General features: G+C 42.9%; 109 protein-coding genes, 1 other RNA gene and 2 pseudogenes (1 of these 112 cut by a window edge). 93 read left to right on the top strand and 19 right to left on the bottom strand.

The genetic code is table 11. The features are described from left to right. From BK120_RS21290 to BK120_RS21360, 15 genes are all read left to right on the top strand, one after another. A protein-coding gene (locus BK120_RS21290; RefSeq protein WP_076269503.1) for a Gfo/Idh/MocA family protein crosses the window boundary here: on the top strand, positions 1 to 508 show its 3' portion. 497 nt of this gene lie to the left of the window's left edge; the window shows 508 of its 1,005 coding nt (coding positions 498–1,005); the start codon falls outside the window, past its left edge; it ends in the stop codon at positions 506 to 508. 31 nt (positions 509 to 539) lie between these two features. Next, positions 540 to 1,091 (top strand): adenylyl-sulfate kinase, encoded by a 552-nt coding sequence (gene cysC, locus BK120_RS21295; protein WP_076269504.1) that lies wholly within the window; start codon positions 540 to 542, stop codon positions 1,089 to 1,091. Between the two features lie 52 nt (positions 1,092 to 1,143). Beyond that, a complete protein-coding gene (locus BK120_RS21300) occupies positions 1,144 to 2,580 on the top strand; it encodes a sulfatase family protein (protein ID WP_076269505.1) in 1,437 nt (478 codons plus the stop codon). 57 nt (positions 2,581 to 2,637) lie between these two features. Next, entirely contained in the window at positions 2,638 to 3,552 is a 915-nt protein-coding gene (locus tag BK120_RS21305; protein ID WP_179089847.1) for an AraC family transcriptional regulator, read from the top strand. Beyond that, on the top strand, positions 3,521 to 4,951 hold the full coding sequence (locus BK120_RS21310; protein ID WP_076269507.1) for a sulfatase family protein: 1,431 nt from the start codon (positions 3,521 to 3,523) through the stop codon (positions 4,949 to 4,951). The genes BK120_RS21305 and BK120_RS21310 overlap by 32 nt, the downstream gene beginning before the upstream one ends. 2,129 nt (positions 4,952 to 7,080) lie before the next feature. Next, positions 7,081 to 9,384, top strand: coding sequence for a glycoside hydrolase family 95 protein (locus BK120_RS21315; RefSeq protein ID WP_076269508.1), 2,304 nt, complete (start codon positions 7,081 to 7,083; stop codon positions 9,382 to 9,384). A 241-nt stretch (positions 9,385 to 9,625) separates the two neighbouring features. Beyond that, the gene (locus tag BK120_RS21320; RefSeq protein ID WP_076269509.1) at positions 9,626 to 10,753 is read left to right on the top strand and encodes a glycoside hydrolase family 88 protein; all 1,128 of its coding nucleotides are present in this window, start codon (positions 9,626 to 9,628) and stop codon (positions 10,751 to 10,753) included. Then, complete coding sequence (locus BK120_RS21325) at positions 10,740 to 12,902, top strand: alginate lyase family protein (RefSeq protein ID WP_076269510.1); 2,163 nt, start codon at positions 10,740 to 10,742, stop codon at positions 12,900 to 12,902. Before BK120_RS21320 ends, BK120_RS21325 begins: the two co-directional genes overlap by 14 nt. A 77-nt stretch (positions 12,903 to 12,979) precedes the next feature. Continuing rightward, positions 12,980 to 14,695: a sensor histidine kinase gene (locus tag BK120_RS21330; protein WP_076269511.1), complete on the top strand. Its 1,716-nt coding sequence runs from the start codon at positions 12,980 to 12,982 to the stop codon at positions 14,693 to 14,695. Positions 14,696 to 14,702: 7 nt separating this feature from the next. Next, positions 14,703 to 16,298 (top strand): response regulator transcription factor, encoded by a 1,596-nt coding sequence (locus tag BK120_RS21335; protein WP_076269512.1) that lies wholly within the window; start codon positions 14,703 to 14,705, stop codon positions 16,296 to 16,298. 217 nt (positions 16,299 to 16,515) lie between these two features. Beyond that, entirely contained in the window at positions 16,516 to 17,454 is a 939-nt protein-coding gene (locus BK120_RS21340; protein WP_076269513.1) for a carbohydrate ABC transporter permease, read from the top strand. 63 nt (positions 17,455 to 17,517) lie between these two features. Further along, a complete protein-coding gene (locus BK120_RS21345; protein ID WP_076269617.1) occupies positions 17,518 to 18,306 on the top strand; it encodes a carbohydrate ABC transporter permease in 789 nt (262 codons plus the stop codon). 124 nt (positions 18,307 to 18,430) lie between these two features. Next, on the top strand, positions 18,431 to 19,816 hold the full coding sequence (locus BK120_RS21350; protein ID WP_076269514.1) for an ABC transporter substrate-binding protein: 1,386 nt from the start codon (positions 18,431 to 18,433) through the stop codon (positions 19,814 to 19,816). A 123-nt stretch (positions 19,817 to 19,939) separates the two neighbouring features. Beyond that, complete coding sequence (locus tag BK120_RS21355; protein ID WP_076269515.1) at positions 19,940 to 21,181, top strand: alpha-L-fucosidase; 1,242 nt, start codon at positions 19,940 to 19,942, stop codon at positions 21,179 to 21,181. A gap of 45 nt (positions 21,182 to 21,226) precedes the next feature. Beyond that, positions 21,227 to 23,044: a glycoside hydrolase family 35 protein gene (locus BK120_RS21360; RefSeq protein WP_076269516.1), complete on the top strand. Its 1,818-nt coding sequence runs from the start codon at positions 21,227 to 21,229 to the stop codon at positions 23,042 to 23,044. Between the two features lie 103 nt (positions 23,045 to 23,147). On the opposite strand, the gene BK120_RS21365 is transcribed toward BK120_RS21360, so the two are convergent. Next, positions 23,148 to 23,606, bottom strand: coding sequence for a VOC family protein (locus BK120_RS21365; protein WP_076269517.1), 459 nt, complete (start codon positions 23,604 to 23,606; stop codon positions 23,148 to 23,150). Positions 23,607 to 23,762: 156 nt separating this feature from the next. Between BK120_RS21365 and BK120_RS21370 the strand changes: the two genes are divergently transcribed. Next, entirely contained in the window at positions 23,763 to 24,197 is a 435-nt protein-coding gene (locus BK120_RS21370) for an Lrp/AsnC family transcriptional regulator (RefSeq protein WP_076269518.1), read from the top strand. A gap of 217 nt (positions 24,198 to 24,414) precedes the next feature. Here the strand turns inward: BK120_RS21370 and BK120_RS21375 are convergent, their stop codons facing one another. After that, positions 24,415 to 25,302 (bottom strand): LysR family transcriptional regulator, encoded by an 888-nt coding sequence (locus BK120_RS21375; RefSeq protein WP_076269519.1) that lies wholly within the window; start codon positions 25,300 to 25,302, stop codon positions 24,415 to 24,417. 109 nt (positions 25,303 to 25,411) lie between these two features. Between BK120_RS21375 and BK120_RS21380 the strand changes: the two genes are divergently transcribed. The 7 genes from BK120_RS21380 (at position 25,412) to BK120_RS36300 (ending at position 31,519) form a co-directional block, all read left to right on the top strand. Then, on the top strand, positions 25,412 to 25,810 hold the full coding sequence (locus tag BK120_RS21380; RefSeq protein WP_076269520.1) for a tautomerase family protein: 399 nt from the start codon (positions 25,412 to 25,414) through the stop codon (positions 25,808 to 25,810). A 13-nt stretch (positions 25,811 to 25,823) separates the two neighbouring features. Then, positions 25,824 to 26,153, top strand: coding sequence for a carboxymuconolactone decarboxylase family protein (locus BK120_RS21385; RefSeq protein ID WP_076269521.1), 330 nt, complete (start codon positions 25,824 to 25,826; stop codon positions 26,151 to 26,153). Positions 26,154 to 26,252: 99 nt separating this feature from the next. Next, on the top strand, positions 26,253 to 26,405 hold the full coding sequence (locus tag BK120_RS35395; protein ID WP_179089848.1) for a hypothetical protein: 153 nt from the start codon (positions 26,253 to 26,255) through the stop codon (positions 26,403 to 26,405). A 168-nt stretch (positions 26,406 to 26,573) separates the two neighbouring features. Continuing rightward, on the top strand, positions 26,574 to 27,380 hold the full coding sequence (locus BK120_RS21390; protein ID WP_076269522.1) for an acyltransferase domain-containing protein: 807 nt from the start codon (positions 26,574 to 26,576) through the stop codon (positions 27,378 to 27,380). A 159-nt stretch (positions 27,381 to 27,539) separates the two neighbouring features. Beyond that, entirely contained in the window at positions 27,540 to 28,346 is an 807-nt protein-coding gene (locus BK120_RS21395; protein WP_076269523.1) for a helix-turn-helix transcriptional regulator, read from the top strand. 82 nt (positions 28,347 to 28,428) lie between these two features. Next, complete coding sequence (locus BK120_RS21400; protein ID WP_076269524.1) at positions 28,429 to 29,397, top strand: proline dehydrogenase family protein; 969 nt, start codon at positions 28,429 to 28,431, stop codon at positions 29,395 to 29,397. 250 nt (positions 29,398 to 29,647) lie between these two features. Next, positions 29,648 to 31,519 carry a flagellin N-terminal helical domain-containing protein gene (locus tag BK120_RS36300; protein ID WP_076269525.1) on the top strand — a complete coding sequence of 624 codons (1,872 nt, stop codon included), beginning with the start codon at positions 29,648 to 29,650 and terminating at the stop codon, positions 31,517 to 31,519. A 107-nt stretch (positions 31,520 to 31,626) separates the two neighbouring features. On the opposite strand, the gene BK120_RS21410 is transcribed toward BK120_RS36300, so the two are convergent. Beyond that, entirely contained in the window at positions 31,627 to 31,959 is a 333-nt protein-coding gene (locus BK120_RS21410) for a response regulator transcription factor (protein ID WP_076269526.1), read from the bottom strand. Positions 31,960 to 32,294: 335 nt separating this feature from the next. On the opposite strand from BK120_RS21410, the gene BK120_RS21415 reads away from it, so the two are divergent. Both BK120_RS21415 and BK120_RS21420 read left to right on the top strand, forming a co-directional pair. Then, the gene (locus tag BK120_RS21415) at positions 32,295 to 33,443 is read left to right on the top strand and encodes a sensor histidine kinase (RefSeq protein WP_076269527.1); all 1,149 of its coding nucleotides are present in this window, start codon (positions 32,295 to 32,297) and stop codon (positions 33,441 to 33,443) included. Between the two features lie 15 nt (positions 33,444 to 33,458). After that, a complete protein-coding gene (locus tag BK120_RS21420; RefSeq protein ID WP_076269528.1) occupies positions 33,459 to 34,169 on the top strand; it encodes a response regulator transcription factor in 711 nt (236 codons plus the stop codon). 97 nt (positions 34,170 to 34,266) lie between these two features. Here BK120_RS21420 and BK120_RS21425 read toward each other — a convergent pair whose 3' ends face one another. After that, the gene (locus tag BK120_RS21425) at positions 34,267 to 34,593 is read right to left on the bottom strand and encodes an antibiotic biosynthesis monooxygenase family protein (RefSeq protein ID WP_076269529.1); all 327 of its coding nucleotides are present in this window, start codon (positions 34,591 to 34,593) and stop codon (positions 34,267 to 34,269) included. Positions 34,594 to 34,893: 300 nt separating this feature from the next. Here BK120_RS21425 and BK120_RS21430 point away from each other — a divergent pair, with 300 nt between their 5' ends. Continuing rightward, entirely contained in the window at positions 34,894 to 36,288 is a 1,395-nt protein-coding gene (locus BK120_RS21430) for an alanine/glycine:cation symporter family protein (protein ID WP_076269530.1), read from the top strand. A gap of 100 nt (positions 36,289 to 36,388) precedes the next feature. Here BK120_RS21430 and BK120_RS21435 read toward each other — a convergent pair whose 3' ends face one another. Continuing rightward, complete coding sequence (locus BK120_RS21435; RefSeq protein ID WP_076269531.1) at positions 36,389 to 37,003, bottom strand: methyltransferase domain-containing protein; 615 nt, start codon at positions 37,001 to 37,003, stop codon at positions 36,389 to 36,391. 270 nt (positions 37,004 to 37,273) lie between these two features. Between BK120_RS21435 and BK120_RS21440 the strand changes: the two genes are divergently transcribed. From BK120_RS21440 to glgD, 3 genes are all read left to right on the top strand, one after another. After that, complete coding sequence (locus tag BK120_RS21440) at positions 37,274 to 38,089, top strand: alkaline phosphatase family protein (RefSeq protein WP_076269532.1); 816 nt, start codon at positions 37,274 to 37,276, stop codon at positions 38,087 to 38,089. Between the two features lie 409 nt (positions 38,090 to 38,498). Next, the gene (locus tag BK120_RS21445; protein ID WP_076269533.1) at positions 38,499 to 39,647 is read left to right on the top strand and encodes a glucose-1-phosphate adenylyltransferase; all 1,149 of its coding nucleotides are present in this window, start codon (positions 38,499 to 38,501) and stop codon (positions 39,645 to 39,647) included. A gap of 11 nt (positions 39,648 to 39,658) precedes the next feature. Further along, positions 39,659 to 40,771, top strand: coding sequence for a glucose-1-phosphate adenylyltransferase subunit GlgD (glgD, locus tag BK120_RS21450; RefSeq protein ID WP_076269534.1), 1,113 nt, complete (start codon positions 39,659 to 39,661; stop codon positions 40,769 to 40,771). Between the two features lie 59 nt (positions 40,772 to 40,830). Here glgD and BK120_RS21455 read toward each other — a convergent pair whose 3' ends face one another. Then, the gene (locus tag BK120_RS21455) at positions 40,831 to 41,769 is read right to left on the bottom strand and encodes an AraC family transcriptional regulator (protein WP_076269535.1); all 939 of its coding nucleotides are present in this window, start codon (positions 41,767 to 41,769) and stop codon (positions 40,831 to 40,833) included. Between the two features lie 195 nt (positions 41,770 to 41,964). Between BK120_RS21455 and BK120_RS21460 the strand changes: the two genes are divergently transcribed. The 6 genes from BK120_RS21460 to BK120_RS21485 all read left to right on the top strand — a co-directional run bounded on the left by BK120_RS21460 (position 41,965) and on the right by BK120_RS21485 (position 50,941). After that, positions 41,965 to 42,687 (top strand): ThuA domain-containing protein, encoded by a 723-nt coding sequence (locus tag BK120_RS21460; RefSeq protein WP_076269536.1) that lies wholly within the window; start codon positions 41,965 to 41,967, stop codon positions 42,685 to 42,687. A gap of 616 nt (positions 42,688 to 43,303) precedes the next feature. Beyond that, positions 43,304 to 45,541, top strand: a complete 2,238-nt coding sequence (locus tag BK120_RS21465; RefSeq protein WP_256710975.1) for a helix-turn-helix domain-containing protein — start codon at positions 43,304 to 43,306, stop codon at positions 45,539 to 45,541. Positions 45,542 to 45,858: 317 nt separating this feature from the next. Further along, positions 45,859 to 46,743, top strand: a complete 885-nt coding sequence (locus BK120_RS21470; RefSeq protein ID WP_076269619.1) for an ABC transporter permease — start codon at positions 45,859 to 45,861, stop codon at positions 46,741 to 46,743. Positions 46,744 to 46,764: 21 nt separating this feature from the next. Then, complete coding sequence (locus BK120_RS21475) at positions 46,765 to 47,664, top strand: carbohydrate ABC transporter permease (protein WP_076269537.1); 900 nt, start codon at positions 46,765 to 46,767, stop codon at positions 47,662 to 47,664. 121 nt (positions 47,665 to 47,785) lie between these two features. Further along, positions 47,786 to 49,495, top strand: a complete 1,710-nt coding sequence (locus BK120_RS21480; protein WP_076269538.1) for an ABC transporter substrate-binding protein — start codon at positions 47,786 to 47,788, stop codon at positions 49,493 to 49,495. 27 nt (positions 49,496 to 49,522) lie between these two features. Continuing rightward, complete coding sequence (locus BK120_RS21485; RefSeq protein WP_076269539.1) at positions 49,523 to 50,941, top strand: alpha-L-fucosidase; 1,419 nt, start codon at positions 49,523 to 49,525, stop codon at positions 50,939 to 50,941. 63 nt (positions 50,942 to 51,004) lie between these two features. On the opposite strand, the pseudogene gerQ reads toward BK120_RS21485, so the two are convergent. Together gerQ and BK120_RS21495 are read right to left on the bottom strand one after the other, a co-directional pair. Further along, positions 51,005 to 51,232: pseudogene (gene gerQ, locus BK120_RS21490) on the bottom strand (spore coat protein GerQ); the annotation flags it as partial. 143 nt (positions 51,233 to 51,375) lie between these two features. Further along, on the bottom strand, positions 51,376 to 52,476 hold the full coding sequence (locus BK120_RS21495; protein ID WP_076269540.1) for a UDP-N-acetylmuramoyl-tripeptide--D-alanyl-D-alanine ligase: 1,101 nt from the start codon (positions 52,474 to 52,476) through the stop codon (positions 51,376 to 51,378). 110 nt (positions 52,477 to 52,586) lie between these two features. Between BK120_RS21495 and BK120_RS21500 the strand changes: the two genes are divergently transcribed. Beyond that, the gene (locus BK120_RS21500; protein ID WP_076269541.1) at positions 52,587 to 53,084 is read left to right on the top strand and encodes a cell wall hydrolase; all 498 of its coding nucleotides are present in this window, start codon (positions 52,587 to 52,589) and stop codon (positions 53,082 to 53,084) included. On the opposite strand, the gene BK120_RS21505 is transcribed toward BK120_RS21500, so the two are convergent. The 4 genes from BK120_RS21505 to BK120_RS21520 are packed head-to-tail and all read right to left on the bottom strand — an operon-like array spanning position 53,085 to position 56,365. Further along, positions 53,085 to 53,735: a polysaccharide deacetylase family protein gene (locus BK120_RS21505; protein WP_076269542.1), complete on the bottom strand. Its 651-nt coding sequence runs from the start codon at positions 53,733 to 53,735 to the stop codon at positions 53,085 to 53,087. It lies immediately after the preceding gene. A 28-nt stretch (positions 53,736 to 53,763) separates the two neighbouring features. Further along, complete coding sequence (locus BK120_RS21510) at positions 53,764 to 54,741, bottom strand: CgeB family protein (RefSeq protein WP_076269543.1); 978 nt, start codon at positions 54,739 to 54,741, stop codon at positions 53,764 to 53,766. Continuing rightward, positions 54,741 to 55,373, bottom strand: coding sequence for a polysaccharide deacetylase family protein (locus tag BK120_RS21515; RefSeq protein ID WP_256710979.1), 633 nt, complete (start codon positions 55,371 to 55,373; stop codon positions 54,741 to 54,743). The genes BK120_RS21510 and BK120_RS21515 overlap by 1 nt, the downstream gene beginning before the upstream one ends. Positions 55,374 to 55,378: 5 nt before the next feature. After that, complete coding sequence (locus tag BK120_RS21520) at positions 55,379 to 56,365, bottom strand: CgeB family protein (protein ID WP_144376812.1); 987 nt, start codon at positions 56,363 to 56,365, stop codon at positions 55,379 to 55,381. Between the two features lie 74 nt (positions 56,366 to 56,439). Between BK120_RS21520 and BK120_RS21525 the strand changes: the two genes are divergently transcribed. Then, positions 56,440 to 57,066, top strand: coding sequence for a polysaccharide deacetylase family protein (locus tag BK120_RS21525; RefSeq protein ID WP_076269546.1), 627 nt, complete (start codon positions 56,440 to 56,442; stop codon positions 57,064 to 57,066). Here the strand turns inward: BK120_RS21525 and BK120_RS21530 are convergent. After that, positions 57,063 to 58,052, bottom strand: coding sequence for a CgeB family protein (locus tag BK120_RS21530; RefSeq protein ID WP_083682288.1), 990 nt, complete (start codon positions 58,050 to 58,052; stop codon positions 57,063 to 57,065). The genes BK120_RS21525 and BK120_RS21530 overlap by 4 nt on opposite strands. 445 nt (positions 58,053 to 58,497) lie before the next feature. Here BK120_RS21530 and BK120_RS21535 point away from each other — a divergent pair, with 445 nt between their 5' ends. Continuing rightward, positions 58,498 to 59,832 carry a multi antimicrobial extrusion protein MatE gene (locus tag BK120_RS21535; protein WP_076269621.1) on the top strand — a complete coding sequence of 445 codons (1,335 nt, stop codon included), beginning with the start codon at positions 58,498 to 58,500 and terminating at the stop codon, positions 59,830 to 59,832. Between the two features lie 52 nt (positions 59,833 to 59,884). Beyond that, positions 59,885 to 60,934 carry a glycoside hydrolase family protein gene (locus BK120_RS21540; RefSeq protein WP_076269547.1) on the top strand — a complete coding sequence of 350 codons (1,050 nt, stop codon included), beginning with the start codon at positions 59,885 to 59,887 and terminating at the stop codon, positions 60,932 to 60,934. 133 nt (positions 60,935 to 61,067) lie between these two features. On the opposite strand, the gene BK120_RS21545 is transcribed toward BK120_RS21540, so the two are convergent. Both BK120_RS21545 and BK120_RS35405 read right to left on the bottom strand, forming a co-directional pair. After that, on the bottom strand, positions 61,068 to 62,021 hold the full coding sequence (locus tag BK120_RS21545) for a hypothetical protein (RefSeq protein WP_076269548.1): 954 nt from the start codon (positions 62,019 to 62,021) through the stop codon (positions 61,068 to 61,070). After that, positions 62,018 to 62,173 carry a hypothetical protein gene (locus BK120_RS35405; RefSeq protein WP_179089849.1) on the bottom strand — a complete coding sequence of 52 codons (156 nt, stop codon included), beginning with the start codon at positions 62,171 to 62,173 and terminating at the stop codon, positions 62,018 to 62,020. The genes BK120_RS21545 and BK120_RS35405 overlap by 4 nt, the downstream gene beginning before the upstream one ends. A 153-nt stretch (positions 62,174 to 62,326) precedes the next feature. Between BK120_RS35405 and BK120_RS21550 the strand changes: the two genes are divergently transcribed. The 9 genes from BK120_RS21550 (at position 62,327) to BK120_RS21590 (ending at position 77,667) form a co-directional block, all read left to right on the top strand. Further along, complete coding sequence (locus tag BK120_RS21550) at positions 62,327 to 64,102, top strand: vWA domain-containing protein (RefSeq protein WP_076269549.1); 1,776 nt, start codon at positions 62,327 to 62,329, stop codon at positions 64,100 to 64,102. Between the two features lie 24 nt (positions 64,103 to 64,126). Next, positions 64,127 to 67,516 carry a tubulin-like doman-containing protein gene (locus BK120_RS21555; protein ID WP_076269550.1) on the top strand — a complete coding sequence of 1,130 codons (3,390 nt, stop codon included), beginning with the start codon at positions 64,127 to 64,129 and terminating at the stop codon, positions 67,514 to 67,516. A gap of 2 nt (positions 67,517 to 67,518) precedes the next feature. Next, complete coding sequence (locus tag BK120_RS21560) at positions 67,519 to 69,942, top strand: transcription initiation factor TFIID (protein ID WP_076269622.1); 2,424 nt, start codon at positions 67,519 to 67,521, stop codon at positions 69,940 to 69,942. Positions 69,943 to 69,999: 57 nt separating this feature from the next. Continuing rightward, positions 70,000 to 71,286, top strand: coding sequence for a VWA domain-containing protein (locus tag BK120_RS21565; RefSeq protein WP_076269551.1), 1,287 nt, complete (start codon positions 70,000 to 70,002; stop codon positions 71,284 to 71,286). Positions 71,287 to 71,308: 22 nt separating this feature from the next. Beyond that, on the top strand, positions 71,309 to 71,944 hold the full coding sequence (locus tag BK120_RS21570) for a beta-mannanase (RefSeq protein WP_076269552.1): 636 nt from the start codon (positions 71,309 to 71,311) through the stop codon (positions 71,942 to 71,944). A gap of 14 nt (positions 71,945 to 71,958) precedes the next feature. Next, positions 71,959 to 73,218 (top strand): TRAFAC clade GTPase domain-containing protein, encoded by a 1,260-nt coding sequence (locus BK120_RS21575; protein ID WP_076269553.1) that lies wholly within the window; start codon positions 71,959 to 71,961, stop codon positions 73,216 to 73,218. Continuing rightward, positions 73,218 to 76,166, top strand: a complete 2,949-nt coding sequence (locus tag BK120_RS21580) for a GAP1-N2 domain-containing protein (protein WP_076269554.1) — start codon at positions 73,218 to 73,220, stop codon at positions 76,164 to 76,166. Before BK120_RS21575 ends, BK120_RS21580 begins: the two co-directional genes overlap by 1 nt. A gap of 220 nt (positions 76,167 to 76,386) precedes the next feature. Continuing rightward, complete coding sequence (locus BK120_RS21585) at positions 76,387 to 77,277, top strand: glycoside hydrolase family 43 protein (protein ID WP_076269555.1); 891 nt, start codon at positions 76,387 to 76,389, stop codon at positions 77,275 to 77,277. A 111-nt stretch (positions 77,278 to 77,388) separates the two neighbouring features. Further along, positions 77,389 to 77,667, top strand: coding sequence for a DUF2277 domain-containing protein (locus BK120_RS21590; RefSeq protein WP_076269556.1), 279 nt, complete (start codon positions 77,389 to 77,391; stop codon positions 77,665 to 77,667). Positions 77,668 to 77,769: 102 nt separating this feature from the next. Here the strand turns inward: BK120_RS21590 and BK120_RS21595 are convergent, their stop codons facing one another. After that, entirely contained in the window at positions 77,770 to 78,642 is an 873-nt protein-coding gene (locus tag BK120_RS21595; protein WP_076269557.1) for an arylamine N-acetyltransferase family protein, read from the bottom strand. Between the two features lie 205 nt (positions 78,643 to 78,847). Here BK120_RS21595 and BK120_RS21600 point away from each other — a divergent pair, with 205 nt between their 5' ends. The 3 genes and pseudogenes from BK120_RS21600 to BK120_RS21610 all read left to right on the top strand — a co-directional run. Next, positions 78,848 to 79,072 carry a spore coat associated protein CotJA gene (locus tag BK120_RS21600; protein WP_076269558.1) on the top strand — a complete coding sequence of 75 codons (225 nt, stop codon included), beginning with the start codon at positions 78,848 to 78,850 and terminating at the stop codon, positions 79,070 to 79,072. Between the two features lie 2 nt (positions 79,073 to 79,074). Continuing rightward, complete coding sequence (locus BK120_RS21605; RefSeq protein ID WP_144376813.1) at positions 79,075 to 79,338, top strand: spore coat protein CotJB; 264 nt, start codon at positions 79,075 to 79,077, stop codon at positions 79,336 to 79,338. 43 nt (positions 79,339 to 79,381) lie between these two features. Continuing rightward, positions 79,382 to 79,582, top strand: a pseudogene (locus tag BK120_RS21610) (manganese catalase family protein); the annotation flags it as partial. A 150-nt stretch (positions 79,583 to 79,732) separates the two neighbouring features. Here BK120_RS21610 and BK120_RS21615 read toward each other — a convergent pair. From BK120_RS21615 to BK120_RS21625, 3 genes are all read right to left on the bottom strand, one after another. Further along, complete coding sequence (locus tag BK120_RS21615) at positions 79,733 to 81,355, bottom strand: recombinase family protein (protein ID WP_083682292.1); 1,623 nt, start codon at positions 81,353 to 81,355, stop codon at positions 79,733 to 79,735. A gap of 212 nt (positions 81,356 to 81,567) precedes the next feature. Beyond that, on the bottom strand, positions 81,568 to 81,777 hold the full coding sequence (locus BK120_RS36440) for a helix-turn-helix domain-containing protein (protein WP_076269560.1): 210 nt from the start codon (positions 81,775 to 81,777) through the stop codon (positions 81,568 to 81,570). A gap of 185 nt (positions 81,778 to 81,962) precedes the next feature. Then, positions 81,963 to 82,628, bottom strand: a complete 666-nt coding sequence (locus BK120_RS21625) for a helix-turn-helix domain-containing protein (protein WP_076269561.1) — start codon at positions 82,626 to 82,628, stop codon at positions 81,963 to 81,965. A 243-nt stretch (positions 82,629 to 82,871) separates the two neighbouring features. Between BK120_RS21625 and BK120_RS21630 the strand changes: the two genes are divergently transcribed. From BK120_RS21630 to BK120_RS21815, 42 genes are all read left to right on the top strand, one after another. Continuing rightward, a complete protein-coding gene (locus tag BK120_RS21630; protein WP_076269562.1) occupies positions 82,872 to 83,063 on the top strand; it encodes a hypothetical protein in 192 nt (63 codons plus the stop codon). 117 nt (positions 83,064 to 83,180) lie between these two features. Then, complete coding sequence (locus BK120_RS21635) at positions 83,181 to 83,363, top strand: helix-turn-helix domain-containing protein (RefSeq protein WP_076269563.1); 183 nt, start codon at positions 83,181 to 83,183, stop codon at positions 83,361 to 83,363. A gap of 187 nt (positions 83,364 to 83,550) precedes the next feature. Further along, positions 83,551 to 83,727, top strand: a complete 177-nt coding sequence (locus tag BK120_RS35410; RefSeq protein ID WP_179089850.1) for a hypothetical protein — start codon at positions 83,551 to 83,553, stop codon at positions 83,725 to 83,727. 19 nt (positions 83,728 to 83,746) lie between these two features. Next, entirely contained in the window at positions 83,747 to 84,913 is a 1,167-nt protein-coding gene (locus BK120_RS21640) for an Alp7A family actin-like protein (RefSeq protein ID WP_076269564.1), read from the top strand. Next, positions 84,910 to 85,245, top strand: coding sequence for a hypothetical protein (locus tag BK120_RS21645; RefSeq protein ID WP_076269565.1), 336 nt, complete (start codon positions 84,910 to 84,912; stop codon positions 85,243 to 85,245). The genes BK120_RS21640 and BK120_RS21645 overlap by 4 nt, the downstream gene beginning before the upstream one ends. Positions 85,246 to 85,307: 62 nt before the next feature. Continuing rightward, complete coding sequence (locus tag BK120_RS21650; RefSeq protein ID WP_179089851.1) at positions 85,308 to 85,469, top strand: aspartyl-phosphate phosphatase Spo0E family protein; 162 nt, start codon at positions 85,308 to 85,310, stop codon at positions 85,467 to 85,469. Positions 85,470 to 85,474: 5 nt separating this feature from the next. Continuing rightward, the gene (locus tag BK120_RS35415) at positions 85,475 to 85,630 is read left to right on the top strand and encodes a hypothetical protein (RefSeq protein WP_179089852.1); all 156 of its coding nucleotides are present in this window, start codon (positions 85,475 to 85,477) and stop codon (positions 85,628 to 85,630) included. Between the two features lie 82 nt (positions 85,631 to 85,712). Beyond that, positions 85,713 to 86,063 (top strand): hypothetical protein, encoded by a 351-nt coding sequence (locus BK120_RS21655; RefSeq protein ID WP_076269566.1) that lies wholly within the window; start codon positions 85,713 to 85,715, stop codon positions 86,061 to 86,063. Positions 86,064 to 86,104: 41 nt separating this feature from the next. Beyond that, positions 86,105 to 86,356, top strand: coding sequence for a hypothetical protein (locus BK120_RS21660; RefSeq protein ID WP_256710976.1), 252 nt, complete (start codon positions 86,105 to 86,107; stop codon positions 86,354 to 86,356). A 177-nt stretch (positions 86,357 to 86,533) separates the two neighbouring features. Then, positions 86,534 to 87,427, top strand: coding sequence for a hypothetical protein (locus BK120_RS21670; RefSeq protein WP_144376815.1), 894 nt, complete (start codon positions 86,534 to 86,536; stop codon positions 87,425 to 87,427). Positions 87,428 to 87,440: 13 nt separating this feature from the next. After that, positions 87,441 to 87,510, top strand: an RNA gene (locus BK120_RS21675) — hammerhead ribozyme type II. 169 nt (positions 87,511 to 87,679) lie between these two features. Further along, positions 87,680 to 88,342, top strand: coding sequence for an ArpU family phage packaging/lysis transcriptional regulator (locus BK120_RS21680; protein ID WP_076269569.1), 663 nt, complete (start codon positions 87,680 to 87,682; stop codon positions 88,340 to 88,342). Positions 88,343 to 88,374: 32 nt separating this feature from the next. Beyond that, the gene (locus BK120_RS21685; protein WP_076269570.1) at positions 88,375 to 89,835 is read left to right on the top strand and encodes a hypothetical protein; all 1,461 of its coding nucleotides are present in this window, start codon (positions 88,375 to 88,377) and stop codon (positions 89,833 to 89,835) included. A 658-nt stretch (positions 89,836 to 90,493) separates the two neighbouring features. Further along, positions 90,494 to 91,543 (top strand): putative phage abortive infection protein, encoded by a 1,050-nt coding sequence (locus tag BK120_RS21690; protein WP_076269571.1) that lies wholly within the window; start codon positions 90,494 to 90,496, stop codon positions 91,541 to 91,543. A gap of 170 nt (positions 91,544 to 91,713) precedes the next feature. Then, the gene (locus BK120_RS34960; RefSeq protein ID WP_076269572.1) at positions 91,714 to 92,700 is read left to right on the top strand and encodes a CpaE/TadZ family protein; all 987 of its coding nucleotides are present in this window, start codon (positions 91,714 to 91,716) and stop codon (positions 92,698 to 92,700) included. 11 nt (positions 92,701 to 92,711) lie between these two features. Beyond that, positions 92,712 to 93,395 carry an EAL domain-containing protein gene (locus tag BK120_RS21700; RefSeq protein ID WP_076269573.1) on the top strand — a complete coding sequence of 228 codons (684 nt, stop codon included), beginning with the start codon at positions 92,712 to 92,714 and terminating at the stop codon, positions 93,393 to 93,395. A 65-nt stretch (positions 93,396 to 93,460) separates the two neighbouring features. Next, positions 93,461 to 94,261, top strand: coding sequence for a metal-dependent hydrolase (locus tag BK120_RS21705; protein ID WP_076269574.1), 801 nt, complete (start codon positions 93,461 to 93,463; stop codon positions 94,259 to 94,261). A gap of 83 nt (positions 94,262 to 94,344) precedes the next feature. Next, positions 94,345 to 94,746, top strand: coding sequence for a hypothetical protein (locus BK120_RS21710; protein ID WP_076269575.1), 402 nt, complete (start codon positions 94,345 to 94,347; stop codon positions 94,744 to 94,746). After that, entirely contained in the window at positions 94,746 to 95,087 is a 342-nt protein-coding gene (locus BK120_RS21715) for a hypothetical protein (RefSeq protein WP_076269576.1), read from the top strand. Before BK120_RS21710 ends, BK120_RS21715 begins: the two co-directional genes overlap by 1 nt. Continuing rightward, positions 95,087 to 97,321 (top strand): MFS transporter, encoded by a 2,235-nt coding sequence (locus BK120_RS21720; protein WP_076269577.1) that lies wholly within the window; start codon positions 95,087 to 95,089, stop codon positions 97,319 to 97,321. The genes BK120_RS21715 and BK120_RS21720 overlap by 1 nt, the downstream gene beginning before the upstream one ends. Then, positions 97,322 to 99,205 (top strand): hypothetical protein, encoded by a 1,884-nt coding sequence (locus tag BK120_RS21725; RefSeq protein WP_076269578.1) that lies wholly within the window; start codon positions 97,322 to 97,324, stop codon positions 99,203 to 99,205. It begins immediately after the preceding gene. After that, positions 99,177 to 101,027 (top strand): VirB4 family type IV secretion system protein, encoded by a 1,851-nt coding sequence (locus BK120_RS21730; protein ID WP_076269579.1) that lies wholly within the window; start codon positions 99,177 to 99,179, stop codon positions 101,025 to 101,027. Before BK120_RS21725 ends, BK120_RS21730 begins: the two co-directional genes overlap by 29 nt. 8 nt (positions 101,028 to 101,035) lie before the next feature. After that, entirely contained in the window at positions 101,036 to 102,142 is a 1,107-nt protein-coding gene (locus tag BK120_RS21735) for a M23 family metallopeptidase (RefSeq protein WP_076269580.1), read from the top strand. 6 nt (positions 102,143 to 102,148) lie between these two features. Continuing rightward, positions 102,149 to 102,403: a hypothetical protein gene (locus tag BK120_RS21740; protein ID WP_076269581.1), complete on the top strand. Its 255-nt coding sequence runs from the start codon at positions 102,149 to 102,151 to the stop codon at positions 102,401 to 102,403. 7 nt (positions 102,404 to 102,410) lie between these two features. After that, on the top strand, positions 102,411 to 104,516 hold the full coding sequence (locus BK120_RS21745) for an FtsK/SpoIIIE domain-containing protein (protein ID WP_076269582.1): 2,106 nt from the start codon (positions 102,411 to 102,413) through the stop codon (positions 104,514 to 104,516). A gap of 226 nt (positions 104,517 to 104,742) precedes the next feature. Then, positions 104,743 to 105,534, top strand: coding sequence for an AAA family ATPase (locus BK120_RS21750; RefSeq protein ID WP_076269583.1), 792 nt, complete (start codon positions 104,743 to 104,745; stop codon positions 105,532 to 105,534). An 81-nt stretch (positions 105,535 to 105,615) separates the two neighbouring features. Further along, the gene (locus BK120_RS35420) at positions 105,616 to 105,783 is read left to right on the top strand and encodes a hypothetical protein (protein WP_179089853.1); all 168 of its coding nucleotides are present in this window, start codon (positions 105,616 to 105,618) and stop codon (positions 105,781 to 105,783) included. A 36-nt stretch (positions 105,784 to 105,819) separates the two neighbouring features. Next, the gene (locus BK120_RS21755; RefSeq protein ID WP_076269584.1) at positions 105,820 to 106,134 is read left to right on the top strand and encodes a type II toxin-antitoxin system PemK/MazF family toxin; all 315 of its coding nucleotides are present in this window, start codon (positions 105,820 to 105,822) and stop codon (positions 106,132 to 106,134) included. An 840-nt stretch (positions 106,135 to 106,974) separates the two neighbouring features. Further along, positions 106,975 to 107,346 carry a hypothetical protein gene (locus BK120_RS21765; RefSeq protein WP_076269586.1) on the top strand — a complete coding sequence of 124 codons (372 nt, stop codon included), beginning with the start codon at positions 106,975 to 106,977 and terminating at the stop codon, positions 107,344 to 107,346. A 16-nt stretch (positions 107,347 to 107,362) separates the two neighbouring features. Beyond that, a complete protein-coding gene (locus tag BK120_RS21770; RefSeq protein ID WP_076269587.1) occupies positions 107,363 to 108,061 on the top strand; it encodes an SAF domain-containing protein in 699 nt (232 codons plus the stop codon). Next, a complete protein-coding gene (locus BK120_RS21775; protein ID WP_076269588.1) occupies positions 108,058 to 109,230 on the top strand; it encodes a CpaE/TadZ family protein in 1,173 nt (390 codons plus the stop codon). The genes BK120_RS21770 and BK120_RS21775 overlap by 4 nt, the downstream gene beginning before the upstream one ends. Then, complete coding sequence (locus BK120_RS21780) at positions 109,227 to 110,714, top strand: ATPase, T2SS/T4P/T4SS family (RefSeq protein WP_076269589.1); 1,488 nt, start codon at positions 109,227 to 109,229, stop codon at positions 110,712 to 110,714. The genes BK120_RS21775 and BK120_RS21780 overlap by 4 nt, the downstream gene beginning before the upstream one ends. Further along, positions 110,704 to 111,678 carry a hypothetical protein gene (locus tag BK120_RS21785; RefSeq protein WP_076269590.1) on the top strand — a complete coding sequence of 325 codons (975 nt, stop codon included), beginning with the start codon at positions 110,704 to 110,706 and terminating at the stop codon, positions 111,676 to 111,678. Before BK120_RS21780 ends, BK120_RS21785 begins: the two co-directional genes overlap by 11 nt. A gap of 3 nt (positions 111,679 to 111,681) precedes the next feature. Next, positions 111,682 to 112,560 carry a hypothetical protein gene (locus BK120_RS21790; protein WP_076269591.1) on the top strand — a complete coding sequence of 293 codons (879 nt, stop codon included), beginning with the start codon at positions 111,682 to 111,684 and terminating at the stop codon, positions 112,558 to 112,560. 36 nt (positions 112,561 to 112,596) lie between these two features. Next, positions 112,597 to 112,758, top strand: a complete 162-nt coding sequence (locus BK120_RS35425; protein WP_179089855.1) for a hypothetical protein — start codon at positions 112,597 to 112,599, stop codon at positions 112,756 to 112,758. A gap of 46 nt (positions 112,759 to 112,804) precedes the next feature. Then, complete coding sequence (locus tag BK120_RS21795; RefSeq protein WP_076269592.1) at positions 112,805 to 113,191, top strand: hypothetical protein; 387 nt, start codon at positions 112,805 to 112,807, stop codon at positions 113,189 to 113,191. After that, complete coding sequence (locus tag BK120_RS21800) at positions 113,188 to 113,670, top strand: hypothetical protein (RefSeq protein WP_076269593.1); 483 nt, start codon at positions 113,188 to 113,190, stop codon at positions 113,668 to 113,670. The genes BK120_RS21795 and BK120_RS21800 overlap by 4 nt, the downstream gene beginning before the upstream one ends. Before the next feature lie 158 nt (positions 113,671 to 113,828). Beyond that, on the top strand, positions 113,829 to 114,005 hold the full coding sequence (locus BK120_RS35430; RefSeq protein ID WP_179089856.1) for a hypothetical protein: 177 nt from the start codon (positions 113,829 to 113,831) through the stop codon (positions 114,003 to 114,005). Next, positions 114,005 to 114,391 (top strand): type II toxin-antitoxin system death-on-curing family toxin, encoded by a 387-nt coding sequence (locus tag BK120_RS21805; protein WP_076269594.1) that lies wholly within the window; start codon positions 114,005 to 114,007, stop codon positions 114,389 to 114,391. The genes BK120_RS35430 and BK120_RS21805 overlap by 1 nt, the downstream gene beginning before the upstream one ends. A 44-nt stretch (positions 114,392 to 114,435) precedes the next feature. Next, the gene (locus BK120_RS21810) at positions 114,436 to 114,693 is read left to right on the top strand and encodes a hypothetical protein (protein ID WP_076269595.1); all 258 of its coding nucleotides are present in this window, start codon (positions 114,436 to 114,438) and stop codon (positions 114,691 to 114,693) included. 180 nt (positions 114,694 to 114,873) lie between these two features. Further along, positions 114,874 to 115,050, top strand: coding sequence for a hypothetical protein (locus tag BK120_RS35435; protein WP_179089857.1), 177 nt, complete (start codon positions 114,874 to 114,876; stop codon positions 115,048 to 115,050). A 41-nt stretch (positions 115,051 to 115,091) separates the two neighbouring features. After that, the gene (locus BK120_RS21815; RefSeq protein ID WP_076269596.1) at positions 115,092 to 115,289 is read left to right on the top strand and encodes a hypothetical protein; all 198 of its coding nucleotides are present in this window, start codon (positions 115,092 to 115,094) and stop codon (positions 115,287 to 115,289) included. Positions 115,290 to 115,343: the final 54 nt, after the last annotated feature.

The raw sequence follows: 115,343 nt of genomic DNA on the forward strand, positions 1-115,343 counted from the left end.
GCATATGCGTGCTCTGCATCCTCACTCCATCGATGTCATGCGGTATTTTGCCGGTGATATTAAGCGGGTTCAAGCGTTCATGACCAAGGCGCCGGGACGTCAGAGCTGGTCAACCGCATCCGTCAATGTGACGTTTGCTTCCGGAGCGGTTGGCCACTTGACCGGCAGCTACGACATGTCGATGCGGCATCCCATTGAATATTGCGAAGTCGCAGGTCATGAAGGCCGGTTTGTTATCGACAACGTTTACGAAAGCATGACGTATTATCCGCATCACTCCGACGAACTGCTCGTTGTACGCAACTCACTGTTTGGCGGGATGCAGGGCTTCAATGATACGTTTACCCATCGGATCAATCGATTCATCGAGCAGGTCAAAGCAGGCGATGCGCCGGAGAAGATCGAGGCGTCAGGAGCGGATGCGCTTGCCGCACAGGAAGTTATTGAAGCCGCAATTCGTTCGCATCAGTCCGGCGGGATGCCCATTGACGTGCCTGCAATCGGATAAGCGACCGAACTTGGCGAGAGGAGAGGACAACATGGATAAACAACATGGCTCGGTTATATGGTTCATGGGCTTGTCGGGAGCAGGCAAGACGACGACGGCCAAGCATATAGCGGCAGAGCTGCTGCGGGAAGGACGGCACGTGGAGCTGCTCGATGGCGATGAGCTTAGAGAAACGATTTGTAAAGGACTTGGATTCTCACGGGAGGATCGATTGGAAAATATTAAACGGATCGTCTACGTCGCTAAGCTTCTCTCTCGCAATAGCGTAGATGTGCTCGTCTCTGCCATCACACCTTATGAGGAAATGCGGGACTATGCCCGTTCGCAGCTGCCCGGATTTGTGGAAGTTTATGTGCAGTGCCCGCTCGGGGAATGCGAGCGCCGTGATGTGAAGGGCTTGTATGCTAAAGCGAGAAACGGGGAATTGCACCATTTTACAGGCGTTTCCGATCCATTCGAGGTACCGCACTCGCCCGACATCATAATCGATACCGCTACTGCTTCATTGCAGAATAACGGCGAAGCCGTAATGGGCTGGCTGCATGCCAATATGAGGTTCAAGCATGCGGCGCAGCGAGCATAACCCAAGAGGTGAATAAGGACCGGAATACCGGACTACCCGAAGGAGACATACAATGAAGATCATACTGATATCGCTGGATACGCTTCGTGCATCAAGGCTGAGTGGGTACGGCTATTCCAAGCCGACAAGCCCATATTTGGACCAGATTGCCGAGCAAGGTGTGCTTTTCGAGCGAGCTTATGCCGCAGACATTCCAACCGAAGTGGCGCATACCGGCATTTTTACAGGCAAAGTAGGGCTTACGACAGGGATTGTCTCCCATGGCTCAGAGCTGACGCATCTGCCCAAATCGACCCCGTGGCTGCCAAACCTGCTGCGCGGCGCAGGCTTCACGACATCGGCGGTGGACAATTTGTACCAGCTTAAGGAATGGTTTGCCCGGGGTTATCGCTACTATACGAACAGCGTTGGCGGCAATCGCTGGATCGACGGCCGAACGGTCAACGATTTAGCTATGCCATGGCTGGCGGAGCATAAGGATGAATCGTTCTTTTTGTTCCTCCATTACTGGGATGCTCATACGCCTTATTTGCCGCCGGAATCCTATATTCCAGACTTTTATGAAGTGGGGCGAGATCCGTATGATCCGAACAACCGAAGCATGGAACCAGCTTACAATCATCCCGCCTATCCTTTCTTTAAGCACCACCATTACGATCTCGTTGGCCCAGTGACCGACAGCGCTTACTACGACGCGCTATATGATGCAGAAATCCGCTATCTTGATGATCGTTTGAAGGAACTCGACGCTCATCTGGAGAAGTTAGGTATCAAAGAGGATACGCTGCTCATACTATTTGGCGATCATGGCGAAAGTCTGACGGAGCACGACATCTATTGGGATCACTGCGGCTTATACGAGCCGACTGTCCATGTGCCGATTATTATGCGATGGCCGGGTCGTATCCCAGAGGGGCGCAGGGTGCAAGGTCTCGTGCAGCAGGTTGACCTCATGCCGACAATACTGGAAGCGATACGCAGCGAGCAGCCAGAAGGTATCGAGCTTATGAAGGTTGCAGACCCGCCAGGCATGGACGGGCGAAGCTTATGGCCTTCTATTCTCAACTTGGCTGACGGAACGCACGATGCTGTCTACCTTAGTGAATGCGCATGGCAAGCGGCGCGCGGCATACGGACGGAGCGCTACAAGTTTATTCGCACGTACGACGCGGGGCCTTTTACTAGGCCGCCTAGAGAGCTGTATGATCTGGATGCCGATCCAGAAGAGACGGTAAATCTTGCGGAGCGGGAGCCAGAGCTCGCCGATCAGCTGGAACGGCAGCTGGATAGTTGGGTGAAGGCGAAGCTTGGTGGCCGTGAGGATCCGAAGGATCGGCAGCTTCGCGAGGCGGGACTTCCGTTCCGCAGACGCATTGAGCAGATTTTGGCGGAGTCAGGGATGACGTGGGACGAATGGTTTCAGGATCCGCGCCGTGAACGATTCGATCAGGCGACAGACGGGCGGCATGAACAGACCATCGGATCTTGATCCGATTACGAACCGAGGGGATGAAGGATGGGGCATATACTGGGAAGCAATAGTTACATGAAGGATGAATTCCCGTTCTGGATCAATCGGATGGTGCAAGCTTCTGTCTCTGAACATGGTCACGAGTTCATTGAGCTCGTATTTGTGGTGCATGGACAGGGCGTCCATATCTTCCAAGGCAACCATTACAACATTCATGCGGGCGATGTGTTTATTATCAATCCCGGCGAGACGCATGCTTATTCCGTAGAGAGTGGCGGAAGTATGGAAATCATCAACTGTTTGTTTATGCCGTCCTTTATTCCCGATGCGCTGCTTCAGGAGCTGGAAATCACGGCATCGATGGACTACTTTTACGTGCATCCCTTCCTGAAACAGGATGTCCGTTTCAACCATTACTTGAATCTGAACGGGCAGGAGGCGTCGTCCGTGCTGGCGCTGCTGGAGAACATGATCCGTGAGCTCAACAGCCGCGGCCCTGGGCACACGACGTTGATTCGCCTGCAGATGGTGGAGCTGCTCGTTCTTCTGTCTCGCTATTACGCCTATATGCAAAGCCATCGTATTCATAAATCCCCGCGCCAATCGGAACGAGTAATGATGGCCAGACGAATTTCCGGTTATCTCGAACGCCATTTTGACAAAAAAATTACGCTTCAAGCGTTGTCCGGCTTGTTTAATGTCAGCACAAGGCAACTGAACCGATTGGTGCGCGAGGAGTTTGGGAAAAGCGTATTCGACCTGTTGCACGAAATTCGTATTGAACGGGCGAAGCGGATGCTGCTGGAATCCGACCAGAAGGTCATCTACATCGCGACTATGGTCGGCTACGACGATCCATCGTTCTTTAGCCGACTGTTCGTTCGTTATGCCGGCTGCTCGCCGCGCGAATATCGGACCGGTACACAGGGTCTGCGGGAAGGAAAGGAGCTGAGCGCGCATGCCACACTCGATGAAAGAGCGGAGGCCTAACGTACTGCTGATTACGGCAGACCAATTGCGAGAGGATTGCGTGGGCTTCAGCGGTAAATATCCCGTTCGTACACCGCACATTGACCGTCTGTCTGAACAAGGAGTCTCTTTCTCCCACGCTTATTCCGTACTGCCGGTATGCGCACCGGCGAGGCAGTCACTCCTGCGAGGCAGGAGGCCGGAAACATTCGGCGCTTTATGGAATTACAGCGGGGCGCTGCCTGTGGCTGCACTGCCGCCGGAAGCCTATACATGGACGAGAGCACTTGCGGAGAGCGGTTATGCAACCGCATATTTGGGCAAATGGGGAGTCAATCCGGTGCACGGGCCTGCGGCTTATGGTTTCGATTCATACGTCAGCGAAGCTGAATATCATGACTTTATCTCGCAAAAGCATCCGGACGTCCGATACGAGCATGGCTTCTTCGGCGAAGAGAGTCCGCTCCCGCTAGAGGACGCAGAGACGCATTGGTTCGCCGCGCGTGCAAGTGAGACGCTGGAGCGGCTGCAAGGCGATGGTCGACCTTGGCATATGGCGCTGCACTTTAGCGATCCCCACTTGCCCTGCCGACCTTCACTTCCTTTTGCAGGGATGTATGCTGCTGCGGACATCCCGGAGTGGGCAGGCTTCCGCGATACCTTTGCCGGAAAGCCGTACATTCAGCGCCAGCAGCTGGAGAGCTGGGGCGTTGCCGATTATGATTGGCAGGACTGGGCGCCGATCGTTGCCCGTTATTACGCCATCATTAGTCAGCTCGACGATGCCATTGGACAAGTGTTGGGGACGCTGGAGCGCTTAGGTATGGCGGATAACACCATTGTGATCTTTACCGCAGACCACGGTGATATGTGCGGTTCCCACGGTATGATGGATAAGCACTACATCATGTATGACGATGTTGTTCGGGTGCCGCTAATCATTCGGATGCCGGGCGTCGTCGGGGACGTAGAAGTGGGCGGACGATGTGACCGATTTGTCTACAATTTTCTAGATTTGCCGCCGACGCTTTTGGAGCTTCTCAATCTGCAAACGCATGATCCTGGGGATTTGCAGGGGCGCTCACTTGTGCCACTGCTGGCTGGGGAGGAGCCTGCCGATTGGCGGGACGCCGCTGTGTCGACTTATAACGGCCAACAGTTCGGACTTTATACGCAGCGGATGATCCGCACGGCAGACTGGAAGTATGTTTGGAATTTAACAGACGTAGATGAACTGTATGATATGGTTAATGATCCTGGCGAACTGGTTAATGTGAGGGGGAAGTTAGAGCACGCAGAGCTGCTTGCCGTACTTAGGAGACGGCTGTATGAGCAGCTGTCCGCGGACGGCGATGCCATAGTGGCCAACGAATGGACGAGACGTCAGCTGCTGCAAGGTGCGAAGCTGGACGGGATATGAAAAGGATTGTTGAATTATTGTGTATCAAGTATTCCTGAAATTATTTCAAGTGATATTCAAAGCACTAGGTTCTGGGTGTTAAAAAGTAATTTAATACACAGAACTCTCAATCGAAGAGAAGCTCCTTTTCATCACTTGTCGTAAACAAGTTGAGAAAAGGAGCTTTTTATATTCCAAAAGTTAGACTATTAGTGCCATCATTGCAAACAACTTTAAACTCAGAACGAAATCAATTTAGCACTGAAGAAATATTAAATAAAGAGTTACTACTTGATTTTTACTGGGATAAAAGTCTTACAAAATAGAAATTAGTTCAATTATATTGGAAGGAGAACAAACTTTAAAGCAAATTGAAGAGCTTTTCATTGTGAGAGCAAGTACGATATTTGATTATTTGGTGAAAATATATATATATCGAGAAGGGTACGAAAATCTAAAATTCAAAGTTAAACAAAAGATAGGTTTAATTAATTATATTGGGGTGAAGGTATGATCTTAAACTTGAAGGAAATTGAAAATTAATTTGAAATTGTAAATATGGAAATTATCAAATCGATGATAAAGTTTGAAATACCTCATAGATGAAACAACTCAAACTCAAAGAAGTGATAAGCACTTTAGTGGTCCTTTTTTTTATTAAGGGGGGAATATTGGTTTCAAGCATAAAGATGATTCTAAAGGTTTTCGCAAGGGGTTATTTAACTTTAATTTTGTTTTTTGGTATGCCAGAAAGCTATAGTGCACATCCTTCGAACAAAAGAGATGAATTTATCGAATCAAAGTATCAATCCAATATATGGTACAATTAGGTTGTGAGCATTCTGCTTGTACTTCGACGTGATTTCTATGGAATTATTAAAAATACACTTGTGAGTGGGATCGTAATTTAAATTAGAATGAAGTAATAAGTTACTGGAATTGTAATTCTAAATTAAGAGAAGAGATTGATATTCTTATAAAAGAAGAGGTACTCATTTCTGATAGTAAACTCTTTACTGAAGGTGAGCAGGATTATTTAGATTACCATTTAAATAAATCAAAATTTAGCAATTCATTGGATTTGCGTAATAGTTATCTTCATGGAACACATACCAATGATGATGAGATGCATAGAATAAACTACTTGATTTTCTTGAAATTAATTGTAATTATTATCGTGAAAATAAATGATGACTTAAGCATTCGAGAAAAGAGTCTAGGTGAATTAGTAAAGAATTAGCACAAAGCATCAACCGTAATTGAGCACATAATGCCTTCGGAATTTTTGTTAAGTTAGATAAAATTAGCAATTAATGAAAAGGCCGGTAATATTAAGTTTTTGGCGCAACTGGCAGATGCGAAGGACTAAAAACCCTGCTTTGATTACAAAGAATGCCTTAGAAAGCGCCGATTTTTGAATAAGGAATAGAAGACTTTTCTTATAACATAGCTTCCGCATGGCTAACCGTTGAATAAACGGAAGGCGGCGGGGGCTTTTTTGGTTATTAAAAATCCAGTATTTTTTCGAGTCCTGTCACATGTGTTTTTTGTGTAGGAAACCATTGGTCTTCGACACGGCTGGAACGATAAACAATATCTGGAGGGGAATACACTTGACCAGAGCTTCTAAATGAAGTATGGCTTTTTGATTAATTTGAGCAATGATCTCTTCAGCTACACTGTAAGTGCGCGGTGTTTCATTAACAACAACTGTCCGATTGTCTTTATTATAGACTCTATATTTAACTCCATATCTAATGGAATTAAGGTTCGCGGATCAGTAATTTCTACGCTTATCCCCTTGTTTTCTCCACTTCCTCCGCGAAAATCGAAGGCAGAACCGCTGCCACTAAAAGACAAATGATGATTCTTGAAAAGCACTTATTTAACACAAAGCAAGGAACTGAATTGCAGCGACAAATAGATTCAGACAGTCAGATAGTCAAATAGTCAAAATTTTACTTGCCCAAAGTCAGTATCGCTCCTTTGATTTGTCCTTGTTTGCTCTATAGTGGAATGATTACTATTGTATATTTCAGTATTACACGCGTTTTAAGTTACTAGTGTTTTAAGTTACTTAGATTTTAAATGACTAGAAATTTAAGTTACTACCACTGCGTTCTATAAGAACTAATTTGGAGTGAGAAAATATGGGGATTAAAAATGATAGATTAATAGAGAAACGGCCTGCTAGTGTGTGGACTGAGGCATTTCCAATCGGCAATGGACGCTTGGGCGGCATGGTATTCGGTGGGATTCAATCCGAGAGAATTCAATTAAATGAAGACTCGATCTGGTATGGAGGGCCGATAGGCAATGATAATCCAGCTTCCATTGGAAAGCTGCAGGAAATTAGAAGCTTATTGCTGAAAGGAGAACCGCAGGAAGCAGAAAAATTAGCGTTGCTGCATATGACCAATGCTCCGCATTATTTTGGTCCATATCAGCCTCTTGGTGATTTAACCATTAAGATGGAAGGTCATCATAACGCTTCGGACTATCAGCGAGAGTTGAATCTTCAGTCTGGTATCAACTTTATTGAATATCATTCTGAGTCAATTCACTATCGGAGAGAGGTCTTCTCGAGTGCAGCAGACCAAGTATTAATTATCCGTCTGACTGCTTCGCAGCAGGAAGCTCTTACTTTAACTGCCCGTTTGAGTCGAAGGCCATTTGAGGGGGAAGTTGGCAGTGAGGCAGAGGGTACTTTGACAATGAAAGGACAATGTGGGCCAGGTGGTGTTCATTACGCAGCTGTATTACGAGCAGTCGTGGATGGAGGCGAGATACAGACGGTTGGGAACTATTTGGATATCCGTCATGCGAGTTCAGTTACTTTAATAGTAGCGGCACAGACCTCGTTTAGGTGCATTGATCCGAGCATGGAGGCGCTCAAACAGGTGGAGCAGGCAGCTTCTTTGCCAAATGCAGAGCTTAGGAATAGGCATGTTCAGAATCATAGTCATTTATTCGATAGAGTATCACTAACATTAGGCTCTGATGACGAGAATAATCTTGAGCTTGAACAAAAACCTACCTCTGAGCGGCTGCTGCATTATCAGCAAGGTCATACAGATGTAGGTCTTGAAGCGTTATTCTATCAATACGGACGTTATTTGCTTATGGCAAGCTCAAGACCCGGCAGCCTGCCAGCTAATCTACAAGGAATATGGAATGAAAGCTTCACACCTCCTTGGGAGTCAGACTTCCATTTGAATATCAATTTGCAGATGAATTACTGGATCGCGGAAGCGGGTAATTTGGCTGAATGTCATGAGCCGCTGTTCGACCTCATCGATCGGCTGGTGGTTAACGGACGAGAAACGGCACGCAAATTATACGGTGCAAGAGGTTTTGTAGCACATTCTGTAACCAATCTGTGGGCGGAAACAGGGATATTTTGCGCGTGGGCTCCGGCAATCTTTTGGCCATCAGGAGGTGCATGGCTTGCCCTTCATTTATGGGAGCATTACAGATACAACGGCAACGTATCGTTTCTACGTGAACGAGCCTATCCGGTGCTGAAGGAGGCTTCGCTTTTTTTCCTCGATTATCTAATCGAAGATGACAAAGGCAGGCTTATAACCGCACCATCCCTTTCTCCAGAGAACAGTTATGTATCAGAAAGCGGCGCAATCGGGTCGTTATGCGTTGGTCCATCGATGGATTCTCAGATACTTTATGCGTTATTTAGCGCCTGTATAGAGTCAGCAAAAATTGTTGATCTTGATCCACTGCTTCAAGTGGAATGGATGGAGGCTCGAAGCAGACTTCCTAAGCCGGGGATTGGCCAGTTCGGTCAGATTATGGAATGGGCTGTCGACTATGAGGAAGCTGAGCCTGGACATCGCCACATTTCACATCTATTTGCTCTTCATCCGGGTGAGCAAATTTTGGCTCATCGAATGCCGGAATTAGGAGAAGGCGCACGGCGTACCCTCGAGCGGAGATTGGCGCATGGAGGCGGACATACAGGATGGAGTCAGGCCTGGATTGCGAATTTTTGGGCGAGGTTAGGTGATCGCGACAAATCCCATAACAGCTTGCAAGATTTGTTGCGTAAAGCCGTTCATCCTAATTTATTCGGAGATCATCCGCCATTTCAGATTGACGCTAATTTTGGAGGAGCAGCGGCAATTCAAGAAATGCTGCTGCAATCGCACGGAGGCGAGCTGCTTTTGCTGCCCGCACTTCCTCCCGCATGGTCATCCGGCAGTATTACAGGCTTGCGAGCAAGGGGCGGGTTCACGGTTGATATCGAATGGTTGGATGGAAAGCTGAAGGAGGCCAAGATTCGTACTGAGATCGGCGGGAAGCTTGTTATTTATAGCAAGGTACAGCTTGAAATTCGTGATTTGGCAAATAAACTTATAATGGCTGAATGGACGGATTGCACCTATCAATTTGTAATGCCACCCGAAACCATGTTTGTTGTTAAGCCCGTAACAGAGTGACACTTATAATTGGTAGACGGAGTCTCAATTCAAGTGAGACTAACATCAAAAAAGAGGTTTCCAACGTCTTAAACGAGGCTTGGAAAACCTCTTTTTGTATTTTAATCATGGATCAAACGAAGTTCTTGAAAAAAGTCAAAATAATGCACATTCCTGCAAAAATTCATTCTCATTAGACGATCTTTCTTTCGTTATGATTGAGCGTAACTAATAAATGGTTGAATGAAGGAGGCCTTGCATCGTGTGGAAAACGGCTATTGATGATGCTATTGCAAAGACGCTAAAAAATATAGAAAGATTTGAGGGGAAATTCCCTCATGTCAGCAGCAATGGAACCTATGAATTGAATGAAAATAATGATTGGACCAATGGCTTTTGGAGCGGGATGCTGTGGTTATGCTACGAATATACACAAGACGAACGGTTTCGGAATGCAGCGGATCAGACGGTTACAAGTTTTCATCAACGTTTGAAGGATCACGTTGTGCTAGATCATCATGATATCGGTTTTTTATACTCACTGTCCTCCAAAGCACAATGGATCGTGGAGAAGGATGAAGCAGCCCGACAATTAACGCTGCAAGCAGCGGATTTGCTTATGAACCGGTGGTGTGAACCTGGCGGCTATATTCAAGCTTGGGGACAAAAGGGAGATGCTAAAGAAGGCGGCCGGATTATCATCGATTGTCTGTTAAACCTTCCACTGTTGTATTGGGCGAGCGAACAGACAGGAAATCCATCCTATATGGAAGCAGCCCGTATCCAAGCAGAAAAATCAAGGCGTTACCTAGTAAGGGGGGATGACAGCTCCTATCATACGTTCTTCTTTCAGCTAGAAACGGGTGAACCGATCGGAGGGGCGACGCATCAAGGGTATACGAATGGTTCAACATGGACAAGGGGACAAGCGTGGGGAGTATATGGATTCGCACTCTCCTATCGCTACACGAAGGATAAAAAGTTCCTCGAAGCTTCAAAGCGACTTGCCCGTTATTTCCTTGAGCATTTGCCAGACGACCATGTAGCCTACTGGGACTTCAATGCACCCATTGAGAATAATACCTACAGAGACAGCTCGGCCTCTGCGATTGTAGCTGCGGGATTATTAGAGCTCCTTTCCCTCATGGAGCAGCAAGACCCCGAACGTCTCTATTTCCAAGAACATCTTGAGAAATCAATGACCTCACTCGTTCAGAAATACGCGACGATTGGGGAAGAAGACGCTGAAGGACTGCTTAAGCACGGATCATATTATGTGCACGGAGGATTGTCACCAGATGACTATATGATCTGGGGAGATTATTACTATCTGGAAGCGCTGATGAGGCTTGAGAAGGGTATCGGAGGTTATTGGTATGAAGGCAAATAACCAAGCTCAGTATGAAGAGCGCCTATTTAACCTATTAAACCTAGATGATGAAGGGTTAGAAGTGGTAAAGCAGGCCATCCTTCAAAATCAGCTTGATGATGCATTTGCGGTGCTAAAGCAATATTTTATAGAGCGAACTTCTCCTAGAATGTATTTGCAAAAGAAAGAAATACAACAGGTTTGCAACTATGTGCATGTACATTGTTCAGAAGAAGTGCAAGATGTGCTGCAAACAGCTGATGAGGTCGTATCGCAAACCTTCCTATTCCGCTTTCAGTGGGATATGGAACGTACCCGTGTTCCTGTATGTTTTGATCGGCTAATCGATTGGAATCACATTCAAGATAGTGATGTGGAATGGGCCTACATGCTTAATCGACACCGATACTGGGTTGCACTTGGACAAGCTTATCAGCTTACTGGAGATGAGAAATACGCGAGCACCTTCTGTCTACAATTAGAGGATTGGATTGATCGAAACCCTGTTCCTTCGGCGCAGACTAGGAATACGTTAACTTGGCGCTCTATTGAGGCGGGACTACGCTGCAGCAACTGGATCAAGGCACTGCCTTATTTAATTGAAAGCCAAGTTATGACACCGCGTCTATTTGCAAAGATGTTAGTCTCCCTCCATGAGCATGCGGAATATTTAGCTTCATCATTCACAGGCTGGAGTAATATTAGCAACTGGGGAGTTATTGAAACGAGTGGATTATTCCAAATGTCCGTATTCGTTCCAGAATTTAAGCGGACAATTCACTGGCAGCAGCTAACGGCTGAGAGGCTGAGAGAAACGTCGCGACTGCAAGTGATGAAGGACGGCATTCACTGGGAGCAGTCCCCTACATATCATCATGAGGTGCTGAACTGCTTCCTAGACATGATGACTCTGGCTCAAAAAAATAAAATGACCATGGAAGCTAGTTTTACTCGCTCGGTAAAGAGCATGGCTGCTGCCTCACTCTACTGGGCAAGACCGGATCATAGACAGGTGATGCTTGGTGATAGCGATAATAATGATATTCGGTCAGTTATGACGGCTGCTGCGATTATTTTCAAAGACCCCGTGTTTCGGTTTGCTGGATGGGAGAAGGTCGATTTTGATCAGGCTTGGAACTTCGGGCCTGAAGGTATTCGCTATTATGAAGATTGCCCCGTTCAAATACCGCCGCAGCAATCTTATGCGTTTGAACAGTCAGGGCATTATGTGATGCGCTCTGGCTGGGAAGAACAAGCGTTATATCTCTATTTCCGCTGTGGTCCTCTTGGAGGAGGACATGGGCACGCCGATATGCTTCATATCGATATTCATGCGTTCGGCAAGGATCTGCTTACGGATCTGGGGAGATATAACTACTCTGATCATACGCCGCTGCGCAAGCAGCTTAAACAGTGCAGCTCCCATAATACAACGGTAGTTGATGATACTGAATTTACGGAAGTTATCGATACATGGCAATTTGGGCGAATAGCTTCAAGAACAAGTACGGAGTGGGTTTCTGAGCCGAATTTTGATTACGTTAGCGGAAGTCACGATGGATACATTCATTTGGATGATCCAGTCTACCCAAGCAGGAGCATCATCTTTGTAAAACCGTATTTTTGGCTTGTGGTGGATTGCTTTAGAAGCCAGAATGAACATACGTTTAAGCAGTTTTTTCATTTTGCTCATGGACAACTGAGCTTATCGCAGGAGACGGGTATTTGTCGCACGACAAATGAGAATGATGCCAATCTTTGCATTATTCCGATCCAGACAGCTGGACTTAAGGCTGAGCAGAGCGAGGGTGTTATTTCTTATGAATATAATCTAGTGGAGCCTAACCAACATGTGACCTACGAGAGAACTGGATCAGGTACGACATCGATGATGCAGGTTCTTTACCCTTTACGCGCGGGAGAAACAAGCATTCCTATCGTTGAAAAAGTTCCAGTCTACCTATATACTGGTGAGTTGGCAGAGGACAACAGCGTAGAAGCATGCCGGATTGTGATTCCGCATTCAACAGAGCAATATATCATTGTTGTATGCCATAGGGCTCCATCCTCTCATATTGATTCTTACATGGTTGACGGCACACAGATTTTTGGCGAAGTGGTGTTGATATCCTTGAAAGAAAAGGTCAAGGAGATTACCGTTATTAAATAAAGCCTGAAACGCGAAAAAGGCGATAAGCTACCCTGCTGCAATAGTCATGAAAGCAACTTGAAAGAGGCGCGGTAAATATGTCTAGGTTAAGCTATTATCAAAAAATTCAGCTGTCATTTCTCCTATTTATTATTGTTCCTATCATTACCGTATCTGTCATCTCATTTGTGCTCATTAAAGAGACGATGGTTGAGAAGCTTCAACTGAGCAATGACAACTTCTTGAATGTCATGATCGAAGAGATTGGAACAACGATTGATGATGTTATATTTGCATCGCATTTCATCGTTAATGATACGAATGTCCGGTCAGATTTGAAAAAATTCGCGGATACAGAACGGTTGAATACGTATGCGGATTACACAAATTTTACGAACATAAAGGGAGTATTTTCTCTCATTACATCAAAGCCCTTAAATAATAACATTCGAATGTATTTGGTCAATAGAAAAGGCTTTATTATTTCTTCGAATGAGGATGATTTGAATTTAGTTAATAGAAACCTAGACGATTTATATGAAAAAATTGATCTCAAAAGGCCCGAAACCCTGCAACGGCTCGGTATGGTAAAAGAAGAGTCCGATAAGGAAGGGACCTATTATATGGCAAGAGTGATTCATGATAATGATGACAAACGCTATCTATCGGTTCTGATTATTGGTATTTCAGAGTCATACTTTGAGAAAGTTCTGAAGCCCATTGAGTTTGGTAAAGTAGCGCTTTTTGATGCAGAGGGAACTCTTATTGCTGGTAGCACGGAGCTTCTGTCGCACGATGCAGCAGCAAGCAGAGATATTCTTCGTTCTGAAGTCACGTTAGACAAAACAGACTGGACGCTTGTTTATGAAGCGAACAAGGAAACCTTTACGGGGGAAATTTCAAGAACCTTCTATTTGGGTATAGGAGGCGTTATTTTCCTCTTTATTATTTTTTCCATATCTTCTATGTTTATTGCAAGGAGATTGCACAGGCCTATTCAAAAATTGCAGCGTGCGGTCAGGCAATTTGGGATGGGAAACCTTGATGTGAAGCTTGAAGTGAAAGGCAAAGACGATATCGCTGAGCTTGGTCATTCGTTGAACACGATGATGGAGCAGCTCAAGGGGCTTATTCATGATATTGAGCATGAACAGGAGCTGAAGAGAGTAATGGAGCTCGAGGCTTTGTTCATGCAAATTCGGCCACATTTTCTAATCAATACTTTAAACTCTATCAAGTGCAGCCTTATCCTGCAGAAGGATCTTCTGCATAGCAAAAGCATCGATTCATTAATGAGCTTGCTCAGAGCCTATCTGAAGGTAAATGAACCGACCTCATTGAAGGATGAGTGCGTGCTGCTTGGGCATTACATCGATATTATGAAGATCAGAAATGAAATGGTACTTGAGCTTACGGTTGAGCTTGAACCAGGGCTGGAACAATTATTAATTCCGAAGCTGATGCTACAGCCTTTAATTGAAAATGCGATTGTACATGGTTTGGTAGACAATCCTGCTGCCAAAATTTCGATCCAAGCAAGAAGAGTAGAGAACGGAATTGTCATTGAAATAGAGGATAACGGTAGTGGAATAGAGGAAGAACAGTTAGCTGCACTGAACCATCATCTGCATTCCGTCGGCTCAGAGCAGTCCTCTTCTTATCAAAGGGTCGGCTTGGTTAATGTGATTCAAAGGTCAAGATTAACATTTGGTCAAGCGGCGGCGTTAGCTCTATATGAAAATGTACAGGGCGGGGTAACAGCCTTCCTTCATCTTCCTGTTATTGAACGGCATGTTTATTCTTCGGAGGGGTGAAACGGTGATGTATAAAGTCATGTTAATTGATGATGATGTCCCTATGATTCGGGTTTTGCAGCAAATGATCGATTGGGAGTCACTCCAGCTGCATGTGGTGGGGGCTACCTATTCAAGTGCAAAGGCATTGCATATGTTTGAAGAAACGTCGCCTGATATCGTCATCACTGACATTGGACTGCCGCAAAAAAGTGGTATCGAGCTAGCAGCTATTTTCCGCCGGATGAAACCGGATATTAGAGTCATATTTTTGACGTGCCACGAGGATTTTCATTACGCACAGCAGGCAGTAAAGCTGAATGCCGATGATTATCTTCTTAAAGATCAATTAACGGCGGAGCAGCTTGAGCAAAGCTTAGGAAAATCCATACAATTGCTCAAAATGAAAGTCCCAAAGATCGACAATGAAGTATCGAACTATAACAGTGAGCTGTTCAAGCAAGGCTTGTTTCAAAGAGTCATTGATGGTGTTAATCCCACATCAACTGTGGGGTATGCAGCTCAGCTAGGCATCTCATGGGGATACCCCTTCTTTATGATGGGTGTCGTCCATATCAATTTCTCAACTTACGAATCGCTTTACGTTCAGAACAATATTTCGTTAATTTTTTATGCGATTCACAATATTGCGGTGGAGCTGTCTGGTTCGTATGATGGAATAACGCCATTTTTGGAAAAAGACAATTTAGTTATTTTGTATAATTACCGAAATAATTTGGCGAACAATGCTTATCCTTATTTTCAAAAGTATATGCAGGAGCTGCAGGCTCTTTGTCTACAGTTTCTAAAGTTGCAGCTTAATATAGTCACCGTGACAGATAAGATGGAACTGCAATCCATTGGAGCCGTCTATCAGCAGGTGATTCAATATAAAAATGAGTTTTACAAAAGCAGTGAGTTTACGGTTACAAATATGAATGTCTTCTTACAGAACATATTTTTATCTTATCCGCTAGGTTTTCTAGATTGTTATAAGTCAGATATTGAGCGTGCGATTATGAAAGGCGACTTTGACAGTATCCATAATATCGTCGCTAATATTGGTAAAAATGCTGAGGAGAATAGAGTCGAGCCAAGTGAGTTGGTTCAAGATTTATCAACACTCATTCGCAGCATTGATATAATGTTCTCAAGATGGAAGTCGGATGAGGGGATTTATATTTACCTGTCTTCTGCAAGGACTTTGCTTGATGTAACAGGATTGATTGAAAGAAAGCTTATTCACATTGCAAAAAACCGGCAGAAGGGATTAGAACCTGTGATCCAGGAGCCGAAGCTGCAGGTGATTCAACAATATTTAGATAAAAATTTATCCGAAAACATTACCTCAATTGATATGGCGCGTCATTTGTATTTGAATTCAAGCTACTTCTCCCGCTATTTCAAACGACTGACGGGTGTGAATTTCACGGATTTTGTTCACCAGTATAAAATGAAAATTGCTGCAAAAATGTTGAAAACGTCCAACCAAAGCATCGAATCTTTAGCTATGGGACTTGGATATTCGGATAGAACTTATTTTTCAAAAGTGTTCAAGAAGTATATAGGCATGACTCCAAGTGAATATAAAGCAAATTATACGATTAACACTTATGTAAGATGAATAGACTGCAGCTACAATCGAAACCTGTCCTCCGATAATGCCGGGGTACAGGTTTTTTTGTCGTTTCCATTGTTCATAACTTTTATGGTGTTTTCGCCGAATGTAACCCATTTGGAAAGTCAAAATATTGCTCCTACGAAGTCATAATCCATCGTTCTTGTCCTGTGGATTTCTATTATCATTAGTATCAACTTAATAAATGTTGAGGTGATACGAAATGGAAGCTGCTAAACCAATCACAAACCCTGAAATTCTACAGAAGCCAAGAAAATTTTGGACTCCGAGGCGGAAAGAAGCATTAATCGGCTGGCTGTTTCTTGCCCCAGAAATCATAGGTATGTTATTGCTGAATGTATTTGCACTTGGGTTTTCTCTTTATTTGAGCTTTACTTCGTGGGACCTGTTATCAGGCCTAGGGGGCATTAAGTTTAACGGTATCGACAATTATATTAAAATGTTTCATGATCCAACCATCATTAAAGCGTTGAAAAACAATCTGCTTTATACCGTGCTGACGGTGCCGGTTCCAATTGCTATATCGCTGGTACTCGCTGTTCTCATTCACAATAAGGTGTTTTGGAAGGATTACTTTAAGGTTGTGTTTTTCATTCCCTATATTTCATCCATTATTGCTGTTGCGGCAGTGTGGAGCGCATTGTTCCATCCTTCACTAGGACCGATTAATCAGTTTTTAATGGATCTAGGCATTTCCAACCCGCCTAAGTGGCTGGTGGACCCAAAAACTTCACTTATCGCCATTGCGATCATCACTTCTTGGGCAGGGCTTGGTTATACGATTATTATTTATTTGGCCGGTCTTACAAGTATTTCGAATGAACTATATGAAGCGGCGGATATCGACGGTGCGACTTCAATGACCAAGTTTCTCAAAATTACGGTTCCATTGCTTCGTCCGACAACGTTCTTCTTGTTTATTACGATGTTGATTGGTTCTTTTAAAGTATTTGATATTATCTCTTATTTGACAGCTGGGGGACCAGACAATTCTTCTACAGTCATCGTATTCCGGATTTATGAGGAAGGATTCGTGAATTATAACATGGGGTACGCGGCTTCAATCTCATGGCTGCTATTTGCGATTATTGCTGTCATTACTGCGGTCACCTGGAAATTCAGAAATGAAGAATCATTATAAGGGGGAGGGGTCAGCTTGCTTATCATAAGAAAAAATATATCAAAAATAATTGTTACCATTATTATGGGTGCTATATCTATTTTCTTCTTAGTTCCATTCATATGGATGATTTCATCAGCGTTTAAATTTGAAAAGGATGTTATGCGTTTTCCCATTGAGTGGATTCCTAAAAATATTAATGTGTTGTACAATTTTAAAGCAGTTTGGATGGGAAATGTAAACTTTCTTCATATTTATTTCAACTCTATTAAAATAGCTTTAATTGTCACTTGTCTCACATTGCTCTTTTCCACTATGGCAGCTTTTGCATTTACCAAACTCCGGTTTAGAGGAAGAGGCCTTGTATTTATGGCTTTGATTTCGTTCATGATTATACCGGATCAGGCCACTCTAATTCCTCGGTTTATGCTGGTTCGCTGGCTGGGTATTTATGATAGTCACTTTGCGCTTATTTTTATGGGGATGTTTTCTATTTATTTCACATTCCTGCTTCGTCAGTTCATGGCGGGGATCAGCGATGAGTATATGGAAGCTGCGAGAATTGATGGAGCAGGCCATTTAAGGATTTTCCGCTCGATTATTATTCCGCTGTGCCAACCGGTTCTTGCTACCGTCGCTATTATAAAGTTCATATGGTCATGGAATGATTATCAGAATCCGCTTATTTTCCTGCAATCCAAAGATTTGTATACGATCCCGCTAGGTATGAGCCTGTTCAGGGATGATTATACAACGAATGATGCCATTATGATGATGGCTGCGCTGTCAGCAATTATTCCTTTATTAATTATATTTATTATATTGCAGAAGCAAGTAATTAACGGGATTGCCCTTGGCGGAGTCAAAGGGTGATATTTGAAAAAAAGTCAAAAAAGTAATCATTTTACCTCAAAATTATACTCTTCTATGAATCTTCCAATCTTTATACTGATGATGAAAGAAGATGAGTCAGCTATTAAATAGGGGGGCAAAAAAAATGAATCATAAGGGTAAACGCAAGTTTTTAGTTTCGATCTGTCTTTTGTTAGCGGCTTTTGCAGTGCTAAGCGCATGTGGAGGTAATTCTAATTCGCCTAAAAGCTCAAACGCTGCCGGGTCTGAGGGTACAGCGGACAAGCAAGTGACCATTAAGTATTACAATTTTGACAGTGCAGCTCAAGAGGTTGGTACAAAAGCTATGCTGCAAGAATTTGAGAAAGAAAATCCGGATATTAAAGTTGAGCATGTCATTCTTGTTCCGGGTAATTCCTTGGAAATGTTGAAAAAGCTTGATTTTCTAATCTCTTCGGGTGAAGCGGTCGACGTCGTAAACGTTCCGAGCGCGTCAGCGGTTATCGAAAGAGCAACTAGAGGCGCGCTAGCTCCGCTGGATGAATATTATGCTGCCAATAATCTTGTTGCTGCGGATGAATATTTTGTTAATCCAAAAGTGGGCGACAAAACTTACGGCATGCAGATGTCTACAGGTTACCAGTTCATTCTATTGAATAAGGATGCCCTAGATGCAGCAGGTTTGCCAGTGCCGACATACGGTTGGACATGGGATGACTTCCGCGATTATTCCAAGAAGCTGACCAAAGGTGAAGGCGTGGATAAACAGTACGGTTCGTACTTCCATACATGGGAATTGTATATGAATGCTCCAGCGCAAACGGTGATGAAAGATCCTTTCCGTTATGATGATGGAACGACGATCTTGGCTGATCCAACTTATAAATACTTCTTCCAGCTGCGCAAAGACATGGAAACGGTAGATAAATCGGCTAAGCCTTATGCGGATGTTCTTGCATCGAAGCTTAACTATCGTACTGAATTTTTCAGTGAAAGTGCTGCGATGATTCTTTCCGGAAGCTTTATGATTCCTGACCCAGGAAATACGGAGCAATATCCGCATGATTTCAAAACGGCATTTGCTCCAGTTCCGCTTCCTCCTGCGAATGCGCAGCCAAAAGATTATGAAGGCGGTAAGTATTTTGTAGGTGGCGGACATCTAGTAATGGGTGCGACTTCCAAGCATAAAGAAGCTTCATTCAAATTAATGCGCTTTATGACAACGACTGATTCGGAATCAAGAAATGAATTCTCTGGCTGGAAAAAATCAGACCAAAACGTCGTACTTGATCGTTTGATCGGTGCAAACGCTGATAAATATGATGTTGAATCGCTTAAAAACACATTATTTGGCCCTGAAATTAAATATTTGGATGCTTCACAAGTGGTAACGACAAGTACTGCTGATTTGACGAAAGTTATCGGAGATGGCTTTAGCAAGTTCATGCTTAGCAGCGATTCCATTGACGATGTACAAGCATGGATGGTAAAAGAAGCGACGAGAATCATTGATGAGAAAGAAACAAAATAAAGTTAAGTGAATTGAAACCGAAATTGAGGAGCTTTGAGCAGTCTAGACATGGCTGCTGCAAAGCTCCTTTTTCTTGTGTCGGATCAATGGCAACTTAGGAGTGCAAGGAAAGGGAGATGCAGCATGGCTAACTTATCATCATCATTATCAGTGCCAACCGAGCAGCAGCGTCGTTGGCAGGATCTTGAACTCGGAATGTTTTGTCACTTTGGAATGAATACGTTTTGTGATCAGGAATGGGGCGATGGGAATGACTCGCCTTCTTTATTTAATCCAGCCCAGCTTGATGCCCGCCAGTGGGTGCGTACGGCAAAGGCTGCTGGATTCAGATACTTCGTCCTTACGGCAAAACATCATGACGGCTTCTGTCTTTGGCCGACCGCTACGACAGATTATTCGGTTGCCTCTAGTCCTTGGAGAGAGGGCAAAGGCGATATCGTAAGGGATTGTGCAGATGCCTGCCTTGAAGAAGGAATTGGCTTTGGCCTATATTTATCTCCTTGGGATAGACATGAACCGTGTTATTCCGATCCAGATGCTTATGATCTCTTCTACGCTAGTCAGCTGGAGGAATTGCTAACGGGTTATGGTCCACTCGTTGAGATCTGGTTCGATGGAGCGGGCTCCGAAGGAAGAGAGTACGACTGGAAACGAATTATGAACCTAATCAAGCAGCATCAACCGGATGCCATGGTGTTTAATATGGGAGCACCGACGATCCGATGGGTAGGAAATGAGGATGGTCTTGCCCCTTATCCTTGCTGGAATACAGCTGAATCTGCTCGGGTAAGCATGTTTAGTGAAGGGGATCTGAAATGGCTGCCTGAAACACCTCGATGGGTACCGGCAGAATGCGATGTCCCTATTCGGAAGGACCGATGGTTCTGGCATCCTGAGGAGGAGCATCTGCTGCTTTCCTTGGAGCAATTAATGGACATCTATTATCGATCGGTTGGTCATGGTGCAACGCTTCTTTTGAATGTAACGCCAGATAATCGTGGACTTATGCCAGAGGCAGATGTGAACCGGGTTATTTCGTTTGGAAACGAGGTTCGTCGCAGGTTTGATCATCCACTTGCCGAGCTGTTTGGCGAGGGAGAGGTTATCGAGCTTGTGCTGCCTCGGAAACTTATCATCGACCATATCATCACAATGGAAGATATCGCTTATGGAGAACGGGTACGGGACTATAAAATTGAGGTTCAAGCCGGCAATGAATGGATAGAAATGATCCGTGGGAGCGCAATTGGGCACAAAAAAATAGATGTCTTCCAACCAATTTCCACAGACAGAATACGTTTAACTGTACTTGAGTCGGTAGAGCGGCCAATAATAAAACGTTTTGCCGTGTTTAATAGTCATTAGATTCGATGTTAGCATTGGAAACTATAAAGGATGGGAGAGGAAACCATGAGTCAATTGGAGATTAGAGAAGGGCAGTATTACTTGCATGGGGAGCCTTACCGTATTGTGTCGGGTGCCGTACACTATTTTCGTGTCGTGCCAGAGTATTGGATGGATCGTTTGCAGAAATTGCAGGCATGTGGATTTAATACAGTAGAAACTTATGTCGCTTGGAATGTGCATGAGCCGCAGGAGGGTCAATTTCAATTTGAAGGAATGGCTGACATCGTCCAGTTTATTGAGCTTGCGGGACAACTGGGCTTGCACGTGATTGTTCGTCCCAGCCCATTTATTTGTGCGGAGTGGGAATTTGGGGGATTGCCAGCATGGCTATTGAAAGAGAATGATATGCAGCTTCGCTGCTCGGATAGTGCCTATTTGGCGAAGGTAGACCTTTATTACGATGTATTAATTCCTAAGCTTGTTCCACTGCTCTCTACGCAGGGTGGCCCGATTCTTGCGGTGCAGGTGGAAAATGAATATGGCAGCTACGGCAATGATACCTCCTATTTGACCTATATTCGTGATGGGCTTGTACAAAGAGGGATAGACGTGCTGCTCTTCACTTCTGACGGACCTACTGACGAGATGCTGCTCGGCGGCACGATAGAGGATGTTCATGCAACAGTGAATTTTGGATCGCGAGTTGCGGAATCGTTCGGAAAGTATCGGGAGTATAGAGAAACAGAACCGCTCATGGTTATGGAGTTTTGGAATGGATGGTTCGATCATTGGATGGAGCCTCACCATGTTCGTGCTGCAGCTGAAGTGGCTGACGAATTGGATAAAATATTGGATAGTGGTTCATCGGTTAATCTTTATATGTTCCATGGCGGAACGAATTTCGGATTTTACAATGGCGCCAATCATATTAAAACGTATGAGCCGACGGTAACTAGTTATGATTATGATGCACCGCTGAGTGAGTGGGGGGATGTGACGAGCAAGTATGAGGCGATTCGCAGCGTGTTTGCAAAGCACGGCATCGAGCCAGGTTGTGACATGCCACAGCCGATTCCTAAATATTCATACGGCAAAGTGACACTGTCAGAGAGCGCGACACTGCTTGATAATTTGGACCAATTATCAGAGCCAGTAATATCGAAATGTATACAGCCCATGGAGAAATTTGATCAGGCGTACGGTTTTATTTTGTATTCGACATGGGTGAGTGGACCTCGATCTGGGCAAAAGCTGCATATTCAGGAGGTTCGTGACCGAGCGCAAGTATTTCTAGATGGCAAGTTATTAGGTGTGGTGGAGCGCTGGGACCCTAAGCCCTTAGATATTAGCATTCCGGAAAATGGGGCAAGACTCGATATTCTTGTCGAGAACATGGGGCGAATCAATTACGGTCCTCGACTTCGTGATCCGAAGGGGATTACGGAAGGAGTGCTCCTTGATAATCAATTTTTATACAATTGGACGATTCGGACGCTTCCCCTTTGTCCTGATTCTCTATCATCTGTCCGCTACGAGAGAACGAAAGACCATGAATTGCGTGTAGAAACTCCGGCATTTTACAAAGGTTCTTTTGAAGTAGAAGAGATCGGGGACACTTTTTTAAGATTTAATGGTTGGAATAAAGGCGTAGCATGGATTAATGGCTTTAATCTGGGACGGTACTGGGAGATTGGACCTCAGCGTGCGCTTTATATCCCAGGGCCTTTGCTGCGAAAGGGACGCAACGAGATTGTGCTTTTTGAGCTGCATGGCTTCTTGACTGAGCCTGTAATCACGCTTAGCGACCAGCCTGATCTAGGGGAATCCGCAGCGGTGGATGACCGGGTGTTAAATTTTGTGCAAGAAGAGCAGACAACCTAAATCGAGCTTTATCCCTAAGCTTGAGCAATGAAATAAATCAACCACGTCCTAAGGACGTGGTTTTTAATCGTATCAACATTATTGCGCTTTTGAAAATATTAATTTACATGGGTTTGGCGGACATATCAAAATCAACATCTTCTATAAATTCGATAATTTCCCCATTTGGGCTATGAATAACTGCGTTCCTTACAAGAAGAGGTGGTTCGCCAAGAGAAAGGCAATCTGGTTTTACAAAAGGTTTCGCCCCATGAGCGAGTGCCTTTTGATACATTTCATCTACGTTATCCACATAAAAGGCGAAATGCAATAATGCTCCATGAGCGATATCCTTTTCAGATAATGCTTTTTTCCCTTGAGCGGGAATGACTGCATCGTTATCAAAGATCTCAATACAGGTCCTTTGGTCAGGTGAAACCAGCATGGAAGCTTCCTTAATTTGAAATAAGGGCAAACTCCAATGATGGCCTAACTTGAACCCTAAAACCTCAATATAGAATGCAATCGTTGCTTTATAATCTATAGCTTGGATAGCTACATGCGAAAGGCCTTTTACGCTCATCACTAATCGCTCCTTAAATAATATATGTAAATTATAGAGGCATTAAAGGATGAGAAACATGCAAAAGATAAGCATTTTATAGTAATATGGTTATAAAATATAAGGTATTTTAGATGAAAAGGTTTATTTCATGTTAATGATCAGGAGGCTCTTACTATGGAACATCCTATGGATGACATTGATAAAAAAATTATGGCATTACTTCAGTACAATGCACGGATGTCCATTTCTCAAATTAGCAAAGAGGTATCGATGTCGCAACCATCCGTTAAAGAAAGAATACTCAAGTTGGAAGAGAAAAACATTATCGCTGGGTACAATACCGTTTTTAATTTGCGTGAAATGAATCGAGGCACGACCACGTTTATTTTAATAAAAACAGAACATTGCAAAGAGATTACTGACTTTTGTGAACATGCTATGGAAGTAACCGATTTATTTCGGATTAGTGGAGAATATAATTATCTTATTAAGGTGCAAACCGCATCCATTGAGGAACTGGCTGAATTTCAAGATTCTCTTATCAAGTTCGGACCTTCAAAGTCTCATATCAGTTTGAAAAATATGTTAGAAAATAGAATTTTGCTTTAGTTGAGGGGGAAGTGCGAGGATGACGACAGTTCTGCTTGCCACACTAAAGAAGACATTGAATAAGAATGATATCTGAGTCGAGACAGCAGAAATGCTGTTTTTTGTTTATTATGATGCAGTAACAAAGTTGAGTATAAACACTAAATGAGTTGTGTTTCATAAGAAAAGGTCAACCAGAAGCTTCTGATTGACCTTATTTTTGGTGCTATACGAAAGCTCAATGCACTTCATTTCGCCGCAGTTCCTCTTTTACATATTGCATGAAAAGAATTTTGGATGATGAATTATACTCCGTGTTACGTAATTGCAGCAAACCGACCGGAATGGATGAATCCTTCAGTTCAACGTGTATTTTCACAACATTCGTGGGTAACGCTGTTGAATCTAGAACGGCTCCAACGGAAGGTATTCGCTGAACGAACCCAGGAATAGCCGAAATTTGATTCACCGTATATAGAAAAGGGGTTTCGGTGTAATGGGAATATTGCTTAGCTAACCGCAGATAATACAAGCAGGTATTTCCTCCAACGATCATCGGATAGTTAAGCAGTTCTTCAAAGGATATTATTCCGTTTCTTTCAGCCAAGGGATGGTTGTTCGCTACAATGAAGGAAATATTCTCGTTATATAGAGGCTCAAAACTAAATGAAGAAAAATCGGCAGGCTCTCCGCATATGGCAAAGTCCAGTTGGTTCTGGAGTACCGCTCGTGACAAGGAGTCGGTGTTCCCGCTGACAAAGTGACATGATACTTTTGGTTTAAGTTCCTGGAATTGTCGCAGAGAGCTGGGCAGCACATGCTCGAATATCGATGCTAGCCCTCCGATGCGCAGGGAGCCGATCTCCTCTCTTTGCAAAGCTTTTGCTTGTTCAGTTACATGGTTCCAGTGTTGAATGAGCTTGTCAATTTCCACGGCAAAAATTTGTCCAGAAGCGGTTAACTCTGCATCCCATCCTCGCTTAAATAGCTGGATGCCCAATTCCTTCTCCAGCCGCTGGACTTGATTAGTAATCGTAGACTGCGCGTAATTCAACTTTGTGGCAGCCTTGGTGAAGTTTCCTTCTTGAATAATCGTTCGAAACGTAACTAGTTCCTTTAAGTCCATAGCACATATCTCCATCGGTATAATTGAATTACAATATCACTTTATTCAATTATACAAATAAATTAGCGGAGAGTAAAATGAAGTTAGCCCATTGAAGGAGTGATATAATATGCCATTTATCAGAGTAAGTTACATGGAAAACCAATATGGGAAAGAGCAGCTACCCATCATAAGCCATGCGATTATGAATGCACTAATTCAGCATTTTAACGTGCCGGAAGATGATTGCTTTCAAGTTTTCCATTCACACAAAGAAAGCGAGTTTTATTTTAGCCGGAATTACTTAAATATAGAGCGAAGTGACGGGCTGCTCTATATTCAAATTACGCTCAAATCTGGAAGAAGCACCGAGCAGAAAAAAAGCTTTTACGCAAAGTTAGCCGAACGATTATCAAATACGCTCAACATGAGGAAAGAAGACGTTTTCGTCGTACTGGTCGACACGGAATTTGAGGACTGGTCATTCGGTAACGGCGTTGCACAAATGATCGAACGTCCAGACAACTAGGGGAGGCATAAGAATGAACCATCGAAAAATTAAATCAACTGCCCGTGAATCTTTTGGGGATATTGCACCTACTTTCGTGCGATATTCGGAAGAAGTACTCTTCGGGGACGTGTGGAGAAGAGAACAATTATCGCTTCGGGAACGCAGTCTCCTTACGATATCAGCACTAGTCGCCGGTGGACTTTCAGAACAGCTTTCTTATCATCTCCGCCTTGCAAAAGAGAACGGTCTGAATGAAGAAGAGTTGATCGAAGCGCTGACCCATCTCGCGTTTTACGCTGGATGGCCGCGAGCCGCGTCGGCGATTCAAGTTGCGAAGGAAGTATTCGAGGAGAACACATAAAGATGGAACACGCCAATTTGGGCGTGTTTTTTTGTGTAAATGGATGTCCAATAAAGTTTATGGAATAGTTAAGTTGAAACCTAAGAGGAGGACGCAAGCATGTCAACTGTGACCTTTTATCGCAAGGATTTGCTGCCTTTTTTGGAAGCAAAACGATGTATGAGGAGCGATCTTGCCTATCAAAAGCATTTTCATACTTTCGGAATAGACCCTCTCTCTTTGACGATAACTATTGGCAGCGGTAGACTTTGAGAGGGGACAAATGGGTAGACAAGATAAAAGGAAAATTAATTGAATAGATCAAAACTTTACTCTTGATGAAAAAATATTCAAGGAGTACAATTTTTTCAAAATAATCAGGAGAGATTGACTATAAATAAATCTTTTACCTGATTTGATGAAAAAAGAGGTGGAATTGTCTTGGACATAACAAAGTTTTGTGAGGGAATTAGGCTTAACGAAGCTGCTCGGCGGCAAGTGTATGCGTATCCTATGAAGGAAGAGGAGTATAGTCAATATAAACAACATTTTCTTTCAGATCGATATTCATTTTTTGAAAACGTAAAGCAAACAACAGATTATAGGAAATTGTTATTGTATTTATTTGTTAGATTTGCTGTCGATGCGTATCAGGAATACCAGATACGAGGGATTAGTGATCAATATTATTATGATACCTTCTCAGATATTCAGATCTGGTGTTTAAACTGCAAGCGAGATTTTAATGAATACGGAATCGAGGAATATAATTGGCTGCAGGAGCATGTTCAGCTTCGTTTATTCCGATTGGGCAGATTGCAATTTCAGCCTTTTGCTATAGATCGTGATTTAGAGGTAGAAGGACAAAAAATATTTAAAAATCAAATTGTGCTTAATGTACATATTCCACAAGGCGAACCTCTTTCTCAACAGGGCGTAGAAGAGTCCTTTGAATTAGCCAGAGTTTTTTTTAGAGGAATATCTCCAGTGTACATTTGTCATTCGTGGCTGCTTTATCCGGATTTAAATAAGATTTTAAGTCATGGCTCCAATATATTACAGTTTCAAAAGCATTTTTACATCTATGATATCGATGAGGCTTCAAGGGAAGCAGAGCAAAGAATTTTCAACCGATTAAGTGCAAACCCATACAGTTATGAAGAGGAAACAAGCTTACAGCGCAGTGCGAAAGCATTTCTAGTTGCTGGGAACAACCTAGGAAGCGGTTTTGGAATTAAGCTGGACTAAGAAAAATTCAATTGTGAAACTCCATCAATCGCTACTAAGAAGAACACGCCAATTCGGGCGTGTTTTTTTGTGTATATGGATGTCCATTAGTTCACTAGAATCATGATATACTAAAGCTTACTGAATAGTTAAGTTGAAGCCTAAGAGGAGGACACAAGTATGTCAACTGTGACCTTTTACCGCGAGGATTCGCTGCCTTTTTTGGAAGCAAAGCGATGTATGAGGAGCGATCTTGCCTATCAAAAGCATTTTCATGAGGAATATTCGATTGGACTTATAGATGAGGGAGAAACGAGCGCATGGTGCGATGGAACGCTGCTTCAGGTTGAAGCGGGAAGAGTCATTAGCTTTCCGCCAAAAATGATGCATGCTTGTCAACCTCTTGATGATATGGAGTGGCAGTACAAGATGCTTTTCATCAAGCCCGAATGGTTTCAAGGCCTTAATCATACAGAGCTTGACCAGCTTGATATCCCGTACTTGCTGGAAGAGGGTAAAAATAATGCTTGTCGATTGCAAATAAACCGGACGATGGAGGCACTTATTAGCAAAGGTACTCCGCTTGAGATCGAAACGGCTTTAATCGAGCTGATACAAGCACTCGTTAGTCAGAATACGGATGATCTTGAACACGAATCACAGCGTAAACAGGATCAAAAGTACGTCAAACTGATAAAAGAGTATCTGCATGCGCATTTTGACGAAAATGTTACGTTGGAGCAGCTGGAGAATGAAGCGGGTATTAGCAGATTTCATCTTGTTCGTCTATTTAAGAAATGGAGTCATCTGCCTCCGCACGCTTATCAGATTTTGCTGAGAATCAATCATGCAAAGCTGGAATTGACCAAGCAGCGACCAATATCCGAAATTGCAGCAGAAGTGGGCTTTTATGATCAGAGTCACTTTTCTAAAGCATTTGTCAAAATCGTTGGGGCAACGCCGCAAAAATATGCTTTGTCTATTTGAAATGGAGCAATTTTATACAATACCGCTTCCTGCCTAACTTGTAAACTTAGATTTACTTGAATGAAGGAGTGGTAGAACCATTATGCATAACAGATCAGACTTAGAAAAACAATTTACAGCTGCGCTCAAATCTATCGCTCGTCGTCCTGACTTAAAGTCATATGTGGAGCAAACGCCACAGCTGAACCAAATACTGCGAGGTGCTGCTGCGCGGTATGTAACGGGTGAAGCAAGGCAAGATGGAGTTGAAGCAGCAAGCGAGCTTTCCGCAAAAGGATACGCGGTATCACTCGAGTATATCGGCGAGAATACTGCTGATGTCGCTAAATGTGAGGCAGCAGTTACAGAAATGTTGGCGCTCATCCATGAAGCTCGGCAAAATGAGCTCTCCGCACGAGTATCATTTGATCTATCACATATCGGGCTCTCGCTGGATACGGAGCTTGCTTATTCGAATCTTATGAATTTAGCTGAGCAGGCGCAGAAAGCTGGCATTGAACTATTCATTAGTATGGAAGAGTCCTCGAAGACGGACAGAATACTGACTATATTTGAGCAAGTTGCTTCTATTTATCCGAATGTCGGCATTACGTTACAGGCGCATTTGAAAAGAACACCGCAGGATTTGGCAGCTATATCCTCACCTAGCCGTATCCGCATCGTCAAAGGCGCGTATCAAGAATCCAGTGAATACTCGTTACCTCGTTCTCCAGCACTAAATGATCGTTATGTTGAACTTGCCCAGAGCGCGCTCCGCCAAGGACATCGTGTATCGATCGCTACCCATGATGAGTCCATTATTGAACAACTTCTTAATCAAGGAGTGGGATCAAGTTCAAATGCTGAGTTTGAAATGCTGTATGGCATTCGTCCAGATCTGAGCAGCAAGCTGAAAGCAGCAGGACATCCAATCAGGATTTATCTTACTTATGGACATGAATGGTATTTGTACTTGTGCCATCGCATTGCGGAGTACCCGCCGAATCTTTTTCAAGCTGTCATAGATACAGTAAGTCATGAGGGAGTCAAGCCTGTGCAGTCGTATGAGTGAAGGAACTTAGTGGTGTGATGCTTTCAAGAGAGAGCAACTACAAAAATGATCGTAAAACGCTTGAATTTTCGAGCGTTTTTTTGTTTTTTGCTTATTTATAGAAAAATGAGCATCTAAGCAAATTTATTTTATTGTTTGGGAGGTTTTGGGTACATTGGTCTAGAATTGTAGTTATAAGTAGTTCCGAAGTCTATGTTTTAACCGTAAACTAATTAAACTTTCGCTTGATAAACGAACTGGAGAAGCCATAATGATAATTAATAATAACCCATCTGCTATTAACGCTCATAATAGTTTAAAGAAAAATAATATCCAAACATCTAAAGCATCGGAAAAGCTGTCTTCGGGTCTTCGGATTAATCGTGCAGCTGATGATGCAGCAGGACTAGCCATTTCAGAGAAGATGAGAGCTCAAATCAGAGGGTTAGATCAAGCACATAAAAACGTTCAAAATGGGATATCGCTTATTCAGACTGCTGAAAGCGGATACCAGGAAATAACGGATATCATTCAACGACAAAGAGAATTGATTATTCAAGGCATGAATGATACGAATACGTTTGAGGACAAGCAGAAAATTGACCAAGAAATTCAACAGCTTAAAGAAGAAATAAATAGAATTGCTACCCAAACGGAATTCAATACCATTAATCTTTTGGGACGAGATGACTTTCAAATATTAGCCGACCGTTCAAGTCATACGATTAAAGTAAATACATCGGGACCGTTTCCTCCAACGACTATAATTAATGAACGGACAACATCCTTTTTTCCAATTGGTATGACTGAGGTTCCCGTAACCGCTCAATCTTCGAATACGAATACAACGATCGGTAACGTTAACCATTTTAACGCTTCAGTCACACCCATTACTTCACCTGATGGACGTGAGGGGTATAACAATTACGAAAAAAATGAACATATCCATACAGAGACAACAACTACAGGTACCTATTATTATGGAAGAGAACTAGTCAGCGATCCTAGATATAAAGAGCTTGATATTAAGCATTTTTCTATTAATAATGTGTTTTTTCAGACTGAGCTTATTCCAAGTGGAACTACAGTCGGACAGTACCCTGATTTTGGCGGATTTGAAGATCGGTTCATAACTGTTGAAATAGACGGTATCTCTCATACTCTTGATAACTTTACTTTAACGAGCTCGGCTATAACCTCGAGTGCGATTACAGCCGTTTATGAAAAAGATGGTATTGAAATTGAAAAGATGATGTCGACGGACGGGTCGGCTTTTAAAGCAGAGTTTAAAATTAAAAATCATTCCGGTGTAGATGATAAACAAATCAAATTTAGTGCTGGTTTTAAGCCGGAATACGACGGATCATATAATATTTCGTCCTCCAGCGGAGTTCCTACAGGCGTTACTGCTATTCAAACGGAAATACCGAATTCAGGGACTGTGTTTGAACTATCAAACGATCTTGTGAATTACGATTTTTCATTCCTGAATGGCGGAAGCTACGTTAAGCCTAATTCATTAACAACGGGAAGCGATATTTTGCAATCGTCAAACTCTGGCCCCAATGTTATTACTCCATCATGGGAAACGACGGATCTTGATGATGGCGCTGTTTTGGAATTTGGCATTGTGCTAAATCATTTTAATTTTAAGAAAGATGTTTACCTTGTAACGAATAAAACGACAAGTCAAATTGATTCTATTATTGAAACCGTTACTACGGACATAACGGATGTGGACTATATTCCGCCTCGACTTGATATTCAAATCGGGGCAAATGAAAATCAAACGATGATTATTCCCCTTTTCAGTGTGAAGCTGGAAGGTTTGGGTATTGCCGATATGTCTATTTTACCGCCGGCCATACCTAGTGAATCGCTAGCTCAAGCAGATCATGCCATAACAAGAGTTACAAACTATAGAACGATTTATGGAGCATTGCAAAATCGATTAGAACACACAGCGAACAACTTAGGAAATTATGCCGAAAATTTAACCGCAGCAGAATCACGAATACGTGATGCTGATATGGCAAAAGAGATGATGGATTTAACCAAATCGCGTATTCTGAATCAAACAGCACAAGCTATGCTCGCTCAGGCTAATCAGAATCCACAGGCTATTTTACATTTGATCCAGTAACATGAAACCTACCTTTATGGTAGGTTTTTCATGTTGTTAGGGCATCTACATTTTCGCTATTGGTTGTGGATTGGTTAAATGGCTGCCGCATGGCAGGAGGATTGCTTTTAAGAGGATAAGGCATGGAAGAGCAGCAGTGAAAATAGTTTTCGCATGGATCGAGCGCCAATTTTGTTCATTAGATTTGATAGATGATTTTTGACCGTCTTTTCACTGATCACGCATTTTTCGGAGATCTCGCGATTAGTAAAACCATAAACAACGGAAAGGATGAGAATTTCTGATTCACGCTGTGTCAGCCGATAACGAGTTGCAAAACTTTGCATAACAAAATCTAATCTTCGAATTAGAAAATCGCTAACATCTTCATTTTCTATATCGTACATATTTTTAAATATCGCTTCATGTGACGGTTTCTTCACTTCATAGGAGAGTTTCACTGTTTATGCTTACCTTCTAGCATTAAGCGGATTGAGAAAAACACACTTAAAATGAGAAGCAAACAACCGATTGCGTTCCATACGATCAAAAGCATTTCTACAAGTCTCCCTTGAACTTTTTTACTCTCACCTGCAGAAAAAAACATAGCCACTCCTAATTGTTTATCCAACTTTTCTCATTATAAATAATACGAAAGGCTTATTCTAGATGAAGAAGATCATTAGAAAATCGCTTTTTCGTCATTTTTCGACTGCTTTTACCTCGAACATATGACTTAAGTCATGTATATGATAAAATAAATAGTAAATCTATCATCCCACTCGGGGGCATGACTATGGATGTACAATTAAATAACAAAATGACTCACATCTTGTTCATCATTGTGATAGGAGCGACGATTTGCTTATTGTTGCATACGAGCAAGCTATCTGCTTTACTTTTATTACTGGTATGTACGTATATAATGATCGTCTTCATTCGAAATTACATCCTAAAGATTAACCTAGAAGGATGGATAGGCATATTGAGCTTATCTATTCAATTAATCTTGGCATCTGTTATAACAATAGGGTCGGACAGCTTTTTTGCACAAATTTATATTTTAATTCTCGTTGGAGAATTTAGTTTTTATCACAGCAGAAACCTTTCGATTCTCTTTACTACGGTGAGCTATCTCAGTTTTGTACTAGGACTTTTGGTTTATCGCCAATTCCCGCCCTTTAAAGAAATAGCTTATATGTTGCCTCGTATCATCGACTACTTTGCAATTTTTGGGATAAGCCTCCTTGCAAAAATTGCTTTTCAGCAAAAGAATCAGCTGGCCAAAGACAATGAACAGCTGCGAATCGCATCCATTGAGTTAGCAAAGAAAACACAATTACAAGAGCGGACTAGAATATCCCGTGAAATTCATGATTCCGTTGGACATACGTTGACATCAGCGTTAGCCGGCCTGCAAACAGCAGCACATGCGATTGAGAAAAACAATTATGCGATTGCAAAAGATATGATCAATAGAACGAAAGAATATATTCACAATGGTTTGGATGATGTGCGAAGCTCAGTACAGCTGCTGCATGAAAATGTTCTAGATCAACCTTTTATACCTGAGCTTATTAAGCTGATCGATGAAACGAAGAGACAAACTCAGGTGGAAATTACATGCGAGATTGATGCCACATTGCCTGAACTGCTGCCAATAGTCGAAATAACGATTTATCGGGCATTGCAAGAAGGCCTTACTAATGGAATTCGGCATGGTTGCAGTACCCATTTTGAGTTTTCGCTAACTCATCGTGATGGGCAGATCCGGTTTATTTTATCTAATAATGGAAAAGTTCCTTCGCAATTTGTTCATGGTTTTGGTTTGAAAGCGATGAATGAGAGAGTAAAGGAAATTGGCGGAGAATTAACGATTTTGAACGAGCGTGCTGCCGATGGTGTAGCACTAGACATAAGAATACCTATTCAGACGAAACGATAGAGCGGAGGGAGCAAATTGTCTAAAAGAACGATTGTGATAGCAGACGATCAGCCCTTAATTCGCGATGGTTTGGCAGCTATTCTAAGTATGGAGGAAGAATATTTAGTTGCAGCTACAACGGGTGATGGGTTGGCAACGATAGCGCAAGTACGATTGCACCGTCCTGAACTGGTTTTGATGGACATCCATATGCCGAAGTTGGATGGTTTGGAAGCAACAAAACGAATCAAAACGGAGTTTCCGGATACGAAAGTGCTCGTTCTGACAACGTTCGAGGATGAAGAATACATATGGGAAGCGATTCGGCATGGAGCTAACGGTTTTTTAGTTAAAGGGGTTGAGACTAAGAAACTTCTCTCTACGATTCAGGATTGTTTAGAAGGAAGAATCAATTATCCCAGTCGGATTCAGAAACGTCTTGTACAGGCTCTAAACTTACCAGAACAGCTTGAACAAGGATCATCCCAAGGAATTTCCGAGTCTTATTCAATCGAACGGCCTGATGACATGCTGAATGGTCTTTCTGCACAGGAACGAAATATTGTAATGCAATTGAAACTAGGGAAGTCGAATCAAGCTATCGCTTCTGAATTGTTTTTAACGACCGGTACAGTAAAAAATTATTTGAGTGCGATTTACAAAAAACTGAAGGTTTCCAGCCGAACGGAAGCTATTGCATATCTTCATCATTCTTCGGGAACAACATCACCCCCGAGTTCTACATAGTCGATTGCCGAAAAAGCTGATTTTGGGATAGCCCGAAGCCAGCTTTTTTTGCGTAGTCGTACGAAGTATTTTATGATGCGGCGCTATGCTTATTTGTTTAGTTTTTTTCGAAACCATAATCCCGTTCGACCTTGCAAACTCTTGTTTTATAGCTGCTATACCAATCTGCTATTCCTTGTTGCTGTGCGACCAAATGCCGTTCATTTTGTTTCCATTTTTGTATCGCTTCAAGGGATTCCCAATAAGAAACGGTAATGCCTAGCCCTTCTCTCACACTTTCTACACCAAGATAACCCGGTTGAACGGAAGCAAGCTTCACCATTTCATCCGCCATTTCCTTATATTGGTTCTCAATTGCTGTTCGTTCTGATGTAAATATGACTGCATAATAAGGCGGTTGTGGTGTTTTCGCAATTTCACTCATGATTTGCCTCCTTGAATATGTTCCTATAAAGTTTAAAGAAAATAATTATACAGTTGTTCGCATTGAAAATAAACAATAGGATGAGCAGAAACCAATATGTGTATTTTGAAAAACATAACGGTTGTGCTATCATAGTTTCTTCCGAATATTAGATTGATGGTAGCAAAAGGTTACATATTTCCTACACAAATGAGTATTCGAGCAAACACATCAATAGATGAAATTACATTGTTATTAATTCCTTGCCTTGGGAAGTATAACTATGAATGGATTCTTAGAACGACATCGAGAGGGTAACAAATGGAGCAGATGATTCAAGATTTAATTGGTATTGTGAATGACTTTTTATGGTCGAAGCTGTTGATTGTTATGCTTATTGCAATTGGCCTTTACTTCACCCTGCGGTCAAATGTACTGCAATTGCGTATGTTAAAGGAAATGTTCCGTCTGCTGTTTGAGTCCACAAGCGGCCCGCGCGGCAGCATTTCACCATTTCAGGCGTTTTGCATTAGTATGGCAGCTCGTGTAGGAACAGGGAATATTACCGGAATCGCTATCGCGATTGCGTTAGGTGGACCAGGGGCTGTGTTCTGGATGTGGATCATCGCCATTATTGGTTCAGCCTCGAGCTTCGTAGAAAGTACGCTTGCTCAGGTTTACAAGATTAAGGACGGTGAGAGCTTCCGCGGAGGCCCCGCATATTATATGCAAGCGGGTTTAAAGAAGCGGTGGATGGGCGCCTTATTTGCGATTTTAATTACGTTGTCCTTCGGACTCGTATTTAATGCTGTACAGTCGAACACGATTACGATTGCTTTTGAGAACTCTTTTGGCACGAATCGACTGGCAGTGGGATTAATAATGACAGCGATATTTGCTGTTATCATAATTGGCGGTGTTAAGCGGATCGCCAAGCTATCCGAATATATTGTGGTTGTGCTGGCAGTTTTGTATATTGGGGTTGCTCTTACGATTGTTGTGATAAATATTGCAGATATGCCGGCAGTGCTTGCTTTAATTGTGAAAAATGCGTTCGGAATAGAACAAGTAGCCGGCGGCTCACTTGGCGCAGCGCTTATGCATGGCGTAAAACGCGGTTTATTTTCTAACGAAGCAGGGATGGGCAGTGCTCCCAATGCTGCAGCTACTGCAACGACCAGTCATCCGGCAAAGCAAGGCTTGATCCAAGCGCTTGGTGTTCTGTTTGACACCTTAGTCATTTGTACGAGTACAGCCTTTATTATTTTGCTGTCAGGCGTGTATGAACAGCAGGGACTAGGCGGAATTGAACTCACGCAAGCAGCTCTTAGCGTACATATGGGTTCATGGGCCTCGGGCTTCCTAGCGATCATGGTTTTTTTGTTCGCGTTCAGCACATTGATGGGCAATTATTATTATGGGGAAACGAATATTGAGTTTCTCAACACTAGTAAAGTCTGGTTATGGTTGTACCGTATTTGTGTGCTGGCGATGGTCATTTTCGGGTCGGTTGCCAAAGTGCAGCTTGTCTGGGATTTAGCAGATTTGTTCATGGGACTGATGGTGGTGGTCAATCTTATCGCCATTACTCTTTTATCACGAATCGCCTTTGATGTGCTGCGTAATTATATGAAGCAGAAGAAGGCAGGGCGTGATCCGAAATTTGTGAAGAGCAGCATCAAAGGTTTGGAAGACGTGGAATGCTGGGATGACTGAGACCCGCAAGTGATGCACAAAGATAAAAAAAAGGAGTGTCCTACAGGTCAGAAGTAATGACTTGTAGGGCACTCCTTTTTGTATTTATGGTCATCATCAATCACTTTTCTCTTTGCAATATGATGAAGCTCGCTGATGATAAATGCTTATGTTTTTGTTCGATAATACGTTCAACTTTGTAGTTGCTATAGGCTCTCAAATGATTCAAAATATCCCGATCTCGAATCGTCGGCACGACGTTTGGCTCGTCTGCGCTAGTAATTCGCGTATATAAAATGACATACTCCGCCTTACATGAGAAAATGTCGTTCAACGTTTTGTTGAAATCATGGTCATCCGTAATATGGTAAAGAACGTCTAAGCAAACGACGAGCTCGCATGTTAGATAACCATGGTTAACGAAGTGTCGAGGGTTGTAGGCGAGAAAGCTTTTGGAGCGATCACCGGCAAATCTTTGCGCGCAAATATCGATGGAGGAATTGGCTACGTCCAAACCTAAATACTGTTCATAGCTCATTAACGATATTTGGTTTCCATCCCCGCATCCGAATTCGATTACCTTTTGAATCCCGTGTTCACTTATAAAAGAATTGATTACCTCCGCTTTAAAGTCCGCCAGCACACCGTAAGAGCCGCTGCCTGATGTGCCGCCTTGGGAGTAATTGTTGTCCCAATACGTTTTATAGTCAAATGGCGTCTTTTGTTCTTCGGTCATGTTGATCATTAGCCTCCTTTTATTTCATCCATTTCCTTGGCATCCACCATTATATGTATAACAGCTTTTAAGTGAACCGAAGCCAAGTCCTTATCATAGAAAACAACAAAATACTCTAAAAAATAATAAGGCCAACAACTAAAAAGTGTTTTTAGTTGTTATTAGTTGTTTTTATGTTGACTTTGTAAAGGTTGGTGAGTATGATAAACATGGAAATCATGAGTTGGATTGGGGCAGCATTTAATTCATATAGAAGAGGAGAAATGATGAATGGAGAAAATAGCACGGGTGTTCATTATAGGCTGGGATGGAGCAGGGAATTTTGTGAAAGATGCGCATACACCTCATTTGGATCGATTAATTCGTACAGGTACATTCACATTTGACGCTCAAACGGTCTCACCAACGATTAGTGCGCAATGCTGGGGATCGCTTCTTCACGGAGTAAGCCCTGAAAAACATGGCCTTACGAATGATATCGCCAGTGAACATACGTTTCCCGAGCAATCGCAATATCCTTCGATTTTCCGAATTGTAAGGGATAGTATTCCAGATGCCAAAATGGCGGCTTTCAGCGTTTGGAATCCAATTAACGATGGTATTATCGAATCGACGATTGGTGTACATAAAGTATCGATGAATGACCGTGAGCTTTCGCTTGCGGCCGCTGAATATATTAAGGGAAATCCCGATGTGTTGCTGATGTTTATCGGCTTAGACTTACCCGATGGAGCGGGGCACCAGCATGGATTCAATACACCTGAACAACTGCTTGCTATAGAAGAGACGGATGAAAGTACAGGAATCATATTACAAGCCATTGAAGAGAAGGGACTTCTGAGGGACAGCTTGATTATTGTCGTTTCCGATCATGGGGGTGGCGGGGAACAGGCTTATCAGCATGGCAGTGATCACCCACTGGACAAAACGATCTTCTGGGGCTGTGCTGGCCCTGGAATTAAGCATAATGCCACGCTTCAAGGTGAGCTCATGATTACAGATACGGCGGCAGTTGTTCTCCACGCACTAGGGCTGAATGCAAGAAGCTGGGATGCCAAGCTGCCTGAAGGCCTTTTTAATCCTTGATCTGTTTTATTCAAAAGCTGAGCTTACCCAATAAACAGCGCGTCCTTAACTAAGGAATGTGCTGTTTTTTTGTAGACATAGACAAACCATTACTAAATTCGTGATCAAAGATGAGCTATTTTCGCTAAAATAGGTGGCTTTGCGAGTGAATCTGACAACATAAACAGGGGCATACAATCTGCACATTAGTACTGCGAAAATTGCAAAAATAAGTCATTTAAAATAATAATTAACTGCTGTTGACTTCCTTCTAACGAGGAGGTAATATAATTTTTACAACATTGTATACGCTTACATTTTAAACAAATTTGTGAATACATATAGTAAGGAGGAGGTGTGTTTATAATTATCAGAAAATTCAAACAACATTTTGAAGTATCTAATTTTTTAACGATGGGGAGTGAGCCGAATGCAAAAAAAAGAATGTGTAGCGATGCTGCTTGCAGGCGGTGAAGGAAAAAGATTAAGCCATCTCACGTCTAAGCTAGCAAAGCCAGCTGTGCCTTTCGGCGGTAAATATCGGATCATCGATTTCACGTTAAGCAATTGCAGCAACTCAGGTATTCATACGGTTGGGGTACTGACTCAGTATCAACCGATGGTACTGAACGCTTACATAGGGATAGGCAGCTCATGGGATTTGGATCGGAAAAATGGCGGGGTTACCGTGCTTCCTCCATTTATGGAGCAACGAGGCGGCAGCTGGTATAAGGGGACGGCGCATGCGATCTATCAAAATATTCATTATCTCGAACAATATGATCCTGAATATGTTTTAGTTATTTCCGGTGATCACGTATACAAAATGGATTACTCCCTCATGCTCGAGCAGCACAAGGCAAGGAAAGCGGATGCTACGATCGCCGTAATTGAAGTCCCATTACATGAAGCAAGCCGATTCGGCATTATGGATGTGGATCATGAAGACCGAATTATTGAATTTGAGGAAAAACCGAAGCTGCCCAAAAATAATCTCGCCTCCATGGGCATATATATTTTTACTTGGGATGTATTAAAAAAGAAACTAATTGCAGATGCGCAGGACCCTGGATCAAGCAATGACTTTGGCAAAGACATTATTCCATCGATGCTCTACAGCAGCCATTCTATTTTTGCCTATCGTTTTAGCGGCTATTGGAAGGATGTTGGCACCGTTGAAAGCCTGTGGGAAGCACATATGGACCTTCTTCTTGAAAATCCACCGTTTACGCTTCATGATGCGAAGTGGCGAATTTACGCTAAAAACCCTAACAAGCCTCCGCATCATATCGCATCTACCGGCAAAGTGACAGGCTCCTTAGTGAATGAAGGATGTATGGTTTTTGGGGAAGTGGATCATTCCGTACTCTTTTACGGTGTTCATGTTGGTGAAGGCAGTCTCATCAAAGACTCGGTCATTATGCCGGACGCAAAAATTGGGAACAATGTCACGATTCATAAAGCGATCATTGGCTCAGGCACTGTCATTCAAGATGGCGCGATTGTAGGCAGTGCGGGTGATGCGGCTGAAATTACTCTAATCGGTGAAAACATGGTCATTTCTTCTCAATTGATATAGGAGTGAATGCGATGAATAATGTTCTTGGCGTCATCAATCTCAGCATCAACCAGCCGCTCTTGCATGAACTGACCTACTCAAGAGCGACTGCGACGGTACCTTTCGGCGGCAGATATCGATTGATTGATTTTGTATTATCGAATATGGTGAATTCCGGAATTAACAATGTGGCGGTACTCGCTCATAACAATTACCGTTCCATCATAGATCATTTGGGCTCTGGGAAAGAGTGGGATTTGGATCGGAAATACCGAGGATTGTTTATTTTGCCCCCTAACAATAGCAATGTTCCCGGCTTTAACGGCGATTTGCAAAATTTTTACGGTTCTCTCGAATATTTTGCCCGCAGCACGGAGGAGTACGTCATCGTTTCAAGCAGTCATATGATTTGCAATATCAACTATACGGAAGCTGTAGAGAACCATAAACGAACAAATGCTGATATTACCGTCATCTACAAGGAAATGGACGTCGATCGTGACGATTTCTCTAACCTCATTACGCTTGACTTGGCTCAGGATGGGCGAGTCGTCCGTATGACAGAAAATCGCCAGAACAAGGAAAGCAACAAAGCCTATATGCGGATGATCATCATTAAGAAAGAGCTGCTTATTAATCTGGTCAAAAAAAGCGTGAATCAAAACTACTATGACCTTGTCCGGCATGTCATTATTCGAAATCTGAACGAGTTAAAAGTGTATGGCTACGAATATAAAGGATATTTGGCCGTCATTAATTCCGTTCAAAATTATTTTAAGCACAGCAAAGAGCTGTTGAATCCTGAGGTATGGAAATCTCTATTTTACGAGCCGGGTGTTATTTACACCAAAATCAAGGATGAACCGCCTGCAAGATACGCGAGTAGTGCAGTCGTTAAAAATTCACAGGTGGCTAATGGTTGTATTATTGAGGGAACTGTGGAAAACAGTATCTTATTCCGAGGCGTTCGAATCGGGAAAGGGGCCGTTGTTCGAAATAGTATCGTGATGCAGAAATGTGTGATTGATGAGGATTCTAGCCTTGATCACGTTATTCTCGATAAAGAGGTACATGTTACGCGTGGAAATAAGCTGGCAGGAGAGGAAATGTCACCCACCGTTTTCTCAAAGAAAAGCATAATATAAAACATACAGCGACCGCTTCTCGTTTTTTTTACGGGAGAGCGGTCGTTTTGTATTTTAATTTACTGCATGCCTTCCATCGCAACTCTGGATTCGCTGCGCATGCGCAGCTTGTATTCTCGTGGCGAGCACTGATTTTGCCGTTTAAAGAGCTTATAGAACTGGGCCATGTTCGTAATGCCGACCTCGTAGCTGACATCCATGATGCTTAGCTCACTCGTCAGCAGCAGCAGCTCGGATCGTTTAATTCGTTTATAGTTGACGTATTCAACGAAGGAGACGCCCATCGTTTTTTTGAAATATTTAATGAAGTAGTGGTAGCTCAAATTAAGCAATGAACTAGCATCCTCTACGGACAGCTTGCTGCTTAAATGGGTGTCCACATAATCGAGAACGGGTCGTAATCGATTTAACTCAATTTCCTCTGTATCGTTCAGCAGGTTTCGGCTGTCGCTTCTAAGCAGAAGAAGCAGCAATCGCTTTATAATTGAACTAATAGCAATCTCGTAGCCTCTCATCCTCGTTTGCGACTCTTTAAATATTTCCAAAATAAAGGCATGGGTTTCTTGTTTGGCTGTTTCGTTCATGTCAAAAATATAATTAAGCTTATCGAGCGGCTCTGTCAGCTCAGAGAAGCAATTCAAATAAGGCATCGTACTTTGGTCAAAATGTTTGCCCAAATCAATCTGAAAGACAACATAGTGCTGTACTTCCGAAAGCGGCTTGTGAGAGCGATGCGGCTGGGAGGCGCCTAGCACCATCACATCGCCTGGTCCGAGGACGACATAGCCGTGCTTGCTTTGCACACCTAAGCGGCCTTCAATAATAGCAAGGAATTCTACTTCTTTATGATAGTGCCATGGATGTTTCTCAAGCGTGCTGAAATAGTCAGCTTCCGAGTAAATCTCCCAAATTTTAAGAAACAATAGCGGATTTTGATAAATGACTTCTTCGTTGATCGCTTCGGAATGCGTATCAATGGCGGTTTTTATTAGAGTCATATGCATCACCTCCATTTTGGAGTATACCACTTTTGGAAATGTTGAATCAATAAACGCGTCATTATTAGCTGTCTTTTCAGTATATCCAAAAAAGAAAGACACTTTTGAATATAAAATCAGCATGTTTAAGTATTACGTTAATGGGGCAAATTTTTTATACTGAGATTAACTGAATGAATAAGGAGTGTTCATATAATGGCAAAGGTAACGGTATGGAATGAAAATCGTCATGAGCAATTAAATCCGGTTGTTGCTGGAATTTATCCACAAGGTATTCACGGTGCAATTGCAGCCTTTCTAACTGAAGCTGGCTACGATGCAGGAACGGCTACACTAGATGAGCCAGAGCATGGATTAACGGATGAGGTATTAAACAATACAGATGTACTCATTTGGTGGGGACATCTTGCGCATGGAGACGTAAAGGATGAAATCGTTCAAAAAGTACAGCAGCGCGTGCTGGATGGAATGGGCTTGATTGTTCTTCACTCCGGTCATTTCTCCAAAATCTTTAAAGCATTGATGGGTACAAGCTGTGACTTGAAATGGCGTGAAGCGGATGAGAAGGAACGCCTTTGGGTTGTAGCGCCAAGCCATCCGATTGCTGCAGGCCTTGGAGAGTATATCGAGCTGGAAAAAGAAGAAATGTACGGCGAGCATTTTGACATTCCTGCTCCAGACGAGCTAATTTTCACAAGCTGGTTTGAGGGCGGAGAAGTGTTCCGCAGCGGCTGTACGTTTACTCGTGGAAACGGCAAAGTATTTTACTTTAGACCGGGACATGAAACGTATCCAACGTACCATAACAAAGACATTCAACGCGTCATTACGAATGCCGTGAAATGGGCACAGCCGGTAGACCGGAATCGTCCGGTTTATGGAAATGCACAGCCACTTGAAAAAATTTCAGTAAAATAAAGTTATAAGAAAAGTAATGTGACGCTTGGGAGTTTAATCCCAAGCGTTATTTTGTTTTGAGCACTATTTTGAACCGTAACATTTAGTCAAAATAGTGCATTGGCAAATGGGGTATAATCCACCATACTAAATGGAGTGATCGCTCGGGCTTGCCTGCCCGATTGCATAGATGAAATCCTTGTCGCAAGAACAATACAATAAGCTTGCACTATATCTAAGCCGTCTTCGTGCTTTTTGATATGGTGCTTTTTAATCCTATAGCCGATTGCAAAGAAAGCAGCGTTAAACGTGTTGGCAAGCGGCTGTTTTGGCGAAAATAATGCAGGAAGTTGAAAACGGTTTATTGATCTTACCAGCGCTACCGCCTAAGATAAATAAAACCAAACTCGCACGGCCTGCACATGAGAAGAGGGCATTGCTCCTGAAGAGGCTGCCATGCCTCGATACGGAAACGGTATCGGGGTTTCTTTGGTTTACATCACCCGGGAAATAATTACAGTGTGCTTTTGCAGAGAAAGTTAATGTGTTCGTTGCATGGCTTTGAAACTTCAAGTAAAGGGCGGCTGTTCATAAACAAGAAAACGGCGCTAATCATCAGAGAAAAGGGTGAGGGCTAATGATGAGCAAATCGTGGTTTAATCGGCTGCTTCTTTCCTATATGCCGATATTTATTATCGTAGTTACCTTCACTTTTTTTGTGTTTTTTCAATTAATTAGTGAGCAGGGTCGGAAAGAAGCTATTAATGCTAACAGCATGTTGTCTTTGCAAGCGATGAGGTTAATCGACACGTCTTTACGAGCGATAGATAACATGGTGATGAAGGAATCGATTAACAACAAGTCACTTATCGATTTTTTCAACAGCAACGAGAATGGTGACCCTTATATTAACATTAGCGCCGTCATGAAAATGAACGATATGATTTCTTATTATCCACTCATTGATTCTGTCTATCTGGTTCGCTATGAAGATCAGGTTGTGCTAAGTAATGCGACGGGCGGACATATCGACACCTATCCAGACAAAGCTTTTATCGAGCAATATCGCAATACGATCTCTCAGAAATGGACGGATAAGCGGGCATTTAGGCAATTTACGTTATTGGAGAGCAAGGATGTTGTCAGCCTCGTGAGAGGTGCTCCATTCATGACGGGTGAAAAAGGTATGATCGTTGTCAATGTCGCAACGGATGCTTTGGAGCGTTTAGTTCATGAGCTTTACAATTCAGAAGTCAGCTTCATTCGCATCAAAGACGGAGCGGGCAATGAATTGCTCAATGAGGCAGAACCTGTAGATTCTATGCGCGTTTATGCAAATTATAAATCGAGTTATTCGAATTGGTCTTATATAAGCGGTTTTGTGCAAGGTACGTTTATTCAAACGGTATCGTTGCTTTATAACGTATGGTTTGTGATCGGGATCCTGATGATCATTGCAGGTCTCGTATGGATGATTTATATATCAAGGCGAAATGCGAAGCCGGTAGAGCAGATTGTGTCACGCTTTAGCGGATATAAATTAGCACTGGCAGAAAGTGGAAAAAACATCGGATCTGGCAGGATTAACGAGTTTGTCTTTATCGAATCCGCACTTGATAATTTAACGGAGCAGGCAAGGCAATATCAGCAGCAATATAAGGAAGATCTTCATTTAAGGACACGAAATCTATTCCATCAGCTTATTGAAGCTGGAGCGGAACTGACGCCTCTGGAATGGCAGCGTGAAGCGCTGCGGCTGCAGCTTCCCGCGCCTGCGGATCGCCATACGCTTATTGTCATGGAACTGGATAAGTACGGAGAGTTTTGCAGCAGTTATTCGCGAAACGATCAGAATTTGTTGAAATTCGCTCTGCGAAGCATTACTTATGAGCAGTCGTCACGCTTCGGATACGCATGCTGGGCAGAATGGACAGCCTCTTCTCGTCTCAGTGTTATTTTATTTGAGAGCGGGAATGCTCATGCTGCCATGCTAGTTCAGCTTTGTGACAGTATTCGGGCTTGGATTGAACAAAATATGAAGTTCACGATTAGTATAGGAATCGGTGATCCAGCCTTGCAGCATTCCGAAATCGCAAAGTCGTTTCAACAGGCTTTGGAAGCACTTAATTACAAAATGGTGCTTGGCGAAAATCGCCTTATTACACGCGAGGATATGATGAGTCAAGGCCAAGTTGAAGTATACGCTTATCTTGGGATGATTAGATCTGCTGTTTATGCCTTCCGTAAATCAGAAGCGAGCTGGAGAGCAGAATTAGACGATTTGTTCAGCCAGATGAAGCAAGGCTTGCTCACTAAGGACGAGATTATGAACGTTATTAATTACTTGCTCTATAGTTTGGGACGCGAGTTGTCTGGTCTCGGCAAAGAATTTAATCTCGTATGGGAAAGCGAAGCACTGCCGGTTCTAACGGGAAAATTGGATAACTGCCATTCTCTAGAAAATATGCACGAGGCGATCATCGGTAAAATGACAGAGCTTGAGCATACGCTTGCAGATATGCGTTACAGCGGTCAGCATGCCGGCATTATTCAGGAGATGCGGAGAGTTATTGAAGAGGAATATGTAAATCCGAATATGTCGCTTGAATATTTAAGCGAAAAATATGATATGAATGCCAAATATGTGAGCAAGCTGTTCAAAGAAACAACAGGCCAGAAGTTTATTGATTTCTTAATTGATATTCGGCTGAATGAAGCGAAGCGGCTTTTGAAAGAGACACGGAGGACGGTTCAGGATATTGCGGAAGAGGTTGGATACACAAGTGCGATTTCGTTTACGAGAGTGTTCAAGAAAGTGGTTGGATGCTCGCCAGGCGAATACCGTTCAGAGACGCTGAAGCAGCAAAATGGCTGAATATACATGGAGTTGAAAATCGTTAAGCGCAAGAATTATGTTAGTTCTTTTATCGAAAAATGGATGCTATAGGGACGGCAGCACCGATAGTATAAGGTGCTGCCGTTTCTTATGGAGCAGCGATGCGAAAAAGGTTAAGCGCGCAATTAATGTATCTTGTTGCATAGTGAGGGCAGCTTATAAAATGATCACATGAAAGCGCAACCAAAATTGAGAATGTTAAAGGAGGCTAGCCCTTGTCCAAACTTAATCATGAATGGCATTCCGTTCCGCAGGCCTTTGCACACCCAGCAAGAAGGTATGAGCCTCTACGCAAAATGGCTCGCCACTGGCAATTGTATTTCGTCATTTTATTGCCGATTGCTTATCTCATTATATTCAAATATGTCCCCATGGCGGGCATCGTGATCGCGTTCAAAGATTACAACGTCATTAAGGGCATCTTTGGAAGCGAGTGGATCGGGCTAAAATATTTCAAACAGTTTTTCGAATCTCCAAATTTTTGGCTCTATATGAAAAATACGCTTGGCATTAGCTTCTATGGCTTGTTAGTCGGCTTTCCAGCCCCAATCATCCTTGCGCTTGCGCTTAATGAAGTGCGCAATGGACTATTCAAGAAAAGTGTACAGCTGGTTTCTTACGCACCTTACTTTATATCAACGGTCATTATGGTTTCGATCTTAATTGTCAACTTAACCCCAAACGTAGGGATTGTCAGCAAATTGTTCCAAATGCTTGGCGTAGAAAACACAAACTTTATGGGTATCCCTTCATTATTCAAATCCATCTATGTCTGGTCGGATGTATGGCAGCATACCGGTTACGGAGCCATTATCTATATTGCGGCATTAGCTGGCGTCAATCCTGAGCTGTATGAAGCGGCAAGGGTTGATGGGGCATCGAGAATACAAAAAATTATAAATGTCGATATCCCAAGTTTGATTCCGGTATCCGTCATTCTTCTTATTCTTAATCTAGGCAATCTGATGAAGCTCGGTTTTGAGAAGATTTACTTGATGCAAAATCCGCTTAACCTAGCGACCTCAGAAGTCATTTCTACTTATGTGTATAAAGTGGGCTTGCTGGGTTCGAGCTTTAGCTTCTCAGCAGCAATCGGAGTTTTCAACTCCGTTATTAATTTAACATTGCTGATTGTCGTCAACTATATCGCTAGAAAAATTTCAAATAATAGTCTGTGGTAAATGAGGCAGAAGGGAGACTTTATGAAAAAAAACATTACCATTCGAGAATCAAACGGTGATCGATTATTCATGGCATTCATTTATGCTTTTCTGACAGTGGTTCTATTAGTGGTGCTTCTGCCGCTTCTCTATATTTTAAGCTCTTCCTTTAGTTCGCCGCAGGCTGTCGTTTCCGGCAAGGTATGGCTGTTCCCGGTCCATTTCACGCTCGATGGCTACAAGGCGGTATTCAACAATCCGCAGATCGGCACTGGATTTATGAATTCATTGTTCTATACGGCAGTCGGAACGATCATTAATGTTATTCTGACGGTCATGCTTGCTTATCCGTTAGCGAGGAAAACGTTTTATGGAAGGAATTTTTTCATGGTTCTTCTTGTTATCACGATGATGTTTGAGGGCGGGCTGATTCCGTATTATTTGGTCGTCAAACAATTGCATCTGCTGGATACAAGATGGGCTATGATTTTGCCGGGAGCTCTTGCCGTATTCCAAGTCATCATAGCACGAACCTTCTTCCAGACCAGTATTCCTGAGGAGCTGTCCGAGGCGGCGGACCTCGATGGCTGCAGCGACATTCGGTTTATTTTCAGCATCGTACTCCCGCTCTCGAAGCCAATCTTAGCCGTTATGATGCTGATGTATGCGGTAGGACATTGGAATGCATATTTCGATGCACTCATATTTCTGCGATCCCAGGAATTGTTTCCCCTGCAAATCGTATTGCGTAATATTCTAATTTTAAATACGGTGGATGCGTCGATGATTTCCAATGCGAATCAGATGCTGGCTCAGCAGGGACTAAAGGATTTATTGAAATATTCATTGATTGTTGTTGCTAGTGGACCCGTACTCATCATCTATCCTTTTGTTCAGAAATATTTTGTGAAAGGTGTCATGATCGGTTCCTTGAAGGGATGAGTAGGAGGATTTCTTTTGGAGGGGGGATGGGTTGCCTTTGGGGCCGAGGCAATCATTCAGTTACAAACGTTACAGCATGCTGCTAGGAGTGACTAGGATATCACAAGGAGGAGTCGGTTTTATGAGAAAAGGATGGAAAAAATCCAGTGCAATCTTAATGTGTGTCGTACTTAGCTGTGTTATTGTTCTAGCTGCTTGCAGCAAGGATACGGGGAATTCCGGCAATGACAAAACAGAGGAAACAGGACAAAAAGAAACAAATGCTGTGCAAGAGGATCTTTTTACAGCTGTAGGTACGTATCCTATTGTGAATAAGCAGATGACGCTTAAGATGTTTGCTCCTCAGCTTCCTACGATCGAGAACATGGAGACGAATACGTACACGAAGTTTTTGGAGGAAAAAACGAACATTAAGATTGCATGGGATCTCGTCCCAAGTAATGCGCTTGAGGACCGCAAACAGCTGATGCTCGCAAGCGGTGATTATCCGGAAGTCATTTTGCAAGCTAATCTGACAAGAGAAGAGCAAATGAAGTATGGGAAACAAGGCGTATTCCTTCCTTTGAATGAATTAGTCGATAAGTACGCTCCTAATATAAAAAAAGCTCTAGCAGATATTCCATATATGAAGTCGTCTATTACAGCTCCAGATGGAAACATCTATGCGCTGCCGCAAATCAATGAATGCTACCACTGCGATAATGCTTTGAAGCTTTGGATCAACAAGGCTTGGCTTGACAAGCTTGGACTCCAGCTGCCTACAACAACGGAGGAGTTCTATCAGGTCTTGAAGGCATTTAAGGAACAAGATCCGAACGGAAACGGAAAGAAGGATGAGCTTCCGCTTACAGGATCCGATGAAATGTGGGCTGGCAACGTGTCCGCTTTCTTGATGAATGCGTTTATAGTAGATGATTATACCGAGAAAAATGCCGGCACCTTCTTATCAGTTAAAGATAGCAAAGTCGACTTTGTAGCTAACAAGGATGAATGGAAGCAAGGGCTTGAATATTTGAACAAGCTGTACAAGGAAGGGTTGATCGACCCGGCAGCCTTCACGCAAAATGCGGATGCGATTCAACAGCTGGCGAACCGCGAGCCGGATAACATTATGGGAGCTGTGACGACCGCGCTTATTAGCTACGGCTATAATATGTCGGAAACTCAGCCTAGGCACAAGGATTATGTGACGCTGCCTCCGCTGAAAGGACCAAGTGGCGTACAGCAGACGCTTAATTTCGCAGGCATTAGCAAATCGCAATTTGCAATTACGAATAAGGCGACCGCAGATCAACAGATCGCTGCGATCAGACTAGCCGATTATTTGTACACGGAGGAAGCAATTGTGCTGCAAGAGAATGGTCCTGAAGGTCAAGGCTGGCGCAAGGCAGAGGACGGCGAATTAGATATTGATGGCAAGCAGGCTAAGTATGCTTATATTCAACGAGAGAGCAAGCAAACGCATAACGATGGCTGGGAGCAAATTGGTCCTTCACTTCGTACCTATGCATACCGTTCCTCTTGGATGGCTATTCAGGACCCGCTAGCAGACGGTGGATATGGAACACGTTTGAATACGGAATCGAAAAAATATGAATCATTCCATTCCAAAGAAATGTATCCAAACGGCGTATTCATTGCGCAAGATGATGCGGAAATCGCTGCTCAGCTCAAAACAACGATAATTGATTATACAAAATCCAATATGGCACAGTTTATTACGGGCTCCAAAGACATCAGCAAGGAATGGGATGCTTATGTTAAAGGCTTTGATGGTTTGCAGCTTGGCAAATACATTGAAATTTATCAAAAAGCATTGGGCAATTCTTAATAACCGAATGGAGGAGGCTTTGCATCAATGAGTGAACTATCCAGTGATAACGTGCTAGAAGAAACAGAAGAGCAAGAGCTTCATGAAGGTGTCCACAATTTTAGCAGCGAGCGTGATTGGATACGGCCTGATAATCCAGTTACGCTTGAGCGATTGGAATGGTTTAAGGATCAGAAGCTCGCACTTATGATGCACTGGGGACCTTATTCCCAGCTAGGAGTTGTAGAGTCTTGGGCGCTAAGCGACGAGGATCAGGATTGGTCGCGTGAAGGCATTGACTGGGAGAAGGATGGCGAAACATTCAAGCAGCAATATTTTGATTTAAATAAGACGTTTAATCCGATTCGCTTTCAGCCAGACGTATGGGCAGATCTAGCGGAGGAGGGAGGCTTCAAATACCTCATTTTTACGACGAAGCATCATGACGGATATTGCATGTGGGACACAAAAACGACGGATTATCGCATCACTGATGAACAGACACCGTTTCATACGCATAAGTATGCCGATATTTGCCGTCATGTATTTGATGCATTCCGCGCGAGAGGATTGTCTATCGCCGCCTATTTCTCGAAAGCAGATTGGCATACGCCTTATTACTGGGCACCAGATATGGAACGCAGCCTTACCAACACGCGGCGTGGGCCTACTTACGACCCGCAGGAGCATCCTGAGCTGTGGAACAAGTTTGTCGCGTTTACACACGAGCAGATTACGGAGTTATTGACGCAGTATGGCCGAATAGATGTGCTGTGGCTTGATGCCGGCTGGGTAAAGCCGCTGCGGAGCGGCCAGGACATTCGGCTTGGCGAGATTGTGGAGAAAGCAAGGGAGCAGCAGCCATGGCTGCTCTCGGCAGATCGCACGGTAGGCGGACCGTATGAAAACTATGTTACCCCTGAGCAGACCATTCCGACCGAGGCGATGAACATCCCTTGGGAGAGCTGCATTACGATGGGGACGTCCTTCTCTTTCCGATATGAAGATAAATATAAACCGACGCGCCAAATCGTGAAGATTTTGCTTGAGGTTGTAGCTAAGGGCGGCAATCTCGCGTTAAATGTAGCTCCGCAGCCTGATGGCAGGCTTCCCGAAGGAGCTATCCAGCGCATGAAGGAACTTGGCGCTTGGCTGAAGGTGAACGGCGAAGCGATTTATGGTACTCGCATTTGCGCGCCTTACTATACAGGCAGTCAAGCTTTTACGCAAAAAGGAGATTATGTTTATTGTGCCAACCACTATCCATCAGCTGATACCGTAGTTTCAGAGACGGTCTTTATTCCTTATGAAGGCTTGCTGGAGTCGATTGAGCTGCTTGGAATGGAAGGAAAGCTGAACTGGAAACACGAGAACGAAGGGATTTCCGTACAGCTGCCTGAAGCTGCTATCAATGAACCAACACCAATTGCACATGTGTTTCGGATGTTGAGGAAAATTAAAGAGTGATTCAAGCTGTGAAAATAACAAAAAGAGAAGCATGCTGCCTTCAGCAGTATGCTTCTTTTTTTGTTATTTTTCTTTTTTTCTATTTTTTGTACTTATGGGAACATCAAATGTTACATAATCAACATTTCTAGTCAGCAGTAAATAGCGCATACCAGTAGCCGGATCACTAATAACAACGGAATCCAATCCAGCTGATTCAATGATTCCTTTAAATATTTTGGCATTCCATTCACGGTTGTTCTCGTAAGTCATATAGAAGGTAGCCGTTTTACCGCGATTTGATCGCAAAATTTGAACAAAAGCTGAATTTGAAGCATTGTTCTTTACTTGTTTTCTCATCATTGAATCTTCCTCTCAGCATATGATTTCTATCATAATATGAGAGAGTTTTGTTTCGTTCTTGGACTAGTTGTTCATATTTCCGAAGCCTGCAATTACCGTGAATGAGCCTGTTGAATGAACCATTCGGCCAGATGCATAAGTTTTACTTTTTGATTTACACCCGTACTGCCCTTAAACAGGATGGCTGATCCAGTTGGCATGTTTTGAGCTACCCTTCTCTTTAAACCGGAAACGGAGTGGAAATGGTTTGTTTTATTTTTGGGTAGTCCAGACTGAATGGCTCCTTTTCTGATTTCTTTCGCATTGCTGCCAATCGTGTAAAGACGATCAATGGATTGCTCCATTAGTTTTTTTCCAGCATTAAAATGAATCTTTTTTGAATGCTTTCCGAGATCATGAATCTCTCCGAGTACAGCTATTTTTTTTCGCCTTTTGGCAACCTTCCACAGTACGTCCAAAGCAGCATCTAATTCTGGATTCGTATTGAAGCTATCATCAATGAGAATGTTATTTCTAGGCAAACGATGGACTGTTAATCGTGCATAGGGCTGCTCATATTTTTTGAGACCCTGTTTGATCTGAGGAATGGTACAGCCAAGCTGATGGGAAACAGCGATCGCAAACAAGGCGTTGTATACATTGAAATGACCAAAGCCAGGAATAAAAAATGCTGCATTTTCTTTGCCTAATCGAGCGTTGAAACTCATCCCATTTTTTAAATAACGGATACGATTTGCTTGGTAATCAGCATGATTATCGATGCCAATAGTCAAGATCTTCCCTTTAAACGAAGCCAAATCGAGCAGCTTGGAGTGTTTATCGTCTTTATTTATAAATAAAAGCCCAGTCTGCTTCATCCCTCTAATCAGTTCCGATTTTGCATTAGCAATTCCACGTATTCCACTTATAAAATGGCCGACATGTGCTCTTCCTATCGTTGTGATTACGCCGATCGTGGGCTTTATTAAACGGCAATGCCTTCGTATGTCCCCAGCTTTCTTCATTCCGAATTCCAAAACGACCGCTTTATATGATGAATCGATTTGTTTACTATATTGGGAAGTAAACCAGACATCGTTCCCATTTTGAAACGATTTAAACGTTTTCCGATTTCTTTCCAAGATCGAAGCGAGCATCTCTTTTGTCGTTGTTTTTCCTGCACTGCCTGTCACGGCAATTATGGGCCTGCGCATGAACAATCCTCCTAACTCTATGAATAAATGATAGTTTAACTAGAAACAAATCTATGAAATGGTCATATATTGTAAGGTGATTTAGAAGATGGACAAGAGGAGGTGAGAGGGTGACATTAAGGGAACGTTTGTGGATGCTTGGTTACAAGGATAGTCAGCTAAAGAAGGCTTTGCTGGCCTTTCAACGTGATTTTCACACGAGCAAATCCAAGGCATTAAGTAAATTAACGCTGCTCCGTTTAAGAAAGCTGACTAACGGAAATATGAAGTTGAATCTATTATCAAGAATCATTCACAGTGAATCTAACGGTGAGCCCTACCGTGGAATGGTTGCCGTAGGTGCAGTTGTTCTAAATCGACTGAAATCCCATCAATTTCCGAATTCACTCACCGCTGTTATTACTCAACCGTTGGCTTTTACAGTGGTACAAAATGGACGGTTTTGGCTGGAGCCAACTCTTCTTTCTTATAAAGCAGCCAAGGAAGCTTTCAGTGGTACGGACCCTACTGGCAATTGTTTATTTTTTTTTAATCCCGATTTATCCAGCTCCCGTTGGATTCTAAGGCTTCGTCCAAAGCTCAGAATTGGCCGACATGTTTTTGCTTAGTTACACGAAGCGCTGGCGGCGATTGCTGCTCTTCCTTTTACGCTTTCCAAGCAATTCACTGATGGTGACGAAATGATAGCCTTGTTTTCGCAGCCCATTGACGATAAGAGGTACGGCCTTTAAGCTTTGTATCCATGGGTCGCAGGCATGCAGAAGTACAATGCCTCCCGGATGTGCATGTGGTATAACTCGGCGAACAATATCAGCTGTACGGGTGAATTTCCAATCCAAAGAATCGATATCCCAGTGAACAATCGTTTGGTTCATTTTCAAAAGCTGTTTAATGACACGGTCGTCAATATCGCCGCTTGGTGTTCGAATCATGTTAGTCCTGACGCCGGTAATATGATAAATCGCTTTCCTTGCGGAATGCACATCTTGTTTAATCCATGCATTGGAATGGCTTGTATAATTGTCATGACGATATCCATGTGAAGCGAGCTCATAGCCCATACGTTGAATTTTTTTAGTGATTCGTGGATTTAACTCAGCCCATTTGCCGGTTACAAAAAAGGTTGCTTTTGTTACACCCAATCTGCGAAGCAGGAACAGCATTTTCATAGGTACTTGACTGCCATGAGCGATATTGATCGTTAAAGCGATTTTTTTTTGGTTAGTCGGAACGTGTTGGATCACACGATTCGTATACATGGATAGGGTTCCTCCATTTTAGAGCAGCTCAAATTAATTTATGTTTTTTCAACTCGGTGATGATTTGAGCTGCGCGACTTTTGTAGCTATGCTTCTGAACGGCTAAGAAACCTTGATTTCTAATTTTTTCACGTGCTTTGGGATGCTTCAAATAATAACGAATTAATTGGCGAGTTTGTTTGGAAGAGCGTGATACGATAAGTTCTTTATTTGGCCGGAATAAACGCCGAATTTCTGGTGTATCACTTGTGACTAGAAAACCTCCAGAACCCAGAATTTCATAAGTGCGCTGGGTGACTTGCGTTAGTTGGTTTTGCGGTGCAAGTACAATTTTAGCTGAATTATATACCTTGTGTGCCTCAGGATACGGCAAATAGCCGTGTATCCATTTATTAGGAACCTTTACGCCAAGGATGGGCTTCATTTCTTCCCATTGTTTGCCCCATATATCTATTCTTGTGCCATCCTGCACGAGAGGACGGATTAAATGATTTAAGGATTGAATTCGGAAATGATGGGGATACAGCTTTAAAATTCGCGAATAGCCGTTTGCTACAACCGCAATATCGCTCCTCAGCTGCTTGTTCACTGCTCCTCTACGGTGAACACTGCGGTGAAACCCAAAGTCCAAATGGGCGGAAGGTATGCCCATTTTTTTATAATCCTTTACTTTGCGGCGACATATCGTAAATACAAAATCCGGTTTCACAGCGCGTACATAAGGAAGAGTAAACGATTCATGATGAGTGGGGTCCTCGGTTGCCCAGTAAATATGGGGAATCCCAGATTTTCCGACATATCGGCGAATCCACTTTTGCTTAATGGGAGTATGTTCACTGGTCCATCCCATGCTGATTATGAGCTCTGGTCGAAATTGGCTTAGCAAGGTCGGAAGATTTCTTTTTGTAAGAGGACCTGATATCTTCACGTTATGGCCAAGGTCCTTAAATCCATTCGGAAGGCCATGAACCCACATGGGGTGACTTTCCAGAAACAGTATTCGCATTATGTTCTCCTTCCTTTTAGAACTCCAAATACGTATCCCCGTCTTTTTAAGCCCTGTATGATGTCAGGCAATGCTGCAAGCGTGCTGTCTGAGAAATCGTGAAATAAAATGATCCTATCTTTATGCTCATTACTCTCCTTTAGCACTTTCGTAATGATTTGGAAGGGGCTGGGGAAAGGCGGACTTGAGTCGAATGAGTCGATATGCCAGTCAAAATCAATGTAGCCTTTGCGGGCAAGGGAAGCTTTTATTTTCTTATAAATTTGTTTGCCGCCATACAAATAGCCTGGTGGACTTTCAGAGCCGCCTGGAAAACGATAGATTCGTGGTTTTTTTCCGATGGTGCGCACTAACAGCTTCTCCAATTGATAAAAGTCAGTCAAAAAAGCTTTTTTAGATGAGTAGATTTTAGCGTAATTATGAGAAAACGTATGATTGCCAATGCTATGTCCTCTATTTGCGATTGCCCGGTACATCCTAAGTCCGAAGCGGCTTGTATTGCCAATCACGAAAAAAGTAGCTTTTATTTTATGTTTTCCTAATAGCTCGATTATTTTTTTCGTATTAGGCAAAGGCCCATCATCAAAGGTGAGATAAGCGGTTCTTTTTCCTTTGCCAGCTATGTGGCTCATTTTCCTCAAATGATTCCCTGCTTCCGTAACGTGGACAGCATACTGCGGGCACGGTTCGTATAATGATGTTTGCGAATGTTCTTTTGCCCAGCAAATCTTACCTTTTCCCGTTCGAAATCATTTTCCAAATAATAACGAACCAACTTGAGCGTTTCCTTCGGAGAGGAAGATATCGCTGCATCACGACCTGCTTTAAGCAGTCGCCTAGTCGCAGGTGTATTGCAGGTTAATAGAAATCCTCCTGAACCGACAACTTCATAGGTTCTTTGAGTAACCATATCCGTGTAGTTTTGCAAGCCCAAAATAATTTTGGCGGAGCTGTATACTTTATTCGCATGTTTATAGGGAATTGGTCCCTTGATGTGCTTTTTCGGAATGTTTTGACCAATAAAGGGTCTCATGCGAGACCAATTCTTTCCATAGAAATCTATTTTTTTACCGCTTTGAAGTAAAGGACGTATCAGAATATCAATGGATTTGCGACGATAAAGCTTGGGGTATTTTCGCAATACGTCAGGGTAGGCGTTCGCTACGACGGCTATATCTGCTGTATATTTCAGGTCGGGAGGAATCCTTTTATGAATATTTGGATGATACGCAAAATCCAAATAAGCTGCAGGGAAACCCTGTTTTCGAAACTTAACCGCTGTTTTTGCTGAAATGGTAAAAGTAAAGTCGGGCTTCATCCTCTTTAAGAGTGGCAATGTAAATGTTTTGGTAAAGTTCGGATCTTCTGTTGACCAGTAAATTAAAGGAATCTTATATTTCGTTGCGAAAGCTCTCATCCGTTTCTGATTTTGTTCAGTTTGATCAGGACCCCATCCTACATTTATGAGAAGGTCGGGTTTAAAGGAAGGCAATAAATTGGAGAGCGAGGAGCTTGAGACTGGTCCCGACATTCGCACCTTGTGGCCGAGATCGCGCAGACCGTCCGGCAGACCGTGTGACCATAATTGTCCACGCTCCAAAAATAGTATATTCAATTTGTTCACCATCCTGTTTGTAATAGACAGGCGTATAAGCAAATTCTCCGTTCAAATCATATAGATATGCATGGAGGGATACGATGAAAAATAGAAATGAGCCCATAAGCTGCGTAAATACGACGATGAAATGTGTGGCTTTAACGTTTGATATCGGTTGGGGCGGAACGATGACTACACCCGTACTTAACGTCCTGCAAGCCAATAAAATAAATCGGGCAACATTTTTTCTATCAAGCCCATGGGTGGAGAAACGAGCGAAGCTAGCTCGGAAAATAAATGCTTTCGGTTATGAAATCGGCTCCCATGGCGATAAGCATGAAAACTACACGGAATATAGCAACCGCTGGATTATAAATGAAGTGAAGAAGTCAGAATCGACGATACGTTCAGTGACCGGGGTAAAATGCAAGCTCTTTCGAACACCGAATGGAGATATGAATACACGGGTAACGAATGTATTGGGCTCATTAGGTTATCGAACGATCTATTGGAGCATCGATTCGAAAGACTGGATGAATCCTGGCGTGTTTGCGATTGTTCAAAACGCAACAAAAAATGTACGATCCGGAGATATTATTTTGCTCCATGCAAGCGATTCGGCCAAGCAAACTGCAAAAGCGCTGCCGTCAATCATCAGCATTTTACGTAAAAGAGGTTTTCATTTTGTGACGGTATCTCAGTTGTTGAAATTAAAACAAAACCTTTAAATGATTTTTTCCTTTTTCAGAACGCTTAACAAATACTTGGCTCTATTCATGTAGGAATGAGCAACGGCTGCACGAACGGCATTTTGCCTAATTTGTTCTCGTAATTGAGCATTTTTGCTGTATTTCTTTATCAGCTGTTCGGTTTCTTTTTCGGAGGAAGAGACAAGAAGATCTTTCCCTGGTCGGAACCATTTCCGGACTTCGGGTGTGTCGTCTGTAATGAGCAAACCGCCTGCTGCAAGAATTTCATACGTTCGTTGTGTGAGTCGGTCTTCGGCGTTTTGCGGTCCTAGTACAAAATCGACGGAGCCATAAACGTTTATTGCCTCCTGATAGGGCAAATAGCCATGAATTCGCCGTGAAGAGACGGGTTTACTGAAAATTCGTTTCATCTTCTTCCAGTCGCGTCCGTACATGTCGGTTTTCAAGCCTTGATTCAGAAAGGGATTTACTAAGCGGCGCAGCGATTGAAAGCGGTAATGATAAGGCTTTGTACGATAGAGCTTGTGATAGCCATTTGCTACAAGGGCAGCAGTTCCCCGATATTTTTGAATAGGCTTCGTCCTATAGTGGGTATCGGGATCGCTGCCAAAGTCTAAATGTGCTGCTCGAATGGCATGTTTTTTTAAAATCTTTATGCTGGGGCGATGAATCGTGAATACAAAGTCAGGTTTTGTTCTCCGAATTAAAGGGAGCGAGAATATATCGGTATAGCCGGGATCTTCTGTTGACCAAAATACATAAGGCACACCGGATAGACGAGCTAGCTTTGCGATACGATGCTGTTGTTTTGCCGAGCTATTGGAAGGAGTCCAGCCCATCGCTATGATAAGATCCGGTTTGAATTGTTTAATTAAGTGTCTGGATTTCTTATTTGGATAACATGTTTTTACAACATGGCCGAGTTTTTCAAAACCTTTTGGCAATCCATATATCCACATGGGGTGGTCTTCAAGAAACAATATTCGCAGACGATCGTTACGCATATGCTGACTCCTTTCTGTTCAAATAAATGGAGGGTAGGCGCGTTAGTAGTATATTCATCTGCTTTCGTGAGCGAGTAGACTTCGGCCTATCAACCGTATTTATTGTTTTATTTGGAGGCTTGGCAGACAAAAACACGATGAGCAGAGGGGGAATGCGTAAAAAAAACCAAAACTGCTTAAAAGAAGACTAGTTGATATTTTTTTGAATCGCTTAAGCTGAAGACATATCCGCAATTTTGAAAGCGCATATAAAAAAGAAGGTGAAACGGGAAGAAATAGCAGTTATACTAAAAAGAGCAGATTTACCAAATCAAATAGTGACATGAGCTCAAGCTGCCACTATGATCAGACGGATGCTAGCGAACGAAAAACGGCGGCCGCTTCTCGGTATCTTTTCCGGGAGGAGGACGCCTACACTTTTTTTGATATGCAAGGAGAAGCAGCTATGAACCTATCATTATCAGAGCCACAGAAGCAAGCAGTGAGTATGAAAAAGCTTTGGTCTTTTTTTCTCCCGTTAGGCATTTCGGCAAGCTTAGTTACGATTTCACATGTTATTATCAACAGTACCTTAAGCCGAGCGGCAAACCCTGAGAGCATCATTGCCAGCTATGCCATTGCGATGAGCTTGCTTGCTATTACAGAGAGGCCAGCCGTGCTGCTGCGGCAAACCTGCTCCACACTCGTTCGCGACAAACGCTCGTTTAAATCGACGCTTACCGTTGCACAGCTTGTGTTTGCCAGCATTATGCTATTAGGTTTTATAATCAGCTATACCCCGGTTGGAACACTTATTTTCAAGGGAGTGTTCGGGGTTAGTGAAGACAATGTCCATGATGTTATTCGAGTGTATAAGGTATTGATGTTCGTAAGCTTGTTCTCTGGCATTCGTTGTCTCTACCATGGTGTCATTATTTACAATCTGCGTACGAAATGGTTAACCATTGGCATGGCGATTAGACTGGCAGGAATGTATGCGCTTTCGCTTTATTTTATACATACAGGCGTTACGAGCGGGGTTGTTGGAGCGATCATTTTCTTATTCGGCATGATGATCGAAGCAGCTGTCAGCTATTCAGAAGGACGGTTACTGGTGCGCAAAATGCCCGAAAAGCTGGACAATCACCCTGTTGAAAACAAGCATCATGTATTTTCTTTTTACCGTCCCTTACTGTTGTCCTCGTTTATATCCGTATGGATCGGACCGGCAATTAATGCGATGCTGGGGAAAACATGGGATGCGCAGCTAGCCATTGCATCGTTTGCGATTGCGGCTAGTTTAGTTATGCTTCTCAGCAGCTTTTTTAGTTATTTTCACCAAATTGTGATTAACTTTTATCGTGTCGATCCTTTGGCTGTCCGAAAGTTTATTTTAATGCTTGGTTTTATTCCTGCTATATTAATGGGATTGATCGCATATACACCCGCAGGTGTATTTTTACTAGAGCATGTGATCGGCGTTCATGGTCGGCTGCAGGCTGAGAGCATACGAGTGCTGCAAGCCTTTGTGTTGTTCGCGCTCGTTATGCCTTGGCTCGATGTCATGAACGGACTCGTGTTTGTGAGAGGGCAAACGAAGCTGATCTTCGGTTCACAAATTGCCAATCTCAGCTTTACCTTTATTACCCTTCTAATCGGCATTGGGCTCGCGCCAGAGTGGAACGGGACGATTGGGGCATGGGCACAATCGATCGGCATGACGGCAGAGCTCCTCTTCGTCGCACTGGCGCTGAAATTTGTTAAACAGCCTGATCCTGTGCCAATGGGCAAACGTGGATAGATTCACCCTGCAATATTCGAAATCGACTCATTAATCGACGAGGAGAATGATCATGGGAAATCGCATATATGAAAATCTATTGCCGGCACCGAAGAACGGTGGATTTAAAATGGATGGCTATTATATTTGGTGCGGCTCAGTTGTGCAAGGCGAGGATGGAAAATATCATATGTTTGCTTCAAGGTGGCCTAAGGAATATGGCTTTGCTGCACAGTGGCTGTTCAACTGCGAGATTGTTAGAGCAGTTAGCGATACGCCTGTGGGGCCTTATACGTTTGCCGAAGTTATATTTGAGCGTAGAGAGCGCAGTTATTTTGACGCTTTGAATCAACATAATCCATCGGTGAAATATTGGAACGGAACGTACTATCTTTACTATTTTGGAACGACTTATGGAGGGCCTATCCCAGCGGTGGGAGAGAAAATAAGTCAAGAAAGAGATGTCGAGGTTTGGAATCGAAAAAGAATTGGCTTAGCCACTTCGAAATCTATATTTGGACCGTGGGAGCGACCAGATCACCCATTGTTAGAGCCAAGAGCGCCTGGGCATTGGGATTGTACAATTACAACCAATCCATCAGCAGCTATATTGCCGGATGGAACGACGTATATGATTTATAAGTCGAGAGAGTATGCGGGCTCTACCTTGCAATTAGGCGTTGCACGTGCTCCTCGTCCAGAAGGGCCGTATACCCGTTTGCAGGAGGAACCGATTTTTCAATTTGAGAATCCAGACTTCCACGTCGAAGATCCGTTTCTGTGGTGGGAGGATGGGAAATTTCATATTTTAATTAAAGATGATTTTAAAAACGATTCGGGCGGTGTCACTGGCGATTGGGGAGCGGGTATCTATGCTACAAGCACCGATTGCTTGCACTGGGATATTTCAAATGATCCTAAGGCGTATACAAGAGATGTCCTGTGGGATGATGGCACAAGGACGGTTCAAGCGAACATCGAGCGTCCTAATTTGTTGTTCCATGATGGCAAGCCAACCCATTTATTTCTGGCAACCGGAAACGGGACTCAGCCTTGGGATTTCGTAGGAAACACTTGGAGTATGGTTATTCCTTTAAAGAAAACAGTGTCTGAGCATAGCTGAGAACAAGCTTTGATTTTTGCCTAAAGACTCTAATCATTCATTCACATAAAAAAGGCAAACGATCACTTTTGTTAAAGTGACTGTTTGCCTTTATTCATTATATCTCTAATTTGCTCATTTCGTTTCGATCTGCTTACAGGTCTGTTTCCTTGCTCGTACGCTTGAAATCCTCGTCCCATTTGTAACGCTCATTGTAGATTTCCATTACTTCTTGATATAAAGGGCTGGCTCCTGCGTGCGGACTGCTTTGAAGCATTTGATAAAGCCGCAAGAAACGGTCTTTAGGAAGCTTTCGTGCATAGCGCATCAGCAAATAGGGATAGAGTGTGATGTATCGCTTCATCCTAACTGCCGCACCGGCAACACCAACGAGAATGCTCTCGCCATGCTCCATTTTCAAAATCTGCGCCTCATGAAGCAATACATAACGGAATGTATTTTCTTTCAGCAAATCTCTTCTGATTTTGGCAAGCTCGCCAATATATTCAACGAGATCGGGATTAAAATGATCCATTAACAAGGGGTCCAGCATTAGATCCATATCCTTGCGCAAAACAAAGGATTGAAGCAGCAATATTTGCTCTAGTCGAAGCTGGTCAGTATGGACGAGCGCGCCAATTTCACGCAGCATTTCATACGCAAGCGGTTTATCGCCGCTATGGAACACTTGAATAGCTGTTTCTCGGTCATTTACTAGACCTGCAGAGAGGGTATACGCCTCTTTTTGAAATATTTTTTGCAGCTGCAGGAGCAAAAGTGCAGGGGTCGACCGCTTCTGCAACGTCCATAATAGAGCGACTAGCAGCATTCCTCCGGCAACAATCAAAGTGGAATGCATTGCGGATTCGCTCATTGCAAATCCGACAATGATAATAAACAATGCAAAAAACCGCTCTTTCCACATCTTAAGCTTCAGCTTATAGGCTGCCTGAGCTTCAACATTTTTCAGGGCAAATTTGCCGCACACGGGGCACTGCGCATCACCCAGTACTGTAAAGTGGTTGCATCTTCGGCAAATTTTAAGTTTATTATAAGGATAGCGTGTTTTAATATAAGGGTTAAGTAGTACCGGCAGCTTCTTCATCATTCGCGATCACGCTGCCCGCTGCTTTTTAGTATGGAAAGGACAAGCTTGCTCAGCTGTTCTGGAGAAGGCGCCCGTCTCCGCTGTGCACGATAGCTCATTGCTTTGATGATGACAAAAAGAAACAATAGTCCAAGACAAACGTAGGTAACCATATCCTATTCCTTTCTTACAATAAAAGTGATTTAACAAAATCTATCAGGTATACTTATTTTGTAGTATATCATCATACTGGTAGCAGTGACTAACAGTGACTATTGGACTAGCGAAGAAGAACCGTTTGTCCCATTACAAAGGAGTACAGCAAAATGAATAGATTAAAACGTTTATCATGTCAGCTAATTATGGTTTCTGCTATTTTGCTGCTGCCGTTCAGCAGCTTACAAACCGCGTATGCAGCGCAAGGCGACTCGCAAATTGATGCAGTACTTGTGCTGGATGTCAGCAATTCAATGAGCACAAGCGATCCAGGGAAAATTGGAAATGAAGCCATGAAGATGTTCATTGATATGCTGCCGACACAAGGCGACCGAGTTGGCATTGTGGCTTATACCGATGAAATTCAACGCGAGAAGGCGCTGCTGGAAATCCAGTCTGCTTCGGATAAAGAGAAGCTGAAGAGCTTCATCGATCAGTTGAACCGAGGGGCCTATACCGATGTTTCTGTCGGAGTAAAGGAAGCGGTACAGATTTTGGACGATGGTGCCGACCAAGATCACGAGCCGATGATTATTTTGCTAGCCGACGGCAATAACGATTTTAATAAGGCATCCGGCAGAACGCAGGCGCAGTCCGACGCGGACATGGACAAGGCGCTTAAAGAAGCGAATGATAAAGGCGTTCCGATTTATACGATTGGCCTAAATGCGAATGGGAAACTCAATGAATCTGCGCTTGCTAAGCTATCGGAAGTGACCGGCGGGAAATCATTCGCGACCGATTCGGCTGACGATTTGCCGCGAATTTTGAGTGAAATTTTTGCCAGCCATCTGGAGCTGAACGTCGTACCGGTTGATTCTTTGACGGCAAACGGCAGCTATCAGGATGTGAAAATTTCAGTTCCCAACTCGAATGTACTAGAAGCAAATATCTCGATTATGTCGAGCAAGCCGGTTGAGGCGAAGCTCGTAGATCCATCTGGCAACGCTATTCCTATTCCTTCGGATGGCGTCTTGCTATCGAGCTCGAAGAGCTATTCCTTGCTGAAGCTGTTAAAGCCGTCGGAAGGCGACTGGACGCTTCAAATTAAAGGCGTGAATCGCGATAAAATCGACATTAATCTTATTTTCAACTATGACTTAAGTCTTGCTATGGATCCACTAGCCAAAGCGACCTATTCCAAGGGCGACAAGGTGACGATCAATTCTTATCTCGTAAGCGGCGGAAAAAAACTGGAAGACACCTCCCAGTACAGCAACATGAGCGCGGTTTTACTCGTTAAAGACTTAGACACGGGCAAAACCGAGGAAATACCGATGGAGAATGCGGGCGACCATTTTGCAGGCTCCTACAAAATACCTGAGAAGCATGACTATGAGATTATTGTGAAGGCCAAGGAGAAAAGCTTTTTCCGAGAGACCGATGCGGTTAAGATTTCGGCAAAGGCGGGGACAACGGGGCAGACGCCAAAGCCTGAGCCAGATAAAGAAGAGAAGCCGTTCCCGGTTGTACCTGTTGTAATTGGCGTTATAGGTCTAGCGGCATTGCTTGCAGCAGCTTACTTTATATTAAGAGTGCTGAAACAAGCGAACCGTGGGTTTGTTGGCCAACTTGTCATTGAAATTCGAGATGAGAATACAGGTGACAAAACGTCGCCGCAGTACAAGAAGCTGACAGCCTTCAAAGGCAAATTGCAGCTACACCAGCTGTTGCAGCTAGCGCCTGAACTGAAGGAAACCGACAAGGTCATTTTCAAGCCGGGAAGCAATGATCGTATCGTTCTGCAAAATGGTTCCTCCTGCACAATTGAGAAATCGGGACGAGCAGTGGATGCGACGCGTGCATTGGAAATGAAAAGCGGAGACCGGATTACGGTTTCATTGAAACAAATAGACAAAACGATATTCATTGAATATCTCGTATAAATAGAGCCCTGGAGGTAATGAAAAATGAAACCGATCGTAAGAGAACACATACAGCAGCTTGACGTTTCGCTTGGCGGAGGTATTGTCAGCGAGAAAATTCGGGTAGACACCATAGATAATCCCATTCTGATCATTGGACTTGGCGGTACCGGTATTGATGCGCTTCTGCGCCTGAAATACCAGATCAATCGCCGCTTTAAGCTTCCTGAGGATCCCGTTTCCAAAAGAAAACGCGAGAAGCCAGATAATGTGGAATTTCTTGCTTTTGAAACGAATGAACAGGATCGCAATAAAAAGTATAAAGGGATCGGTCTTGACCCTATTAATGAATTTGTGCTGCTATCTAATGCGGAGGTTGGAGGACTGCTGCAAAATCGCAGCATTTTGGAGCCGTACATCACGGACTGGCTGTCGCCAGAGCTAAGTATAACTGATGGCATGAATGGTGCAGCTGGCGTTCGTCAAGCAGGTCGGCTGCTGCTGTTTACGAAGATCAATCAAGTGGTGCAGAGCATCGACAAAAAAATTAAGACGTTATCCGTCGGGACGAACAAAAAGCTAATGGTGTTTCTGCTAACCGGCTTGTCTGGCGGAACAGGAAGCGGCTGCTTCCTCGATATCTCTTATATCGTTCGAGGAATTATAGAGCGTGATCATGGATCTGCTGGCATCGACCGCGTTAATACGCTTGGCTATTTGTTTACGCCGGATATTAATCTTGCAAGCAAAAGCTTGAGCGACCATACACGTGAGTACATTAAGAAAAATGGCTATGCTGCACTGAAGGAACTGGACTATTGGATGAATGTGGACAGCCGCGGGGAGAGGTTTACGCAGCAATATGGCAATATTTTAAACGTTAATTCGCCGCTCCCACCGTTTAATTTATGCCATCTCATCTCGGCTACAAATGCTGAGGGCAAGCTGCTTGAAAATGCTTATGATTATTGCATGAATGTAACGGCAGAGAATATTACGAACTTTATTTCCAGCGAGGAAAAACAATCCGGCGAGGAATTCGCTATTCATGATTATATTAGCAACATTCGGACCAATATTGCTCAAATGAACAAAATGTACCCGGCTAACTACGATTACAACATTATTGGAGCTTCTTCTGCGGTACTGCCGATCGAGGAAATGACGACTTATTTGGCTTACCGGCTTTTCAACAAAATGGACAAAATGTTTGAGAAGGCGCCGAGTCAGGACGATGTAGAGAAATTTGCCCGCAAGCTTGGCATTGATCTCGAAACGATGATGAAAACCTTTGACTCACGCGTGCCTGAGCCGCTGCCAGGCTTCGAGAACAGTGAGCGACTCAGCTACAATAACGTGGTGAAAATGCAAGCCGTAAACATGGATACGGAGCTGGAGCAAAACTTTTTGGCTCGTGCGCGCGAGGAATATATTAAGGCTAAGAAACAGCTGCCAGGCGAAATTGTTGGGCAATTTACCGATCAAATTCGTCGTACATTTCTCCATCCAGAGCAAGGGCCATTTTATGTATCCCGTCTCCTGCATACCGAGAAAGGCTTCTGCTTGCTGAAGATGCTGCTCTCTTATATTGAGACGCTTCGTGAGGGGCTGTCACGTCTTCCTAAAGAGATCGAAGCAGCTAGAGAGCAAGCCAATGAGCGTATGGGCGATGCGAAGAGCGCATTCGTATCCAAGGATAAGAAGAAAAACAACTATATCGAAGCAAAAATAAATGAGTACTGGCTGCTTGCTGACGTTGAGCGAATGGAGCAATTGATTGAATTTTATGAGGATCTCCACCAGCTGCTGAACAACGAGAATAACCGCATTTATAACGTATTTACTGAAATTTTGAATGTGCTTAATTCCATCTTTGCCAAAAATGGCGAAATCCTGACAAGCGGCGAGGAACAAGCGGATCATAAAGGAAACAAAACTTATTATTGGAATATCGTCGGCGTTCCAGACATCTCTGACGTAATCAGCCGTTTAATGGATAAGAAGGACGGCGATGATCTGATCCGCGACTTTACGCAGGAGCTTCTAGACCATTCGAATCTTTGGGTCAAAGAGCAGGAAATTGATATCGTCAGCTCGATCTCAGAGTTTTTGACGAATAAATTCGGCGATCTAATTACGAAATCGATGGAAGAATTCCTAGTTATGAAATACGGGAACGATGAATCGATTGAGAAGTTTGTTGAGCGTCATATTGCGAGCAAGCTTGATGAGGAAGCTGTGCCTGTATTCCATCTCAGCAACAGCTCAGGCAATTTGCATGTCCCTTCATGGGGGTTTGTGTCCGTGCCTGTGCAGGCGCCGAGCATTTTGAGAGGAATTCGGAACTATCAAAATAACTCAATTGGCAAATCCCACTTTACAATAAAGGAAAGTGAAGTGAAAAACCGGATTTTCTGGCTGAATACGAGAAATGGTGTGCCTTTGTTTGTTTATACGCCGCTGAAGGTCTATGAAGAAAGCTATGAACGCACGATTCTGGATAAGGAAGGCATCGGCCGTCATTTGGTGCAGACTGATCGTGTCAATTGGACCTATTTGCCTTCGCCGATTCCAGAGAAATCATGGGGCGACACGTACGTCAACCCACGCGTGAGAAGCTATAATGCGAGGGTTCGCGCTGAGTTTGTCAAAGCGGAGAGCTTCCGTATTATTGAAGAGAAAGGCATAGACAATAACACGAGCAGCCGTTACTCCGTTCGATTCACGAAGCCATTCCAGTTGTCGGATGCGTTAAAACCATTCAATATGCAGCTTGATGGCGCGAAGCCGAATTTAGGTGAAGTTAAGCGAGCAGTAAACGAGCTGAAGCGCCTTTTATCCGAGGGGCTGGAGCTTGAATCGACAAAGGATATTTTCGGCAGCTTTACAGAGGAGCTTGCACAAGAAAATCTCATTCGTTCGCCGGAGCAGCTAAGACGGGTTCGTGAGGAATTGGCGAAGTATGAATCCATCTCTGTAAAATTAGTCGAGCTTGAGCAGCTGCTTATGCAGCACCAAGATGATGAGAAGTTGCTGGATCAGTTTATCGAGGCGCTATACACAGAGACCATTTGCAAGAAAGGTGCCCTGTATGTTTATGATCGCGAGCCAGAGGAAGAAGCATGGCCGCCTTTCGCTAATTTAATGAAAAGCAGCAGCTATGTTGAGTTTGAGGTGTTTGAGAGCTTCCGTCAGCTGGATGAGAAAAACCGCAGTGTTCTTAGACGCAAAGCAGAGCGCAGAGTAACGGAGCTGACTGCAACGGAGGATACTTCAATGCTGTTAGCCAAGCTGGAGGAGCTGTTCGGCACATTCCTTGATGCACGCGAGCGTCTCGAATACGAGAAGGTTGAGCTGGCAAATGGAGAGGAAATGCACCGGTTCTACCGGGAAATGTCTACTAAACTTAACGAAATTCGTAGAAAGTTGAAATAATGATGAGAGAATTGTTGGATCTATATGCAAGCGACTATTCGGCTGCTGAGCAGAAGCTTAGCGGCCTTGAGGATGATCAAAGCAGCATTCACTATCCAACCGTATTTCTATACATCGGAGATGAGGCAGGGCATGCGATTGAACCTATGATTCAATCCAATGAACTGAAATGGGACAACAATGCCGGCGTTATTTATTTCCATGTCTCGTCGAGTGAAGCAAATGCTGCCTCTGGAAGTGCAGGTTATAAAGCATCGTCATACCATGGGGCAAATCGTAATCGATCTGTCCCGAAGGTGACGAGGGTAGCGCTTACGGATGTTGTAGATGGCAAAACGGATAATCGCACCAAACGCAAAGATATAGGCACCGCATTCCATAAGGAAGGGCGTCATCTAGCGGATCTCAACCGGGCGCTGCGTCAGGTTAGCGATACAATTGCTGATTACGGCCGATTGTACGCATCTTTCGATCGCCTTCATCTTGCTGTCATTACAAGGGTTGATGATCCATTAAACGTGCTTGTTCCAGAAATATCGCTGCTTGCTCAATCGATTTTTTTGCAGCTGTTCAAATCAGTTCAAATGGATTTGTACGCTTTAATTAATGAACGTGAGCAATCAGAGACATTTGGTTTGGCAAGCGCAGCGGGAATCAGCTTCCTGCGCGAGCTGGATGGAATGCAGCGGCCGGATTATTCATTTTCGGCGAGGCTTCAAGTGACAGGTGATGGGTTATCTATTCCGGTCACCCACAAGGCATCGCCATTATTTGATCTTGTTTATGTATTATCTGATCGCAATGAGCGGGGAATTACAACGCTTAACGGGATGCAGGATAACTATGAAATCATTTGCAATATTCTGCTGTTGAAAAACAGGAGGAGAAAGGAAACACAGGTACAATCGAGTGACATAAGCTACAACAACTCTTCTTTCAAAAACAGTCTCATGACGGAATCCGGAAGACAGGGGTTCGTGTCAGCGGGCTTGTCCAAGGTGAAACGACCGAATCATTCGATTGCGTTAACCGTCCTCTATCATTTCTTTAAACAAATAAAAGAGCGGCTGGAAATTGCTGACCTGCAGGGGAGCAAGGAAAAGCTGTCCTTCTTTGGGCTGGATGCGGCTGCGATGGACACTAGAATGCTCGATCTGATGCCAAGCGAGGACAGTCTCATCGATATGTCGGGTCTTCTGACGAACAACATTCGTTATGATCAACTGCGGCGCATGTCGCTGCGCGAGGCAGAGGAAGCCTTGTTCGGAGATGGCTGCACCATCTTCTTCCGTAAGCATTTCACTAGTTCAGCTGAGGTGAACTTAGGTTATGTGAAGGCCTCAGATGAGCTGCGAGCCACTGTAAACCGTAATATGAAAGATCAGCCATTGTTTAGCTTCTTCCAGGTTGCCAAATGGACAGACGAGAAAAATGAGGCAGACAGCGTCATGACAGCTGTTCGCGCTCGAATGCGCGATTTGGTCAGAGAGATTGATATCGCTCAGGATGAGCTTGGTCGAATCCGCGAACAACGTGTGGATGATTTGAAATTTCAGCGTCTTCCATTTATGGACAAGCAAAATGTTCGATCCTTTATACGCGCTTTTTTTGATGCGGTGTACCGGCTGGAATGGCAGCTTTTACGACTTGAGACCGAGCTTGCTTTGTACCGCAAATTTGCTGCTGAGCTGGAGCGTCTTCATGAGAAATACCGAATTCGCGTAGAACAGATGGCGCTGCTAGAGGAAACGCTGAATGCGGCGGCTCAGCACAGTATCCGTTCAGCGGATGATTATATCGGGCAGAACATCTTCGAGTATTATGAACGTGTCACTGCGGCGGTCATGAAGGATATTGAAGAGAAACGCGGCGCATCCATATTTTTTGAGGAACGGTTTCTCGGCAATATGACGGAGCTTCTGCAGCAGGGAGATTCCGCGTTTCTGGAGCGATTAATGGAAATTTGCCGAAAGTACATTTTGACAGCAGAGCCTTTTGCACAGACTTTCGAGGAGGAACTGCTGCTGCGTGCAAATGTATCCGTTGCATACAGCAATCGTAAAGCTTTATCGAGAGACGAGCTATTCAACCGATTATACCGGACACTGGAAGAGCATGCTGTCGTTCATATTCGTCTTCTCGACTATACACATGAGCATCGTTATGAGGAAAAGTATTTGTTCGGAGATCGCGAGAGTGAATTTATCCGATATGCACTTGGCGTTGACGAATCTTCGCGCATTTACAAGCTGGGGTGTGTACATGAGAAGCGCAGCAGCGGTGTAGAAAAGTTGAATATTATGGGCGGCTTTCATTTAGAAGATTTGATGTATTATCGAAACGGCAAAGTGTATTATGAGACCTATTTGCAAAATGGGTACGAATTTCACACGCTTGAGCCTGCCCTGCTGCCTGATCTTCGCTGACCGATATACATCAATAATTGCTGCGGTCCACTAGCAAGTAGAAAGGGTGCTGTTATTATGCAACGAAAAATAAATGGACTTCTCTTATTGTTCAGCTTGATAGGAGGCGCAGTAGGATTCGTCATCGGGGAAATCATACTGGGGGCGCTGTCAGAAAGCTGGCCGCGCTTTGCCGTCGTTGGGCTATACTTTGGCGTTCTTGCTTTATGCATTGGACTGGCCTGCCTGATTGCTGAAATGATTTCGCCTCGTTTGAACGGAACTTCGTGGCGTCAGCGTTATACCGGATTATCGTGGCAGCTGCTCGTACCAGCGACGCTAGTTCTGCTGTTTGCAGTCGGCGGATTGCTTCAATTTATTTACGGTGCACATTTTGGCGGTGCGAAGCAGGTAAAGGATATTGTGCTTGTCATCGATAATTCAGGAAGCATGCTGGAGACCGATCCTGATAACGAGCGTTATTCGGCTGCGAAGCAATTGATTCAAAACATGGAAAGCGATAAGCGTGTGGCGGTGGTTGCATTTCACAATACCGCACAATTGATTCAGCCCTTTGTTAAAGTAAGCACACAGGAAGAGAAAGATAAAGTAAATGCGGCAATCGACTCACTTGAGCCGACGGACGGCGGTACAAACTTTAGTCTAGCGCTTGGCGAAGCAATGAAGACGATTAAGGATAAGGAAAAGGCTGGGCGCGGGACAATGGTTATTCTGTTGTCAGACGGTTTCAGCGAATCCGATATCAATAAGCAAATTGCACAATTCCAAGAGCAGCAAATTGTTATTAATACGGTAGGCCTTAGCGTTGCAGATTCCAAAGGCTCTGCCTTGCTGCAGCAAATAGCCGATTCCACCAATGGAAGCTATTACGATGTGTCGGAAGCGAACGGGCTGGCGCTCGTATTCCAAAATATTTACAATACAATCGATAATCGGACGCTTCTAACTGAAAGAACGGGATCGCTTGCGGACAGCACGCTGTATACACTGCTTCGTATTTTATCCTTAGCCATTATCGGTGCAGCTTTAGGAATGTCGCTCGGATTGTTTTTCGACAATCGGTTTCTGGCATTAAGCTTTGGGGCGGGCGGTATTGTAGGCGGTTTGCTGGCTGGCTTCATTTTGGATTCCGGCTTGTCGGGGGATATGATCTCTGACGGTTTATCACGTCTATTCGCTGTTCTCGTACTGGCAGCCATTATTAGTATTTTCACACTTGTTGTTCCAATAAGGGATAATAACAGTACAAACCGTTATGATGGCGGCAGAAAAAACAGCAATAGAGATCAGTCCACTAAGGCGTTAGGCGAACGGACGAAGGACAGCCGCAGTCATGGATTTTAAACGATGCGGGAGGCGGATATAAATGCGGTTTATCGATGCAGAGGATGGTTCTCCGATCATCAGCGGTTTAACTCGCGTGTTGGAGGAGGACCGCTGCACGCTGCGCTGGATTTGGCCGGGCGGTATAGAAGCGGTCTACATTGGGAAAACGCCGGCTGAGCAGGCGGCGGAAAGCCCCGTGGATATAGGAACTGTCAAGTTGTACACGAAGGCAGAATATAAAGCGAATAATGGCTATCATAGCCGATTAGAGGGCATCGGACGTTTTGTCTTTACAGTATATGCCGCGCTGGAGGGGAGCGGCGGTCCGCAGCTCATCCTTCAACCTAATCACGAGAACAGCATCGAAATAAGTGCTGGCCGAGCTAAGATTCATTATTCGATTACAAATAAGAGCGGTTTGTTCAGAAAGTTCAAAACGATTCAAATTCAAGTTTCAACAGAGGTACCAATTGGGAAAGACGTGCTTTGTTATGTGAAAAAGCAGGGCAGTTATCCCGCAAATAAAGAAGACGGCATGCTGTATCCGTTCGTTGCGCCATTCGCAGCTGGAAAAACCGTTTTGCCTGCCATTGAGGTTGGCAAACAGGATTTTATACGATTGTTTTTCACGGATGGCCGAACGTCTGGACAGATGTACGAATTAATTTCAGTATAAAGGAGGAAGATCGCATGGGTATTTTCGATCTTTTCAAGAAAAAGCCGGAAGCAAAGCAAAGGCCTTTGTTTTATGATATTGTTTGCCCCTATTGTTTTAGTAAATTTACACCGGATGAGGTTGTGTTCCGCGCTTCACATTCCCGTGAGGATGATGAGGATTATGCGCTTGGAGAAGATGATGAGCTGAATAAGTATCGTGAGCGTTTTGGCCTTGATTCTGTACACGATATGGAAGCGGTGCTCTATCCAAACGACGTGCCTGAAGAGCATCGGATTTACTCAGACCATGTATTAATTGGAATTAATGACCGCTATGGCGAGCTGACACGCAGAAGACTTTGTCCTAAATGTCACAACGAAATTCCAGTAACGGCAGGCAAGGTGCCGAGCAATATTATTTCAATCATTGGCGCTTCACAAGTAGGCAAGTCGGTGTATATGACCGCGTTGATACATACGCTGCAGAACACGACAGCGGATCATTTTAATGCAGCCTGCATGCCGCTTAACGCTGAAATTAGCCGAAAATTCCGAACCTATTACGAGGAGCCGCTGTTTGAGCGCGGCGATCTGCTTGCGTCTACCCAAAAGGAAAAGATGCAGGAGCCTTTTATTTTTCAATTTGTGTTTAAAGATGAATCGAAGCCACCGCTCACTCTCGTATTTTTTGATGTCGCTGGCGAGGGCATGGTAGAGCAGGATTATCTTGGTTTGCATGGTCAGCATATCAAAAATTCAGCAGGCATATTGCTGATGGTAGATCCGCTGCAAATTCGCTCCATTCGCGAGAAAATTAGAATGAATCTGGGCGATAAGCCAGGTGTTTGGGTTTCCCAATACGACGAGCCGCGCGACGTTGTTCTGACGATGTTTGGCGACTTTATTGCTTATCAGGAAAACAACAAAACGGATATTCCGACTGCGGTCGTTTTAACGAAGAGCGATATGCTTCATTCGCTAAAGGATGAAGATGGAGAATATATTAAATCGAACAGCAATATTTTCAACAACATGGTACATCGCAATTATTTTAACCTGACCGAGTTTGAAAATATTGATGGAGAAATCCGACGTTTCATCGAGAAGGTCGATCGTCCCTTTAAAGGTACGATGGATGTTTATTTTAAGGATACGGCTTATTATGCGGTTTCCGCACTCGGCAGCAATCCCGTCGATCAGAAGCTGCAAACCGTCGTCAGTCCCATTCGGGTAGACGAGCCCTTCATTTGGCTGCTTTATAAGCTGAACTTCATTGAGGGGAGAAGAGAATAGTGCGCGATTCTACGCCCAGCAGGATGATTCAGCAGCAGATGTATGCACGGGAAAGACGCGGCATTTTCAGATCTACGGAAGGTTATGACACGATCGCCAAATCAAGCGGTTTGGAAGCATCATTTGTCAAAAAAGTGCTTCATCCGTTTTGTGTTTATGATGCCCCGACTGAACTGGCTACCCGCGGTGAGAAGGACGGTTCCGCGTATCCAGAGACGATGCACTTGCTTCATTTGGATAATGGCGATGTGCTTCTTGGCAGAAGCGTTTATCAGGCAGCCGACTTCACGGGTCTTCGCAGCGCGTTTTTTACGCATAACTTTATTATTCCAAGCGGTCATAGCAGCAAGCCTGCAAGTGATTATATGAACTGGCTGCAAGCCGCTTTCGTAGATCAATATAATATTGACAGCGGTACGGAAATAGCAGAGCTGCTAGAGCTTCCGATTCAGAGTGCAGCAGCGATTAAGCCGTCTGCTCGTTCCATCCTTTCTCTGCTGAACATTTCAGAAAAATCGTTCAAACAGCTGCTCTATGCGGTAATGGCAGCAGTCGGTGGTAAGAAAAAGATCTATGTTTCGCTTGATGTACCAATCAAACAGCTGCCGGACAAGGCAAAACAGCTGCTTGGTGTGCTATATGCGAGTTTACCCTACGCCTTCCGCAAGCAGCTTGGTTTCATTACTTATGCGAAAGAGCCGGTAAGCCGCAAATCGGTTCATCTTACGTTCGTAGAGCAAGGAAGCCTCCGCCAAGGGGATCGCAGCATCGAGAAGGATTTTACGTTTGATTTCGGCAACGACCGAATGATGAATGTTGATCTGGACGGTATAGATCAGCCGTTTTTGGATTTTGCATGGGATAACTTGGATCGTCCTGACCGTACAGATAGCTTCTTTCAATTCGCTGAGCTGATGCTGGCAGATATGGGGGAGGAGCGCGAACTCGCAGCAGCCTGTTATCATGAGCTATGCGTCGTTTACCAAATCGAGGAAGGCAACGAAAAGTTATATGAATCGCATAAAAGCGCGGTAATGCGGAGCTTGATGGATTATTTGCAGCCATCCGGCGCATTGGATGCCAAGATGCGCTTGAATGATTTATTTCTGTCTCGATTTGATTATGAGTTTGACCGTGCTAGGCAAGGAGTAGTGCCGGAAACCTTCATTGTAGATGTGTTTACACAATACTATCAAATTGAAGGCAAACATATCGAAAATAAGCTTGTTTCCTTTTTCATTTTAGCATTGCTAAATGCAAGAAAGCAGAGTGAGCAAGACGCGGCGGCTTCCTTCTATGCGGCAGTAGAAAGCAATCCTGCCTTTAGCATAGCTTTTTTCACAAGAGTCTTAGTAGATGCGAAGCTAAGTGCAAACTTATTTATTCCATTCCTTGAGCAAAAGCTTAAAGCAGCTGCAGGAGCCAAAAGTGTTCTGCATCTCATTGAGCAGTGGGGCAACGCTCATCCTAAGCTGTACGGTGATGAAGACTTTTTTGTGCTGGTCCGCCAGCAGCTCATTGAGAAGCTGAAACGGGAGCGCCACTCGCTGCCAGCGACAAGCAAAGTGCTTGAGCAATTGCGCAGCTTAGCAGCAAGTGAAGGCAAGTTTGGCGCGCGAAAACAGCTTCCATCTCATGATGCGGTAGAGTTTTATACGGAGCTCGAGCTTGCGGCTTATCGAGCAATGTTAATTGAACTTGATATGGAAAGATTGACGAAGGATCAGCTCATGCTGGGCGAGTTTCTCAAATCGAAGGAGCAGCTGAAAAAATGGAATGGACAGCTGAACGATCCGAGACAGAAATCAGCAGCGCTTGAGCTGCAGGCGCTTTACGAATGCTTCGCATTCCCGGAGCCAACGGTAGATTTATTCGAAAATCTATCCCCAGCAGAGATCGACCGGGTGCAGCTCGTTGGTCGCCGATTGCTTGCCAATCAGCTGGAGTTAGCTGAGTTTCCGCGTCTCGTGCTATTGTTTCTTCGCAGCTCGGATATGGAATCAGTGGATTATGCCACGCTCCTCAACTATTTGCAGCAAAATGCGGCTCAAAAAGATACGGTATATCTATTTTTCCGATGGGCAGAAAAACATCCTAGTTTCATGCGCTCAAGAGGTTTTGTCCCTGCCTATGTAACTGCAGTAGTCAGCTATTTCACAAAACATGACCGGGATGCATTTAAGAAACGAGCCAATTGGAAGCAGCATTTTGACAAAGCAGGTCCTATTCTTAAAGGTGTATATAAACAAGCGGAGCGCGAGCTATCCTCACCGCTGACTAAATTTTTTCGCAGGAATCGTAAATCGACGTTTATAACATCGTTATCGGCTATAGGTATTGTACTAATCGTAGCCGGCATTATGTTTGCCTTCGGCGGCAAGGATGATGTGAAGCCTGGTGGTGCTGTTTTGCCTGAAACGACTCCTGAACCGAGCATAACCCAGCCGGATACAATCGTATACGTGGAGCAAAATGCTGCATCAGAGGGGAAGAAGGCTGCGACCACCCTCGTCTTCGCATTTAAGGAAGCAGCAGCTTGCGGACTGTTAAAGCCTAGCTCATTGACGATAGAAACGCCGGGTGCAGAAGCGGTTGCGTACACCACACTTGAAGTTGCATCTGATTGCAAAGCGGATACAGGGAATAGCAGCACGGAAGGGAATCAAGTTGAAAGCTCGTCACAGCCGTCGGAAACAACGGATTCGACTGCCAAAGAATCCGATAAACCAGCGCCGACACCGACGCCAACGCCGGCTGAAACTGATTCACTGCCGACAGCTACCGATTCTCAGACGGAGCAACCGAGCAATACTGCAATAAATGAAGCAGACTATACGAACAGGGTTGTCGTTAATCTCGGTAAGCAGGTTGATATACCGGAGAAAAGCATTATTACAGTCGGTGAATCGAAGTATGAGATTTCCGTTCTGCGTGTTGTTGCGCCATAAACAAAGCAATGTATTTATAAGAATAGGAAGGGTTGTTCCGTTAGTAGTTTTACTACTGCTGGGAAGACCCTTTTTTTCTTTTTAGCTAATCGGCTATTAAAATGATGAAATTGATTCATGTCATAAAAGTGGATAAGAAAGTTGAATTTATGATAGAGACATAGGGTCTGCAATATTTTACAATATCGGTACTACAACACGAACAAGGAGCTGTTTTTCGATGAAAGGTATTAATAATCCGATAGTCCCAGGCTGGTATGCTGATCCTGAAGCGAGAACGTATGAAGGCAAGCATTGGATTTATGCGACCAGGTCTATTACGGAATATACGAAGCAATTGAATTTGGATGCGTTCAGCTCAAGCGATCTGATCCATTGGGAGAAGCATGAGAGCATTATTGAAATGTCAGACTTTCCATGGATGTGGAGAGCGGTTTGGGCGCCTACGATTACCCAGAAACGAGGAAAATATTATTTGGTTTTTGCAACAAACGATATTCAAAGCAACGATGAAATCGGCGGTTTGGAGATAGCCGTATCTGACCGTCCTGAAGGGCCATTCAGAGGATATTTGGGAAAACCGCTCATTGATCGATTCATTCATTCGGCTCAGCCCATTGATGCTCATTTGTTCAAGGATGATGATGGAACGATCTATTTATATTATGGCGGCTGGCGTCATTGCAACGTAGCGAAAATGAATGATGATATGACGGGGTTCATCCCGCTTGATAATGGAGAAACCTTTCTCTCCATTACGCCTGATGGTTATGTTGAAGGACCTTGTATGATAAAGAAGGATGGACTGTACTACCTCATGTGGTCGCAAGGAGACTGGGTGAACGGCTCTTATTGCGTTGCGTATGGCGTGAGTGATAATCCTTTGGGTCCATTCGAGAATAAGGGTATCGTGCTTGAGCGACAAGAGCCTATTGCGGAAGGGCCAGGACATCATGGGTTCCTCCATTTGCCTGAAAGTGATGAGTGGCTCATTGTTTATCATCGCCGTATTATTGGTGACCCTGAAGCGGGGAATCGTATGCTTTGTATTGATAAAATGATTGTTGCTGACGGGGAGATAAAACCGATAGTGATGACAAATGCTTGGTAGTTGTTATCGCTTGAAAAGTTTCTATAGAAAAGCTATTATCGAAGTTAAAAGCTTGTATTTGCATGCAACTAATGATGTCAGTCCAAATAAAAAGATGAAAGGAAGAGCATGATGTGCCGAAATATTAAAACGTTATTTAACTTCGATCCACCGGCAACAGAAGAAGAAGTAGCTGCCGCTTCGCTCCAGTTTGTTCGAAAGCTATCGGGATATCAGTCGCCATCGAAAGCCAATGAAGAAGCATTCAATGTTGCGATTCAAGAGGTGGCTGCGGCTGCTCAGAAATTGCTCGACACGCTAGTCACCCAAGCTGAGCCGCGTGATCGAGAGGTCGAAATCGAGCGTGCCCGCGCAAGAAATGCCAAAAGATTTGGTACGGCGGAAGCTTAGAGGTTGGAGTTCTTATACCACTTATAGACAAATGAACCTCAGATTTCTCTGAGGTTTATTTGATTAGGACATCTATAAGGAGATAGTAAAAGCCTTTTTTTGTTATGATGAGGCTTTTGCTATTTTCCATTGTTCATGAGCAAGCTGTATTCTTTTCCATAGTTCATCCCGTTCTTGACTGCTGTAGTTGACGAGTTTTTCTTCAAAAACCTCACCCAACACCTCGAGCCACTGGGATTGACTCACTAATTCCGTCTGCCTCACACCGTCAGTTCCTCGTTCATTCCAAATGCAGCCCCTTATTTCATTGCTTCCGCCAGCATGTCTATTTCGAATTAAAAACATATTGATCCATGGAGATTCTGCGGAGCGGCTGTAATGCTCATGCTTAGGCTCAAACTCTGTCATATCCGCCAAAACGGTAGAATCATAATCCACGCCAACAAATGACGCAGATGGATCATGCTCTAAGCGCCATCCATTTGGAACAACAAGAGATTCTGTTACTTTATAAATAAAAGGGTTCTGGTTATACGTTCCAGCAAGAAGAGGCAGCGGCTCATAGGGCATATCGCCTAATCCAACATCAATAATCCATTGTTCTTCTTCGTTGTTTTCGTTCAACAAGTGAGCGGTTAGTCCAAGGTGAAACGAGTTGATACGAGGCTCGGCACCTATTGGCTGTACGCCTGCCCGGTGGAATGAAACCTTGTAGCCTAATGAACGCAGAAGCTGGCTAAATGCGCCATTTAAATGAAAACAATATCCGCTTCTGCCATGGATAAGAAGCGGGACGGATTGATTGAGTTGAATTCCTGCGGGTTTACCTGCAAAAACATCAATGGTTTGCCAAGAGAAAACTCTAACATGGGCTCTATGAAGCTCAAATAGAAATGCCTTGGTTGGCTCCTGAATTTCTGAGATACCGAGCCTGCTTAAATAAGCTTTTATTTCTTCTCTCGTCAACGGTTCCATAACGATTCACCTCTATGGCTCAAACATCGTTTTGAGCTTCTTTATTTTATTGCCTTTATCACATCCTAAACGAGAAAGAGCTAGAGAACAATGTAGAAATGCAAAGACTGTACCGGTACAGCATCATTCAATGAATGGTTAGTCATGATGACCAAGTCCTTATACATATACTTTTTTGAAGAGCATACCGAGAGGAGACATCTGCGTGAATAATCAGGTGCGTTATTATAAGCCGTTTATTAGCCCTTTAGATCCCTGCCCGCCTATAAAAGTAAAAAGCTTCAGCACGCCGCCTCAATTATTTATTACCTTTCAACCGCCCAATTTACCTCAGTTTTCACCTCATGAAGCATTGAGATATGGCACACTCTGGCCCATGTTGTATAGCCCATATGATCCGAAAAACGACAGACAGGAAGAAGGTGATTGACGGTGGCGATCATACTTGATGAAGAGTATTACAAGCTGCTGCATGATTTGCAGGCGGTAGATTTTGTACTCGTGGAGCTGAATTTATATTTGGATACTCATCCTACAGATTCCAATGCCATACATCAATACAACCAGTTCGCACAGCTAAGATTGCCTATCGTACAGCAGTATGAATCGAAATACGGACCTTTAAAGCATTTTGGCCAAAGCTTCTCTACCAACCCTTGGTCATGGAATGATACACCATGGCCGTGGCAGGTATAAATAGTGGATAGAGCCAGTAGGAAAACTAGAGGAGGCACCGTACATGTGGGTTTATGAGAAAAAACTGCAATATCCCGTTCGCGTAAGCAAATGCGATCCAATGATGGCTAAGTTTCTAATGGAGCAATATGGCGGTGCTGACGGTGAGCTTGCAGCAGCGCTTCGGTATTTAAACCAGAGGTACACGATTCCAGATAAAGTCATTGGATTGCTAACAGATATAGGCACTGAGGAATTGGTACATCATATTTGTAGGTGATGATTTTCTATTGTAGTATATTTTAATCATAAGATGATAAATGGTTTCATTAATTAAAGAAAAAGGGCTGCTCCTTGCATCAGCCCGTATTTGTATGCATTTTTATGTACATTGAAATTACAATCTTTTAAAGAATTATATTTTTAATTCTGGTAACTTAGGTTGAAGTTCTAGAGTGAATTTATCTTGAGCGCCACTCCATCTACCGCCTTCTTTTTTAGTGTATACAACAGATCCAAGGATTAATTTTAGTAATTGGTTTTTCTCTTCAGGAGTTTGAGCTTCATTATAAACATCAAGTACATGCTCTATTTGAGGAATAATATTTGTTCTTGCTGATTCTCGTTTATTATAAACTTCTAATGCTTGCTTTGTCTGCTCGAGGGAGTTTTTTGTTTCTTCAATACGCAAATCGAGGTTTTTCGATCTTTCTAAATATACCTCAATCGTATAAATTTTTAGTTCTAACAAATCATGCAGTGAGCTTTTTTGTTTGCTTAATTCTTTGAGTTTATTTTCTAATGATTTATAAGCATCTTGATTTGCTTTCAATTTCATGTCATCAAAAGTATTTATTGTTGGTCGTTTTGACTCCCAATCAACTTTATAAGACTCTAACCATTCACGTAAACCTTGTAAGAGACGATCTTCTATAAGCTGGAAATATGCACTTACATTTTTACAACGTGGCATAGAGCACATGAGAGTAGCCGGAGTCTTATCACCAAACTGTCTCATTATGACGGCAGATCCACAAACTCCACATCTAATTAATCCAGCCAGGGGATTCACTGTTACGCCTTTCTTCGGACCTGGATTATTATTATTTGCTTTCATTATTTGTTGTGCCATATTAAATGTGTTTTCGTCAATAATTGCTGGGTGTAAGCCTTTCTGTTCAATCCAATCTTTACGTTGTAATCTTGGACGACTTATAGAGTCACGTCGTTTTAATAATGGTCGTGACTTCCATCTAACATTACCAATGTATGTTGGGTTTCTTAAAATTGTATTTATAGTTACTACAATCCACATTGAACCCCTCATAGTAGGGATGCCTTTATCATTCAGATAATGTGCGATTAATTGTGTCCCTAAGCGTTTATCTATATCAGGATCTGTATATAATGAAAAAATTAATTGTACTATTTGTGCTTGCTCTGGATGAGGTTCTAAAGTGTAACCCTTCCCAGGTAATTTAATTCGTTGGTATCCATAAGGAGCAATATTGCCCATATATCGGCCTTCCTTTACACCATCAATTCTTCCTCCTTGTAATCTTCTTGTTATTGTTTTGAATTCTCTCCGACTCATAAATAAGCCGAATTCAAAATATTCTTCATCATTTGGATCATTTGGATCGTATGTTCTCATAGGTGTGATTATTAGTGTATCAGAATATTTAAAAGCTTGAGAAACAATGCCTTGGTCTAGTGTATCCCCACGAGCAAGACGCTCTACTTCTACAACTAATACTCCGTCCCAACGGTTATCTTCAATATCATTTAGTAAACGTAACATTTCAGGCCTTGCTGAAATTCGTTCACCAGTTATTGGCTTTTCTTTATATATTTCTGTAACGTTAATCCCAAGTTTTTTTTGAAGTTGAAGTAAATTATTCATATGTCTTGTATAAGTATCTTCTTCACCTTTACCCTCAGCCTCTAAATCTGAACGGGATTTTCTTAAATAAATACAAAATTGTCCTTCTAATATCTTTTTTTTCAGAAAAAGGACCTCCTTCTTGGCTTTTAACAATTATAGCACTATAGCTAATACAAAAAATATTGAATTAAAGGGACTTATGAATCACAAAAATATGTCACAATTCGACAAAATAAACGAAATTAATGTGTTATCATTTCAAAAGTGGTCCTATTATAGGGGTTCTTTAGTCTGATAGTAACCTTATAAGGTTACTATTGCGGTAGGGAGGAGCGCTAAGCTCGCAACCGTTTGCCATTTTTTTGTTATTCCCAAGTGTATAGATCCTCCATAGAACAGCCTAAAATCTCAGCGGATTTTCTTAGTCGTAAAACAGATAGTTTTCTTTCACCGGATATTAATTTGGTAATAAACGCTTTTGACACACCCAGTTTTCTGGAAAACTCTGATTGAGACATATTATTTTGGGCTAATAACATAGGCAAACGGCTACTCCCATACCGGAGAGAAGCCATTATACTAGAACCTCCTAATTCTTGTTTAATATCAACTTGTTTAACTACATCGGAGGACAAAATGAAAAGAGAAAATTTGTTCAAAACTATTAAAAATCTCAATTTAGAGCAGGTTAATAAACTTATTTTATTTATTGAAGAAGAAAAAATCTCTAAGGAGTTACAAAAGTATTTACAAGATTGTATTAATCTTTCGAAGCTATAATTTCAGCTGTTTTTAGAATATGGTCTACTTGTTCATCAGTTAAGTCATCTAAAATCTTTAGGAGTTTTTCTTTGCGCTCATCAGAAAGAATAGTTTCAAGCATTTTAAGTTTCTTATTTTCTATTATTATCTTTTGTATTGATTCGTTAAATTCGTCTTTTGAAGGTATTTTTGTCTCTGAACCATCCTCACCAATTATTGAATATGAAAAGTATCTGGACATATTTATTTTTTCTTCACTAGTAGCTTCTTTAAACATTTTCTTAACATAACTTTCAGTAAAATTATTTTTCTCATCTGTATTCTTATCTAAGTTATTTTTATTATGATTATAAAACTTTTCTGCATACATTTCTGAAACAGCATTAAGAAAATTTTCAAATCCCTCTTCACCTAAATCGTCTAGTACTGGTTTTAATCTCTCTGTCTGTGCAGCAATAATTAACTTTTCCGGATTACAATTTGTTGCTTTTGCTAATGCTTTGTTAACTTCTTCTGAAGCTGGTGGAATATCGTTATTTATTAGTTTACTAATATAAGCCTGTGATACTGGTGTTTTGTTATTTGAACATCTTCTTGATATTTCTCTTAATGATAAGCCACTTTCGTTAACATATTGCTTTAATGTATTACTATAACTATTCATCTAAACACACTCCATTCATCAGTTATTATAGACGAACGATAACTAAAATTAAACATACAAAAATTGATAACAATATATGAATCATAGCTATTGACTATTGATGAATAAATAGTTATCATCAACCTAAGTGATGAATTATAGTTATCAACTATTGAATATAAAACTTTGTTTAAAGGTGTGTGATTATCTATGGCTGTCCAATTGATTAACCAGCATATATATTCTCATGGGAGGGATGATGAGATGAAAAACCAATTCAAACCGCATGAGGAACATGGGAATATAATTAAAACAATAGAAATTGGAAATTCGACAATCATAATCCGTGATAAAGAATGTGTTTCAAAACAAGAAGATATTGATAAGATTCTCGATGAGTTTAGTTCGATCGGCTGGGCTATATTAGAAAAAAAATATGCATCTGAAAATGAGTAAATAAGATGAGGATTTCCAATATTCCTACTATTTACCTATCGCAATTATATATTTTATTATTTTTTTATGCATCCACAATCTCAATATAAATTAATTCAACTTGAGAGGAGGGGGAATATGGAGTTAAAGATTAAAAACCTAAGAGTTGGTAAGGATTTGACACAACTAGAGGTTGCTGTTCTTGCTAATATTACACAACCGTACTTAAGTGAAATTGAAACAGGTAAAACAAAACCATCTCTTGATGTGTTGGAAAGGCTCTCAAGAGCGTTAAATGTAAGCATTAGTGATTTGTTTTAATATAAAATCGTCTATATAAATTGAAAAGATGATCGACTGCAATCGATCACCTTCTCTGGAAAGTATAAAATTGAGACTAGACACCTCTAATACTACACTTTCCCCTTATAAATTCGCAATATCTCCATGAAATTAATTTAATCCTGGTCTGCAATTACTCTTAAAAAATATCCGGAGGAAATTCTCTTTGAAGAAAATAAAAAACTACATAAATTGGACTATCTATGAAGCATCCTCTAAGAATGAAAACGATGGTTATAGATACGCAGCATTTCTACCTGATGATGGACCTGACGTTATGGGATCTCCAGAGTGGCAAGCAGATAACTTGCAAGAAATTATTGATTTTATCAATAGTTACTAATTTATAGGAGGAATTACAATTGGATATTCAACGTATGGTTACCGACTTTGGTAACTCGCTTGGCCAATTCATGATTGATGGCCATTATTTTGAGATGCCTTCATCTATTAAAGAAATTTCGTCAGAGACTGTAGAGGGGTTATTTGCACAAACCATTCCTGCTGATTCCCTTGATGAACACCTTGTCATTAGGTCTGGTGATCTGTTCTTCATGGTTGGGAAACGAGCACAAGCGGAGCTCTTAGGTAATGCTCATATCTATAAATTGCATGATAAAACGAAATCTGAGACTGTATGGGTTACTTGGCTTGCAGGATTGGCATTGTATCATGCAATGAAAAAACCAGAGTTGAAACAAGATACCATAACGATTGACTATTTCGGCACGTTATTACCAGTTTGGCTAGTTAAAAAAGGCAATAGTTTTAAAGAAAAATTAGCAACGATGGCAGTTCGTTTTCAAGTAGAAACTTCTTTTGAACTTATTACCCCAGGATATCGTCGTGAACTAACGATTAAAGTGAATTATGCTGAGTGCCGCATAGAAGGAGAAAATGCGCGACATGCACTGAAGCTCGACCTTGAAGGTAATCCAAGGGAAGAGGCTAAGAGGTACAAAGAAGCATATACGGTAATAGATGATATTGGAGGTCAAAGTCAAGATTTATGTAAGCTGCAGCCTGATTTAAACGGAGCTCAAAAGTCAGATGACTTTGTATCATCAACGGATCAAAGTTACTTAGCGGTATTGGAGAAATTAAGAACGGACAAGCTTATGGATTATTTTCAGGACGTTCGGTCTCTGGAATCCTTTATCCTCTCACACATTGAAACTCAAAATTTTATATATAAGGATCCAGTATCTCATGTAGAGTTTCCTCTAACAGAGGATATAGAGCCGGTACTAAATGATTTTGCAGCTGTTGCCATGCAGAAGTCATTACTAAGTTTCAATTTTAAGCAAGGGGATCTAGTGTATTACGTTCACATTGGTGGCGTAAATCAAGCACTTCGCAAATATATGATGGATTACTTATGTAAACAGCTGGGCGAGAAAGTAGCTAAGCTGTATCATATATTTCCTGAAGATTCACGCAAATTGAATATTTATGCTTCAGAGATAGTTGCGAAAAATTATTTAAAACGCAACATTCCAGTTAGCGTAAGGATCGCTAATTCAGAATGACACGTCGAAATCAATACAATGTCAGTGCATTGAAATTTACGGATGATGTACATGACTTTTTGGAGCATTTATCTACAAGTCGTGAATTATCTGAATGGGTAGCACAGCAAGTTAAACAGGAGATTGGACGTATCGGTACGTCAACGGGGACATGCTCCTGCAGCAAAGTAATGGATGAATTAAATGAAATCAAGCAGTTGCTTATCAGCGGCTGCAATAAATCGAGTCAAGAAGAGCCGGAGGTCATAGAGTCTAAAACTGTCATGAAACAAATTAGTAGTGATTCGATAAATCAGCTTATTGTAGAAAGTGATTTGGAATACGGATTTTAAAGCCGTTATATCAACACGAAGGCAGGCATGAACCATAAAATCGTTTAAAAGGAGGAATGGATGTGCTGAGGGATGGGCTTGATCAAATCATTGAGCAAAAGCGACTCTTGATGCAATTTGCAGTTAATCAAAATAACAATAATCTCGTACATCCAGATGTGGTAAAGGCGAGTCAGGAACTGGACGAGCTGATTAATTTAGCGATGCAAAAGAAGAGGAGGTAAGACAGATGGAAGCTAAAGGTTTCCCTTATCAACAAGATTTAAAACAGCTTGTTGAAGGTGAAAAAATCGTACTGTATCTCGCTGAAAAAGCATATATCGTGCAGCTGGCAACGGATGAAGAGTTGGAGAAAATCAACCAAGGATTTTTTATTATGACGTAGCCGAAACGCCCAGCATGGGGCGTCGCGAGGTAGATAGCCGTTCCTCGCCTGAAGATGGCAGGCTAGATTGGAGGCATAATGGATGGGGGTTGCTAAGTTAAAATCTTATTCAGAAACGGATCTTATCGACGGCATTACATATGACAAACATTATCGGATGACATATCATCCTGATTTTCATTTGAATCACGGAATAAAATTCTCAAATGAGGATTTGGAATACTTATGTATGTTTTATGGAATCGATAAAAATCGAACTTTGGCTTTTGGTTTAGGTCGAACAGAGTCAGTGATTCGATCAAAATATGAGTATCTTAAGAGAAAGGGTCTTATAGATTACTATCGTAATCGTTATCTAAGAAAATACGAAGCATTTGATTTAGCCGAAACGCTGGTTCCCAGGCGTCGTGAGAAGATAACCGCTCTCACTTGATAATGGTAGGTTGAATTTACTAACAAAGTGAGGGGATTTATATGAAGAAATATGAGGATTGGAAGGGTAATATGGATGATTTCTTAAAAATTGGTGATGAGGTTGATGATGAGTTTTACGAATACTTTCTGAACGTGTTACCTCCAGCATCCTGGACTTCTTCTCTCGTCCAAATCGGTGAACCTCATAGCCACGTTGGGGGAAGGGCTACTTATGCCACGATAGCCAAAGTTGATGGGAAATGGATTTATAGAGGGCATTGTCATAGAGGTGAAACCTCTCATGCAAAATAGCTTGCAGGTTGATGCTTTTGAGCAAATTCATGACTTGAAAGTAGATTTGCAGAATCTATTGCAGTCTGTTGAGGGAGAGAGGAAATTGATTCGTCAACTACTCTCTACCACTAACCGGTTGGCCACTAGCACTTATTCTAGAAACTCTGCAGGATTTAATAAGAATGGGAGGATATTATGAAAATCTGTTATCGGGAAATTAAATTTCGTCGTGAGAGCTTAGCACTGATTCACAAGGTCAACGAAATTATTAATGAATATATCTCTAGAGGATACTCGTTGTCCCTTAGACAAGTTTACTATCAACTGGTCGCACGAGATATCATACCGAATACTGAGCGCAGCTATAAAAATTTGGGGACGCTCGTATCGGATGCTCGTATCTCAGGTCTTATTGATTGGGATGCAATAGAGGATCGAACACGAAATTTGAGAGGGAATAGCCATTGGAATACACTAGGGGATATTATGTACTCCACAGCGAGAAGCTTTGCTTATGATAAATGGGCCGATCAGGACTATCATGTCGAGGTTTGGGTTGAGAAGGATGCCCTCGTTGGTGTGGTTGGTACGATTTGCGATCAATTAGATATTTCATACTTCTCATGTCGTGGTTATGTGAGCCAAACGGAAATGTGGGTTGCAGCACAGCGGCTAGTCCGAAAATATGATGAAGGTAAAGAAACGATAATTATCCATTTGGGAGATCATGATCCTAGCGGAATTGACATGACTCGCGATATCGAAGCGCGATTAAATACATTTGAATCCTTTCCATTAGTGCGACGAGTAGCTTTAAATATGGATCAAATTGAACAATATCTACCGCCTCCCAACCCAACTAAGCTTACAGACACGCGAGCTACGAGCTACATATCGGAGTTTGGTTATGAATGCTGGGAATTGGATGCGCTTGATCCACAGGTTATGGAACAAATCATTGAGACAAATGTATCTGAGTTTTTGGATATCAAGCGTTTTAATGCAGCAGCAGCTCGTGAGAAAGAAGCAAAAGCGACATTACGGAAGGTAGCGGATCATTGGGATGATATTAAAAAACGGTACGCTTAATAATGTACACAAGAGCCGAAACGCCTGGCTTAAGCAGGCGTCGCGAGGAAATTGGTTACCTCGCCTGAAGATGGCAGCCAACAACGGAGGGAGTGACAAATCTTGATTTGCATACATTGCGACAGACTATGTCATCCAGTAGACGAGGGACTTTATTACTGCAATTATTGTAGCCAACAATTTGAACAAACCTTATTAGCTTTAGATGACCTATATGTTGTCCCTGTTAAGCGAAAGGAGAGAACGACGATCATGCGGAGAAAAATATCGGTAACCGAACAAAATATCGCATCTATTCCTTTATCCTGGCTTACTGTACGTTATGGCCAACTTAAAAAACAATTGCGGACTACGATCACACCTGAGTTGGTTCAAGAAAGTTCGCTCATTGCGACGTATATGGCAGAGTCGGGTAATGGCTTTGATGATTTCTATGCGGGAGCAGAGCAGGTTGAGCTAAACATACCACAGACTAAAAAAGAAGAATATGTTCCTCTAGTGGAGGAGCTGCTTGAACAGTATTTTTTAAATACAAAGCGTAAACGCAAATTAGAGCTCGATTTAGAAACAATACAATCTCAACTAGCTTTGCCAGCCATGACCGCCTCCTACAGTGGCATGAGCGGTAGCGGTGGCCCTGCAAGTCCTATCGAAGCCGAGTACATCCGAAAAGAACAGCGGATGACAAACAAGGCACAGGAAATAGCAGATTTAGACATTGAAATAGATGAGATGGATCGAGCATTATCCCGTTTATCATCGGAGCAAAGTGACTTAATAAAAAAACGTTATTTAGTTCGTGAAAAACCATACGATTATGAGTTGCTGGAACATATGCTTTATAATCGTCAAAAATATTTTCAGCTAAAGCACAATGCATTATGCAAAATAGCTAGCAGCTTGAAAATTATCTAGAAAGAATCAATCATCTAGAAAGGAGCAACCAAATGCTGAACGAACATAAATCAATTATCCAGCCAATTCACACTAACACACCTATTAAGTTCAGCTACCGTTTTTTACAAGCTTTATTTGCTATTGAAGAAGAATTCGAAGCACGTCAGACGTTTCGTTCTCCGAGTGGACGAGTAAGACTCATGCATCATCTCACTAAAGCAGATTTGCAGCTTGCAATGACGCTTCAGGTAGGCATTCAGACAGTAGGTATTTCCACGTACATCAATCGTCATATTATCTACATAAAGCTGAAGGAACTCTTTGAAACACCCGTAAACAAAGATCAGTTTTATGCATCCTATCATAAATTTGTTTTGCATAAGCTCATACTTGAAACAAAAGAAAAGTATACGGGTACGCTATCCATTAGCCTGCCCTCGTATTTAGAGCCTGGCGGTCAGTTAGGGCGATTTATTTTGCTGCCTTCACTAGTAACGAGAAAGGCTTTTACATCGCTGTCTATAGCGGCTCAGAAGCTTTATATCTATGGTTGTGGCCAACAAGGAGATGAGAGATGTAAACTGCTGCAGCTTAATTTCTCTAAGCTTGGGCAGCTCATACATCGTGAGGATAACAGTCATATTCGGAAGGTATTAGAGCAGCTGGGATCAATGGTTATAGATGGTCAGGCATTGTTTTCAATTGCACGAGTGGAACGTAACTTATTCGGTGAACCAAAAGCAGTATTTCAGGTGAATGCGGCACTCATGCCTAGACACATAAACGGCATGCATTATCGCTCTATTTTTCCTGCCAAAAAAAGCTACCGCCGCTTGATTGCCCAAATAAAGGGCTATTTAGTGGCTATTGGTTGTGATTCAATTCTTGATTGGCAAAATGGGCAAGGTTTGCTGCAGCTTGCTGCGCTGCTGAAGGATAAAAGCCAAAGTGTACTGCGATACGTTATGGCTCGTATTAAAGAAAGCTTTGATATAGATGGTGAGCATCCGGAGAAGGCAATAGATCGCATACGACTTGAAATGCGAGATAAAGGGGCAGCTGCTCTACTGGCCATTACCAAAGAGACAGGTATCATAAGATTTGTGAAGGATAGCAAGCGTGAAGATTTTGTACTCAAGCTGAACGGTTTTATGAAGCCAGGATTTAGAAAGTTATGCCGCCGCGCTTTACTAACACTGGAACAACAGCATGCCCTACCAGGAGCGTTTAATACACTAGACTATAAGTTGTCGACCTTGGCTGCTGAAGAGCTGGAGTTGAATGTGGATCTACATACATTCCGGACGATGGCACTAGCCAAGCGCATCGATCCTACCGCCTTTAAGGATATGATTATGGAAGCCGGTTATCGTATGCGTGAAGGCGCATCTTCAGATTCATTGATGCAATGGATGGCTTGGGAATTGGACAAACTTCCTACATGGAAGCTTATACCTGATCCACCGCAGGATTTCTGCCTCGCTACATATTTAAAAACAATGCAAGCTTAGCCCTCAGCCCTAGACTCTAGGATAAGGGCTCTTTCGCGTCCCCCAATCCTATATAGACCTCTGCTTCACTACTTTTCAATGCTTCCTTCAACCTTCAACGACCATAATGAACAAAGATTTTATCAACCATTTATTAGCAAAATAAAACAATAAATTTTTGTAGCGTCATTTTCGAAAATAAACAGATAAAAAAAGCTTAGAACTTGCCAGTACCATTGATCTGTGCAAAAACAAGAAAATTGGATTTTGATTTTTTAGTTTTTTCCGTTTTTATAAGAGGATTTTTAATAATAGTCGGCTTATATTCGGCAAAATAAAAATAGGTTTGTTTTTATTCGACAAAGTCTCGTAAATGCTGCGCTGTTGTTAGGGTATGTCGAATCGTAATCGTTTAATCTTGTAATCGTTAAAGGTTATAAACGTTTTCATCATCAATGTATTTATGTTTTTGAGTAAATAATTAGTTTACGTCGGCGATAATATATGGAAATATAGATAAAAAAATAGAATTTCAGGGGGACATTATGGTTAAAAAAATAATGGTATAAGAGAAAAGAGAACTGGTGGATTGGAATCGGGTTTATTATAGCTTTTTGTGCTGTAGCTGTTCCTTTTACATTAATGATTGTTTTCGAACAAAAGTTCAATTTGGAGAGTTTTGAAAATTAATTTAGGTACTGTTGGTGATTTTTTTGGAGGCACTACTGTCGGTTTACTATCACTGGCTAGCATCATTTTTGTTACAGCAGCAATTATGATGCAGAAGGAAGAGCTTGAGTTACAGCGAAATGAAGTGCAGAAGACAAGGGAAGAGTATGAGATTACCAATGCCACAATGAAAAAGCAGCAATTCGACAGCACATTTTTTAATATGATCAATCTGCATCATGATATTACAAAGGATATAGTAATAGAAGGTACCACGGGAAGAGCAGCAATGCAGATTGTTATTTTAAAGATAAAAGCAGCATACAAGGACAATGATGTGTTTGATGCTTACATCAAAGATCTGAAAAAGGAAGCATTAGAGGGAGATATTAAATTACTAGATGAACTGATAAGGAATAGGTATTTTTATTATCGAAAAGAAGAATTTAAAAGAGACAGTATACTCAGTTTTAAACGTAGTGGTATTAGGGAGGGTAACGAAGAATACGAGAAGTTTTTTGAAGATCTAGAAAATGGTATAAATAAAGATTGGAATGAATTGAAAATTGATCACACGGTAATTTATGAAAAAGCGATCTATTTGGATTATATACAATATGAAACATTGTTGAGCGAGATTGATTTCTTATCTGCACATTACACCTCTACCTATTCGGACAAGTTTAAAATGGATTATAAAACAAATCCGCTAAAAGAACTGAAAAGGGGAGCTTTTGAGAAAGTATACGATTCTTATGAAAGTCAACTCGGTCATTACTTTAGAAATCTATATCATATTATAAAACTAATCCAAAATGAAAAGTTCCATGAACGTGAACAAGATAGTAATAGAGAGAAGCGAAAGTACCTAGGCATAATACGTGCACAACTTTCATCATACGAGTTATTGGTCATTTTTTACAATATTGTTTATTCCTCGAAGGGTGATAAGTTTAAACAATTGTTGATTAATACACATTTCTTTGACGATCATCTGAATGTGAAAGAATTTTTATGGCCAAATGATTTTTCTGAGTTAGAGCAAATGAACGTTCAATAAAAAAGGTGTAAAAAGTTTAACAAAAATATTTATAATTCATACTTTTTGCATACGAAATGCAAACGATGACAATGAGAAAATTAGATATACTGAAAGAGTAGAAAAATGAGATACGAAAGGCCGTCAGACTGAGCTGGCGGCTTTTACCCGTTTATGGAGGTGACAGAGGATTGCATGTCTTGATTTACAATTTAGAAGTAAAGGACATACCGCCGCCAGCGTACCGGCTGCATGTATGTAATGATCAAAAAGAAATGGAAGGCATGCTCCTAAAAATGACGGTTACCCTTATTGTCATGCCGGAGGAGCATGCTGGAATGATTGAACGTTTGAGCTTGTTCGCACCCAATATCCCCATTGCTATTGTGGTCAAAGAGCATTCTCATCAACATGCACGTCACTGGACTTCACAAGGTATTGCTTGGGTTTGGCCAGAAACCAACTGGGAGAGACATTTGAATCTTACGCTCGATGCTCCGCTGCCGGAGACACAATTAGTGGATAGCCAAGAAAAGGTAGTATCGCAAACGTATGATCAACCAACCATACTAATTGCCGTGGCAGGGGCTTTTGATGGGGCAGGAAGTACACATCTATCTTTTGCTCTTGCGAACTACCTAGCTAAACAGGGTGATGGTAAAGTGGCCATTTGGGAGGCTGGTCGCAATCCCTGTTTCGAATTTCTTGCTTTTAATCACGATGGGGTAGTCAATACTAAGCCACGCTTTGAAATGGATAAGGTGACTTACTTTAAAAGCGCAGTAGATATGGATTGGGTAGAGTCTTACGCTGAGCAATTTCGCTATTTAATCGTTGATCTTGGCAATATTAATACGAGTGAACACACGAGTCTTTTCTTTCGGGCTACGATTCCGGTCTTGGTCGGGTCCGGTAGCAGCTGGCGGCAACGTGAGCTCGTGCAGCTATGCCGCAAACATATTCATAAGCCGCAAGAAAAGTGGCGAGTCGTATTGCCAATGGCTTCGGAAGACGCCAGGGATGAAATGGCGGAAACCTTGGCTGGAAGACAGGTCATGTCCTTACCAACTTGCGATCCCTACCAGTTGTCAGAAGAAGCAGAGCAGGTGATCGAGCGGATTCTAAATATCGCCAAACGAAAGCCTGCAGGTTTTTTTGGGCGACTAATAAATCGTTAGGAGGTAAGCAATTGAGCTATTTCTTACGTTACCAACCCATAGTGGATATTACGCATGGACGGGAGATCATTGGATATGAGAGTTTTGTGAGTGGATCAAAGGGTGAGAGTCCGGCAGATCTCTTTAAGCGTCATGCTGGTGCAATTGCTCGCTTTGATAGTGAGCTCATGCATACAGCCATCAAGGAAGCTCTACCAAGGCTCCAACCGCAGCAATTGCTATTTTTAAATGTACATCCTAAAACGTTATTAGCAGGTGTGTCATTACCTGAAGGCCATGCCAATCAACTGGTACTGGAAATCATGGAGAGCACGATCTATAGTGCGCGTATAAAGAGGCAGCTGCAGCAATTGGCCTTGAAAGGATATACCATGGCCTATGATGACTTTGGTAAACGAAATGCCAACTTAGACCGTCTGCTGTCTACGACATTTCGACCATCATGGATCAAACTAGACAAGGTGTTTATCGCGGCATATGCTGAACCTCAAGTGCCTCTTATCATAAGATACATGCTAGAGTTATGCGAGCTCTTGCATACTAAGCTCATTATCGAAGGTGTGGAATCAGAGGAGCAATTGCAATTGCTTCATACCTGTGGTGTTCGGTACGTCCAGGGCTATTACCTAGGCATGCCAAGCCGTGTTATTGAAGGAAAAACAATCAGCTCTCAGCCACTTCAAGCAGTGCAATAAGCGATTCACCATACCTGGGTGAATCGTTTTTTTATGTGTAAAAATCGAGAGAGGAGGTGAAAACAATGAACAAAGCAGGACATGTGGCTCTAGGCGTGGCCGCTGGATCGGGTCTGCTTTCACTCTTGCCACAAATGGACGGACATATGGCATCGCCCATAGTCTACATTTTAGCTGTTGCGGTAGGGAGCCTGGCACCGGATTTAGATCATAAGACCAGTACGGCTAGTAACCTCATTCAGCTCTCTACACAAAACCGAAGAATGGCTCAATCACTTGGTTTGCTACTTCTGTTAATCGCGGTTGCCATATGGGGACTCCCTAGACTTGGACTCGACCTAGACAACGTATGGGCAAGGAGTGCACCGCTTTGGGCTGCTGCAGGCGTTTTATGCTTATTGCTTGCGAAGCTGCGTAGCCTGGTATTGCTTGGCGTAGGAGCCTTATTACTTGCGGCATACGCGATGTATGATTGGCACTGGATCACAGCTTTTGCAGGCGGGGCATTACTTATTCTTCCGATGGTAAAGCATCGGGGGATCATTCACACGCCAGAGTTTGCACTAGCCTTAAGTATTGGAGCCTTTTCTTTTGGGCAGCAAAGCGATCTATGGATGGTGCAGGCCATTAGCATAGGGCTTATCGTGGGCTGGTGGGCGCATCTGATCGGTGATCTATTTGGACGTGAGGGGATTGGCTCCTTAATCTCAAAAAAAATACATGTGGCATTACGGCTTTTTGATAATGGAGGCACCGGTGAACGGTTATTGTCGGGGTTGTGTTGGGGAATTAGCATTGTTTGCTGGATCGTCTTTCTTATGCCAGTAGAATGGCGAATGGAGGCTTTCTTATCATCATTCCTATAAAACTCCTACAAACATTTCGATTGAAAGAGAGCAAGTGAGGAATAGTCCTATAAAAATCCTACAAACGAAAGGTGTTTTTAACGATGAAGATAAAAAAATGGTTAGTATGGCTGCCTATGATGATTATGGTTTGGATGATGCCGGTAATGGCCTATGCGGCAGACGAGAGTAATCCGATTACAAAACTAAAGAAGTATTTTAAATTCGATTGGAAGCTGCTTGATGGGCTCGGTTTTATGTTCTATGTCGTAATGGTCCCAATTACGTTTATGATTATCTTCCTATTGGTTTACAGCATATACGATATTATCCGTTTTGGCATAAAAGTCAAACAAGCAAAAGAAAGTATGGGTAATAAGAAGTTTTGGATTGAAACGGGCGTTGTATTCCTCATTATCTTCTTCTTCTTCTCGGGTCTATTCCTAGATTTTCTGGAGCAGGTATATAACTGGACGAGCACACAAGATATTACATCAGGAATGTAATGCTTAGTTATCTCGCATCGGAAACGTCGGAAGCTTATCTCAAGAAGATGAAGAAAATGTACGCTATTGATGTCAATCAGTTGGGGGCGCTGGAATGGGTGCTTGTCATTGCAGGCACCTTTGCCACCATCGTATCCACCATCGCTCTTGTCTACTGGCTGTATAAAATCATCCTTTTCTTATGGCAGGTGAAGCTGGCGAAGGCCAATCTGAATGATTCAATTTTTTGGAAGCGGATGGGTATTGCGCTTGTTATTATTATGCTCTTCGTTACATCAGGGATGTTTGCCATCTTAGAGGGCATCTTTAATGTTTTGGGAAAAATGGGGTGGACGATGTGATGCAAGGCGTGTCTTACACCTATTTGGCTGCTGCTGTGGAGGAGCCAAAAGAGAGCAACGATAAATGGTATATACCGGAATGGGTGACGGACTTAGGTAGTCAATTCCGCGATATAACCCAAACGTTTCAGGATCTCATGTCGGGTAAGTTAATTAAAGATGCCATCGATGGCGTTGTAATTGGCTGGACAGATGAGTTTCTCGCACCGTTGTATGGAACATTTGCGAAGAGTTATTTGTTTACGCCGCATATTGCGGAGATAAAAGCGGTATTTGTAGGGTGGTCGATCATTTCCATCATTAGCCTAGTTGCGCTACTGGTGGGTATAGGTATGCTATCCATCCAGATTATAAAGGGCAAAAAAGAGATGGGTCAGCTCTTAAAAGTATTTTTATGGAGCTTCGTCTCTGCCGGTTTAAGCCTAACGGTTATGAATTTTATTAACGTGGGTTTAAACTGGCTCACGCAATTAACGCTTGCTGGCATTATCGGCAAGGCTGACATTACGTATCAAAACTTAACAGGTGAAGAGATCCTAAAGTCATTGGTAATCGGCATCGACAGTATAACGAATCCTGCGTATGCCGGCATGTCGCTCGGACAATTAATGGCAGAAACGGAAGGCGGTATTTTTATACTGTTTTTTGATGTATCGGGAATTATTGTGCCATCCTTCGTGCTTTCAATGCTTAAAAGTATCATTGTCATTATCATGGCCATCTTTGTAGGACTCTGGATAGCCTATACGGCTTATTCTGGAAAGCTAGAAACGCTGGTAGGATTTATAAACATTTATACTCGAACCTTGTTTGCGGGTTACCTGATGGCTGTGTATTGGGCGATTTTTGTTAAAGCGCAAACGGACTTTGGGGTGGACATTGGGTTTATGTCGGATATCGGCATTCATCCTGCCATTGCTGCTCCGATCACAGCCATTGGCTTGTTTGTGCTCCTCTTCTTTGTTTGGCTCCGTCCGGTATGGTTAGCGGCTAAAATGCCGGTACATCTCAATGGTGGGCAAGCGATTGAAAAGTTAGGAACGTATGGTCATCGTAGCTCAATGGCCTTAAACGCCATGGGCAAGCGATTTGGCTCGGAAGCACTTCAAAGAAAAGGATTGAGCTGGTCACAGTCTAGTAATCGTGTAGCCGATGTTGGCAGACGGATGCAAGAGCGAAATGTGCAAAAAGCCATCATGAAATCAATCATGACTGGTGGTGGATCTGAAGCATTGCAGGGTGTGAAATACGAAGCGCCTGCCGTGTGGGAACATAAAACGGGTAACGTGGTTATGAAAGAAGCTGGTCAAGAAGTGACGAATCATGGCTTGAATTTACTAGATATCCCTGCGCACGAACTTGAGCATCAGCTAAAACCGGAGGGCTTTGTATCAGGTGCCGTCATTCGAGTGGATAAAGAAAGTCGAGGAGACATGGAGAAAATAGTCGGTCATCTCGAACAAACGTATGGTAAGGGTATAGCATACAACGCAGGCACTGGTGAGCTGTTAGTAGAGAAAACGGTAAGACCTGTTATGCGTGAGCTGCAGGATGCGCAGATCAAGTCAGCAGCCAGTCATGGTTATACCAAAAACGGTGTCTTTATTGATAGTGACAAGCAGGATATCCGCCGCTTTACGAAGTCTGAAGTAAGTAGGGAAACACTTGATGCCTTAACGGAGAAACTGCCGGTTTATACAAAAACCAATTTAAGTACAACCGAAGCGCAATCGGCCTATAACCAGCTGAGTGAAAAGGGAAAACAGTATCCATGGGTCAAGCAATTGAAGCTGGTAAATGGACAGCTATGGATTCCGGAGATTGATATGCCAGAAATCTTACCATTGCTGCAAAACCTTCGCACGGAGAGTACACCTTTTGTGCGTTTTGATTTGCCGCGGGGATCGCAATATTTGGCAGATCTTGAGCAACAATTGAGATCCAGCGGTGATACTGATTTACTTGCTGGTTTTGAGGCAAATGTAACAGATAATTACATTATGGTAAGAGAAACGCAGGCCAAACGACTAGAAGAAGTCCATAAGCTATATCGGGAAAGTAGGTTGCCATTCTGGCGGACCATGTCCGGAAAAATCATGGTCATTATAGACGGTATGCCAGTAGATCATGGGCATCAACCGCTAAATGGGATGGATATGGGCAGTTTTGAAAAGCTGCAAGCGGATATGTTACGGCAGCATGAAGGAACAAGTAAAAAGAAAGGAGGAAAATAGGTGGCAGAGGATCTCAGTCGGCAAGAACAGGAAAATGAGTTGTTGAGTGCTTATTTTTTAGGGGATATACGAGAGGATATACAGTATCTAGGTTTGACGTTTAATGATATCGCTTGGGTAATGGGGAATACGCTCTTCGGAGGCGGATTCCTTTTTTTATTGCCTTTGCCATTTTGGATTAAGATCCCTGGTCTCCTATTGATCTTTGTCTTATCCATATTCGGACGATTATTTTCATGGTCTTATCGTCGTCGCCGTCGTTATCGGTATATTCGGCAAAAAAATACGGGCACCGGTGATGAGATGGAGCAGCTGCTTGGTGCAGAGAGTGATGGCTGGTTTTATCGCAGCGGCAAAATGTTGCATATGGTCATTTCGTTGCAAGCAGATCCATGGCAAACAGCGGTATACAACCAAAAGAAACAACGGATTAACGGCTTTGAACAATTTTTACGGGCATGCGCGAGTGAACGTTTTGAGGTTTCGATATCTTCTGAACAGATTTCGGACTATCAGCACGAGTTATGGACAGCGAAAGCTAACAAACCGGTAGCTTCCGAAGGTATGGCAGCTCTGAAGAAAAACCGTATAACGATGTGGCGGAACATGGCTGAAAGCGGCGAAGCAAAGCGGAGCGTGTATGTGCTGCGTTTATCTGTCATGGAATATCAAATCGATTCGCGTGAACGTGATGACGAAACAAGCGAAATGACCAAAGAAGAGCGCCAGCGCTTTCGCATGTTGGCGGAGCTGCGCGAGAAGCTGCAGCGTGTATTAGATCCGCTAACGGCATCAGGTCACGAGGTAACGATTCTATCAGGACTTAGCATGCCGGAGCTCATGGGCCGCTGGTTAGATCCAATTAGCTGGGAGCGTTGGATGGCAGCGGAGGGGAATTGGGAGCAAGAGGCGCCTGATGAGCTTGTTATATCGTTAACAAAGGAGGATAGCAAGGAAGAAGAGGCTGACCATGAAGAGAAGGAACAAACGGATAGCCCACCTCGCAAAGGCTTTTTAGCGGTCATAACGGCTGGTCTTATTACGCTGGCGAGAAAAGTCGGCTATAGCTTGCGCTGGGTAGGCAATGCATTACATTGCATTCTAGCGCGTTTGAAAACGAGGAGACCAAGGAAGGAAGTCTTGGATGATTTATTACACATAGCGGATTCACTATCGGATCTAACCCTGCAAGGTGAAGAGGAGGAGAAGGAACAGCAGCGTATGTCTGCTCTTCAAGGGATCTTGTTTCTGACTTCGCCTACCTCAAGCGGAAAATCTTTTTTAACGGCCAATATGGCTGTTGCGCATAGCGGTGAGGGGGTAATTCTACACGTGGTGGACTTATCACCGGATCGTGGTACGCATACGTATCTCAATCCGCTGCGCGTATCAAGCTCGGAGCCAGGATGGGAAGCTTGGACGTCACGGAATGCACCAGGGCTTACCTTGTGGCTGCCAAGTGAAGAGCAGCGTCCTCACATTGAGGAAACCATTCGTCTACTTCGCAAGCTTTCGGAACAGGGTCCGGTCTTGGTTGATCTTCCCTTTGCGCACCCCTCACGAGCAGAGCTGCTAAAGCTTGGTCAAGCGGTTGCGATTGTGGATGGTGATTATCACCACTGGCTGCAATGGGAGCAAGCGGCAGAGAGTTGGCATGGCGAGGTTTGGCTTAATCAGTGTGAGGAGCCTATGACAAGTCATATGGCTACGCTGCTTAAGGAGAAGTGGGGCCAGCGTGTATCGCTTACATTTCCTCATTTTCATGAGGCAAACCGTTGGCTCTTCCAAGGTCGACCTTTTGTCTTAGATCCTAAAGCGGTTGTTCATTTTATTCAGGTAGAGGAGGAGCAGTCCCATGTTAGCGGAAACCAAGCGGCTAGTTAAAAATTGGCGAAAAGAAAAATCAGAAACCGTAGTCAATGTTGTGGATGGTAAAGACGATAAAAGTGGCCACTTTGTGCGCGTACTGATGATTAAGGGATATCCACCGGTGCTGCTCACCGGCTACCTGGACAAACTCGATGAGCTGGTGGGCAAGGAAGGCGCTACGCTGCGTAAAACGATTCGTTATGCAGCCAGCGATGTGACATGGAATCTATCACTAAAAAATAAATTAAACCGGCTAACCGTGTCGATAGCCAAGCAGCAGGAAGACGATCCAGCTAGAAAAGCGGAAGTGCAAGCGAAAGAAACGATTTTATCCTTGCGCGATGCGAAGCAGCAGGACAATCGCAAACTGCTTGACGTTTATACCTATCTTACGATTACAGCTCCAAAGCGCCATCAGCTCCATGCAGTCGAAGTAAAACTTAAGCTATGGTTTGATGAGCTGGATTGCAAACTGGATAATCTGCTATTTGAGCAGCAGGAGGCGCTGAGGCAGACGAGTCCTATATTTGATCCCCACACGCCAAATAGCGAGTTCTTTAACAAAAAGCATTATGGCCATGTGACCACGGATACCGCAGCTGCGCGCACCTATCCCATGACAAGAGGCGGATCTAGCGATGGACAGGGACCGTATTTCGGCAGGCGGACAGAAGACGGCTCTTTTACCTTTATTAATATTTGTGATCCCGATGATCCAAGAGCACAAAATATTACGGTTTTCGGTAAAACAGGACAAGGTAAATCCTACTTCTTAAAAGCGTTAGTTGTTTCGTTGCTAGAGGAAGGCATACATGTATTTGTTTTCGATCTAGACGGCGAGTGGCGCGATCTTTGCGAATATGTAGGCGGGGTTTATATCGATCATACGGCAGACCAGGGCCGCTACTATGAGCCGCTTACGATTATGCCTGCGCTTCCTGAATTGGATTCGGATTGTATCAACTTTAATCGTTCAAGGCGTGGGAAAGCCATCGATAATGGTGTTCGCGCCTTCTCGCTGCTTGCAGATGGTTTAGCCAAGGCTGAGCTCTTTGAGGCAGGGGAAGCGATTAAACGTGTGTTCGACAAAGCTGGCATTGTGAAAGAGAAGCCAGAAACGTGGGATGCGCCATATACGGGTCCGCGACCAACCATTCATCGCGCTTTTGAGGAGATAGCCGAGGAAGCGAAGAAAGATAATCCGGCAGCCAAAAGCTTGTACGATGCCATCAAGATTTACTTTATTGGCATTTATGATGGCATTTTTCAAATTGAAGAGTCCATCACCTTTCAAAAGACAAAGCTTACCGTCATTAAGGTCGGAACGGGTCAAACGGATAGCGACGATAAAGATGAACTAGCCAAACAATCGCAACTTAAAATGTCGATGGCCATTGATGTTGTAAACTCCAATATTCAATGGTTGAAATTCGAAGGCGCGTATTTTTCAGCGGTGCTAGTGGATGAAGGTCAGCGACAAACGAAAAATCCAGAAATGAGGCGCGAAATTTTCTCTTGGTACACAGCAATACGGAAGTGGAACGGCATGATGATCCTTGGTTCTAATACGCCAGCGATTATGCTCGATACAGCAGAGGGCGAGGGCATGTGGGAAAACACGAGTGTTCGCGTGTATTTCTACATGGAACAATCAGCGATTAGAAAGCTTACTGAGCACTCCAATGTGCCGATGGAAATTCAGGAGCGCATATCGCAAAACGAAGATACCAATCAATACATTCTGGAGTATCACAAAAAATATGATGAGCTGGTCATGGTGGTTCCTCCTGAAGAGAGCGCTTTGTACAAGACTCGTGGTCTTAAACAGGCAGGGTAGGTGGGAAAATGCAAGGGTCCATCTCCAATACAGTACAAACCGTAAAGAAAGCCCATGCTATCTATAAGTTAATTCTTCTACTAGGTACACCGGCTTCAGTCGTCCTTATTATTTTAGCTGTTCTGATTGTTCTTATTATGCTGCTCACCGTTCTCCCCTTTCTCTTATTTGCTGAGGAGGGGAGTTTGAATAACCAAGGAGCGTTAGGAAGTTCATGGGGACCGATCCAGCTCGATGCGGACGGCAGTAATTATCAATGGCCGGTGCCATCGATTACGCGCATTACGTCGTATTTTGGTATTCGAGATATTGGGGAAGGCGGAGAAGCGCATGGCGGCATTGATATCGCGGACGGCGCAGCCAATACAGAACTCCAGCCGATCTATGCGATCGCTTCCGGCACAGTAACCATTGCGGGAACGCTGGGCACTTTTGGACAAGCGATCTATATTGATCACGGTGGGGGGCTGGTGAGCATTTATGGACACTTAGATACGCGAATGGATGTAGAGCCTGGTAGTGTCGTAAACAAAGGGCAGCGAATCGGCAGGATCGGTGAAGGTAAAGTGGGGCGATCGACGGGTCCTCATTTACACTTTGAAGTACGAGTCAATAATAAACGAGCTAATCCACTTGATTATGTGCAGCCGGTCATTCAAGTATCAAGTGACTTCTCTTATCGTCCGCTCGATATTGCACTGGCTAATCGCTTCTTAATGAGCAAAAAATCAGCGCTTGCTGATCGCTCGATTTTAAGTGCCATCGATCAGGCAGGAAAGGCACAAAACGTCGATCCTATGCTTTTACTTGCGATCACAGGGCAAGAACAATCTTTTGTTCCGATCACCAAAAAACATGCAGAACTGATCGTTAAAAACCCTTGGAATGTATTTGGATGCTGGTGTAGCGGCAAAGGCGCGACACTCACCACAGAGCAATCTGCGTTGATCGCTGCAAAGACGATTGTAAAGCTTTCGCAGGATCGGCCAAGCAATCGTAATGCGATTGAATGGCTTAGCGCGAAGGACAACCCACGAGGCTATTACGCAGAGCATGCAGGCTGGTGGATTGGTGTCACCAAATTTTATAGTGTGCTGCTCAATTTGAAGGAGTGATTTATTATGTCCACCCTTGTAATCCTTATTGGTCTGGTACTGTGGTTCCTACACCGGCAGGGGAACAATTTTGTCATACCGAAATGGATTTGGACCATAATCGGTTTATTTTTGATTTTTATGGTCGTAAAGAACTTAAATGATGTTTTTGATTTTGCAAGTCATGAGGCGTCGGAATGGTGGCCATTAATTCAAGAAAATGCCTATCGGACGAGCGAACGGGTACGTGGTTTTGTACAACAAATGATGCAGGGAGGCTGATTCATTCATGGAGGGTGGGGGGAAAGGGAAATCAAATGAAAAAGAAAGCTTTGCGCAATATCTAACGCGCATATGCGGAATTACGCTGGCGGTTTGCATTGCGTTGCAATTTCTAAATGTGCCAGAGGTGATATCGCTATTTGCGATGCAGCTCATCCGATATGTACTTATGCTATTTGGTTTGTTTGTTGCGTTGCCTGCAGCCATGCAATATGTTTGGCACAACCGGCTTAGATGGCTGGATCGATACCGTGAATGGAAGCAACGAGAACGACCGATCATGATGCCAGTAAGCGCTCTTCAGGGGCAGGTAGAGTCACAGCCCGTAAGTGTTTCTGACGTTTCAACCAACCAATTAATGATCGCTCCAACTAATCCCTTAGCAAATGGTCCATTGATCGCTCCTTATTCGTTCTTGCCGGTTAATCCTAAGCCGCATTCAACATCTACATTGCGAGTTGAGGGGGCTGGTCAGCTAATCTCTGATGCGCTGCAGCTGGCCGGTATTCCGCTGGAAGGTGAAATTGATGTTTTAGCGGTGGAGAGTGGGCCGACGCTTCAAGCGATCTCCTTTCAATTACCGCCAAAAGTGCAGCTCTCCAAATTAATTAGCAAGAAAGAAGACATTGCTAATCATATAGGTCATCATATGGGGTTTGATGTGACGTCTGCTCCGCAATTTAGAAGTGCTGCAGCCTTTGTCGTGCCACAAGCCGACCGTGCATTTGTTTATATGCGGGATATGGTGCATGAACTTATAGCTTTTGCTGAGGATGCAGCCTTGCCCGTGATTTTTGGTAAAGATATTCTTGGAAAGCCAATTCTTCAGGATTTAGCACGTATGCCGCATTTACTTATCGCGGGTGCAACCGGTTCGGGTAAATCGGTATGTATAAATACACTTATCAATTCGTTACTACTCACCCGATCTCCGAAGCAATTGCGATTGCTCCTCATTGATCCAAAACAGGTCGAGTTTACCGTCTATCGAGGGCTGCCGCATTTGCTTGTGCCGCCAGTATCAGATATGCGTAAAGCAATGCTCGCTTTTAATAAAGTCATTATGGAGATGGAGCAGCGCTATGAAAAGTTTGCAGAAGCTGGCGTTCGTAATTTGGAGGCTTACAATGGCAAGATGAAGCAAGATCAGCTGCCCTATATCGTGGTCATTATCGATGAGTATGCGGATCTCATGTTGGTAGCTGGTGATGAGGTGGAGGACGGTGTACAGCGGATCACGCAAATGGCTCGTGCTGCCGGTATTCACTTGATTTTAGGGACGCAGCGACCAAGTGTGAATGTGGTGACGGGTGTGATTAAAGCAAATCTTCCTTCTCGGGTAGCCTTTCGGCTGCAGAGTGCGGTTGATTACCGGACGGTACTTGATCGTGGAGCTCCTCCATTATTAGGGTACGGGGATGGCGTGTGTATGATTCAAGGAGGGACGTTGCAACGATTCCAATCAGCCGCAACGAGCTCAAACGATAATGAAGCAACCGAGTTAATCGATGCACTAATAACTTTTTGGTCGAAGGATACTGGAAAGCAAGACGAATGGTCGATGCCAGAGGACAGCGATCCAAGAACGTCTCCAGATGAGGATCAACCGCCATGGGAAGATGACCAGGAGACTGATGCAGCTGATCCGGAAACTGAGCAGCCAAGCTATAACGCTGATCCTCAGAAGAGTGAATATGAGCAGGTACTTGCCATAGTAAACGAACACGGAGGATTTTCGATGGAGGTAGTACAGAGGAAATTGCGAATAAGTTATGCTGCAGCCACAAGACATATTGAACGGATGCTAAATGAAAACGTGATTGGTCCATACGATAAGGATGCGAAAATGAGACCATTGGTTCGTGATGCTGAAGCACAGCATGAACATGAGCAAACAGAAATTCTCCAAAAGATGAAACGCTATATTTGCGAACATCGATCCGCTAAGAGCTCGGAGCTGCGTGAAGTGTTTTCGATCCGGAAAGAAAAGGTTTTAGAATATATGCAGCAGCTTGTAGATGATGGTTTTTTAAATCCTCCTGAAAACACGCGAGCCGGTTATACGATAGCCTGGTCAGATGAAGTCATGCAGGCATTTCTTCAAGATAATTAATTGACAGTAGAGTATGAATTTAGATTAAAAACAGATTGCTTCTATTTGGTAATAATAAAAGTATATTGGTTCCCGTTGATTAGTTCCCACTCAAATTATGTATATGAAACCGATTGAAAACCCCCATTTTATAAGGTTTTTTGCTTGTTTTAACTGGGAACCAATAATGGGAACCAATGACGGGAACCAATAGAGGGAACTGATTAAAATGAAAGGAGAATAGTAAATGAATACAGCTAAACTACCCATGAGTAAGGACGTAGATATGGCAGTCATGTATACGGCCGAGGCTTGCAAGACTAAATCTCAAAAACTCGTACTTAGTGAGATTAATCGAAATATCATAGATGAAGTTCTTGAGATTTACGAGCTTAAGGCGTCTTTTGCGGAACAGGGAGTACCCATGCCGAATAAGATTCTAATGTATGGTCCTCCAGGTACGGGGAAAACCATAACCGCTTTTTATTTAGCACATATGCTAGGGTTGCCACTTATCCTTGTTCGCCTGGATACCATTATCGGCAGCTATTTAGGGGAGACGGCGGGAAACGTTCGAAAAATATTTGATTATGCGATTCAGAATCCTTGTGTTTTTTTCTTGGATGAATTTGATGCTATTGCGCGGAATCGATCCGGAAGAAGAGATGTGCAAGAAATGTCTCGCGTGGTGAATACGCTGCTTCAGTGTCTGGATGAGTTTCAATCTGAAAGCATATTACTTGCAGCAACCAATTTGGATGAAGAATTAGACACGGCAGTATGGCGAAGATTTGATACCAAAATGAAGTATGATCCGCCAACAGATTCGGAACGAAGGATTTACACGCAAAAGCTATTTGATAACTATGAGAAGAATCAGCTGATTGATGATATAGCCAGTGTTCTCGCTTCATGTAGCTTTGCAGAGATGGAGCAAATATTTATGAAAGCAAAGCGGAAGTCGATTTTGAGGAAGACAGACATTACCCTTCAGCATATTGAAGAAGCAAAGGAAGAATATATGGGAGATCGGAAGTAACGGTCATCATAATCTTTGAGTGCTATAAGGAATTGTGGTATCGTTGAGTAAGAGATTATTCCATAAGGGAGGCGATTTTACTTGGAGAAAAAGTCCAATAAATCGTTGAAAGAACGATTAGCGGTTGCAAATCAAAAGATTGATGCTCAGCTGCCGGATCTCTGGTTGCAGGCGGAACAAAATTTAGAGAAATTAGAAGAAGATTATCATAACAATAACAATCAAATAAATAAGGGGATAAGAGACTAAGGTGTATCAACCTATAGTCTCTTTTTATTTATCCATATGAATCATAATCGCGGCGATGTTTATTTGGTGTTATATCCTTTTGATGATGGGGAAAAGGAAAAGCTAAGACCAGGAATTATTTTAGATACGAAGGATAAACGCTCTATTGTGATCAAAGTGACTTCGAATGAAGAGCGAGGGAACGATAGTCGGGATCTCGCTTTAGTATATTGGCAAGCAGCTGGCCTTCAGAAGCCATCGGTAGCTCGATGTTCCATGTTTGTGCCGCTCAATCATGACAAAATTGATAAGTATTTAGGGACGTTGCATCCGGAGGATTTGATCAACGTCCTGGCACATTTTTATAAATAATAACGAAGGCCGATCCGCTGAGGATTGGCCTTCGTCATGAAATTGACGGAAAAGAGCTGAGTAAATGATTAGAATTGTTGATACTAATCCTGAAGTTCTCGCTAAATTTTTAAAAGTCGATGTTGCTCTCATAAAAGTCTGGAGTGATCGGAGTATGACAGTTGGCCCTGATACTACACATGATTATAAGGTGAGTCGACGGAAGATTCAGTACGGCGTTCTAATAGGAACGATGGATGGCTATAGCATTCATAAAAATTGATAAGTATTTAGGGACGCTATATCAGGAGGATCTTATCAACGTACTGGAACGATTTTATATCTAAAAATAAAGGAGGCCGTTCCTGCAGAGGATCGGCCTTTGTTATGAAAGGAGCTTGATGTATGAACCTATTTTTCATTTTTTTCTTATCCGTTATAGGTGTAGCAACCTTTTCACTATTTATTCATTCTCAAATTCAAATGCATGTCAAAATGATTTTTTTATCAGGGCGTGACACTGCTCACTTTGATGCTGCTCACATTTCTCTTTATTGATCGCTATGTCATCGGTGTGATCATTTAGCTTAATGTGGATAACCACGAAAAATAATCATACTTTTTGCATACGATTTGCGAACGATTGCCTTCAAAATCCTTGCTATGCTTGTAATAGATAACAAGAGCCACACGAAATGGATAGGAGGGTTGGTGGTGGGAATCTGGCTAAACAGGGTATGGCAGCCAGCGCTCACTGATCGCTTAATCGTCATCATATTAGTTGATGACATAGTGATCATGAATAGTAACCGATCACCACCAAATCATACCTAAATACTGGAGGTGAAAGGAGCTGAAAGAGTGAAAGAGATTGCGATGAGTGATGTTGCCAATCAACTACAAATGGCGGAGAGCAGCTTGCGCCGCTGGTTGCCAATGATGGAACAAGCCGGTTATGTGTTTGAACGAAAAGATAATAATCGAAGGCAGCTTACCGAGATAGATATCGTCGCATTTGCGGAGTTGAAGAAATTAAGTCAAGTCATGACACTGCCAGAAGCGTGTCAACGGGTAGTTCAGCTGATTCCGCAAGTGTCTACGGGTAATCGAGCGCAAGAAGAGATTCTCTTCGAGCAGCTGCTCGAAGCATTACCGGAGGCGATTTACTGGCAGGGCAAAGACGCACCGGTTGCGCAGCTACGCCAGCAATGGCTAAAAGTAAAATCTTCCTAACGGAGAGGAGAACAAAATGAAGTTTAGCTTAAAGAAATTGAATCGGATGCTGCTTTATGTTTTTGGCATGACAGCAGCACTGGTACTGCTCTATATCTTGGATACAAGATGGACGGTCATGGTCGATACACAGAGAGTAGTCATAGCAGCTAGACAATTGCTACCGCATGACGCAATTAAGGAAGAAGATCTTATGATCCTTCGGATCAAAGAGGATTATGTCATATCTGGCGCGATACCTGCAGAGGATGCGCATTTATTAATTGGTCAGGAAGCGCTGCAGCTTATTGAGGCAGGTGATCAAATGACCGTGAACCGAGTGGACAAGACTTCACTGCTTAGTGTGCCAGGGGCAACGGTTGTGGAATTGCCAGATGATTGGATACTTTCTGTTCCAGGCAGCTTGCGCAGACTAGACCGGATTACCATATTTGCTGTACCGACCGATACCGAAAAAGTAAATGCAGAAACAGGCATTACCGAACCACTTCTAACGAAAGCGGAGAAAGTGGCAGAGGATATTGTTGTCGCCTATTACAAAGATGCAAGCTCCAATGAAGTAAAGAATGTTGAAGGTACTGCGAATCCGAATGTGAGAGTGGATGCAACCGTGCGAGGTCGTAAGCTAGAGCTAGAACTGACGCCAGATCAACTGAAGCTGTTGTCAGAAAAAGCAGCGAGCGGTCATCAATTTATAGTGGGGTATGGATCATGAACATTGGTTTTATAGGGAATGATCAAGAACTATGTCGTCAGCTGCGCCAGGCATCTCAGACGGAAGGGGTATTTAGTACCCAAGAAACAAATGATATGGAGCTTATCTTAGATACGCTTAAAACCTGCAAGCTGATTTTAATCTCTGACCGGCTAGTACAGCCGCATGAGTTGGAATCGCTGAAGGAGCTCTTTCTTGGAAAGGCAGAACTAGTTTATTTAATTAGCTACAAAGCGGATACTCCGGTTATAGAAGAGACCAAGCTGGTGTGTATGCGGCATGGGATTGGCATTTGCCATCCCAAACGAACAGTAGAGCAGCTCGTGGAATTTATTCAGCAGCAATACCTTGGCGGTGGTGCGCCGGTGAGCAAACAAGGAGGACAAGTCATTGCGCTTGTCGGCACAAGGGGACAAACGGGAGTGACAGCCACTACGTTTTCTCTCGCAGATGAGATTGGAAGGCGGATGGGGCGAAAGGTAGCTGTGATTGGCTTAGATGCTTTTTCCCCTGGAGATACCTTTATCACCTATGCAGGCAGCTATCTCAATGATCTGTACACACAAATTAAAGATGGTGGTATTTTGACGCCAGCAGAGCTCGTTACGCATATGCATCAGGCTAAGAACTTTGCGTTTTTGGCTGGCAATATGGATATTACCAAACGTTATCGGTACTCCTCGGAGTCCGTAGCCCATGTTATTGCATGCGCGCGAGAGGTTTTTGATGTGGTACTGCTTGATGCAGGCTCTAATCCAGATAATAACCTATGCTTACAAGCTTTGCTGCATGCAGACATGCGAGTGGTGGTAACGACGCAGCAACCCGCAGCCCTTACCAATTGGCACCGGTATATACCACTTTTTAGAATGGTGAGCAGCGAGTCCATGTCATTTATGCTCCTGATTAATAAATGGTCAAAGCAGTGGGGAGATACAAAAGAGATTGAGCGTAGCATGGCTGTGCCGCTGCTAGGGTGGCTGCCCGATTTGAAAGATGACGGTATGTTGTGTGAGATGGAGAGACGTTTGCTCACCACAGTCGATCATTCTAAATATACCGAACAACTGAAGCAAATGGTTGATTTATTGCAATCACGCTTCAAGTGGCCAGCACAAGAAGAAACACCTGCCCGAAAATGGAGATTTGGGAGGAGAGCGACATCGTGAGTAGTCCGTGGCGAGAGCAAGATTTTCATATCACCGAACTGGAATCTAAGGAGCACGTAAGTCATAAACCAGCCATACAAAAGGCGAGTAGTCATTCGCTAAGTGATGAGTTTAAAGCGCTTTGTATGCAGGTGCGAAATAATTTTCGAGTCAAAAATGAACAGCGTACAGATAAAGACATGAAGAAGTGGCAAGCGTTGCAGCATGATGCTGTTATCGGAAAGCCAGAAGCGGTCCAGTTATTTATGGGCGAAATCGAAGAACATATTCGGGTTAATCAATTACAGCACGTCAAGCAGCCAAGCTATTATCATTCACTAGTGGAGGCGGTTTTTCAGCAAACGTTCGGTCTAGGTCCCATTTCGGTATGGAAAAAGCATCCGAAATATGCGAGATCACAATCTGCTCGTATTATGGGTCGTAAAATCTTCTTCGACATTCCAGGTGAGAAGGCCCTGCAGCCTTTTGCTTATGAGTCGGAGGAAGAAGTGGTCGAGAATATTATCGAAAAAATACGGATGAAGGATGAGTTTTCTCATATTAACCAATATAACCCGACTTTGGAATTGGATTTGGAAGATGGAAACCGTGTAACGATAATGATTCCGCCACTTGTTCGGCGTCCAACGATCATATTTCGTAACGATACCATGAGAGCACCTACCCTAGAGGATTTGGTGGATGAGGGAACTATTCCATCAGAAAGTTTGCCGATTGTCCGAGGGGTTGGGCATGCGCTTCTTAATATGGTGATTACAGGGGCAGTACGATCAGGGAAAAGTACGCTGATAAAGGCGCTTTACGCAGAACGACGGAAAGAAGGACGAGTTGCCGTAACCGTTGAACGAGGCCATGCGGAGATGAGACTGAGTGACAATCATGAAGATGATCAATTGGTTGAAATTGTTATAAAAACAGATGAGGATTACGCGAAGGTATTTGATATTGTGCTGCGTTCTGATTTTATCTTTCTCATTGTTGGAGAGACGCGAAGTATGGAAGGAGAACTTTTTTTGACCTCCTGTGAACGAAGCAAGGGCGGATCAATGACCAGCTACCATACCGAGAAAGTTGCCAACATACCAGGTCAATTAGCACGGATTGTCTTACAACGTTTTCCGAACCGAGAATACTGTGAAGAACTCATTCGCGTCGCAGAGAATATTAATCTCGCAACCGTCATGAAAGAACAAGATGATGGATCGAAAAAACTCGTTCGGTTGACCGAAATCAGACTTGATCCTTTTACGTTTGAAGTGAGCTGTCACGATATCATGCGATGGGAACCCGAGCAAAATCGATGGACATATTGCGATGACTTCTCAGATGAAGTCATAGAAAAAATGAAAGAAACAGCACCGAATTATGCCGAGCAAGCTTTATCAGCTTTGAGGCGATTAGCTCATAGTCACCCTATGTCGGAGTCCAATATTGAAAAGGCGTTAAGCAGCCAGCTTGAAGAGGTGGTTGTGAATGATATTTAAATTGGATTTATCAATGGAAGTCATTTTAAAAGCGGCCATCATGTTATTTTATGTAGCTTGCGCCTTTGGTCTCATTGCAGCTATTCGCAGCCAGCTGTTTCGATCATGGAATGTACCCTTTTTTCTAGATACAACAACTGCGAAGAAAATGGAGGAAGAGGATAAAACTTTTTCTCACCTGGAGCTTCTGCTCCGATCAACGAGCAAAACATTTCATCGTAACTCAGTCAACCAGTTTATTAGCTTATGTATAGGTGTGATGGTAATTGTTTACGCGATCTTATTGGTTGGATTTAGTGCCGGTGAACCTTTAACGTGGTGGAATAGGCGAGCTTTTGGATTTGCAGGAATAATTGCGCTGCTACCATATGGCTTACTGAGAATAAAACTTTATAACCTGCGTAGGGAAAACAGTTACGCACTCATTGAAGCGACAGAATTGCTTATTTTGAAATATCGAAGCCCTGGTACGCAAGGTGATTTATATCATGCTTTGTATGATACTGCTGATGAGCTTCAGGGAACGATGAAACGTGCATTTAGCTCGTTGGTAACGATATTACAGTTACAGGGCAAGTCAGCGATTCGAGAGGGTGTCGAGTTGTTTAAGTATCAGATCGATAATAGCTGGGCGAAGCAGCTGGGTGTGTTATTTACAAAAGCGGCAAAGGAAAATAGGAATATTGGACGAGCATTGGAAAAAGTGCATACCGATATGCAGGAATCGAAGCGAATTGTTGAAGCAGAGAAGTCGGAGTATATGGATTCCATTATTATGGGTTACTTTCCACTGATTTTGGTTCCAGCTTCAATCTATGGCATCAATCGCATGTTCGAAGGGGCTATCATGAAAATATTGTTTGATGATCCTAAGACACTACAAGCATTGATTCTTTGTATTATTTTTATTGTAATAGGCTTAGTCACATCGTTAATCTTATCCAAGCCTAAAATTGAGGTGTAGCTTATGCTCATACATGGTGGAAAAATTGGCCTATATCTACTAGAAGTGGTGTCTGTCTTTCTTCTTATGCGAGAGCTGCTCTATATGCGGCGACGTAGTCCGCCGGATCTGTTAAAGCAGCTCATTGATATGACCAAGGGGCAGAAGGGACGTGTATTCCAGTTTTACAAGGACGATGAACTGGATGCAGCTTTTACCTTTGCGGGTATTATGAAGAATGGTTCAGCCTGGCAATACAAATTTTATCGAGATCTGTTTTTTATAACGACGATTATGGTATTGCATATCTATTTCCTTTTCGTTCAGGAGTACCCTGTAAAAGGCATGTTATTAACATTTCTGCTCTACATGGTGTCGTTAACAGGGAAGTCATTTGCACCAGGGCGATTATTTTTGGTCATGGCCGGTAAGGAGAAGCAGAAACAAAAGAGCGATGAGATCATAGACCTTTACATGCTGCTCTCTAACGATTATCAGGCTGAAAATAACGATCATTATCAAAGCGTTTTCGCAAAGCTTACCGAGTTTAGTTCATTTACCAAGGCACTCCGTCCGGATCTAGATCGATTGTTGTTTGATTTTCCGGTTGATGGTGCAAAAGCATTTAAGGATTTTGGTCAGCGTGTGGGTACGAAAGAAGCGAAAACATTAGCAGATTTGCTAGAGAAGATTAATGAATCAAATCCTGAAATGGCCGTAGATTTGCTAGATAAAAACTACGATACCTTTCTTGATTTCCGAAGGCAGCGCCGCAAACAGAGATTAAAGATTAACGGTTATATAGGACATACTGTCGTATTTCTGGCCATCATCTCTGTGATTTATTTTGTTAACGTAGCATCGAATGCTTATAAAAACGTGTTATTGGACGCTTTAAACTAAAATGAACGCCCAAAAGGGCAAGAGGAGATCATTCACATGCAAAACGCCTTAGCAACCGTTATTTTAATTGCAGCAACACTTATTCTGATAAGCTTGACAGTCTTTTCGGATACAGGAACGTTTGGAGATGCATCCACACAAAAAGAACGCGCGCATACCATCTCAGAGAACACAACGATCCCAACCAAATTAAAATAAGTAAGGGGGGAGCCGGCATGCTTTACGAGCATGCCGGCATTTTTATATGAAAGCCGTTATTGCATTCGTTATATTATCTCCGTTCTTTCTCTATTTTTTGTTTCAGCCCAGCGTGGAGAGAACCTTACAATATAGGGATCAAGTACTGCAAAAAAAGGCATATGAGGCCGCGCATTTAGTAGCGCTGGATGGTCGCTTAACGGAAGAGGTCAAAGAGGAAATCATTGGCCAGTTAGAGAAAGCTTATTTTCGACGTGATAAAATTGATTTAAAGGGTCCAGCTATTGCAGTTACTCGTGGGGAAATTATTGAAGTATCTCTGCAGTACCCACAAGGTCCGACGCAAATTTTCAATCTGTTTGGTAGCGACGAGGAAAGAGATTACTATTACCCCATTACGATTATGAGCGAATATATTGAGGAACGGCCATGAAATGGGTGTTGACGGTCATATTACTTACACCCATCTTGATATTGTTTAGCGCTTGGAATCAAGATGAGTATTTACAAACAAAGCTCAAAGCAGAGCTGAAGGAAGGTATGGATCTTGCTACACATGATGCCTCCCTGCAGATCATCCAAGAAGAGCTGGAGAAGGGATCGATCCGCTTTGATCCCCTAGAGGCAGAAAAGGTATTACGACGATCAATGCAGACAACATTTAAACTCAATGGCTTGCTTGAGCCTCTTCCAAATGGAATATGGTTAGACCCCTTTGAGCTCGTTTGGTTTGATCGTATTGAATCAGGCACTTTCCCACAGGTATATCAGAGTGGTCCACCTTATTACTATTCGGATATTATAAAAGGGCCATCGATTATCGCCATTGTGAAGGTCAAACATCCCCGTTATTTCGGGGTATCAGACGATTTTGAATATGTCGTGGGTAGTAGTCACGAATACGTAAAATAAATGATGCTATAGCAGAGCAGAACGGGTATAGTCTTATATCTAGTTTGATATGTGGCTTTAAGTTTTATGGGAAAAACGATATAATAGTGTCAATAAATTAAACGACAGAACAAGTGGTTTGAATGTAATCCCCTCACGTATGCTAAGAGTAACAATGGGTGAAGCTTACCATGAGGGGGTGTAAGGAATTGGAAGAGAGGGATGAGGAAATGGCAATTGATAAAAAAGAATCGACTCCAAAGGTTATACATGCTGCAGACGAGGCAATTATGAAGATGGCTCTAAAGGGAACGGAAAAATACGATAAAACACTTTCAAAGCTGGCGAAAAATTAATGATCATTGGATTATCGGCCAAGCAAATTAACATGATTCACGATTTACAATTGCATAAGTATGGTGGACTCTCCGGAGTCAAAGAACCAGGATATCTTGAGCTACTCGCTGAAAAGCCGTTTACGGAGTATTTTGGCGAAGAGCAGTATCCTGGTTTATTTTATAAGGCAGCTGTTTATTTTGAAGGTATAGCTGCAGCTCATGCTTTCAATGATGGAAATAAGCGGACTTCCGTTGTTGTGACGTATACCTTTTTGCAGCTCAATGGTTATGAGCTGGAGGCAGATTGGATGGAACTGTTTGAGACAGCTATATCAGTGGCACAGAAGAAGATGAGTCTAGGTAATCTGTCGCAATGGTTGGAGAAAAATAGTAAACGGATATAGATTTGTTCCGAATATTGATTATTAATCAAAGGTGGATATTTGAATTGACAGAAAAACAAGAGAATCGGGGCGGAGCCCGAATAGGTGCTGGACGGAAAAAAGGAATTAAGAAACGCAAACGGCAAATCTCATTGTTTTTGACTGATCAACAGTGGGAAGCACTAGAGATGGAAGCCGCAGCAGAAAACAGCAAACTTGGAACCTTCATGAATAAGAGGGAAGAAGCTTATGCTAATGAACTTATCGATAAGTATAAACTTGGGCTAGAAAATCATAATGAATCAAATAAAAATAGCGAGTAGACCAAATTGGTTTACTCGCTATTTTTGTATAGACAAATTGTTTACTTTTTGATTTATAGGTGCTAATATTCAAAATATATTCAATGAGGTCATTAAGAATTGGATTTTTTTGCTGCAGCAGCAGGCCAGTGATTCCATGAAAAACAAAATGAACTATTGTGACTGTAAGGAGTGAGAAAAATGAAATTAGGTATCTCTATTGATGATGGAATGTACGGTGTAAAAGGTGGAAAATGTGTAGGCTGTGGAAAAGAGACTAGACATTTATACAAACATACTAAGTTTCCAAAACATCAAGCAAGATGCAGTAGATGTATGGATGAGTTGAAAGATGAAAAAAAGCGAACATCATATTGAATAGGATTTTTAAAACATAATACAAAGGGAAGTGACGCAACGTGAATCCCAATATAAAAAAGTGGCTAGATAAAAACGCAACAGGATATGAGGTGCAAACAACCAACGAAGGAAAAAGTATTGTGTTTGTGCCAAGTATCGTTGCTGATGAAGCGTTCAAGTATTTTAATAAATTCCACCCTTCCTTAAAAACGGAATGGCGCGGTAACTATTCGTGGCTTGCGATTTTCATGAGCTAACCCAATGGTCGATATCGCTATAAAGGCAAGAAAAAAAATGAATGAATTTGTCAA

The sequence above is a fragment of the Paenibacillus sp. FSL A5-0031 genome (genome assembly GCF_001956295.1).
GTDB lineage: Bacteria > Bacillota > Bacilli > Paenibacillales > Paenibacillaceae > Pristimantibacillus.

Bases quoted from the DNA above. Each gene is read 5' to 3' on its own strand.
- BK120_RS21380 (WP_076269520.1), top strand. From the start codon at position 25,412: ATGCCATTTATCAGAGTAAGTTACATGGAAAACCAATATGGGAAAGAG.
- BK120_RS21495 (WP_076269540.1), bottom strand. From the start codon at position 52,476: ATGCGCAGGCCCATAATTGCCGTGACAGGCAGTGCAGGAAAAACAACG.
- BK120_RS21505 (WP_076269542.1), bottom strand. From the start codon at position 53,735: ATGTATACGAATCGTGTGATCCAACACGTTCCGACTAACCAAAAAAAA.
- BK120_RS21425 (WP_076269529.1), bottom strand. From the start codon at position 34,593: ATGAGTGAAATTGCGAAAACACCACAACCGCCTTATTATGCAGTCATA.
- BK120_RS21535 (WP_076269621.1), top strand. From the start codon at position 58,498: ATGAACCTATCATTATCAGAGCCACAGAAGCAAGCAGTGAGTATGAAA.
- BK120_RS36440 (WP_076269560.1), bottom strand. From the start codon at position 81,777: ATGGCTTCTCTCCGGTATGGGAGTAGCCGTTTGCCTATGTTATTAGCC.
- BK120_RS21560 (WP_076269622.1), top strand. From the start codon at position 67,519: ATGAGAGAATTGTTGGATCTATATGCAAGCGACTATTCGGCTGCTGAG.
- BK120_RS35395 (WP_179089848.1), top strand. From the start codon at position 26,253: ATGTCAACTGTGACCTTTTATCGCAAGGATTTGCTGCCTTTTTTGGAA.
- BK120_RS21745 (WP_076269582.1), top strand. From the start codon at position 102,411: ATGGAGGGTGGGGGGAAAGGGAAATCAAATGAAAAAGAAAGCTTTGCG.
- BK120_RS21555 (WP_076269550.1), top strand. From the start codon at position 64,127: ATGAAACCGATCGTAAGAGAACACATACAGCAGCTTGACGTTTCGCTT.
- BK120_RS21435 (WP_076269531.1), bottom strand. From the start codon at position 37,003: ATGACCGAAGAACAAAAGACGCCATTTGACTATAAAACGTATTGGGAC.
- BK120_RS21430 (WP_076269530.1), top strand. From the start codon at position 34,894: ATGGAGCAGATGATTCAAGATTTAATTGGTATTGTGAATGACTTTTTA.
- BK120_RS21460 (WP_076269536.1), top strand. From the start codon at position 41,965: ATGGCAAAGGTAACGGTATGGAATGAAAATCGTCATGAGCAATTAAAT.
- BK120_RS21790 (WP_076269591.1), top strand. From the start codon at position 111,682: ATGCTCATACATGGTGGAAAAATTGGCCTATATCTACTAGAAGTGGTG.
- BK120_RS21625 (WP_076269561.1), bottom strand. From the start codon at position 82,628: ATGAATAGTTATAGTAATACATTAAAGCAATATGTTAACGAAAGTGGC.
- BK120_RS21335 (WP_076269512.1), top strand. From the start codon at position 14,703: ATGTATAAAGTCATGTTAATTGATGATGATGTCCCTATGATTCGGGTT.
- BK120_RS21385 (WP_076269521.1), top strand. From the start codon at position 25,824: ATGAACCATCGAAAAATTAAATCAACTGCCCGTGAATCTTTTGGGGAT.
- BK120_RS21530 (WP_083682288.1), bottom strand. From the start codon at position 58,052: ATGCGTAACGATCGTCTGCGAATATTGTTTCTTGAAGACCACCCCATG.
- BK120_RS21440 (WP_076269532.1), top strand. From the start codon at position 37,274: ATGGAGAAAATAGCACGGGTGTTCATTATAGGCTGGGATGGAGCAGGG.
- BK120_RS21455 (WP_076269535.1), bottom strand. From the start codon at position 41,769: ATGACTCTAATAAAAACCGCCATTGATACGCATTCCGAAGCGATCAAC.
- BK120_RS21720 (WP_076269577.1), top strand. From the start codon at position 95,087: ATGCAAGGCGTGTCTTACACCTATTTGGCTGCTGCTGTGGAGGAGCCA.
- BK120_RS21785 (WP_076269590.1), top strand. From the start codon at position 110,704: ATGATATTTAAATTGGATTTATCAATGGAAGTCATTTTAAAAGCGGCC.
- BK120_RS21740 (WP_076269581.1), top strand. From the start codon at position 102,149: ATGTCCACCCTTGTAATCCTTATTGGTCTGGTACTGTGGTTCCTACAC.
- BK120_RS21645 (WP_076269565.1), top strand. From the start codon at position 84,910: ATGACACGTCGAAATCAATACAATGTCAGTGCATTGAAATTTACGGAT.
- BK120_RS21635 (WP_076269563.1), top strand. From the start codon at position 83,181: ATGGAGTTAAAGATTAAAAACCTAAGAGTTGGTAAGGATTTGACACAA.
- BK120_RS21445 (WP_076269533.1), top strand. From the start codon at position 38,499: ATGCAAAAAAAAGAATGTGTAGCGATGCTGCTTGCAGGCGGTGAAGGA.
- BK120_RS21660 (WP_256710976.1), top strand. From the start codon at position 86,105: ATGAAGAAATATGAGGATTGGAAGGGTAATATGGATGATTTCTTAAAA.
- BK120_RS21735 (WP_076269580.1), top strand. From the start codon at position 101,036: ATGCAAGGGTCCATCTCCAATACAGTACAAACCGTAAAGAAAGCCCAT.
- BK120_RS21415 (WP_076269527.1), top strand. From the start codon at position 32,295: ATGGATGTACAATTAAATAACAAAATGACTCACATCTTGTTCATCATT.
- BK120_RS21355 (WP_076269515.1), top strand. From the start codon at position 19,940: ATGGCTAACTTATCATCATCATTATCAGTGCCAACCGAGCAGCAGCGT.
- BK120_RS21755 (WP_076269584.1), top strand. From the start codon at position 105,820: ATGAATCATAATCGCGGCGATGTTTATTTGGTGTTATATCCTTTTGAT.
- BK120_RS21710 (WP_076269575.1), top strand. From the start codon at position 94,345: ATGAAGATAAAAAAATGGTTAGTATGGCTGCCTATGATGATTATGGTT.
- glgD (WP_076269534.1), top strand. From the start codon at position 39,659: ATGAATAATGTTCTTGGCGTCATCAATCTCAGCATCAACCAGCCGCTC.
- BK120_RS21585 (WP_076269555.1), top strand. From the start codon at position 76,387: ATGAAAGGTATTAATAATCCGATAGTCCCAGGCTGGTATGCTGATCCT.
- BK120_RS21400 (WP_076269524.1), top strand. From the start codon at position 28,429: ATGCATAACAGATCAGACTTAGAAAAACAATTTACAGCTGCGCTCAAA.
- BK120_RS21470 (WP_076269619.1), top strand. From the start codon at position 45,859: ATGGCTCGCCACTGGCAATTGTATTTCGTCATTTTATTGCCGATTGCT.
- BK120_RS21670 (WP_144376815.1), top strand. From the start codon at position 86,534: ATGAAAATCTGTTATCGGGAAATTAAATTTCGTCGTGAGAGCTTAGCA.
- BK120_RS21685 (WP_076269570.1), top strand. From the start codon at position 88,375: ATGCTGAACGAACATAAATCAATTATCCAGCCAATTCACACTAACACA.
- BK120_RS21475 (WP_076269537.1), top strand. From the start codon at position 46,765: ATGAAAAAAAACATTACCATTCGAGAATCAAACGGTGATCGATTATTC.
- BK120_RS21630 (WP_076269562.1), top strand. From the start codon at position 82,872: ATGAAAAACCAATTCAAACCGCATGAGGAACATGGGAATATAATTAAA.
- BK120_RS21515 (WP_256710979.1), bottom strand. From the start codon at position 55,373: ATGAGCCACATAGCTGGCAAAGGAAAAAGAACCGCTTATCTCACCTTT.
- BK120_RS21750 (WP_076269583.1), top strand. From the start codon at position 104,743: ATGAATACAGCTAAACTACCCATGAGTAAGGACGTAGATATGGCAGTC.
- BK120_RS21540 (WP_076269547.1), top strand. From the start codon at position 59,885: ATGGGAAATCGCATATATGAAAATCTATTGCCGGCACCGAAGAACGGT.
- BK120_RS21510 (WP_076269543.1), bottom strand. From the start codon at position 54,741: ATGCGAATACTGTTTCTGGAAAGTCACCCCATGTGGGTTCATGGCCTT.
- BK120_RS21395 (WP_076269523.1), top strand. From the start codon at position 27,540: ATGTCAACTGTGACCTTTTACCGCGAGGATTCGCTGCCTTTTTTGGAA.
- BK120_RS21565 (WP_076269551.1), top strand. From the start codon at position 70,000: ATGCAACGAAAAATAAATGGACTTCTCTTATTGTTCAGCTTGATAGGA.
- BK120_RS21525 (WP_076269546.1), top strand. From the start codon at position 56,440: ATGAAAAATAGAAATGAGCCCATAAGCTGCGTAAATACGACGATGAAA.
- BK120_RS21805 (WP_076269594.1), top strand. From the start codon at position 114,005: ATGATCATTGGATTATCGGCCAAGCAAATTAACATGATTCACGATTTA.
- BK120_RS21545 (WP_076269548.1), bottom strand. From the start codon at position 62,021: ATGATGAAGAAGCTGCCGGTACTACTTAACCCTTATATTAAAACACGC.
- BK120_RS21330 (WP_076269511.1), top strand. From the start codon at position 12,980: ATGTCTAGGTTAAGCTATTATCAAAAAATTCAGCTGTCATTTCTCCTA.
- BK120_RS21705 (WP_076269574.1), top strand. From the start codon at position 93,461: ATGAACAAAGCAGGACATGTGGCTCTAGGCGTGGCCGCTGGATCGGGT.
- BK120_RS35405 (WP_179089849.1), bottom strand. From the start codon at position 62,173: ATGGTTACCTACGTTTGTCTTGGACTATTGTTTCTTTTTGTCATCATC.
- BK120_RS21775 (WP_076269588.1), top strand. From the start codon at position 108,058: ATGAACATTGGTTTTATAGGGAATGATCAAGAACTATGTCGTCAGCTG.
- BK120_RS21570 (WP_076269552.1), top strand. From the start codon at position 71,309: ATGCGGTTTATCGATGCAGAGGATGGTTCTCCGATCATCAGCGGTTTA.
- BK120_RS21715 (WP_076269576.1), top strand. From the start codon at position 94,746: ATGCTTAGTTATCTCGCATCGGAAACGTCGGAAGCTTATCTCAAGAAG.
- BK120_RS21365 (WP_076269517.1), bottom strand. From the start codon at position 23,606: ATGAGCGTAAAAGGCCTTTCGCATGTAGCTATCCAAGCTATAGATTAT.
- BK120_RS21655 (WP_076269566.1), top strand. From the start codon at position 85,713: ATGGGGGTTGCTAAGTTAAAATCTTATTCAGAAACGGATCTTATCGAC.
- BK120_RS35425 (WP_179089855.1), top strand. From the start codon at position 112,597: ATGCAAAACGCCTTAGCAACCGTTATTTTAATTGCAGCAACACTTATT.
- BK120_RS21345 (WP_076269617.1), top strand. From the start codon at position 17,518: ATGGGTGCTATATCTATTTTCTTCTTAGTTCCATTCATATGGATGATT.
- BK120_RS21375 (WP_076269519.1), bottom strand. From the start codon at position 25,302: ATGGACTTAAAGGAACTAGTTACGTTTCGAACGATTATTCAAGAAGGA.
- BK120_RS21325 (WP_076269510.1), top strand. From the start codon at position 10,740: ATGAAGGCAAATAACCAAGCTCAGTATGAAGAGCGCCTATTTAACCTA.
- BK120_RS21350 (WP_076269514.1), top strand. From the start codon at position 18,431: ATGAATCATAAGGGTAAACGCAAGTTTTTAGTTTCGATCTGTCTTTTG.
- BK120_RS21590 (WP_076269556.1), top strand. From the start codon at position 77,389: ATGTGCCGAAATATTAAAACGTTATTTAACTTCGATCCACCGGCAACA.
- BK120_RS21315 (WP_076269508.1), top strand. From the start codon at position 7,081: ATGGGGATTAAAAATGATAGATTAATAGAGAAACGGCCTGCTAGTGTG.
- BK120_RS21800 (WP_076269593.1), top strand. From the start codon at position 113,188: ATGAAATGGGTGTTGACGGTCATATTACTTACACCCATCTTGATATTG.
- BK120_RS36300 (WP_076269525.1), top strand. From the start codon at position 29,648: ATGATAATTAATAATAACCCATCTGCTATTAACGCTCATAATAGTTTA.
- BK120_RS35435 (WP_179089857.1), top strand. From the start codon at position 114,874: ATGAAATTAGGTATCTCTATTGATGATGGAATGTACGGTGTAAAAGGT.
- BK120_RS21305 (WP_179089847.1), top strand. From the start codon at position 2,638: ATGAAGGATGAATTCCCGTTCTGGATCAATCGGATGGTGCAAGCTTCT.
- BK120_RS21360 (WP_076269516.1), top strand. From the start codon at position 21,227: ATGAGTCAATTGGAGATTAGAGAAGGGCAGTATTACTTGCATGGGGAG.
- BK120_RS21480 (WP_076269538.1), top strand. From the start codon at position 47,786: ATGAGAAAAGGATGGAAAAAATCCAGTGCAATCTTAATGTGTGTCGTA.
- BK120_RS21465 (WP_256710975.1), top strand. From the start codon at position 43,304: ATGATGAGCAAATCGTGGTTTAATCGGCTGCTTCTTTCCTATATGCCG.
- BK120_RS21770 (WP_076269587.1), top strand. From the start codon at position 107,363: ATGAAGTTTAGCTTAAAGAAATTGAATCGGATGCTGCTTTATGTTTTT.
- BK120_RS21370 (WP_076269518.1), top strand. From the start codon at position 23,763: ATGGAACATCCTATGGATGACATTGATAAAAAAATTATGGCATTACTT.
- BK120_RS35415 (WP_179089852.1), top strand. From the start codon at position 85,475: ATGGAAGCTAAAGGTTTCCCTTATCAACAAGATTTAAAACAGCTTGTT.
- BK120_RS21340 (WP_076269513.1), top strand. From the start codon at position 16,516: ATGGAAGCTGCTAAACCAATCACAAACCCTGAAATTCTACAGAAGCCA.
- BK120_RS21300 (WP_076269505.1), top strand. From the start codon at position 1,144: ATGAAGATCATACTGATATCGCTGGATACGCTTCGTGCATCAAGGCTG.
- BK120_RS21550 (WP_076269549.1), top strand. From the start codon at position 62,327: ATGAATAGATTAAAACGTTTATCATGTCAGCTAATTATGGTTTCTGCT.
- cysC (WP_076269504.1), top strand. From the start codon at position 540: ATGGATAAACAACATGGCTCGGTTATATGGTTCATGGGCTTGTCGGGA.
- BK120_RS21595 (WP_076269557.1), bottom strand. From the start codon at position 78,642: ATGGAACCGTTGACGAGAGAAGAAATAAAAGCTTATTTAAGCAGGCTC.
- BK120_RS21310 (WP_076269507.1), top strand. From the start codon at position 3,521: ATGCCACACTCGATGAAAGAGCGGAGGCCTAACGTACTGCTGATTACG.
- BK120_RS21575 (WP_076269553.1), top strand. From the start codon at position 71,959: ATGGGTATTTTCGATCTTTTCAAGAAAAAGCCGGAAGCAAAGCAAAGG.
- BK120_RS21730 (WP_076269579.1), top strand. From the start codon at position 99,177: ATGTTAGCGGAAACCAAGCGGCTAGTTAAAAATTGGCGAAAAGAAAAA.
- BK120_RS21680 (WP_076269569.1), top strand. From the start codon at position 87,680: ATGCGGAGAAAAATATCGGTAACCGAACAAAATATCGCATCTATTCCT.
- BK120_RS21485 (WP_076269539.1), top strand. From the start codon at position 49,523: ATGAGTGAACTATCCAGTGATAACGTGCTAGAAGAAACAGAAGAGCAA.
- BK120_RS21795 (WP_076269592.1), top strand. From the start codon at position 112,805: ATGAAAGCCGTTATTGCATTCGTTATATTATCTCCGTTCTTTCTCTAT.